107 protein-coding genes, 1 tRNA gene and 1 pseudogene (2 of these 109 cut by a window edge) are annotated in these 115,343 nt (G+C 63.9%); 57 read left to right on the top strand and 52 right to left on the bottom strand.

Annotated features, from left to right (window positions below; all coding sequences use genetic code 11):
• Positions 1-346, bottom strand: partial view of a TIGR03619 family F420-dependent LLM class oxidoreductase gene (locus HYR72_07095; GenBank protein ID MBI1814725.1) — the beginning only. 539 nt of this gene lie to the left of the window's left edge; 346 of the gene's 885 nt are visible here — the first part of the coding sequence; its start codon is at positions 344-346; its stop codon lies beyond the left edge, outside the window.
• Positions 347-644: 298 nt separating this feature from the next.
• On the opposite strand from HYR72_07095, the gene HYR72_07090 reads away from it, so the two are divergent.
• The 3 genes from HYR72_07090 to HYR72_07080 are packed head-to-tail and all read left to right on the top strand — an operon-like array spanning position 645 to position 3,794.
• Positions 645-1,889 carry a CoA transferase gene (locus HYR72_07090; GenBank protein MBI1814724.1) on the top strand — a complete coding sequence of 415 codons (1,245 nt, stop codon included), beginning with the start codon at positions 645-647 and terminating at the stop codon, positions 1,887-1,889.
• A complete protein-coding gene (locus HYR72_07085) occupies positions 1,889-3,112 on the top strand; it encodes a CoA transferase (GenBank protein ID MBI1814723.1) in 1,224 nt (407 codons plus the stop codon). Before HYR72_07090 ends, HYR72_07085 begins: the two co-directional genes overlap by 1 nt.
• Positions 3,113-3,116: 4 nt before the next feature.
• Positions 3,117-3,794 (top strand): cysteine hydrolase, encoded by a 678-nt coding sequence (locus HYR72_07080; protein MBI1814722.1) that lies wholly within the window; start codon positions 3,117-3,119, stop codon positions 3,792-3,794.
• 63 nt (positions 3,795-3,857) lie between these two features.
• On the opposite strand, the gene HYR72_07075 is transcribed toward HYR72_07080, so the two are convergent.
• The 5 genes from HYR72_07075 to HYR72_07055 all read right to left on the bottom strand — a co-directional run bounded on the left by HYR72_07075 (position 3,858) and on the right by HYR72_07055 (position 8,952).
• Complete coding sequence (locus HYR72_07075; GenBank protein MBI1814721.1) at positions 3,858-5,198, bottom strand: DUF1329 domain-containing protein; 1,341 nt, start codon at positions 5,196-5,198, stop codon at positions 3,858-3,860.
• A 117-nt stretch (positions 5,199-5,315) separates the two neighbouring features.
• Complete coding sequence (locus HYR72_07070; GenBank protein MBI1814720.1) at positions 5,316-6,230, bottom strand: hypothetical protein; 915 nt, start codon at positions 6,228-6,230, stop codon at positions 5,316-5,318.
• Between the two features lie 178 nt (positions 6,231-6,408).
• Entirely contained in the window at positions 6,409-6,714 is a 306-nt protein-coding gene (locus HYR72_07065; GenBank protein ID MBI1814719.1) for an antibiotic biosynthesis monooxygenase, read from the bottom strand.
• A gap of 8 nt (positions 6,715-6,722) precedes the next feature.
• Positions 6,723-7,526, bottom strand: a complete 804-nt coding sequence (locus tag HYR72_07060; protein ID MBI1814718.1) for an enoyl-CoA hydratase/isomerase family protein — start codon at positions 7,524-7,526, stop codon at positions 6,723-6,725.
• Positions 7,527-7,788: 262 nt separating this feature from the next.
• On the bottom strand, positions 7,789-8,952 hold the full coding sequence (locus HYR72_07055; protein MBI1814717.1) for an amidohydrolase: 1,164 nt from the start codon (positions 8,950-8,952) through the stop codon (positions 7,789-7,791).
• A gap of 83 nt (positions 8,953-9,035) precedes the next feature.
• Here HYR72_07055 and HYR72_07050 point away from each other — a divergent pair, with 83 nt between their 5' ends.
• The 4 genes from HYR72_07050 to HYR72_07035 all read left to right on the top strand — a co-directional run bounded on the left by HYR72_07050 (position 9,036) and on the right by HYR72_07035 (position 12,992).
• Positions 9,036-9,746, top strand: a complete 711-nt coding sequence (locus HYR72_07050; GenBank protein MBI1814716.1) for a Crp/Fnr family transcriptional regulator — start codon at positions 9,036-9,038, stop codon at positions 9,744-9,746.
• A 124-nt stretch (positions 9,747-9,870) separates the two neighbouring features.
• A complete protein-coding gene (locus HYR72_07045) occupies positions 9,871-10,647 on the top strand; it encodes an SDR family oxidoreductase (GenBank protein MBI1814715.1) in 777 nt (258 codons plus the stop codon).
• 330 nt (positions 10,648-10,977) lie between these two features.
• Positions 10,978-12,102 (top strand): amidohydrolase, encoded by a 1,125-nt coding sequence (locus tag HYR72_07040; GenBank protein MBI1814714.1) that lies wholly within the window; start codon positions 10,978-10,980, stop codon positions 12,100-12,102.
• Positions 12,099-12,992: an EamA family transporter gene (locus HYR72_07035; protein MBI1814713.1), complete on the top strand. Its 894-nt coding sequence runs from the start codon at positions 12,099-12,101 to the stop codon at positions 12,990-12,992. Before HYR72_07040 ends, HYR72_07035 begins: the two co-directional genes overlap by 4 nt.
• Here the strand turns inward: HYR72_07035 and HYR72_07030 are convergent.
• From HYR72_07030 to HYR72_06995, 8 genes are all read right to left on the bottom strand, one after another.
• Positions 12,983-13,459, bottom strand: coding sequence for a nuclear transport factor 2 family protein (locus HYR72_07030; protein ID MBI1814712.1), 477 nt, complete (start codon positions 13,457-13,459; stop codon positions 12,983-12,985). The genes HYR72_07035 and HYR72_07030 overlap by 10 nt on opposite strands.
• 116 nt (positions 13,460-13,575) lie before the next feature.
• Positions 13,576-14,169 carry a Uma2 family endonuclease gene (locus HYR72_07025; GenBank protein ID MBI1814711.1) on the bottom strand — a complete coding sequence of 198 codons (594 nt, stop codon included), beginning with the start codon at positions 14,167-14,169 and terminating at the stop codon, positions 13,576-13,578.
• 144 nt (positions 14,170-14,313) lie between these two features.
• Entirely contained in the window at positions 14,314-14,697 is a 384-nt protein-coding gene (locus HYR72_07020; protein ID MBI1814710.1) for a hypothetical protein, read from the bottom strand.
• Entirely contained in the window at positions 14,690-15,526 is an 837-nt protein-coding gene (locus HYR72_07015) for an endonuclease/exonuclease/phosphatase family protein (GenBank protein MBI1814709.1), read from the bottom strand. The genes HYR72_07020 and HYR72_07015 overlap by 8 nt, the downstream gene beginning before the upstream one ends.
• Before the next feature lie 134 nt (positions 15,527-15,660).
• Positions 15,661-16,485: a phytanoyl-CoA dioxygenase family protein gene (locus HYR72_07010; protein ID MBI1814708.1), complete on the bottom strand. Its 825-nt coding sequence runs from the start codon at positions 16,483-16,485 to the stop codon at positions 15,661-15,663.
• Positions 16,486-16,561: 76 nt separating this feature from the next.
• Entirely contained in the window at positions 16,562-17,386 is an 825-nt protein-coding gene (locus HYR72_07005) for a polysaccharide deacetylase family protein (protein MBI1814707.1), read from the bottom strand.
• Between the two features lie 142 nt (positions 17,387-17,528).
• Positions 17,529-17,966, bottom strand: coding sequence for an OB-fold domain-containing protein (locus HYR72_07000; protein MBI1814706.1), 438 nt, complete (start codon positions 17,964-17,966; stop codon positions 17,529-17,531).
• A 3-nt stretch (positions 17,967-17,969) separates the two neighbouring features.
• Complete coding sequence (locus HYR72_06995) at positions 17,970-19,151, bottom strand: lipid-transfer protein (GenBank protein ID MBI1814705.1); 1,182 nt, start codon at positions 19,149-19,151, stop codon at positions 17,970-17,972.
• A gap of 158 nt (positions 19,152-19,309) precedes the next feature.
• Here HYR72_06995 and HYR72_06990 point away from each other — a divergent pair, with 158 nt between their 5' ends.
• From HYR72_06990 to HYR72_06965, 6 genes are all read left to right on the top strand, one after another.
• A complete protein-coding gene (locus HYR72_06990) occupies positions 19,310-20,872 on the top strand; it encodes an acyl--CoA ligase (GenBank protein MBI1814704.1) in 1,563 nt (520 codons plus the stop codon).
• A gap of 11 nt (positions 20,873-20,883) precedes the next feature.
• A complete protein-coding gene (locus HYR72_06985) occupies positions 20,884-21,816 on the top strand; it encodes an NAD(P)-dependent oxidoreductase (GenBank protein MBI1814703.1) in 933 nt (310 codons plus the stop codon).
• 116 nt (positions 21,817-21,932) lie between these two features.
• On the top strand, positions 21,933-23,084 hold the full coding sequence (locus HYR72_06980) for an MFS transporter (protein MBI1814702.1): 1,152 nt from the start codon (positions 21,933-21,935) through the stop codon (positions 23,082-23,084).
• Between the two features lie 76 nt (positions 23,085-23,160).
• Positions 23,161-24,201, top strand: coding sequence for a c-type cytochrome (locus HYR72_06975; GenBank protein ID MBI1814701.1), 1,041 nt, complete (start codon positions 23,161-23,163; stop codon positions 24,199-24,201).
• A 13-nt stretch (positions 24,202-24,214) separates the two neighbouring features.
• Positions 24,215-24,508 carry an HNH endonuclease gene (locus tag HYR72_06970; protein MBI1814700.1) on the top strand — a complete coding sequence of 98 codons (294 nt, stop codon included), beginning with the start codon at positions 24,215-24,217 and terminating at the stop codon, positions 24,506-24,508.
• Positions 24,509-24,559: 51 nt separating this feature from the next.
• Positions 24,560-25,156: a lysoplasmalogenase gene (locus HYR72_06965; GenBank protein MBI1814699.1), complete on the top strand. Its 597-nt coding sequence runs from the start codon at positions 24,560-24,562 to the stop codon at positions 25,154-25,156.
• 37 nt (positions 25,157-25,193) lie between these two features.
• Here HYR72_06965 and HYR72_06960 read toward each other — a convergent pair whose 3' ends face one another.
• Both HYR72_06960 and ligD read right to left on the bottom strand, forming a co-directional pair.
• Positions 25,194-27,341 carry a hypothetical protein gene (locus tag HYR72_06960; GenBank protein MBI1814698.1) on the bottom strand — a complete coding sequence of 716 codons (2,148 nt, stop codon included), beginning with the start codon at positions 27,339-27,341 and terminating at the stop codon, positions 25,194-25,196.
• Positions 27,342-27,523: 182 nt separating this feature from the next.
• On the bottom strand, positions 27,524-30,058 hold the full coding sequence (gene ligD, locus HYR72_06955; GenBank protein ID MBI1814697.1) for a DNA ligase D: 2,535 nt from the start codon (positions 30,056-30,058) through the stop codon (positions 27,524-27,526).
• Between the two features lie 116 nt (positions 30,059-30,174).
• On the opposite strand from ligD, the gene HYR72_06950 reads away from it, so the two are divergent.
• Together HYR72_06950 and HYR72_06945 are read left to right on the top strand one after the other, a co-directional pair.
• Entirely contained in the window at positions 30,175-31,050 is an 876-nt protein-coding gene (locus HYR72_06950; GenBank protein MBI1814696.1) for a Ku protein, read from the top strand.
• A 163-nt stretch (positions 31,051-31,213) separates the two neighbouring features.
• On the top strand, positions 31,214-32,014 hold the full coding sequence (locus HYR72_06945; GenBank protein ID MBI1814695.1) for a tetratricopeptide repeat protein: 801 nt from the start codon (positions 31,214-31,216) through the stop codon (positions 32,012-32,014).
• A gap of 11 nt (positions 32,015-32,025) precedes the next feature.
• Here HYR72_06945 and HYR72_06940 read toward each other — a convergent pair whose 3' ends face one another.
• Positions 32,026-33,801, bottom strand: coding sequence for a S8 family serine peptidase (locus tag HYR72_06940; protein MBI1814694.1), 1,776 nt, complete (start codon positions 33,799-33,801; stop codon positions 32,026-32,028).
• Between the two features lie 146 nt (positions 33,802-33,947).
• On the opposite strand from HYR72_06940, the gene ggt reads away from it, so the two are divergent.
• Complete coding sequence (ggt, locus tag HYR72_06935; protein MBI1814693.1) at positions 33,948-35,528, top strand: gamma-glutamyltransferase; 1,581 nt, start codon at positions 33,948-33,950, stop codon at positions 35,526-35,528.
• A gap of 586 nt (positions 35,529-36,114) precedes the next feature.
• A complete protein-coding gene (gene dusB, locus HYR72_06930; protein MBI1814692.1) occupies positions 36,115-37,125 on the top strand; it encodes a tRNA dihydrouridine synthase DusB in 1,011 nt (336 codons plus the stop codon).
• 16 nt (positions 37,126-37,141) lie between these two features.
• Here dusB and HYR72_06925 read toward each other — a convergent pair whose 3' ends face one another.
• From HYR72_06925 to HYR72_06910, 4 genes are all read right to left on the bottom strand, one after another.
• Positions 37,142-37,954: a putative DNA-binding domain-containing protein gene (locus HYR72_06925; protein ID MBI1814691.1), complete on the bottom strand. Its 813-nt coding sequence runs from the start codon at positions 37,952-37,954 to the stop codon at positions 37,142-37,144.
• Positions 37,893-38,786, bottom strand: coding sequence for a DUF692 domain-containing protein (locus HYR72_06920; GenBank protein ID MBI1814690.1), 894 nt, complete (start codon positions 38,784-38,786; stop codon positions 37,893-37,895). Before HYR72_06920 ends, HYR72_06925 begins: the two co-directional genes overlap by 62 nt.
• Before the next feature lie 44 nt (positions 38,787-38,830).
• On the bottom strand, positions 38,831-39,091 hold the full coding sequence (locus tag HYR72_06915) for a hypothetical protein (protein MBI1814689.1): 261 nt from the start codon (positions 39,089-39,091) through the stop codon (positions 38,831-38,833).
• A gap of 221 nt (positions 39,092-39,312) precedes the next feature.
• Positions 39,313-42,276: a hypothetical protein gene (locus HYR72_06910; GenBank protein MBI1814688.1), complete on the bottom strand. Its 2,964-nt coding sequence runs from the start codon at positions 42,274-42,276 to the stop codon at positions 39,313-39,315.
• Between the two features lie 189 nt (positions 42,277-42,465).
• Between HYR72_06910 and HYR72_06905 the strand changes: the two genes are divergently transcribed.
• The gene (locus tag HYR72_06905) at positions 42,466-43,296 is read left to right on the top strand and encodes an enoyl-CoA hydratase/isomerase family protein (protein ID MBI1814687.1); all 831 of its coding nucleotides are present in this window, start codon (positions 42,466-42,468) and stop codon (positions 43,294-43,296) included.
• Between the two features lie 263 nt (positions 43,297-43,559).
• On the opposite strand, the gene HYR72_06900 is transcribed toward HYR72_06905, so the two are convergent.
• Positions 43,560-44,279: a hypothetical protein gene (locus tag HYR72_06900; protein ID MBI1814686.1), complete on the bottom strand. Its 720-nt coding sequence runs from the start codon at positions 44,277-44,279 to the stop codon at positions 43,560-43,562.
• A 484-nt stretch (positions 44,280-44,763) separates the two neighbouring features.
• Between HYR72_06900 and HYR72_06895 the strand changes: the two genes are divergently transcribed.
• Together HYR72_06895 and HYR72_06890 are read left to right on the top strand one after the other, a co-directional pair.
• On the top strand, positions 44,764-45,192 hold the full coding sequence (locus HYR72_06895; protein MBI1814685.1) for a hypothetical protein: 429 nt from the start codon (positions 44,764-44,766) through the stop codon (positions 45,190-45,192).
• Positions 45,193-45,510: 318 nt separating this feature from the next.
• Complete coding sequence (locus tag HYR72_06890; protein ID MBI1814684.1) at positions 45,511-48,759, top strand: hypothetical protein; 3,249 nt, start codon at positions 45,511-45,513, stop codon at positions 48,757-48,759.
• 208 nt (positions 48,760-48,967) lie between these two features.
• On the opposite strand, the gene HYR72_06885 is transcribed toward HYR72_06890, so the two are convergent.
• From HYR72_06885 to HYR72_06865, 5 genes are all read right to left on the bottom strand, one after another.
• Positions 48,968-49,062 (bottom strand) — tRNA-Sec (locus tag HYR72_06885).
• Positions 49,063-49,123: 61 nt separating this feature from the next.
• Entirely contained in the window at positions 49,124-49,597 is a 474-nt protein-coding gene (locus HYR72_06880) for a PTS sugar transporter subunit IIA (GenBank protein ID MBI1814683.1), read from the bottom strand.
• 190 nt (positions 49,598-49,787) lie between these two features.
• Positions 49,788-49,964, bottom strand: a complete 177-nt coding sequence (locus tag HYR72_06875) for a hypothetical protein (protein ID MBI1814682.1) — start codon at positions 49,962-49,964, stop codon at positions 49,788-49,790.
• 168 nt (positions 49,965-50,132) lie between these two features.
• Positions 50,133-51,587: a sigma-54-dependent Fis family transcriptional regulator gene (locus HYR72_06870; protein ID MBI1814681.1), complete on the bottom strand. Its 1,455-nt coding sequence runs from the start codon at positions 51,585-51,587 to the stop codon at positions 50,133-50,135.
• Between the two features lie 15 nt (positions 51,588-51,602).
• Positions 51,603-54,170, bottom strand: coding sequence for a GAF domain-containing protein (locus HYR72_06865; protein MBI1814680.1), 2,568 nt, complete (start codon positions 54,168-54,170; stop codon positions 51,603-51,605).
• Between the two features lie 163 nt (positions 54,171-54,333).
• On the opposite strand from HYR72_06865, the gene HYR72_06860 reads away from it, so the two are divergent.
• From HYR72_06860 to HYR72_06850, 3 genes are all read left to right on the top strand, one after another.
• Positions 54,334-54,615: a hypothetical protein gene (locus tag HYR72_06860; protein MBI1814679.1), complete on the top strand. Its 282-nt coding sequence runs from the start codon at positions 54,334-54,336 to the stop codon at positions 54,613-54,615.
• 82 nt (positions 54,616-54,697) lie between these two features.
• Positions 54,698-55,606 carry a hypothetical protein gene (locus HYR72_06855; protein ID MBI1814678.1) on the top strand — a complete coding sequence of 303 codons (909 nt, stop codon included), beginning with the start codon at positions 54,698-54,700 and terminating at the stop codon, positions 55,604-55,606.
• Positions 55,603-56,652 carry a hypothetical protein gene (locus HYR72_06850; protein MBI1814677.1) on the top strand — a complete coding sequence of 350 codons (1,050 nt, stop codon included), beginning with the start codon at positions 55,603-55,605 and terminating at the stop codon, positions 56,650-56,652. Before HYR72_06855 ends, HYR72_06850 begins: the two co-directional genes overlap by 4 nt.
• On the opposite strand, the gene HYR72_06845 is transcribed toward HYR72_06850, so the two are convergent.
• From HYR72_06845 to HYR72_06835, 3 genes are read right to left on the bottom strand one after another with little or no spacing between them, the layout of a single operon-like run.
• Positions 56,601-57,281 (bottom strand): MBL fold metallo-hydrolase, encoded by a 681-nt coding sequence (locus tag HYR72_06845; protein ID MBI1814676.1) that lies wholly within the window; start codon positions 57,279-57,281, stop codon positions 56,601-56,603. The two genes, HYR72_06850 and HYR72_06845, sit on opposite strands and share 52 nt — an antisense overlap.
• A 3-nt stretch (positions 57,282-57,284) precedes the next feature.
• The gene (locus HYR72_06840; GenBank protein ID MBI1814675.1) at positions 57,285-57,899 is read right to left on the bottom strand and encodes a cob(I)yrinic acid a,c-diamide adenosyltransferase; all 615 of its coding nucleotides are present in this window, start codon (positions 57,897-57,899) and stop codon (positions 57,285-57,287) included.
• 9 nt (positions 57,900-57,908) lie between these two features.
• Positions 57,909-58,373: a rhodanese-like domain-containing protein gene (locus tag HYR72_06835; protein ID MBI1814674.1), complete on the bottom strand. Its 465-nt coding sequence runs from the start codon at positions 58,371-58,373 to the stop codon at positions 57,909-57,911.
• 128 nt (positions 58,374-58,501) lie between these two features.
• On the opposite strand from HYR72_06835, the gene HYR72_06830 reads away from it, so the two are divergent.
• The 10 genes from HYR72_06830 to HYR72_06785 all read left to right on the top strand — a co-directional run bounded on the left by HYR72_06830 (position 58,502) and on the right by HYR72_06785 (position 69,745).
• Positions 58,502-61,201 (top strand): DEAD/DEAH box helicase family protein, encoded by a 2,700-nt coding sequence (locus HYR72_06830; GenBank protein MBI1814673.1) that lies wholly within the window; start codon positions 58,502-58,504, stop codon positions 61,199-61,201.
• Positions 61,202-61,387: 186 nt separating this feature from the next.
• Positions 61,388-61,780: a DUF559 domain-containing protein gene (locus tag HYR72_06825; protein ID MBI1814672.1), complete on the top strand. Its 393-nt coding sequence runs from the start codon at positions 61,388-61,390 to the stop codon at positions 61,778-61,780.
• Positions 61,777-61,983 carry a YgiT-type zinc finger protein gene (locus HYR72_06820; GenBank protein ID MBI1814671.1) on the top strand — a complete coding sequence of 69 codons (207 nt, stop codon included), beginning with the start codon at positions 61,777-61,779 and terminating at the stop codon, positions 61,981-61,983. The genes HYR72_06825 and HYR72_06820 overlap by 4 nt, the downstream gene beginning before the upstream one ends.
• Positions 61,984-62,079: 96 nt before the next feature.
• Positions 62,080-63,549, top strand: coding sequence for an SAM-dependent DNA methyltransferase (locus tag HYR72_06815; GenBank protein MBI1814670.1), 1,470 nt, complete (start codon positions 62,080-62,082; stop codon positions 63,547-63,549).
• A gap of 40 nt (positions 63,550-63,589) precedes the next feature.
• Positions 63,590-65,194 carry a restriction endonuclease subunit S gene (locus tag HYR72_06810; GenBank protein MBI1814669.1) on the top strand — a complete coding sequence of 535 codons (1,605 nt, stop codon included), beginning with the start codon at positions 63,590-63,592 and terminating at the stop codon, positions 65,192-65,194.
• 7 nt (positions 65,195-65,201) lie between these two features.
• Complete coding sequence (locus HYR72_06805) at positions 65,202-65,906, top strand: hypothetical protein (GenBank protein MBI1814668.1); 705 nt, start codon at positions 65,202-65,204, stop codon at positions 65,904-65,906.
• A gap of 63 nt (positions 65,907-65,969) precedes the next feature.
• Entirely contained in the window at positions 65,970-66,725 is a 756-nt protein-coding gene (locus HYR72_06800) for a phage Gp37/Gp68 family protein (protein ID MBI1814667.1), read from the top strand.
• Between the two features lie 15 nt (positions 66,726-66,740).
• On the top strand, positions 66,741-67,838 hold the full coding sequence (gene tcmP / locus HYR72_06795; GenBank protein MBI1814666.1) for a three-Cys-motif partner protein TcmP: 1,098 nt from the start codon (positions 66,741-66,743) through the stop codon (positions 67,836-67,838).
• A gap of 393 nt (positions 67,839-68,231) precedes the next feature.
• Positions 68,232-68,744: an exonuclease gene (locus HYR72_06790; GenBank protein ID MBI1814665.1), complete on the top strand. Its 513-nt coding sequence runs from the start codon at positions 68,232-68,234 to the stop codon at positions 68,742-68,744.
• A complete protein-coding gene (locus HYR72_06785) occupies positions 68,729-69,745 on the top strand; it encodes a hypothetical protein (protein MBI1814664.1) in 1,017 nt (338 codons plus the stop codon). The genes HYR72_06790 and HYR72_06785 overlap by 16 nt, the downstream gene beginning before the upstream one ends.
• A 66-nt stretch (positions 69,746-69,811) precedes the next feature.
• On the opposite strand, the gene HYR72_06780 is transcribed toward HYR72_06785, so the two are convergent.
• Positions 69,812-70,273: a cupin domain-containing protein gene (locus tag HYR72_06780; GenBank protein ID MBI1814663.1), complete on the bottom strand. Its 462-nt coding sequence runs from the start codon at positions 70,271-70,273 to the stop codon at positions 69,812-69,814.
• Positions 70,274-70,374: 101 nt separating this feature from the next.
• Between HYR72_06780 and hflK the strand changes: the two genes are divergently transcribed.
• From hflK to HYR72_06760, 4 genes are read left to right on the top strand one after another with little or no spacing between them, the layout of a single operon-like run.
• Positions 70,375-71,424, top strand: coding sequence for an FtsH protease activity modulator HflK (gene hflK / locus HYR72_06775; GenBank protein ID MBI1814662.1), 1,050 nt, complete (start codon positions 70,375-70,377; stop codon positions 71,422-71,424).
• Positions 71,424-72,296 carry a protease modulator HflC gene (gene hflC / locus HYR72_06770; GenBank protein ID MBI1814661.1) on the top strand — a complete coding sequence of 291 codons (873 nt, stop codon included), beginning with the start codon at positions 71,424-71,426 and terminating at the stop codon, positions 72,294-72,296. The genes hflK and hflC overlap by 1 nt, the downstream gene beginning before the upstream one ends.
• The gene (locus HYR72_06765) at positions 72,293-72,685 is read left to right on the top strand and encodes a J domain-containing protein (GenBank protein MBI1814660.1); all 393 of its coding nucleotides are present in this window, start codon (positions 72,293-72,295) and stop codon (positions 72,683-72,685) included. Before hflC ends, HYR72_06765 begins: the two co-directional genes overlap by 4 nt.
• Complete coding sequence (locus tag HYR72_06760) at positions 72,682-73,374, top strand: dual specificity protein phosphatase family protein (GenBank protein MBI1814659.1); 693 nt, start codon at positions 72,682-72,684, stop codon at positions 73,372-73,374. The genes HYR72_06765 and HYR72_06760 overlap by 4 nt, the downstream gene beginning before the upstream one ends.
• A 19-nt stretch (positions 73,375-73,393) precedes the next feature.
• Here the strand turns inward: HYR72_06760 and HYR72_06755 are convergent, their stop codons facing one another.
• Complete coding sequence (locus tag HYR72_06755) at positions 73,394-75,430, bottom strand: nucleotidyltransferase family protein (GenBank protein MBI1814658.1); 2,037 nt, start codon at positions 75,428-75,430, stop codon at positions 73,394-73,396.
• Positions 75,431-75,442: 12 nt separating this feature from the next.
• Complete coding sequence (locus tag HYR72_06750; protein ID MBI1814657.1) at positions 75,443-76,015, bottom strand: hypothetical protein; 573 nt, start codon at positions 76,013-76,015, stop codon at positions 75,443-75,445.
• Positions 76,016-76,263: 248 nt separating this feature from the next.
• On the opposite strand from HYR72_06750, the gene HYR72_06745 reads away from it, so the two are divergent.
• The 9 genes from HYR72_06745 (at position 76,264) to HYR72_06705 (ending at position 84,880) form a co-directional block, all read left to right on the top strand.
• Positions 76,264-76,641 (top strand): hypothetical protein, encoded by a 378-nt coding sequence (locus tag HYR72_06745; protein MBI1814656.1) that lies wholly within the window; start codon positions 76,264-76,266, stop codon positions 76,639-76,641.
• A gap of 21 nt (positions 76,642-76,662) precedes the next feature.
• Positions 76,663-78,426: a glycosyltransferase family 2 protein gene (locus tag HYR72_06740; GenBank protein ID MBI1814655.1), complete on the top strand. Its 1,764-nt coding sequence runs from the start codon at positions 76,663-76,665 to the stop codon at positions 78,424-78,426.
• The gene (locus HYR72_06735; GenBank protein MBI1814654.1) at positions 78,423-79,298 is read left to right on the top strand and encodes a hypothetical protein; all 876 of its coding nucleotides are present in this window, start codon (positions 78,423-78,425) and stop codon (positions 79,296-79,298) included. Before HYR72_06740 ends, HYR72_06735 begins: the two co-directional genes overlap by 4 nt.
• 48 nt (positions 79,299-79,346) lie before the next feature.
• The gene (locus HYR72_06730) at positions 79,347-79,781 is read left to right on the top strand and encodes a PqqD family protein (protein ID MBI1814653.1); all 435 of its coding nucleotides are present in this window, start codon (positions 79,347-79,349) and stop codon (positions 79,779-79,781) included.
• A gap of 7 nt (positions 79,782-79,788) precedes the next feature.
• The gene (locus HYR72_06725) at positions 79,789-80,985 is read left to right on the top strand and encodes a hypothetical protein (GenBank protein MBI1814652.1); all 1,197 of its coding nucleotides are present in this window, start codon (positions 79,789-79,791) and stop codon (positions 80,983-80,985) included.
• Between the two features lie 78 nt (positions 80,986-81,063).
• On the top strand, positions 81,064-82,188 hold the full coding sequence (gene ispG, locus HYR72_06720; GenBank protein MBI1814651.1) for a (E)-4-hydroxy-3-methylbut-2-enyl-diphosphate synthase: 1,125 nt from the start codon (positions 81,064-81,066) through the stop codon (positions 82,186-82,188).
• Positions 82,189-82,248: 60 nt separating this feature from the next.
• A complete protein-coding gene (locus tag HYR72_06715; GenBank protein MBI1814650.1) occupies positions 82,249-83,289 on the top strand; it encodes an MBL fold metallo-hydrolase in 1,041 nt (346 codons plus the stop codon).
• A gap of 1 nt (position 83,290) precedes the next feature.
• Entirely contained in the window at positions 83,291-84,505 is a 1,215-nt protein-coding gene (locus HYR72_06710; protein MBI1814649.1) for an SGNH/GDSL hydrolase family protein, read from the top strand.
• A gap of 75 nt (positions 84,506-84,580) precedes the next feature.
• The gene (locus tag HYR72_06705) at positions 84,581-84,880 is read left to right on the top strand and encodes a hypothetical protein (GenBank protein MBI1814648.1); all 300 of its coding nucleotides are present in this window, start codon (positions 84,581-84,583) and stop codon (positions 84,878-84,880) included.
• A 10-nt stretch (positions 84,881-84,890) separates the two neighbouring features.
• Here the strand turns inward: HYR72_06705 and HYR72_06700 are convergent, their stop codons facing one another.
• The 3 genes from HYR72_06700 to HYR72_06690 all read right to left on the bottom strand — a co-directional run bounded on the left by HYR72_06700 (position 84,891) and on the right by HYR72_06690 (position 87,133).
• Entirely contained in the window at positions 84,891-85,556 is a 666-nt protein-coding gene (locus tag HYR72_06700) for a TlpA family protein disulfide reductase (GenBank protein MBI1814647.1), read from the bottom strand.
• Positions 85,557-85,565: 9 nt separating this feature from the next.
• Positions 85,566-85,991, bottom strand: coding sequence for a hypothetical protein (locus HYR72_06695; protein MBI1814646.1), 426 nt, complete (start codon positions 85,989-85,991; stop codon positions 85,566-85,568).
• An 86-nt stretch (positions 85,992-86,077) separates the two neighbouring features.
• Entirely contained in the window at positions 86,078-87,133 is a 1,056-nt protein-coding gene (locus tag HYR72_06690; protein ID MBI1814645.1) for a dihydrodipicolinate reductase, read from the bottom strand.
• A 117-nt stretch (positions 87,134-87,250) separates the two neighbouring features.
• Here HYR72_06690 and HYR72_06685 point away from each other — a divergent pair, with 117 nt between their 5' ends.
• On the top strand, positions 87,251-88,375 hold the full coding sequence (locus tag HYR72_06685; GenBank protein MBI1814644.1) for an LLM class flavin-dependent oxidoreductase: 1,125 nt from the start codon (positions 87,251-87,253) through the stop codon (positions 88,373-88,375).
• Between the two features lie 24 nt (positions 88,376-88,399).
• Here the strand turns inward: HYR72_06685 and HYR72_06680 are convergent, their stop codons facing one another.
• The 9 genes and pseudogenes from HYR72_06680 to HYR72_06640 all read right to left on the bottom strand — a co-directional run bounded on the left by HYR72_06680 (position 88,400) and on the right by HYR72_06640 (position 96,939).
• A complete protein-coding gene (locus HYR72_06680; protein MBI1814643.1) occupies positions 88,400-89,800 on the bottom strand; it encodes an amidase in 1,401 nt (466 codons plus the stop codon).
• A 27-nt stretch (positions 89,801-89,827) separates the two neighbouring features.
• Complete coding sequence (locus HYR72_06675) at positions 89,828-90,181, bottom strand: DoxX family protein (GenBank protein ID MBI1814642.1); 354 nt, start codon at positions 90,179-90,181, stop codon at positions 89,828-89,830.
• Positions 90,182-90,222: 41 nt separating this feature from the next.
• Positions 90,223-91,842, bottom strand: a complete 1,620-nt coding sequence (locus tag HYR72_06670) for an FAD-dependent monooxygenase (GenBank protein ID MBI1814641.1) — start codon at positions 91,840-91,842, stop codon at positions 90,223-90,225.
• Positions 91,843-91,852: 10 nt separating this feature from the next.
• Positions 91,853-93,049 carry an acyl-CoA dehydrogenase family protein gene (locus HYR72_06665; GenBank protein ID MBI1814640.1) on the bottom strand — a complete coding sequence of 399 codons (1,197 nt, stop codon included), beginning with the start codon at positions 93,047-93,049 and terminating at the stop codon, positions 91,853-91,855.
• A 27-nt stretch (positions 93,050-93,076) separates the two neighbouring features.
• On the bottom strand, positions 93,077-93,886 hold the full coding sequence (locus tag HYR72_06660) for an SDR family oxidoreductase (protein ID MBI1814639.1): 810 nt from the start codon (positions 93,884-93,886) through the stop codon (positions 93,077-93,079).
• Positions 93,887-93,891: 5 nt separating this feature from the next.
• A pseudogene (locus HYR72_06655) lies at positions 93,892-94,784 on the bottom strand (LLM class flavin-dependent oxidoreductase).
• Positions 94,785-94,880: 96 nt separating this feature from the next.
• Entirely contained in the window at positions 94,881-95,360 is a 480-nt protein-coding gene (locus tag HYR72_06650; protein MBI1814638.1) for a low molecular weight protein arginine phosphatase, read from the bottom strand.
• 100 nt (positions 95,361-95,460) lie between these two features.
• Positions 95,461-96,405, bottom strand: a complete 945-nt coding sequence (locus tag HYR72_06645; GenBank protein ID MBI1814637.1) for an SDR family NAD(P)-dependent oxidoreductase — start codon at positions 96,403-96,405, stop codon at positions 95,461-95,463.
• Between the two features lie 180 nt (positions 96,406-96,585).
• A complete protein-coding gene (locus tag HYR72_06640) occupies positions 96,586-96,939 on the bottom strand; it encodes an NUDIX hydrolase (protein ID MBI1814636.1) in 354 nt (117 codons plus the stop codon).
• Between the two features lie 291 nt (positions 96,940-97,230).
• Here HYR72_06640 and HYR72_06635 point away from each other — a divergent pair, with 291 nt between their 5' ends.
• From HYR72_06635 to HYR72_06625, 3 genes are all read left to right on the top strand, one after another.
• Positions 97,231-98,142, top strand: a complete 912-nt coding sequence (locus tag HYR72_06635) for a hypothetical protein (protein ID MBI1814635.1) — start codon at positions 97,231-97,233, stop codon at positions 98,140-98,142.
• 6 nt (positions 98,143-98,148) lie between these two features.
• Complete coding sequence (locus HYR72_06630; GenBank protein ID MBI1814634.1) at positions 98,149-99,525, top strand: hypothetical protein; 1,377 nt, start codon at positions 98,149-98,151, stop codon at positions 99,523-99,525.
• Between the two features lie 64 nt (positions 99,526-99,589).
• The gene (locus HYR72_06625) at positions 99,590-99,748 is read left to right on the top strand and encodes a hypothetical protein (protein ID MBI1814633.1); all 159 of its coding nucleotides are present in this window, start codon (positions 99,590-99,592) and stop codon (positions 99,746-99,748) included.
• Between the two features lie 11 nt (positions 99,749-99,759).
• Here the strand turns inward: HYR72_06625 and HYR72_06620 are convergent, their stop codons facing one another.
• From HYR72_06620 to rpoD, 4 genes are all read right to left on the bottom strand, one after another.
• Positions 99,760-100,575 (bottom strand): thrombospondin type 3 repeat-containing protein, encoded by an 816-nt coding sequence (locus HYR72_06620; GenBank protein ID MBI1814632.1) that lies wholly within the window; start codon positions 100,573-100,575, stop codon positions 99,760-99,762.
• Positions 100,576-100,640: 65 nt separating this feature from the next.
• Positions 100,641-100,985: a hypothetical protein gene (locus HYR72_06615; GenBank protein ID MBI1814631.1), complete on the bottom strand. Its 345-nt coding sequence runs from the start codon at positions 100,983-100,985 to the stop codon at positions 100,641-100,643.
• Positions 100,986-101,141: 156 nt separating this feature from the next.
• Positions 101,142-101,300: a hypothetical protein gene (locus HYR72_06610; GenBank protein MBI1814630.1), complete on the bottom strand. Its 159-nt coding sequence runs from the start codon at positions 101,298-101,300 to the stop codon at positions 101,142-101,144.
• 31 nt (positions 101,301-101,331) lie between these two features.
• Positions 101,332-103,095 carry an RNA polymerase sigma factor RpoD gene (gene rpoD / locus HYR72_06605; GenBank protein ID MBI1814629.1) on the bottom strand — a complete coding sequence of 588 codons (1,764 nt, stop codon included), beginning with the start codon at positions 103,093-103,095 and terminating at the stop codon, positions 101,332-101,334.
• A gap of 567 nt (positions 103,096-103,662) precedes the next feature.
• Between rpoD and HYR72_06600 the strand changes: the two genes are divergently transcribed.
• The 4 genes from HYR72_06600 to HYR72_06585 all read left to right on the top strand — a co-directional run bounded on the left by HYR72_06600 (position 103,663) and on the right by HYR72_06585 (position 110,567).
• On the top strand, positions 103,663-105,018 hold the full coding sequence (locus tag HYR72_06600; GenBank protein MBI1814628.1) for a hypothetical protein: 1,356 nt from the start codon (positions 103,663-103,665) through the stop codon (positions 105,016-105,018).
• Positions 105,019-105,210: 192 nt separating this feature from the next.
• Positions 105,211-106,266: a hypothetical protein gene (locus HYR72_06595; GenBank protein ID MBI1814627.1), complete on the top strand. Its 1,056-nt coding sequence runs from the start codon at positions 105,211-105,213 to the stop codon at positions 106,264-106,266.
• A 219-nt stretch (positions 106,267-106,485) separates the two neighbouring features.
• On the top strand, positions 106,486-108,672 hold the full coding sequence (locus HYR72_06590; GenBank protein MBI1814626.1) for a molybdopterin-dependent oxidoreductase: 2,187 nt from the start codon (positions 106,486-106,488) through the stop codon (positions 108,670-108,672).
• A gap of 95 nt (positions 108,673-108,767) precedes the next feature.
• Complete coding sequence (locus HYR72_06585; protein ID MBI1814625.1) at positions 108,768-110,567, top strand: ABC-F family ATP-binding cassette domain-containing protein; 1,800 nt, start codon at positions 108,768-108,770, stop codon at positions 110,565-110,567.
• Between the two features lie 31 nt (positions 110,568-110,598).
• Here the strand turns inward: HYR72_06585 and HYR72_06580 are convergent, their stop codons facing one another.
• Together HYR72_06580 and tauD are read right to left on the bottom strand one after the other, a co-directional pair.
• Complete coding sequence (locus tag HYR72_06580; GenBank protein ID MBI1814624.1) at positions 110,599-111,117, bottom strand: hypothetical protein; 519 nt, start codon at positions 111,115-111,117, stop codon at positions 110,599-110,601.
• Positions 111,118-111,169: 52 nt separating this feature from the next.
• Positions 111,170-111,994, bottom strand: coding sequence for a taurine dioxygenase (gene tauD, locus HYR72_06575; protein MBI1814623.1), 825 nt, complete (start codon positions 111,992-111,994; stop codon positions 111,170-111,172).
• A 252-nt stretch (positions 111,995-112,246) separates the two neighbouring features.
• On the opposite strand from tauD, the gene HYR72_06570 reads away from it, so the two are divergent.
• From HYR72_06570 to msrB, 3 genes are all read left to right on the top strand, one after another.
• Positions 112,247-113,527, top strand: coding sequence for a patatin-like phospholipase family protein (locus tag HYR72_06570; protein ID MBI1814622.1), 1,281 nt, complete (start codon positions 112,247-112,249; stop codon positions 113,525-113,527).
• A gap of 193 nt (positions 113,528-113,720) precedes the next feature.
• Entirely contained in the window at positions 113,721-114,386 is a 666-nt protein-coding gene (gene msrA, locus HYR72_06565) for a peptide-methionine (S)-S-oxide reductase MsrA (protein MBI1814621.1), read from the top strand.
• Positions 114,386-114,958: a peptide-methionine (R)-S-oxide reductase MsrB gene (msrB, locus tag HYR72_06560; GenBank protein MBI1814620.1), complete on the top strand. Its 573-nt coding sequence runs from the start codon at positions 114,386-114,388 to the stop codon at positions 114,956-114,958. Before msrA ends, msrB begins: the two co-directional genes overlap by 1 nt.
• A gap of 2 nt (positions 114,959-114,960) precedes the next feature.
• Here the strand turns inward: msrB and HYR72_06555 are convergent, their stop codons facing one another.
• Positions 114,961-115,343, bottom strand: partial view of an AMP-binding protein gene (locus HYR72_06555; GenBank protein MBI1814619.1) — the final stretch only. Its footprint extends 1,225 nt past the window's final position; only the last 383 of its 1,608 coding nucleotides appear in the window; its start codon lies off the right edge, out of view; its stop codon occupies positions 114,961-114,963.

Genomic DNA, 115,343 nt, shown 5'->3' with positions numbered 1-115,343 from the left:
TCACGCGGCCGTTCGATAGATGATCGAGCGTGCCGAATGCTTTCGCGACGATCAGTGGATGCCGATACGGCAGCACGACGACGTGTGACAACAGGCGCACGCGCGTGGTGACGCCAGCAAGGAAGGCGAGCGTGACGGCCGCGTCGTACCACGGTGCGCCCATCGCATCGACGCGCGAGCGCGGAACCAGGACGTGATCCGAGCACGAGATGTGCGCGAAGCCGAGGCGGTCGGCCCCTTCCGCGATGCGCACCAGATCAGCGCTGCTCGCCGATGCTTCCCACGGCTGCGCCCGCATCGGCACTTGCTGCACGATCGGTAGCCCGAGACCAAACGGGATTGTCACGACAACCTCCTTAGTTCGATTGACTCGCCGGCGTAGGTGCTGGTTCGCTACCCTGATGTGACATCGAGGGATTCACCGCAGAGCACGCGGAGAGCGCCGAGCCATAGAGCGGGAAACCACGAATGAGCCCAACGAAAGTCCCTTGCCAATGAGGTGAACAAAAGTGCTCGAATACTCTCGGGGCGACCCTCTCTCTGCGATCTCCGCGCTCTCGGCGGTGAGTCTTTTGTCTCATCAGGGTTGACTCACAAAGCGAACGCTTGTTAACGTCCGCGCCTCGATCGAGTCAAGCGCACCAATGCACATCACCGGCGGCAATCTCGACGGCTTTCGGATTCTCGACCTCACCAGCGAAGCGGGATTCCTCGCCGGTAAGCTGCTCGGCGAGCTGGGCGCAGACGTGATCAAGATCGAAGCGCCGGGCGGTGACGCCGCGCGGCGACGCGGGCCGTTCGTCGGGGGTCGCGACGATGGCGAGCGTTCGGTGCTGTGGCTCGCGCTCAACACCAGCAAGCGCGGGATCACGCTCGACCTCGATTGTGCGCGCGGCCGCGAGATTTTTCTCGTACTCTGCGAGCAGGCCGACGCGGTGATCGAGTCGGCCGGTCCTGCCGATCCAACCTCGCTCGCCGCGCGTGGCCTCAGCCATGAGACGCTGCGCGCGCGGAATCCACGGCTGGTCGTGTGCAGTATCAGTCCATTCGGGCAGAGTGGTCCCTACAGCGCGTATCGCGGCTCTGATTTGATCGCGGTGGCCACCGGCGGCAACATGTATCCCACCGGCAATCCCGAGCGTGCGCCGGTGCGCTGCTCGCTGCCGGTGTCGCACTACCACGGCGGTATCGAAGCCGCGGTCGGCGTTGCGTTCGCGCTCTACGAACGCGAGTTGAGCGGCGAGGGGCAATTCGTCGACGTGTCGCTGCAAGAGGTGATGTTGATCCCGAACATGACCAGCCCGACGCAGTTCCCGCTCACCGGCTTCAAGGGCGGCCGCGTCGGCGGCGGCTTTCGCGGCAACAAAGCGTTCTTCCACGAACTGTGGCCGTGTCAGGACGGCTACGTGTCGTTCGCACTGCGCGGCGGCCCGGCTCGCATTCCGGGCATCATCGCGCTGGTGAAGTACATGGATGAATGCGGCATGGCGACGGCGGCGCTCACGGATCGCGATTGGGCGAAGTACAACCACAACCTCATCACGCAACCAGAAGTCGACGCAATTGAAGCGGCGTTGGGCGCGTTCTTCCGCTCCAAGACGATGCGGGCGCTCTTCGAGGCCGCGTGCGAACGCAACCTCATGCTCGCGCCCGCGTACACTGCACGCGAGATCGCAGCGTCGCGCCAGCTGGCGGCGCGCGAATTCTTCGTCGACCTCGACCACCCGGAACTTGGCGCGACGATCAAGTTTCCGGGGGCATTTGCGAAATCGAATCTGACGCCGGTCGGCATTCGCCGCCGCGCGCCGCGTTTGGGCGAGCACAACGCCGAGGTCTACCGCGCACTCGGCCTGGATGCCGACGCGTTGGCCGCCGAGCGAGTGATTTGATGCGGCAATTGTTCGAAGGCCTGAAGGTCTTGGAGTTCGGCGGCGGCGCGGCCGGGCCATTCGGCACGCGCTACTTCGCCGATCACGGGGCGACGGTCGTGCGCGTCGAGTCGCGCCAGCGCCCGGATTTCGTCCGCCTGCTGCGCTACGTGCCGGGTGATCCCGCTGGGTTCGACGGCAGTCACATGTTCGCGATGGTGAACGTCAACAAGTACGGCATCGCGCTCAACATGAGTCACGCCAAGGGTCCGGAGATCGCGCGCCGGCTGGTGCAGTGGGCGGATGTTGTGGCGGAGAATTTTGCGCCGAAGGCGATGGCGAAGTGGGGACTCGACTACGAGTCGCTGCGCCAGCTCAAGCCCGACCTTGTCATGATCAGCACGTGTCTGAACGGGCAGACCGGCCCCGACCGCAATTATCCTGGCTTCGGCGGTCAAGGCTCGGCGATCTCGGGTTTCAACCATCTCACCGGTTGGCCTGACCTCGAGCCGCTCGGTCCGTACGGAACCATCACCGACTCGCTGTCGCCGCGCTTCGTGGCGTTGCTGGTGGCGTCGGCGCTGGTGCACCGCAAGCGCACGGGGCAAGGGCAGTACATCGACCTCGCGCAAGTCGAAGGTGGCGTGGTGTGCTTGAGCGAGAACATCGTCACCTACACCGCGACCGGTGAAACGTTGGAGCGGATCGGCAATCGCTCGCGGCATGCTGCGCCGCACGGTGCGTTTCGCTGCGCGCCGAAAGGCGATGACGACGATCGCTGGGTGGCGATTGCGGTCCACAGCGACGACGATTGGCAGAAGTTCCGCCACGCGCTCGGTGATCCGTCGTGGGCGGCCGATGCGCGGTTTGAGACGGGATCTGGCCGGATCGCGCATGTCGACGAGCTGGAGGAAAAGCTGACGACGTGGACCCGCACGCGTTCCGCCGAGGACGTGATGACGACGCTGCAAGCGGCAGGCGTGGAAGCTGGTGTGGTGGCGAACTTCGAGGATCTCGTCAACGATCCGCAGTTGGCGCATCGGCGCCATTTCCGCGAGGTCGAGCACCGCGTGATCGGCAAACACCTCGCCGAGACCAACGGCCTGCGCTTCTCGCGCACCCCCGAAGAGATCCGCATGCCGGCACCCTGCCTCGGCGAGCATAGCGAGTACGTCTATCGTGAGTTGCTCGGCATGTCGGCAACAGAGTACGACGCGCTCAGAGCCGACGGCGTGTTCGAGTAAAGAGATGGACGACACACCAGTCACCACTCGCGACTCACGACTCACCACTCACGACTCACCACTGACCATCGACCCCGATCGCGCCGCGCTGTGCATCGTCGAGATGCAGAACGACATCGTGCACGAGTCGAACCTCGAGAAGCGCGGTGTCGGTGGCGTGTTGGCTGCGCAGGTGCAAAGGCGCGGTGTGATTCCCAAACTGCAGGCGCTGATGGCGGCCGCGCGCACACGCGGTGTGCCCATCATCTACATCAACTTTTGCGGCAAGCCGGGATTCCCGCGGCCCAACACCGCGCTGCACCGCCGCACGGGACGCCAGCCGACGCTGATCGAAGGCACGTGGGGCGTGCGAATACATGAAGCCCTGTCCGCGCAGCCGGAAGACTTCGTGCTCGAACGGACCGTCGGCGTCGATGGCTCGTACGGCACGCAGCTCTATCCCGTCCTGCGGATGCTGAAACGCACAACGATGATGATGACGGGCGTGTCGACCAATCTCGCGGTCGAAGGCATCGTGCGTGCCTCGGTGAATCGCGGCTTCGATATGGTGGTGGTCGAAGATTGCTGTGCCAGTTATCCCGACGAGTGGCACCGCTTCTCGATCGAGAACATCATGCCGCTGCTGGCGACGGTGACGACATCAGAAGCGGTGATTGCGGCACTCGCTAGTCAGATGCGGTAGGAGCGCCATCGGCGCCCCTACCGCACAACAACTGCAGGGAAAAGACGGCGAGAACGAGCGCCTCTACTTCCCGAAGCGCGACAGCGTCGACATATCGAAGAACGTCGGGTCGATCGGGACGCGCGTGTCGCTGGCCGGCTCCTTGAGCGGCGCGAGGGTTCCCGCGGTGGTGGCGCGGTTCATCTTCACATTTTCGGCAACGCGGTAGCCCATGTTGGACCCAATCAAGTATTCCACGCCGCCGTCGGGGCGCGTGTACTTGTGGCGGAGGAACGTCATCACCTGCAGCGTGTTGAGCAGATCACCGCTCCAACTGAACTTGCGATTCCACGCGCCTTCGTAGGTCTCCTTGTCGATGAAGAGTTCGATGCGGCCGTAGAGGTAATACTTGTCCTTCGGCGTCGCCTCGATCACCCAGAACGCTCGCTTGGCGAGCACGGGGGCCACCGGCGCCCAGCCGATGCCCTTGAAGTTCGGATCTTCGTAGCCGAAGGTCAGCACATCCTTCGGCCACTTGGCGCGCCAGCCGCCGTTGGGTAGCCAGATGATGTTCGACTTGCCGGCGAGGCTGAGCGGATCGACGAAGCGATACTGATCCTTCTCGCCGACCAACTTGAAGTTGAAATCTTCCGGCTTGCCATCGAAGAACGGTCCGTCGTCCTGACTCATGTCGGAGCCCAAGAAGCCATCAGAGCGATTCGCGGGGCTGACGGCGCGCACTCGCCGCAGCGCGGGGACGTAGACCCAGTTCGAGTCGCGCTTGGCCGGATCGCGGTAACGCCAGGTGAGCGCGGTGGTGCCGTTCAAGTCGGTCGGCGTCATCGCCGTGGCGAGGAACTGCATGCTGAAGTTCTGCGGATTGGGTTTGCGATAGCGGTCCCCCTGGCCGTCGTAGAAGAGGAAGCTGATGTCCTGCGTGGTCTTGCGATCGAGACCGTTGGGCTTCACCCAATTCAACTCGACGGTCGAATGGATGCTGCCGAGGATATACCAGCCGCCATACACGTAGTTCCACAAGACCTGCGTCCCCGCGGTAGGATCGGCGGGATCGATCTTGGGAAACGGAAAGCCGAGGATCATTGGCGGCTGCTGGCCGGTCGCGGCATCGACGACGGTGCCGTTGGTGTCGATCTTGTATTTGCCCGCGTTGGTTTCGGTGGCGGCGAGGAACTCGGGATCGAACTTGAACAGACCGTTCGGCCAGTCCGCTATCGTGGTGTTGAGGTACTCGCCGGTTTGATAGTGCCTGAGGATCTCCGGCGGCAGCAAGCCGTCGGCAAGATTCGCGTTGGCTTGGGTGAGAACATCGCCCGCCTTGAGCCCGGCGGACGAGCTATCCGCCCAGGTGATGCCGGCGACACTGAGAACGACGACGAGCACGCACGCTTGCACGACACGATTCATAGCGTACCTCCTTCAGGGCGGCGCCCCGCCCGTGCGGTGTTTCAGACACTCAGGCTGTACGCCGAGCGGGATTCGCCTGTCAATGAAAATCGTATCGAAGACCGTTGCTGCGCCGCGTTAGGCGGCGCGCACGCGGATGCTGCCGCCGCTGGTGCGCAGGCGCAGGGCAGCGCCGCCGCCGTTGATGGCGGTGACGACGTGGCGCGAGCCAACGTCGCCGACTGGTTGCAGCGGCGGGGCGACTTCGACGTGCCCGCCGCGGGTCTGAGCGTCGAGGTTGGCACCAGCGCCGGCCGGAAATTGCACCTCGATGCTGCCGCCAGAGGTTTCGAGGCTGCCCGCCGGCGGACCGACGAAACTGGCGAACACGCTTCCACCGCTGGTGGTGGCGTCGACGCTTTCGCCCGCTTCGCGCACTTGAATACCGCCACCGCTGGTGCGGGCGCTGATTTGCCCGGTGACTCGGCTGATAGCGATCGAACCGCCGCTGGTGTTGGCTTGTACGTCACCGATGACATCGGCGACGTCGATCTTGCCGCCCGAGGTGTCGACGCGTAGGTCGCCCTCGACTTGTGCGACGCGGATCGACCCGCCGGAGGTGTGCAGCGCGACCGTGCCTTCCGCTCCTTCGAGTTGAATGGCGCCGCCGCTGGTTTCGCCAATGATGCGACCGGAGAGATTGCCGAGATCGATGCGCCCGCCGCGGGTGCGAATGTCGACCGAGTAGGCGCGCGGCACCCAGGCGCGCACCAGCACGCGCGGACCGAAAGGCCACATCGTCCAAGTCGCCCCTTCACCGGTCAGCCGGACGTCGTTGCCACTACGCAACAGATCGAATTCGAAGTTCCATGCCGCCCAGCCGAAGGCGCGAGCCTCGATGCGCACCTCGCGGGCATCGTGCGACGTGACTTCAACCGCGCCACGATCGAGTTCGATGTAGAGCGTCCCCCCGGCATCGACTTCGAGCGTCTCGTTGAGTTCGTTGGGGGCATCCGAACTGTCAGCTACTAAACCGGACTTGGGCGTTCGCATGGCGGATCTCTCGCTCTTTACGAACTCAGCAACCGGCGTACCGACGGCGGGGCTGATGCCCGCGCCTACATTGGTGTGATCGAAGAGTGCCCGCCGCAGTCTTCAGGCTGCGCGTCGGCGCACCGCTGTCGTTGCGTCCATGCGTTGGCATCCAGGTCAGCGCCGGCACGCGCCTCGACTACTTCGGCCGGTCGAATCGGTAGGAGCGAGCGATGTCGGCGACCTCGACTTGGAAGTACTCGTACCACTTGTCGCGTCCGAGCCGTTGGGCGACTACATGACGCAGGTCATCGCTCCACGCGCGCAGCGTGTCTTGCGATTCCCAATGAATGATCGCGACGTGCTCGCCATCGGCGGCGGTGAAGGATTTGAAGTCGATGAATCCCGCCATTGTACTGGCGCGCGCGAGCATCTCGTCGGCCATCGCGCCGTAGTCGGCACCGGCTTCGGCGGTGAGCAGTGAACGAAAGAGTACGACGACCATGGCAGCCCTCAGCGCGCTTGCCAACGCGGCTTGCGCTTCTCGACGAACGAGCGCGGACCCTCGCCGTGATCTTCGGACTGCTCGACGATCTCGAGGTAGCCCGCCGCGATCTCCTCGGCTTGCGGGATCGGCAACCCGAGCCCCTGCAGAATCGCCATCTTCGTGCCCCACACCGCCAGCGGCGAGTTAGTGAGGATCATGCCGGCTAGTTCGCGCGCCCGCGCCATCAGCTTGTCGTGCGGCACCACCTCGGTCACCAAGCCGACTTCGTAGGCGCGCTGCGCGCTCATACGCTCGCGGCTGCCGAGCAGCGCCATCCGCAGCGCCACAGCCACCGGAACTCGCCGCGCCATGTTCACCATCTCGTGCGACGACACGTAGCCGATCGACACGTGTGGATCGACGAACGAGGCCTTCTCGGACGCGATCGGAATATCGGATTCGCTGACCAGATCGAGTGAGAAGCCGGCGACCACGCCGTTGACCGCGGCGATCACCGGTTTGTGGACGCGCTGGCGGCGCGGCGTCGGCAACTCGACGATACCTTCGATCATCGCCAACTCGCGCCAGCGATCGGTTTTCGTAAAGCCGCCGCTGGCGAGCGACTCGACATCGGCGCCGCTGGAGAACGCATCGCCCGCGCCGGTGATGATCGCGACCCAAATGTCCGGATCGGTCTTCACCCGCCGCCAGCACTCGCGCAGCTCGTCTTTGAGTTGCTGGTTCATCGCGTTCTTCCGCTCCGGCCGGTTGAGCGTGATGGTGGCGATGCGGTCGCTGACGTCGAAGAGGATGGTTTCAAACTCCGCCATGATGACTCCTCAGTGCGGTTCACCCTAGCCTGAGCCCGCGTGGAAAAAAAGAAGAAGGGCGCGCCGCCGTACACCCCCTCGATACGCGGTCCCTCGATACGAAGCCTTCGGCTTCTACTCGGGGTTGCTACTCGGGAAAACGGTTGTTCCTTTCAACGGGCTCTTAAAACCCGTTTGCCCGAGTAGATCGCGAAGCGATCGTATCGAGGGCCTTCGTGTACAAAGCCACCCGCGGTTGCAGACTATGGCGTGCTCGATTGGGTTACGCCAGCTTGTACAGCTTCGCCGCGTTGCCGGCGCAGATTTGGTAGCGCTCGTCAGCGGGCACGCCGTCGAACATCTCGTTGGCGACGCGCTTCGAGTACGGCCAGTCGCAGATGTGATGCGGGTAGTCGGTCGACCACATCATGCTGTTGATGCCGACCGCGTGGCGATTGCGCACGCCGTAGAAGTCGCGCACGAAGGTCAGCGACCAGTTGCGATGGAAGTACTCGCTCGGCAGCATCGCCAGATCGACCTGCGCCCAGCCGCGGTTGCGCCAGTAGCGGTCGTCCATCTGTTCGAGGAAGTAGGGTACCCAGCCGGCGCCAGCCTCGACCGAGATGAACTTCAGCTTGGGGAACTTGTCGAACAGCCCGGAGAGAATCGTTTCGGCGATGATGATCGGCATGTTGTCCAACCCAGCGCAGGAGTAGCCGACGACGGTCTTCTGCCCGCTAGTGAGCAGGCCGGTCGCTTCCGAGATGCCGGTGGTGATCTTCTGCTGCGCGGCATTGGCAGCCTGCTTCGACGCCACGCCGAGATGGATGCTCACCGGCATATCGAGCTGCTGGCATTCTTCCCAGAAGGCGTTGTCCTCGACCGACAGCGAGGTCGCGCCGCTCGGCCAACTCGACAAGATGACGCCGCGCATGCCCATTTGCTTGGCGCGCCGCATCTCGGCGATCATCGCTTCGACGCCGACGTTGGGCATCTGCGCCAAGCCGATCAGCCGCTTCGGATCTGGCGCCATGTAGTCCTTCGCCATCCAATTGTTGTAGGCCTGGATGCCGGCCTTGTGGAATTCATTGTCGTCATCGAGCATGAAGTGGCGCATGGTGCGCTGCGACGGGTAGAGCACTTCCGCGTTCACGCCGTCGGTGTCCTGCTCCTTGAGGCGCACGGCGCCGTTGAAGGCACCTTGGTTGATCTTGTCGTACTTCGCGCCGGTCCACTTGAAGGCGTCGTAAGTGCGGCCGGGATAAGTGGTGACGAGACCGAGCGGCACTGGCGGCGTGCCGGGGCGGTACTGCCACGCGTCGCCGCCTTCGGCGTCCTTCACCAGCTTGGGCGCGCGCGGCATGAATTCTTTGCTGAGCCACTTCTCCCACAGATTGGGGGCTTCAACGATATGGGAATCGGCGGAGATCAATTGATACGAGCTCATGGGCGGAACCTCCTTGGTTGCGAATCGGGTTGCGATGTTTATGCGCTTCGAGTACGGGAACGGCAAGCTGTCGTCGGTGACGGATGTCACACCCACTGGGAACCGCGGGGGATCCGAAGGTCCGCGCCCGCATCGCCATCGAATCCGGCCTCGATCGCGCCACGGTCGACGCGCTGCTGAGCGCCGCCACCATCCGCTACTTCGCGCGCGGCACCTCGGTCTACCCACAAGGCACGCATCGCGGCAGCATCTTCGTCGTGCTGAGCGGCGCGGTGAGCGTGTCGATCGGCCTGCCGCGCGGCACGCGAATTCTGTGCGCCTTCTATCAACCCGGTGCGATGTTCGGTTTCCCGATCGTCGAGACCGAGCGGCCACGCCTGAGCGCCGCCAACGCCTTTACCACAGCGACGCTCGCCGTCGTGCCGCGGCGCGAGTTCGAGCGACTGATCGGCGGCCTGGCGCCGCCGCTGGTGCTGCGCTTCTTCAACCGCGTGCTCGAACGGCAAGCGCGTTTCGCGATGCGCTTGGTGCACTGCGTGGCGCTCGACCTGCGTGGCCGCTTGGCGCTGACGATCCTCGATCTCGCCGCCAGTTTCGGCGTGCCTGAACCCAACGGCGTCCGCGTGCAGCTCCCGATCACGCACGTCAACCTCGCCGAGATGGTAGGCGCGTCGCGCGAGCGCGTGAGCAAAGGCATGGCGGCGCTGATGGCGGACGGGCTCATCTCCTACGCGCGGCAGGCGATCACCGTGCTCGACGTGAAGCGGTTGGAGCGGCTGATGGCGGATGGCTGAGTGGCAGGTGGCTGATGGCGAATGGCAGATGGCGAATGGCCAGATCCGGATTCCTTGCCATCAGCCACCGGCCATCAGCGGTTGGCACATAGTGGTGTAACAACACGACACACGGAGGCACAAAATGACAGCGCGATTGGCCGGTAAGACAGTCCTCATCACCGGCGGCGGCTCGGGCATCGGCGAGGCGACGGCGAAGCGGTGCGCGGCTGAAGGCGCGCGCGTGGTGATCGCTGACATCAACGACGAGGGCGCGCAACGGGTCTCGCGCGAGATTGACGGCGAAGTCTTGGTCGCGCATACGGACATCGCCCAACCGAAAGAAGTCGAGGAGCTGATTCAGCACACCATCAAAACCTTCGGACGGCTCGACGTCGTGCACAACAACGCCACCAGCGGCGACATGGGCTTCATTGCCGATCTCAGCGTCGAGGCGTGGAACCGCACCATCGCCATCAACTTGACTGGCTACTTCCTCACCAGCAAGTTTGCGCTGCCGCTGATGATCGAGCAGGGCGGAGGCGTGTTCGTGAACATGTCGTCGGGAGTGGCGGTGTCGGTCGAGCACGGCCTCGGCGCGTACGCGGCCGCCAAGGCCGGTATCATCAGCTTGACGCGGTCCGTTGCCGTCGAGTACGCGAAGCACAACATCCGCGCGAATTGCATTCTGCCGGGCGCCATCGCTACGCCGCCCACCCTCATGTTTGCGAACGCCGTCGAGGGTGCGCGCGACCGGATGATCAACGCCAACCCATTGCGTCGACTCGGCCAGCCTGAGGAAGTCGCGAACATGGTGGTGTTCCTCGCCTCGGACGAGGCATCGTTCATCACCGGCCAAACGTTCATCGTCGACGGCGGTGCGATGGCGACACACAACATCGGCTTGATGAGTGGCGAATGACCTTTCCAAATTCCGCCCCCTCCCCCTCTGGGAGACTGTCGCTTTTCTCAAGGCACGTCCTTCGAGACGCCGCCACAAGAACGGCGGCTCCTCAGGACGAACGGTTCTGTTGTTGTCTTCAAAGAACGTTTCCGCTCGCCCTGAGGAGGCCCCATCTTTTCGGGGCCGTCTCGAAGGGCCGTCCCCCTGTTTGTCGACACTCTCTCTGGGAGAGGGATGGGGTGAGGGCAATGAAGACATCGCTGATGCTTCTACACCCTCATCCTGATCCCGACCTTCTCCCCGAGACAGAGAGAGCTTCTTGCGAAGCGTAAAATCCGGGAGGCGCCAATGAGTAATACGCCCCGCCCCTTCGTTATTGACGCCGACGGTCACATCGTCGAACCCACCTCGATGTGGGCCGAGTACGTCGAGCCGGCCTATCGAGCGCGCGCGCCGCGTCCCGCCCTCGATGAGCGCGGCCATCCCTGCCAGGTGATCGACGACCGCATCATCATGCGGCACGCGATGCTCCTGACCTTCGGACCCGAGTACAAGCTGGAAGGCAAGACGTTTCAAGCCGGCGGCTGGGATCCGCAGGCACGCCTGCGCGACATGGACAGCGAGGGCATCGACATCGCCGTGCTGTATCCGTCGATTGGATTCTACATACCCGAGCTGAACGACGTGCCGCTGATGGCCGCGCTCTGCCGCGCGTACAACAATTGGCTGGCCGACTACTGTCGCGCTGCTCCGGATCGACTGGTTGGCGTGGCGCTGCTGCCCTTGCACGATATCGACGAGTCGATTCGCGAGCTGACACGCGCCACCGAGCAACTCGGATTCCGCGGCGCCTTCTTTCGCCCCAATCCGCACGCGGGGCGTCCGATCCACCACCCGGCGTACGACCGTTTCTGGGAATGCGCCGCGTCGCTGGGCGTGCCGATTGCGGTGCACGAAGGCCTCTCCGATTCGTTGCCGACGCTCGGGCGCGATCGCTTCGAGAATCCCGCCTTGCTGCACGTGCTGTCGCATCCGTTCGAACAGATGGCCGCCTGCGCGGGCTTGATCATGACCGGCGTGATGGATCGCCATCCGAGTTTGCGCTTCGCGTTCCTCGAATCGGGCTCGGGCTGGTTACCCTACTGGCTCGAACGGCTCGACTCGCACTTCGACACCTGGGAAAAATTCTTCCCGCTGCTGCGCCTGAAACCGTCGGAGTACTTCAAGCGCCAGTGCGTGATTTCCACCGAGCCGTCGGACGAGATCGTCGATGCGGTGGTGCACCACGTCAGTGACGAGTGCGTGGTGTGGGCGTCGGACTATCCGCACCCCGATGCGCACTTCCCAGGCGCGGTGACCAAGACGCTCGCATCGATGGCGAACATCGCGCCGGCGTCGCGCGACAAGATCCTCGCCACCAACGCGGCGCGAGTGTACGGAATCACGCTGCCGGCGCGTGAACGGGCGCGGTGAACCGCGCCGTCACAGCACCGGCCCCGCACGCGTGGTCACGCGTGCAGTTGCTCGCCGCGGCCGCGTTGTTCTCCACCGGCGGCGCGGCGATCAAAGCTTGTACGCTGACGAGCTGGCAGGTCACCGCGTTTCGCTCGGTAGTGGCGGCGGTGGCCGTGTTGATCTTTCTGCCCGGCGCGCGCCAGCGCTGGACGCCGCGCATTCTCGCCGTCGGCGCCGCCTACGCAGCGACGATGATTCTGTTCGTGACCGCGAACAAACTCACCACGGCGGCGAACTCGATCTTCCTGCAGTCGGCCGCGCCGCTCTACATCGTCCTGCTCGGTCCGCGATTGCTGGGCGAGCACATGCGCGCGCGCGACGTGTTCTACATGATCGCGGTGGCGCTCGGGCTGGCCATGTTTTTCATCGGCATCGAGCCGTCGTCCGCCACGGCGCCGCATCCGCTCGCGGGCAACGTCGTCGCGACATTGAGTGGAGTGAGCTGGGCGTTCACGGTGCTCGGTTTCCGCTGGCTCGCGCGCGCCGAGCATGCGGGGTCGGAGATGCCCACCATCGTCGCCGGCAACGCGATCGCGTGCGTCGCCTGCCTGCCGTGGGCGCTGCCGATCGTGCACAGCACGGCGGCCGATTGGATGGTCGTCGGTTACCTGGGCGTGTTCCAGATCGGTCTCGCGTACCTCTTCATGGCCAGCGCGATCCGTCACGTGCCGGCACTCGAAGCGTCGCTGCTGTTGTTGCTCGAACCGTTGCTCAATCCGCTGTGGGCATGGTTGATCCAAGGCGAGCGGCCGGGCGCGTGGTCGCTCGGCGGCGGCGCGCTGATTCTGTTGGCAACGATGGTGAAGGGATGGGTCGATGCTCGCGTTGCCAGCACCGATCAAGCGTGATCGAGCGCGTCGCGGAACACCTGTTTGGCGTCATCGGTGCCAAGCAGCCGCGTGACGCGGCGAGTGATCAGCCACGCCCCGTTCTGTTTGCTCAACTCCCAACGATTGAAGCTCACGCGATAGATGTGGGTGCCGGCGCGGGTGTTGAGATACACACGCGAGTAACCTGTCGCCGTCGCGCGCTCACCGCTGACCTCGACAATGGCCGGACCGATTTGATGCGCGCAGTGCCCGACCATCGATTGATGCCGCTCACCGCGGATCATCGCTTTGACCGCGTCGCGCCCCTCCATCAGTCCGACATCGACGTCGTAGATACCATCGGGTGAGAACACGGCGGCGCTGCGCTCCGCGTCGCCGATGTCGACCGCGAGCCCGTAACCGACGATCAAGCGATGAATCGCCAGCTCGTCTTCGAGTGCTTGGACACGCTGCGTGAGCGCATCGATGCGCGATTCGAGCGTCATCACGAATACCTCCTCCCGCAACACTGCCCCTCTTCGGTAGCGGTGGGCGTCCCGTCCGCCGTGCAGGCGTGGACGCCGGCACCACCATCATCGCACGAGACCCGCACTACAAGAGGTTAGAGTGAGAATACGTCCTCGGCGCTGAGATCGACCTGTGGGAGCACGCGCGAGCGAATTCGGCCGGTCTTGAACGAACGTCCCGCGCCGTATCGACGTCGTGTCAGGTGAAAGACCGTCACGATCTTCTTGGCCGGATCGACGATCCAGTACTCGTCGACGCCGTTGCGTGCGTAGATATCCTTCTTTTCGGTCTGGTCGCGCCGGGCGGTCGACGGAGAGAGAATCTCGATGACCAACGTCGGAGCCATGCGCAAGAACTGATTCGGCGTCCGCGGCGGTTGCGTCGCAAAGCGCTTGGTCGACACGAACGACACGTCCGGCTCCAGCGTATCGCCCGACGGCAGTTCGTATCCGGCGCTCGAATCGAAGACGATGCCCAACCTCTGCTCTTGGACATGCTGACCGATGCGAACGCCGATGCGATTGCCTATGCTTCCATGGGTCCATCCGGCCGGAGGCGTCATCACGATCCTCCCGTCGAGCAGCTCGTAGTGGTTGATGTTGGACGGCGGCAGATCGCCGAGCCAGCGGCGAAACTCGCGTTGCGTGAAAACGTCCTCGGAGCGGAATGCGGTCTGCGCGAGCTTCATGACGGGCGCAGTATACTGTCGGGCGCCGTTCGAGGGCAACACGAGGTTGTTCGTATCATGTGTGGCCAACGGCCTTGCGCCAAGCGGCTGCGCTTCAGGGGAGTCCGCTCGCGCCAGTTAGGTAATTCCCGCGCCGATGTGCTCTCAAGATGCCTCGCTTTGTGCCAAGAGTGCAGAAATGATCTGCCGGGTTCGCGGCGCCCCGAGAACGCTTTTGAGTGCCGCTACAAACCGTGCTTCGTCTTCACATTCGATCAACTGGTAGGGATCAGGAATACGCACTTCACATGGATAGAGATCGATCTTGTGACGAACACTCACAAGCGTGTAGCGATAGTCGTTCAGGGCAGGAGCAACAATTACGAGCGTTGATTCGAGCTGGTAGCTAGTGCTTGAGTCTACCACCTCAGCGAGGATGACGCCCCCGGTCGCAGCGTTAAGAAGCTCAGCCTGCTGACGAAGGATCGACTTTGGAGTACGGGGTCGCTCGATGGTGCTCAAATCTCCCCACAAACTGTCATCAGCCATCGGTAAACTCCTCAGCTAACGGGATATCGACTACAAGAGGCAAGTGATCTGAAACTGCTTGATTGGGCCGACGGCGTGCGCCTGCCAGCAGATCGGTGCCATCGACTCGGGTGACTACTTGGACGGAGCGCGGATCGAACTCCTCGCATAATGCTGGTCGCAGGAGTACCTGATCGAATACGTGCCAATACAAATTGATAGGCGTGCTGCTATCGTAATAGTAGGTGCCGGGGGGGTGTGGGCCAGCGTCACCAAGCTTGGACCACATCGGATTGTAGAAAAAAGGTACGACTTCGCCGCTTACAATTCTTTCGCCTCTCTGTGTAACCCGCCGGTCACTAACGGCGTGCAGACCTCCCGATCCGACCATCCCATGATCGAAAGGGTCCATGTTGAAATCGCCGATCACGACGGTGCGCCGATGGCCGACACGTTGCTCGCGATCGGCGATTAGACGAGCGATCCGCGGGCACTCGTGCGCCAAGTCGTCTGGCGTCCTGTAGAGTTGGCTTGGCAGGTGAAGCGCCACGAGCAGAAAGCTCTGCCGGAGGGGAGGCCGTACGTGTCGAACCGCGATAGCGAAGTCGTCGGCAATGGTTTCCATCGAGTGTCTCGAAAGTCTAAACACGATAGTCAGGCGATCTGACAACCCTGGAGATGCGTCAGCGTAGTACAGTCGCCGATGTCCGCGATTCAAAGCCAAAATCAAGCGAGCGAGCGGAATTGTCGATTCGGCGAGAATGAGAATGTCGAGGTCGTATTCTTCGCAGAGCCCGGCCAGCAGATCGCTTACGGGCTTGCGGGCAACGTTCCAAAAACAAATGCGCATAGGCGATCTGCTCAACCACAATTGGGCTGCGGAACCGAATTGCCAAACATTGCGAGTCTCCGCTGCATATCGTCCTTAAGTGCTCAGACTTCCCTTTACAACAAGATTGCTGCAAGGCAAACGAACTCCCCGGCTCACAACCTGATACCCTTGCCGTCGCGCAGAATCAGGAACTGACGCTCGGGGTGATTCTGCGCTTCGAGATCGGGGGCGTCGTCGGGATTGCCGCGGGAGGCGCGCGCGCCGTCGGGGGCGAATTGCACGATGTAGGTTTTGCGCACCTCGTTGGTCAGATTCGGACCGGTGAGGTGTGGCGTCAGTGACGAGAACACCACGATGCTGCCGGCACGCGCCGGCACCGCCACCGCGCCTGGGGGATCGTCGAGACATTGGAAGCCGAGATCCGTCCACCAATGCTTCAGCGTGCCCATGCGATGCACTCCCGGCACGACCCACGGGCAACCGTGCCGCTCGGTCGTGTCGGTGAGCGCCACCCAACAGGTGAGGTACTGCTGCGGCTCGATGTAGGTGTAGCCGTTGTCTTGATGCCAGGGGAACGGCTTGGGCTGCTCCGGCCGCTTGTACACCGCCTGATCCCAATAGAGGCGCACGTCGTCGCCGATGAGATCGTGCACGAGGTCCTGGAACACCGGGCCCGCACAGAACGCTCGCAACAGCGGCGAGCGCAGCACCAAATGTGGCGTGAACGTGATCGTCTTGGCGTCGGAGATCAGAAAGCGCTCGCCCTCCTGCGTGCGCAAGAACTCGAGCGTCTGCTGATCGAGCGGATCGATCGCGTTGAGGACGTCGCGCACCGTGGCGGGATCGAAGGCGTCTTCGAGCACGAAGAAACCGTGCTCGTCGTAGTCGCGCGCCTGCTGGTCGGTGACCCGCCGCAAAGTCGAGCGCCGCGATTGCCAGGTGAACGAGCGGTTCCACGGATGACGCTCAAGCTGCATACTTACTTCTTTCCCCTCTCCCTCTGGGAGAGGGCTAGGGTGAGGGCAATTGAGCATGGGCGTTGCATGTCTCCCCTCACCCTGACCCTCTCCCAGAGGGAGAGGGAACCTGATTGGGCGCGCTCCGATGATTCGCTTTGGCCGCCTCTCGCAGGCGCTGTGCGATCTCGCCCGCGGTTAGAATCGTGATGCGTTCATCGGCCCGTGCCGCACTCATCACCGCACCGAGCGCCGCCAGTCGTGCTTCGGCTACACCCGTGATGAAGGCGTGGCAGATGGTGAGAAACAATCCGCCGTGTGCTGCTGTGTCATTCAACGCGTGCAGCCAACGATCACGAACGAGAACCGGATCAACCGGCTCCGGGCGCAGGTAGTAGAAACCATCGACACCAGTCCACGCGAACGGCACCTGCGCCAACCCTGACGGCAACATCGTTGCGCGCATGCCGTCGCCGAGACTCGCGTCGTAGCCGTAGCCGAGATCGCGCAGGATCGATTCAGTGTGTTCGCTGCGCGCGCCGCCGGGCGCGCGAAAACCAATCGGACGAACCCCGGCCGCGTGTTCCAGCGCCGCGGTCGCGCGTAGTGCGAGTTGTTGCTCTTGCGCCGGCTCGAGTTGCGCCCATGACTCGTGCGTCCAGCCGTGCATGCCGAGTTCGTGCCCGCGACGGACAATCTCGGCGACCGCGTCGGGATGATGCTCGCCGTTCCAGCCTTCGATGAAGAACGAGGCCCTGATGCCGTGGCGTTCGAGCAGCGCGAACAGTTTTGGATAGCCAATCGCGAGCGATGGATCGCCGCCGGTCGGACGCGCGCCGTCCAACACTCCCGCGCCGACATCGGCGGCCTCCGCCATGTTGTCGAAGGTGAAGCAGGCGATCGCGCGGGAGGTTGCGGTCATTCCGTGATCTGACCTCGTCTTTCTGTAGGGGCGACGCATGCGTCGCCCTCCGACAGGCAACGGCGGTAGATCCGACCGGAGGGCGACGCATGCGTCGTCCCTACGAAGAAGACGGAAAGCGATCCCGTTCGCGGCAAGGTGCTCATCGGTCCGGTTCCCACACCGGCAAGGTGACGCCATCGGTAAGCCGCTTGAACACCACTCGCACGCGCATTCCGAAGCGCATTTCTTCAGGGGTGCAGTTCACCATGTAGCCGACGATGCGCGGGCCTTCGTCGAGCAGCACCACGACCATGACGAGCGGGAGGAGATGCTTGAAGGCGGGCAGAAACGGTTCGTAGCCGACGACGTAGGTGTAGACCTCGCCGCGGCCACTGGCTTCAAAGTATTCGAGTCGCTCGCCGCCCTTCCAATACGCCGGCTTGAGCGGCCAGTGCACCTGTCCAGTGACGCGATCACGTTGCATGATCAGCTTGCCGTCACGCGCGCCGTCCCAAAACGGGCGCATGATCGGGTCGTCGACGTCGGGCAACGGATAGTCGGGATGCTGCGGGCGCTCGGTGATGAACTTGGCGCGCATGATTCACTCTCCGCGCAAGACGACCGCACTGGTCGCCACGCCCGACGCGCCGGTGACCAGCGTCGCGTTGCAGTTCGGCACTTGGTTGGTCGACGTGCCGCGAATCTGGCGCACGCCTTCGAGAATGAGATTGAACCCGTGCACGTACGCTTCCGACAAGCCACCGCCGGAGGTGAGCACCGGCAGCTCGCCGCCGATTTCGATGCGACCGTTTTCGGTGAACGGTCCGCCTTCGCCGCGCTTGCAGAAGCCGTAGTCCTCCAACCCGCCGACCACTAGCGGCGTGAAGGCGTCGTAGATCTGCGCGCATTGTAGATCCTTCGGCTTGAGCTGGGACCGCTGCCACAGCAGATCGGCGCAGAATTTCCCCGTCGTCTCCATCGTCGGCGTGTTGTTGTAGTTCGCGAGGTGCACCGGGTTCGGCCCAGACGCTTGCGCCACCGAGTGGACCAGCACGGGTTTCTGCTTGAGGCCGCGGGCGCGGTCGATCGACGTGACGATGCAGGCGAGCGCGCCGTCGGTTTCGAGGCAGCAATCGTAGAGATGCAGCGGATAGCCGATCACGCGCGCGTTGAGGTACGTCTCCATGTCGAGCGGCCGGCCCTTCATCATCGCGTACGGATTGTTGTGCGCATGCTTGCGCGCGGCGATGGCGACGTTGCCGAAGTGTTCGCGCTTGGTGCCGAACTCATACATGTGGCGATGCGCCCACATGCCGATGACGTCGACCGGGCGGATCAAGCCCCACGGTACGTGGAGGGCCTTGTCGTCCTTGACCAACTCGCGCTCCTGCGACCACGGCCGCGACGTGCGGGCACCGCGATTGCGGGCGCGATGGCAGACGACGGTGGTAGCCAATCCCGACGCGACCGCTGCCGCCGCGTGCATCACCGTCGCGCTCGATGCGCCACCGCCGTAGGAGATCTTCGACCACCATTTCAGTCCGTCGACCCCCAGACGCCGCGCGATCGACACTTCGTGCGTCGCCTCCATCTCCAACATGCACATGCCGTCGACGTCTTCGTTCTGCAGCCCCGCATCGGCGAGCGCGAGCTGAATCGCTTCGACCGCAGTGTCGGCGATCGGCCGCCCGATGTCTTTGGCAAACGGCAGATGCCCGATGCCGACAATGGCTACCTTGTCTTGGATGCGCTTGAAGAGGTCGTGGTCGATGGCGTCGCTCATAGCGGGTTTCTATTACGACACCCGCGGGCGTAGCTCCAGCGCGCCATGATGGTTCTTGAGCGATTCTCATTCCGGGTTGGGGGCAACGGTCCCTGGCTGCCCAACTTGCGCGGCTTCCTTACTGGCGGGCCGGCCGTTGCTCATGCTACTCCCTCGCCATGCTGACAGCGCCGACGATCTCGGGGTTGCTGCGCGCGGCGGCGCATGAGGCGCCGGCTGCGGAAGCGTTTCGCTATCGCAGCGAACGCCTGACGTATCGCGACTGGGAGACGCTTGCGGATCGTACCGCTGCCGCGTTCGCGGCGCGTGGGATCAGATATGGAGATGTCGTCGCCCTGCTGTTGCCGTCGACGCCGCTGTATCTGGTCGCCTATCTCGCCGCGGCGCGACTCGGCGCGGTGACGACCGGCATCAACGCGCGCTATCGACGCAGCGAGATCGGCCACATTCTGCGGCGCTCCGGCGCGAAGCTGCTGCTCGCTGTCGACGCGTGGCATGACGCGGACTTTCGCGTGGCGGTCGAATCCCAACGAGGCGAGTTGCCCGAACTGAAGGAAATAGTCTGGGTCGGCGCGAACGAGTTACGCGCTAGTACTCAGAATGTGGTCACCGATCTTTGCCCTCAGCCTGACCCCCTCCCAGAGGGAGAGGGAAGGGAAGCTCAGCCTGATGATCCGGTCGCGATTGTGTTTACGAGCGGCACGACCGGTGTTCCCAAGGGCGCGTGGTACACGCATCGCAATTTGATTGCGTTGGCTGAAATCGACACGCGCCGCTACGCCAGCGGCACGCCGCCGTTTCAGAAACATCTCGCGGCCGGGCTCTCGTTCGCGCACATCGGGACGATGGCGCGCATCGCGTTGCAGATCGGCCACCTCGGCACTGCGATCGTTCATGACGCCTTCGATCCCGCCGCCGTGCTGGAAATCATCGAGCGCGAGCGCCTGACCCACCTCGGCGGCATTCCGACGCAAATCATCATGCTGCTCGATCATCCCGATCGGCCAAAGCGCGATCTCTCGTCGCTCAACTCGATCCTGATTGGCGGCGCGCCGTCGTCGCCCGAATTGATCCGGCGCGTGCAGGACACGCTGCACGCCGCCGTGAGCGTTCGCTATTCGTCCACTGAGGTTGGCATCGCGACCGCATCGGTGCCGGGTGATCCGCCGGAAATTTTGTCAACCACAGTCGGCAAAGCGACGGCCGGCGTCGAATTGCGCATCGTTGATGGCGAGAACCAGCCGCTGCCGCCCAGCCAACCCGGCGAAGTCGTGATGCGCTCGCCGGCTACGATGCGCGGCTACTGGCGCGACCCCGAGCAAACAGCGAAGGTGATCGATGCCGAAGGATGGATACATACGGGCGACATCGGTGTCCTCGATGAGCTGGGCTATCTCCGCCTGCGCGGCCGGCAGAGCGAGATGTTCATTCGCGGTGGCTACAACGTGTATCCCGCCGAGATCGAAAACCTGCTCGCGAAGCATCCGAAGATCGCGCGCGCTGCGGTGATCGGCGTGCCCGACGATGTCTTTGGTGAAATCGGCTGCGCGTTTGTGGTGGCGCGCAACCTGAACGCGGCGCCAACGCTCGCTGAGCTGCGCGAGTTCGTTGGCAAGGAACTGGCGAGCTTCAAACGTCCTGACCGCCTGACGGTGTTGCCCGAGTTGCCGCTGACGCCTATGTTCAAAGTCGACAAGCGTGCATTGCGGGAACTGAAGTGAGCGGGGCTTAGATGGATCTCAAAGGCAAGAACGTCGCTGTCACCGGCGCGACCGGTTTTCTCGGGCGCTACATTGTCGATGTGTTGCTGAAACGCGGTGCGCACGTGATCGGAGTGGTGCGCAATCCGGACCGGGTACCGGAACTCAAGCGGCGTGGTGTCGAATTGCGCAAGGCCGATTTGGCCGAGCGCGACCACCTCGCGACGGGCTTTGCCGGTGCTGATGCGGTGGTCTCGAATGCCGCGCTGTTCTCAGTGCGGCGCTTGGCGAGCTTGAGCCGCCGCAATTGGGAAGACCATCAACGCATCAACATTCAGGGCACGCGCAATGTGTTCGAAGCGGTTGCCGACTCGCACGTGAAGCGCGTGGTCCACGTGTCGTCGGTCGCGGTGTACGCGTCGCGCTCGGGCGCGCGCATGGACGAAGATCACCCGCAGCTCTCGGAAGCGAATCGCCCGAATCCGATCACCGCCTATGCGATCTCCAAGGCGCTCTCCGAGCAACTCGCGTGGCGTCTCGCGGGCGAACTTGGACTGCAACTCACGACGGTCCGCCCGTGCGCGATCTACGGTGCGTTCGATCCCAATTTCATGGCCGCGATCAAATGGTTGCTGTCCCTGCCGGTCTCGGTCTTCCCGGTGATGCTGCACATGCCGTTGGTGTATGCGGGCGACGTGGCCGAGGCGATTGCGCTCGCCCTCGAACACCCGGACTCAAACGGTAAGGCGTACAACACGACCGGCGATGATCACCCCATCTCGGACTTCCTGCAGGCGTGGAAGGAAGCGGGTGGCAAGGCGCCGTGGTGCACTCTTCCGTTGCCGGTGCCTGTCAAGCAGGGGTTCGATCACAGCCGCGCCACGAGCGAGCTCGGCTGGCGTAATCGATCGTACCTCGAAGCATTGCGCGAGACGGTGGAGTTGGAGCGGCGCGCTGAGTCGTGAGACGCTGATCCTCTTGCCTGCGGTTCTCGCGGAGCTTCGCCTCTGCGCCGCTGCGAGATGCTCGTGCAGCTTGTTCGAGCCCCGCCCCTCGGTATAACCGAGGGCGGTTTCCCCTGATGCCTGCACTTCTCGCTGGTCCCTTCCTGCTCGTCACGCTCGCGAACTTTTGTTTCTTTCTGAACTTCGCGTCGTTCTTTCTGTTGCCGCTGCACATCAAGGCGCTGGGCGGCAGCGAGGCGATGGTGGGCGCTGTTATGGGCACCAACGGACTCGCGTCGCTGCTGGTGCTGCCGTTGATCGGCAGCGCGGTCGATCGCGTTGGTCGCCGGCCGTTTCTCGTTGCGGGTGCCATCGGCATGAGCGCGGCCTCGTTCAGCTTCGTGTGGGTCGATTCGGTCGGTCCGTGGATGTTCATCCTGCGTCTGTGTCAGGGCGTAAGTTTCGCCGCGGCATTCACGGCATCGACCACGATGGCGGCCGAGCTGGCACCGCGCACCCAACGGGCGCAAGCGTTGGGACTGTTCGGGTTGTCGACGATCGTCACCCACGCGATCGCGCCGGCGATCGGCGAAGAAATCGTACAACGCGGCGGGTTCCATACCCTGTTCATCATCGCGGCATCGTGCTCCGCGGTATCGGCGGCGTTGGCGACGCGCTTGCCGGCGATTCGCACGACGCACGCGACGTCCACACCAGCCCCATGGCGCGTTGACACGTTGCAGTGGGTGTTGGTGGGCACCGTTGCGTTGTCGGGGATGGGATTTGGAACGGTGATGACCTTCATTCCGACCTTCGTTCGCGGCGAAGGTTTTGGGCGGGTCGGATTCTTCTATGGTGCGTATACGACCACAGCGATTCTCACGCGGTTGATCGGTGCCGGTCTGTCCGACTCGCTCGGCCGGCGCGCGGTGATCCTGCCGACGTTGCTTGTGCTCGCGACTTCCATCTTGGCACTCGCCTTCGTTCACAGCATCCCGGCGCTGGTCGCTACCGGATTGCTCTTCGGCGCGGCGCAAGGTGTGAACTATCCCACGCTGCACGCCTTCATCGTCGACCTCACCGCCGACGAGCACCTCGGACGTGTGCAGGCGCTGTTCAACGGCGCCTTCAATCTGGGCGTGACCGGCAGTGCTTTCCTGTTCGGCAGCGTCGCCGAGCATGCCGGCCACCGCCCAACGTTCATGTTGGCGGCAGCGATGCCGGCCGTCGCGTGGATGCTCTTGTATCTTTTTGGAGCGAGCACGCGAGAACCAGCTATCAACCACTAGCCCTCAACCCGTTCTTCCAGTAACACCTGGCTTCCAGAGGAGACCGATGCGTTCGATGCGATTGTTGTTGTTCGTGATGCTACTCACGCCAACCATGGCCTTCGCCGCCGACATGGCGGCTCCAGTGTCCGCCGCCAAGCCGGCGCGCGAAACGCTCACCAGCGGCAGCTTCACGCTCGCACTGCCGCTGGGTTTGCAAGCGAGCGCGGCCTACATTCCCGACGCCAACCCGATCAGCGTCGACAAGGTTGCCCTCGGCCAGCTGCTGTACTTTGATCCGCGGCTGTCGAAGGACAACACGATTGCGTGCGCGTCGTGCCACAATCCGTACCACGGCTTCACCGATCCGGCGCCGACATCGAAGGGCCTCGGGGGCAAACTCGGCGGACGTAACAGCCCGACGGTGCTGAATCGCGTGTTCTCGAAGGAACAGTTTTGGGACGGGCGCGCGGCCGATCTCGAAGAGCAGGCGCACGGTCCGCTCGTCAATCCCGTCGAAATGGCGATGCCGAATCACCAGGAAGTGGTCAAGCGCGTGCAAGCGGTAAAGGGTTACGCGCCGTTGTTCGAGAAAGCGTTCGGCTCGAAGGAAGTCACCATGCCACGTATCGCGCAGGCGATCGCGTCGTACGAACGGACGGTGGTGACGGGTAACAGCCCGTTCGATCGCTACGGCGCTGGCGACAAGGACGCACTGAGTGCGGCGGCGGTGCGGGGGATGTCACTGTTCAACGGGAAAGCGAACTGCAAGGTCTGCCACGCCGGTTTCAATTTTAGCGACGAGAGCTACCACAACCTCGGAGTCGGGATGGAGACACCGAAACCGGATCTTGGGCGCTTCGAGATCTCGAAGGCTGAGAGCGAGAAGGGTGCGTTCAAGACGCCGACGCTGCGCAACATCGCGCAGACCGCGCCGTACATGCACGACGGATCGGAAGCCACGCTCACGCAAGTGGTCGAGTTCTACAACCGCGGCGGCGTGAAGAACCCGTGGCTGTCTAAGGAGATCAAGCCGCTCGGCCTCACGGCCAGCGAAGTGACCGACCTCGTCGCGTTTCTCGACGCGCTCACCGGCGACGTGAGTAACGCCGAGCCGCCAGCGAGCTTACCAAAGTAAGGATTGAGCGTACGTGAGCGAACCGTTTATCAGCGACGTCAGCGAAGAACAGATCCGGCGCGAGCGCGCCAAGGCACGCGAGGTGCGCCAGTCGCCATGGTGGAAACGGCGCATCGCAATCGGGCGCTGCCACTACTGCGAGAAGCAGTTCCTGCCGCGCGAGCTGACGATGGATCATCTGGTGCCGCTGGTCCGCGGCGGTCGATCCAACAAGGGCAACCTTGTACCGGCATGCAAGGCATGCAACAGCTCGAAGAAACACAGCTTGGCGTTCGAGTGGCAGCCGCCGGATCCGGAAGAGAAGTGAAACCGTCATGAGCGCCGACTTATGCCGATGAGAAAGGATTGAGGAGAACCTATGGCAATACTGTCGCTGCTCGCCTTCCTTGGACTCGCCATCGCAGACTGGATTGCCGTCAGCCAAGAGTCGCGTATGCTCGAGTACGTCACCAAACCGGCTGCTTTGGGGGCATTGCTGATTTATGCGGCGACCGGCGCGCACTGTTCGGTGGCGTTGCTGACGGCGCTCGTGCTGTCGCTGCTGGGCGACGTGTTTCTGATGCTACCGGTGGATCTATTTGCCGCGGGCCTAGGCTCGTTTCTGCTCGCGCACGTGGCGTACATCGCCGACTTCAACGTAGCAAGCACCCCGCGTGTGCTCTGGTGGCTGGTCGTCGTGGCGGCCGCGTCGCCGCTCATCCGCCGGATCATGCGCGCAGTGAGTCCGGAGGCGTTGCGTCCCGCCGTGGGCGTGTACACCGCGGTCATCAGCCTTATGGTGGCGTCGGCGATCGCCTCGGGCTCGCTACTGGCTGGCATCGGCGCGCTGCTGTTCTTCGCCTCCGACGGCATCATCGCGTGGGATCGATTCGTCCAGAAGCTGTCGTGGGCACGCGTCGCGATCATCGCGACCTATCATCTCGGACAGCTCGGGCTAGTGCTGGCGCTGCGCTAGTTGGACGTCCGCGCTCGGCTCGCGCTGTCGTTCCACTCTACGGGATGATGGCGAGCGTGTATTCCAATGTAAAGGCGCCTCCGGTAACGTTGCAGCTATCCACCCCGGTGCACGTCTCTGCGCCGCTGACGCAGGTCTGCGGTGACGCGCAGTCACTATCGGCGGCACAGAACTTCGACGCCGCGAGCGAACAGTGGCGACAGGCGGTGTCGGTGCGGCACGGGCCGCCGGTCACTGAGCAACTTCCCGGACAGTCGGCGTCAGTCATGCAGAGTTTTGTCGCAGTGAGTGCACACGTACCTGCGTCGCCCCCAGTCGAGGTGACGCTGAACGTCTGAGGCTTTCCCGCCGGCGTCGTGACGCCGAAGCCAGGTCCGTTGTGGGTGACATCAATCTCTCCTGGGCTCTTGCTCCCAGCCAGCAGACACGTCCCACCAACGGTCAGGCCGAACTGATTGAGGCCTTCTTTGATGTTCTTTCCGAACTGGCTGTCCAAGCAGTTGAGACTGTGCCCGTGTAGCTTGATGTGGATTGAGCCGTCGGGCGGAACGAATTCATCAAACTTGTACGCTTGGACAATCTTCGCCGGCAGAGGACTCGGTTTTCGATATGGCGGCGCTAGGAACGGCGCCTTAGCACCGATCGTATCGAGTCGCTTGAATTGGACCCAGTCGCCGTTGACTTCTCCCCACATCTCCCAGCCGGGCACGAAGCTGCCGACGCAGCGAGACGCCGATTGGCAGAAGTCGGTCTTGGGGCAACTCTTGTCCGTGTAGCAGGTGTTGCCGGTTGTGCCGCAGAAGCCTCCAGGGCACTCCGTGTCCTTGGCGCAGCTCTGATCGAAGAATCCACCGGCAGGGTTGGTGCACTTCTTGGGGATCGCTGGCGTGCTGTCCTTGAGTGGATTGTTGATGATGAGGTTGGCTAACTTGACCTGCACGTGAGTCAGGGAGGTTGTGTCTTCCTTCCATCCGGCACTGATCGACTGAGCGAACACGTTCGGTAGCTTGCCGTTCGCCAGCGGTGCCGCCATCGGCACGATCACGTGGAGATTTGGCGTCGGTCCCGGAGTCGGTTGGAAGGTGGCTTTGGGCATCAGACCACCCAGCGGTTTGAAGTCCTTGGTCTTGATCTGCAGCGTCGCCGACCCGGCGGGCGGTGGCGGGAGCGGCAGGTCGAACTCGAAGTTTGCGGCATTGATGTTCGCGAGACGGGCGGCGGGGTCGAGGACGATGCAGGTTTCATGGACGGCACAGTCTCGATCGACTTTGCATGACCGACCGGTGGTTACCGAGCAGTGGTTCTTGAAGCAATCCTTGCTGAAGAGGATGTCGATCGGGTTTTCCAAATGGGTCACGGTGCATCGATCACCCGCGCCGCCGCCGTTGGCGCTGATGTAGACGTCTGCACGGGTGGCGGGAATCGCCGGTGCCGTTCGGCCGGCATGCGGCGCCGGCAGGCTCTTGTTGCGAAGCATCACCACTGTCTGAGGCGGATGGATCTCGGCTTCGTAGGTGAAATTCGGCGTCGGGTTGGTGCAGGTGCCGGGGCTGACGCAATCGCTGTCGACGATGCATAATCGAGCGCCGTCATTGCTGCAGGTTCCGAGCGGCTGTGGGTCCGCGTGACCGCAGTCGAAGATCCACCGCCCGACCGTGATGATGCGATCGCCTTCGCCCGCCCACGCAAACTGCGGAAGCGCGCCACGCTCCCACTCCATTCCGATGACCGATGGATTGCCGGTGGCAAGCCGACCACTGTCGGCAGCGTCGGGTACGATGTCAGCAACGAAATCGCCGGCCACGTGAGTCGCCGGGAAATCTTGGCCGGAGGGATGGCCGTCGATCACTGTGCCGGTGACTCGAACCGGCACAGCGTCTGGAGGTAGAGAGGCATCGACGCCGGGAATCATGGGACCAAGTGGCGCCCACTCCGGGTTGATCAGCGGTAGCTGAGCCAGTGCCGCCCCGATCGGATCAACGCTCGAGTCGGGAGGAATTGGTCCCGGGTAGCACCCGCCGCAGCCGGTGGTGCCGCGGCCGCCCGTGCAGGGATTCCCGGTACTCTGCGCAAAACTCGTCACCGCTTGGTTGCTGTTGACCGGAGTCGGGGTCGGGACTTGCGCTCCGGCAATGCTACTGAGCAACAATGTGACGACGCTCAGCGCCCAGATTCGTGGTTGCATATAGCCTCCAAAGAATCGTGCCGCTCCCTGCCGCGGGTGTCGATTCGTGCGCCCCTTCAGCACGTGGCCGAGAACTGAGCTGCGACTGTCTCAGATCCGCTCGACCGCTGTCAAGCCGCGAATCCTTCCGTTGTCGAATCCTTCCGTTGTCGCAGTGCATGTTTCCAATCCGTGAAATCCGTTCAATCCGTTGTACGCTTCTTCCGGGCCGGCTGTTCAATCACTTCTGCGAGTGTGGCCAGCACGGCAGCGACATCGACGCGCGTATCCAGCACAGCGGACATCGGGTCGGCACGCTTCGCGAAGCGCGCCGGCACGGTCTTGATCGTGAACCGCAACGGGTCGAGACGAGTCGTCACCTCCCGCCATTCGATCGGTGTTGACACCGGCGCCCCTGGACGCGGACGCACCGAGAACGGACCGGCGATGGTCTTTCCGAGACCGTTTTGGAGAAAATCGACGTAGACTTTGCCGCCACGTTCGCCGAGGGGACGGGCGACGGTGGCGATGTCGGGCAGCTTGTGCGCGATGATCCGCGCGATCAACTCGGCGAAGGTGGTCGCGTCTTTGTGCGTGAGCGCGGCGCCGAGTGGGATCAGCACGTGCAGCCCGTCTTGTCCGGAAGTCTTGACGAAGTGCGGCACCTCGAGCGGCGCGAGCAACGCATGGATCTGCTTGGCGACGGTGACAACGTGCGCGAACGGCGCACCCTTGGGATCGAGATCGAGAATGGTCCAGTCGGGGCGATCGATCGAGGTTGTGCGCGCACTCCACATGTGCAGCGGGATGCAGCCGGAGTTGATCACGTACAGCAGCGTGTCGCGGTCGTTGCAGATGAAGTAGTCGGTGTCTTCGATGCGCGACGTCGTCACCCAATCGGGGGTGAACTCGGGCGCGTTCTTTTGGAAGAAACTCTTGCCGTCGATGCCGTCGGGATAGCGCGTGAGCACGACCGGACGATCTCGTAGATACGGCGCGAGCTGCGGCCAGATGGCTTCGTAGTACGCGAGTAGGTCGCCTTTGGTGTAACCGTCGGCGGGCCAGAAAATCTTGTTGAGATTGCTGAGTCGCAGTTCAGGTGCAGCGGGTGCCGGCGCTGCCGGCGTGCGCTCCACAGTCGGCCGGCGCCGCGGCGGAGCGTCACAGTCGGCGATGCGCTTGTCGTCGCGCATCCGCAGGAACACCGGCTGACGCAAGTAGCCGCGGTCGGTCACTTCGCTGAATCGCACTTCAGCAACCAGCGCCGGCTCGACGAACACCGCGAGCTTGGCGAACTCACGCGGGACGTCGGCACAGGGCGCGGTCGGCCGCACTGCCGCGTCGAGCTGTTCGCGCAACGCATCGAGCGTGCGCGCAGCGAACCCGCTGCCGACGTTGCCGGCGTACTGCAACTGCCCATCGACGTACCACGCCAGCATCAGCGCGCCGAGATCCTTTCGCGAACCCTTGCCGCGCAGATAGCCGACGATGGCCAGGTCGGCGGTCTTGAGCGCTTTGATCTTGAGCCAATCGCGCGAGCGACGGCCACTGGCGTAGGGCGAGTCGGCGCGTTTGCCAACGATGCCCTCGGCCGCGTGGGAGCTGGCGACACCGAACAGCTCAACGCCGTCGCGTTCGATGTGATCGGAGAAGCGCACCACGCCGGCTTGCGGCACGAGCCGGCGCAGCAGCGCTTTGCGCGTTAACAGCGGCAGGCTGCGTACGTCGAAGCCGGCGACGCTGAGCAGATCGAAGCTGTAGAGGACGACGGGCACCTCGATCGACGCGCGGGCAACCGCGCGTACGTTGGTCTGCCCGAGGCGCTGTTGCAGGCGCTCGAACGAACTGACGCCGCGTTCGTCAAGGGTGACGATCTCGCCGTCGAGCACGAACGCGTCGCACGGTAGCCGGGCGATCGCGTGCGCGATCTCGGGGAAGCTGCCGCTGGTATCGCGCCGCGTACGCGACAGCAGCCGTACGCTGGCACCGTCGCGCACCGCGAGCACACGCACGCCGTCGTGCTTCAGTTCGAAGATCCAACCCGCGCGCGCAAATGGCGTCGCGGCGGTTTCGCCGAGCATCGGCGAGAGTGCGGTTGTCGACAGCGAACGCCGCACACCACCAGCCGACTGCGCCTGCTCGGCCAACTCCGCGGTGCGCGATACGCCGCGCTGCAGCTCATCGACCGTGAGCCCTGAGAATACCGACGCTGGCTGGGCGGCGACCGGTTCCACCGCGTGCGCCGCCGCGTCGGCCTTCTTGAACAACAGCCATTGCTTGCCATCGCTGCCCTTGGTCCGCACCAGCGCCCAGCGGCCGCGCAATTTGTGTCCGAACAATTCCAGATCGAGCTTGCCGCGTGCTAGCGCGTCAGCGGGCGCGACCCCGTCGAACGATTGGTACGGGCCGCAGTCCCACACGATCACCGCGCCGGCGCCGTAGTTGCCGGCTGGAATCAGGCCCTCGAAGTCGCCGTACTCGAGCGGATGGTCTTCGGTTTGGACGGCGAGCCGCTTCTGTTGCGGATCGACCGAGGGTCCGCGTGGTACAGCCCAGCTCACCAGCACGCCGGCGATCTCGAGGCGGAAGTCCCAGTGCAAGCGGCGGGCCGCGTGTTGTTGGATCACGAAGCGGTGCGCACCGTTTGACGATGGGGTGGGTCGTACAGCGCCGAACGGCTCCGGTGTGCGGGCGGGGTCACGCTTATGGCGATACTGGTCAAGTGAACGACTAGCCATGCGGCATCATCCCAGCTGAGGCAATCGTCGCGGTCGAAAGAACTCGCACTGGCACAGGATCAATGTTATGGTTCGCCGGCTTCGGGTTTGTAAAGTGTTGCAAGGAGGAGACTAGCATGGCTGCCCGCGCAATCGCCTCTGGAACGATCACCTTCGGGTTGGTTTCGGTGCCGGTGAAGCTCTTCACGGCGACCCGGTCGAAGAGCCTGTCGTTCAATCTGTTGCACGCCACCGACAAGTCGCGCCTGCGGCAACAGTACGTATGCGCCACCTGTAGCGAGGTGGTCGAGCGCAGCGCCATGGTCAAGGGTTACGAGTACGCCAAGGACCAGTACGCGATTCTGACCGACGAGGAACTCAAAGCCCTCGACGAGCAGAGTGATCAGTCTATCGAGATCGAAGAGTTCGTGCCGATCAGCGAAGTTGACCCGATCTACTTCGAGAAGGCGTATCTGCTTGGACCCGACAAAGGTGGCCACAAGGCGTACCGCCTCCTGTGCGAGGCGATGGCGAAGGCCGGGCAGGGGGCGATCGGCAAGTTCTCGACCCGCGGCAAGCAGCAACTGGTATTGCTGCGTCAGGCCCAAGGCGGATTGCTGTTGCACGCGCTGTCGTACGCTGACGAGGTCTCGAGCTTTGTCGAGATCGATCGCGGCGAGGCGGTCACGCTCAAGCCCGGCGAGATCGATCTGGCGATCCAATTGATCGAACGGTTGGCCGCGCCGTCCTTCCAGCCGGAGAAGTACGAGGACAGCTATCGCAAGAAGGCGCTCGATGTGATCGAGCGCAAGGTCGCCGGCCAGGAAGTCGTGATGGCGCCGGCGCATGCACCACGCGCACAGATCATCGATCTGATGGAAGCGTTGAAGGCCAGTCTCGATCTCAAGCAGCGCGCGCGGGCGCCCGTGGCCGCGAGCGCAGAGACCCGCAAGCCGTCGCGCGCCAAGGGTCTGGTATCGGTCGCGCGCAAGACTGCGGCGAAGGCCAAGTAGGTTACACTGGCGGGGTGCCTGTCAGTCCACGGCAGTCCACGGCAGTCCAAGGCAGTCCAAGGCAGGGATGGTAGGGAGCAGGAGCCAACCGCCGTCACTTGTGCCGGGGCGTCCGGCATCATCGCAAAGTCTTCGTACCGCCGATGTCGCGCGCATTCTGCGCGTGCCCGCCGTGCGTGTGCGCGCGTTGGTGCGGGCCGGGTTGTGTCAGCCCGGACGCCGCGGCCGCGCGTTCGATTTCTCGTTTCAAGACTTGGTGCTGCTGCGGGCGGCGCAGGGCTTGTTGCGGGCGGAGGTGCCGCTGCGGCGCGTGAAGCGCGCGTTGCGCGAGCTGTCGCGGCAGTTGCCGCCCGATCGGCCGCTCTCCGGCGTGCGGATTTACGCCGATGGTCGTAGCGTGGTGGTGCGCGAGGGTCGCAGCGCGTGGCAGCCGGATAGCGGGCAAGCGGTGTTCACCTTCGATGTCGGCGAGCTGGCGCGCAAGACCGGTGTGATCGTGAAGGTGCCGGCCCGCCGGCGCGCCACCGACGCGGCGGTGCCGGATCACACCAAAGCCGCGAGCGGATGGTTTGACCGCGCGCTGGCGCTCGAGCAAGTCGACGTTGCGGCCGCCGCAACATCGTATCGCCGCGCACTGGAGATCGATCCGGACCTCGGCGACGCTTACATCAACCTTGGCCGCCTGGTGCACGAAGGCGGTGATCCGGCGGAAGCGATGCGCTTGTATCAAGAGGCCCTCAAGCGCGTTCCCGACGATCCGGTCGCTCACTACGATCTCGCCCTCGCGTTGGAAGACCAACAAGACAGCGCCGCGGCGACGGCGCACTACCATCGCGCCCTCGAGTTGGATCCCGACTTCGCCGACGCCCATTTCAATCTTGGCCGACTGCTCGATCAACTTGGTCAACGCGGACAAGCGATGCGCCACCTGCTCGCGTACAAGCGCTTGACCGAAAGCTCGTAGCTGCTTCAGCCCTATTTTTCTGTACTGGCCGGTCGGCAGACCAAATGCGCGCGATCGACATCGCGGCGCTCGCCGCTCTCGGCGGTCAAGTGAACCGTACGCAGGCCGTGGCCGTTGACGATGGGTACCTTGAGATGAATCGGCTCGGTGCACACCCGCTGGCCTTCGATCGGAGTCGCCGGCAGCACCTCGGCCGTTGCCGCGGCATTGCCGGCTTCCACCGGATCGGCGGCGCCGATCTGCGGCGCCCGCAGGGTCAGGCGCGTGATCGGATCGTTGGTGCGGCAGAACGGAATGCGGCCGTCCGGCACGTTGAAACAGAGCGAGAGCTCGAAGGTACACTGACCGGGGATATCGTCGCGATCACATGCGGGGTCGCCGTCGTGGCAGACCGCGGTTGGACGTACGCGTGAGTGCATCGTCGAAGTCGGTACGAAACCCCATTCGACCAAGCAGTCGGTGAGTCGACTGCCGCCGCCGCGGGCATAGGCGGTATCGCGGAGGAGCGCTTCATAGGCGGCCAGCGCATCGATGCGGGGAAAGGTGAGGCCATTGCGGTCATCATGCACCGGGACGCCGGTTGTGCGCAGATAGGTTTCGATCTGATCAGGGTGTGCGCCTGGATCGGCGCTCCACAAGAGCGCGGCAACGCCGACCGCATGCGGCGTCGCCATCGAGGTCCCGCTCAGCACGGCTGTCGTGGCGTTGGGTGCGGTCGAGCGGATGTCGACGCCCGGTGCCAAGACGGCCAGCCCGCTGTCGCTGTTGCTGAAGTCTGCGACCATGTCCTGGCGATCGACCGCGCCCACCGCGACCACGTTCGATACGCACGCGGGTGCGCCCATCATCGTCGAGCTGAAATGGTTTCCCGCCGCCGCAAACACCAGCGTGCCGTGGGCGCGCAAGGTGTCGACGACTTCGTGGAACATCATGTTGAACACGCTGCCATCATCGCAGCCCGGGGGATACAACTCGTCGCTGACCAAACTCATGTTCACGGCGCGGATGTCCGGACGATTCGCCGCGATCCAATCGAGTGCGGCCACCCAATCGCCGAGGGCGCCCCGCCAGTCCGCGTTCAGAACACGGAGGGCCGTGATCTGCGCGCCCGGCGCGACGCCGATGCTCGCAATGTGATGCGTGCCTTGCGAAATGATGATCCCGGTGACGTGCGTGCCGTGCCCCGCGGCGATGCCGGTGCCGGTGGCTGTGCCAGGTCCGGAGGCACGATTCGCGTGGTGTGGGCAGCAGCCGAAGCAAAAGCACCCCTCCTCGCCGATGTGTCCGGTGAAATCCGGATGCGCGGTATCGATGGCGGTGTCGAGCACGGCGACCGTCACACCGCGGCCATCGATGCCGAGCACGCGCACGAGGTCACCGTTGATCTGCGGCACGCTGTTGGCCAGCGCGGCGCCGCCGTACTGCGCCGCATCGATGCGCACCACGTCTGGGTGTGCGGCCAAGGCCGCCAATCCTGCGACCGAGACCGACGCAGTGAATCCGTTCGCGGTGGTGAATTGGTGCTGAAGCTCGATGTCGTCGGGCGCAAGTTGGGCGCCGGCTTCGGCGAGAACAGCGGACCGTCGTCGGGCGATGCGCGCGCGTTGCTGCGGTTCGTCTGTTGCCGCGCGTTCCGTCGGTGGTCGCAGCGCGACGGCAATGTCGACGCGGTCGCTCGCGGCGAGCCGCTGACGGATCTCCGGGGCCAGCAGGGCGGCAGAAGCGGTCGCCGTCCTGAAACCGCTCCACCCCCAGAGGGCAGCGAGAACCAATACCCAACGAATCATTCGCCAGCATTAGAAGCGGGCGCGCCCTGTTGGTCAAGCGCGTTCTTGACAGCAGCGAAAAGGCGGTGACTAACTGCGCGTACGGGAGGGCCGCGATGTTTGCGACGCGACGCAACGAAGTGGAGGGATTTCGCAGTCAGCGTTCCATGGTGTTGGGGCGCGACGGCATGGTGTGTACCAGTCAGGCGCTCGCCTCAGCGGCGGGTGCCGACGTGTTGCGTCGCGGCGGCAACGCCGTCGATGCGGCGGTGTGCGCCGCCGCCGTGCTCGGCGTCGTCGAGCCGTTCTCGACCGGCATCGGCGGCGATTGCTTCATGCTGATCTGGAGCGCCAAGGAGCAGCGGCTGTTTGGGCTCAATGGCAGTGGGCGCGCGCCGGCTGCAGCGACGGTCGACGCGCTGCGCGACCGCGTCGGTGACCACATGCCGGCGCACGGGATGCTGCCGGTGACCGTGCCCGGCGCCGTCGATGCCTGGTGCAGCGCGCTGGATCGCTTCGGCTCGCGTTCGTTGACCGAGGTGCTGGCGCCGGCGATTCACTACGCGACCGCCGGCTTCCCGGTGTCCGAGATCATCGCGCACCAGTGGGACCTGATCGTGCAGGCTGGCCTCTTACGCCAGCACGACGCGCTGCGCACGTTCACGATCAACGGACGCGCGCCGCGACTGGGTGAAGTGTTTCGTCTCCCGTCGCTGGCCCGCAGCCTGCAAGTGCTTGCGGCCGCGGGCCGCGAGGCGTTTTATCGCGGCGAATTGGCGGAACAGATCGTTGCCTTCGCGCGCGCCAACGGTGGCCTGCATACGGCGGCGGACTTTGCCGAGCACACCTCGACCTGGGTCGAGCCGATTCAGACCGACTATCGCGGTCACGCGCTGTGCGAGCTTCCGCCCAACGGCCAAGGCCTCACCGCGTTGATCGCGTTGAACATCTTAGAAACCTGCGACATGTCGGCGCTGCCGTTGGGGAGCGCCGATTGCCTGCACTGGCGCATCGAAGCGATCAAGCTGGCATTCGCCGATCGCAACCGCTACATCGCCGATCCCGAACACGCCGAGGTGCCAACGACCACGTTGGTGTCGAAACCCTACGCCCGTACGCGTGCCGCGTTGATCGATCCAACCCACGCCTTGTCGGATGTGCCACCGGGCGTGATCCAATCGGGGCACGACACGGTGTACCTCACCGCGGCCGATCGTGACGGCAACGTCGTGTCGCTGATCAACAGTCTGTATTTGGCGTTTGGTTCGGGCATGGTCGCGGGCGATACCGGCATCATCTTGCAGAATCGCGGCTACGGATTTTCGCTCGATCCGCAGCACCCGAATTGCATCGCGCCGCGCAAGCGCCCGTTCCACACCATCATCCCGGCAATGCTGTTGCGCGCCGGCCGACCCGTGCTCTCCTTCGGGGTGATGGGTGGTGACGTCCAAGCGCAAGCGCACGTACAGGTGGTTTCGAACGTCGTCGACTACGGCCTGAACATCCAGGAAGCACTCGACTACCCACGCCTGCACTACCTCGACGGCGCACGGGTGGCGCTCGAACCGGAGTATCACGAGCCTGTGCGGCATGAGCTACGCCAACGTGGACACGAAGTCGAAGACGAGCATGCGACGTTGCTGCGCGGCGGCTTCGGCGGCGGACAAGGCATCATGATCGATCCGGTGACGGGCGCGTACTGGGGCGGCTCGGATCGTCGCAAGGACGGGTGCGCCGTCGGGTTCTAGGGCGAGCGCCGTACGTGACGCATCGTGTTGTGACGGTGGTACTGGTGTGTCATCCGTCACGTGATCGCCTCCGCGTGCGGGGTCGAGTGTCGAGTCGATAGCAGCGCCATGACGGTGGCGCACTGATCCACCGTAAAGACTGCTCTGCGAGACGGCCAGACTCCGCACGAGCCCTGGCACCGGGGTTGCACTATCTAACGGTGTGCGCGCCACGGGGCGCGCGACGGAGGCGTCGAACGATGGAACCCTCGCTGCCGACTTTCTCGGTTACTGTTTTACGCGACATCTCGGGGGTGTCGACGGTCCTCTTCGCATACTCAGGTGATCCGCAGAATGACGACGAGCTACGTACACTGCTAGCGCACGCGGCCCAGTTGGCCGCCATCGATCGCGATCGCACGCACGTTGACGTCGTGCTCGGGCGAGCCGAGATCGATCGACTCGCTCGCGAGCTGCAGGCGCTGCATGACAGTACGCCGCATCTATGCGTCTCGATCCAGTGAGGCAGAAGACCGCTGCCGTTCACTCTTGACTGGTCACTCTTGGCTTGCGTGTGTTCCGGCGATCGGCTACTGCCCGAACTCCTATGACGACGGAGTTCCACATCGGCGCGGTGCGCGTGACGCCGAATCTGATTCTCGCGCCGATGTCGGGGATCACCGACTCGGTGTTCCGCCGGGCCATCAAGGAAGCCAATCCCGGCGCGGTCGGCTTGGTGGTGACCGAGTTGATCAGTATTGAAGGACTCAGTCGCCACGACGAGAAGTCGCTGCGTATGCTGCGCGCGGCGGCCAGCGAGCAACCGCTCTCGATTCAACTGTTTGGTGCCGACTCTGAACGCATGGCCGAGGCGGCGCGCTTGGCGCAAGATCACGGCGCGGCGGTCGTCGACATCAATTGCGGATGCCCGGTCCCCAAGGTCGTCAAGCGTGGCGGCGGAGCCGAACTCATGCGCCAAGGCGATACGTTGGCGCAAATGGTCCGCGCGATTCGCCGTGCGGTGTCGATTCCGGTGACGGTGAAACTACGGGCCGGATGGGACCAGCACTCGCGCAACGCGGTCGAGATTGCACGCATCGTCGAGAGCGAAGGCGCGGCGATGGTGGCGGTGCATGGCCGCACGCGCCTACAACTCTACACCGGCTTGAGCGACTGGGAGTTTATCGCCCAAGTCAAAGCCGCCGTGCGGATTCCGGTCGTCGGTAGCGGTGACATCGACGGACCGGCGACCGCCATGCAGCGGCTGCGCGAAACCGGTGTCGATGGCGTGATGATCGGCCGCGGCGCGCTGACCAATCCGTGGATGTTTGGACAGATCGCGGCGCTGCAGGCCGGTCGTCCGCTGACCCCGCCGAGCGAACGCGAGGTCTGGCAAATGATCACCAACTTGATCGAGCGGCTCGCGAGCGAAATCCACCCGGCCGCCGCCCTTGGTCGCGGTCGTGGGCTCATCTGCCGGATGACGCGCGGGTTGCCCTACAGTGCGCCGCTACGGGAGATGGTGACGCGCGCCCCGACACTCGAAGCGATGCTCGATCTGTTGCGAGCGCGCTGCGCCGAAGCACCGGGCGCGCCCATACTCTCGTACGCCGCGTGATCGTCCTCGCTGGTTGCTACCTGTCGCATCCCGTGAGCAACCCGTCGGCGAGCCACTGCTGCACCAAGGCGGCGATTCGTTCCTCGCCGCGGGCGACCCGTTCGCAGAGTGTCGCGAACGATTCGCCGCCGGCGGCCGCTTGCAGCCCGGCGAATTCGTCGGCGGCAATCTCCCGCTGCAGCACGCGCAATTCGTGACGCCAGATGCGCACCCAATTGGTGCGCCGCGTCGGCTTGCCGCCGGGCTGGCCCGCTTGCACGCGGTGCCACGATTCGCCGACGGCGAAGTCGAGTTCGAGAAGCTGCAGCGAGGGCGCGAGCTGCAGCCGCAAATCGGGCCACGCATCAGGGGCAATGGTGGCCAGCATGTCGCGCGTGATGCAATCGGCATCGGGCGCATCGAAGGCGTCGACCAATGCCCATTCAAATGCAGCGAGGTTGGGCAAAAACGGCTGCGCCTGCGTCAGCGCGTGACTGCGCAAGAACGGCGGCAGATGTTTGCCCGCGTCGCGCAGCGATGGATGCGACGGCGGATGGTGGAGCAGGTAGTCGGTGATCAAGTTGTGAAACGACGCATCGCCGACCATGGCGAGTACGGCACGGTAATCTTCCTTGAGCGCATCGAGCAGGCGGAAGAAGTACATGTTGGCGTAGATGTCGAGCCGCCGCACCGCGGGCAGCACGACGTCGCCGTTGACGATCGCCTCCAACCCGCCGCGTGACAGCCGGTCGGTGCCGTCCAACGTGCGCAGGCCATCGGCGACGCCGCTAGGCGCTGTGATCAATCGCCACAGCAGGCGTTGGGTTTGTTCGAGCGTTGGCGTGCGCATGGACGCGCTCCTGCAAGCTGCGCGCACGATCGGCGTGCGCTTGCACTTCGGGGAATTCCGGAATCTTGTCGTCCCATTCGATCAGCGTGGAGACCGCACCGAAACGGTGGAGCGCCTCGACGTAGAGATCCCACACCGCCTCCTTCACTGGGTGGTCATGGGTGTCGAGCAGGTAATCACCGTGGTCACTGTGGCCGGCCAGATGAAACTGCCACACGCGGTCGATGGGGATCGCTCGCATGTACTCGATCGGATCGAAGCGATGATTAACAGCGCTGACATAGATGTTGTTCACGTCGAGCAGGATGCCGCAGTCGGCGCGTTCCGCAACGGCAGCGAGAAACTCCCATTCCGGCATCATCGAATGGCAGAAGGTGAGATAGCTCGATACGTTCTCCAGCGCGATGCGGCGACCCAGTGCATCTTGCACGCGCTGCACGCGTTCGACGACGTGCGCGAGGGCTTCCGCGGTGAACGGCAGCGGGAGCAAATCGTGCAGGTTGTGGCCGCCAACACCGGTCCAACACAGATGATCGGAAACCCAGGCCGGCTCGAAGCGCTGCATCAACCGGCGCAGTTCGCCAAGATACTCGAGGTTGAGCGGATCGGCCGATCCGATGGAGAGCGACACGCCGTGGAGCACGATCGGGTAGCGCTCGCGGATGCGCGTGAGCGTATGCAGCGGACGGCCGCCGCACACCATGAAGTTCTCGGAGATGACTTCGAACCAATCAACCGCGGGCCAATGCTCGAAGATGTACGGATAGTGCGTGGGACGCAACCCGACGCCGCAGCCGAGTGCGGCGGGTCGGCTATACGGTGGGGTGGACACGGGAAGCGTTCCGGGGCGCGGCGCGGCCGCGCCCCGGCAGCGAGTTACTTCGCGATCGTGCCGCCCTTGGCCTTGCAGTCGGCTTCGCTGGCTGACACCCAGCCCTTCCCCTTGCACTCGTTCTTGCCGGCACAGTCGTGGCCGGCGCCGCCGCACTCGCCGTGGCCCTTACACGCGTTGATGCCCTGACAATGCACTTTGGCTTCGGCCGCGCCCTTGCCAGCCTCATCGGCCAGCGCCAAGCGGGCGGCAAAAATCCCCGCCACCGCGGCGGCAATCACGGCACCTTTGACGGACGTCTTCATAACTGCTCCTCCCTTACATCCGGGTCTCGCACCCGGTGGGTTAGTGGCGGCGCGCCACGTTGCTGCGGCGGCCGCGGGTCAGCTCACTGATGCCGAACCCACTCTCGTAGTCCCAAGTTCCCCGCGACTCTAATCGACCTTGGGCACGGCTGCAACGAATCTGACTACGGTTACGTGCCCTCTTTGGATTGCGGGGGCCGGCGAAGACGATGGGCGCGAGGTTACGGCAGCGCGTCGAAGGTGAGGTGATACGGTCCCGAGTCACTGGGGTTGGCGGGAGAAATCTGGACGAGGAGTCCAAGACACGGCGGGCTGCCCGCACCCGACTGACACGGGGGCGCGCTGTTGTATGGGACGAGGTCGGTGGCGAGTTCTTCCAGCGTCGGAGCCGGGCCGGTGGCTTCGAAGGGTTGGCTGAGATCGAGGATGTCGAGGCGAGTGCTGAACCCCGCGCTGACGCCGCCGGCGACCGACCCCGTGCCGCCGAACAGGGACGACCCGAGCACGCGGTCGGTCGCACCGCGGTACAAGTAGAAGTCGCTCTTGCTGTCGGCCGCATCGACACAGTCGCTGCCGCTGAGGTCGCCGCTGACGCCGAGCTCGCCGATCGAAGTCATCGGGCACGTGCGATACGTGATCTGGTAATTGTCGCGCTGTTCCGGCGTAAAAGCGTCGACGATGACCGCAGTGGTGCCGGCCTTGGCGATTGGGATCGGTAGGTATCCGCTGGTGCAGAATTCCCGAGGGACGCTAAAGCCCTCGGTGAGTGAAACCACGCTGCAGGCGTTGTCGGGGAGCAGCAGGCTGGCGGCGCTATTGAGCGGCCCGCTGATGGTGTACACGTCGAACGCCGAGCCGTCCGCGAGTTTGCAGTCGCCATCGCTGAAGCTCCCCATCGTCACGCCGGTTGCCAGCTCGTGCGTCGCGCACGATTGTGCAGTGAAGCTGAATGCCGCCGGCAGCGATTGCGCCCCATCGTCATGCACGCCGGAGATCTCGATGAAATGCGTGCCGGCGGGTAGCACGCGGCTGACACGGGTGGCGAACGGGTCGAACGGGTCAACCGCGCTCTCCACTCGTCGACCGTCGTTGCCGATCATCGTCATCCGTACGGTGAAGTCGAGCGTTGGGGTGGTGACGGTGAGGAACTGTGGCGTGGCGGTCGTAACCTTGTAGGTGCGCGACTTGATGCCCGCGAAAGCTTCACAGTCCGCATCCGTCATCGTCCCGTCGACGGCGGTGTTCAACGCGGCGGTCACCGCCGGGCAGCGTTGCACGAAGAGGTCGTACTTGGCGGTCGGGTCCGCCGTCATCGGATCGAAGCTGTAGGTCACATCGAGTGTGTTGGCACCGACCACCACTGTGTACAGACCGGTGGTGGGGATGGTGATGCCGATCTCGTCGTCGTCGTCGTTCTCGGCCAGCAGCGTGTTGTCGGGTGCGAGCAACCACAGGTGCGGGTCTAAAGGAGCATCGCTGTTCGCGTCTGGCACTGCGTACGTCGTGAAGAAGTCGCCCGCGGTGAGATTGACCGTGAACAGCTGAGCGTTGGTGTCGACCATTTCAGGTGTGACGATGTCGATCCCGGGTGACAGCAGCGGGGCCTGGCAGTCGCCGTTGTCCAGCGGGCTCGGCGGTGGGGCAAGCTTCGTAACGGTGCCAGCGGCGAGTGCCGGAACCGCACGCTTGCCGCAGACCGGGCGGTCGAAAACGATCTTGTATGCCCCCGATCCGCCAACTGCATCGGTTGCGAAAAAGGTATAGGTGCCGCTCTGGACGCTGTAGAACTCGATGCGGGCGTTCACCGAATCAAAATTGTCCGGATCGAGACTATTGTCGTCCTCGGCCAACTCCCGTCCGCTCGGCCCGAACAACTTGAGGTATGGGTCGAGTGCATCAGGCGGGACGGAATTCTTAAGCATTCTGATCTGGATGCGTTCACCGGCCGTGCTGGTAAATTGGAACGCATCGGCTTTTGTAACGGGGTCCGACGGATCGGGGCAGCTACCCGTGCCGACACCATCACTCAACGTTTGCGCCTTCACGCCGCTTGCCCCGAGCGCCACGACGGGACAATTCCGCTGCGTCACTTTGATGGTGTAAGAGCCGAACGCTTCCGGTGCGGCGGGATTCGAAGTGACCATTATGACGTAGGCGCGCGTCGTCGAGACGTAGAACTCGAGCGGCGCGGCGGCCTCATAGGGGCCACCGCCCGCGCCGGCGAACGTGCCGCTGGGGTCGACGATCGAGACGTACGGGGTGAAGCCGCTGGCGGTTACCGTGATGAGCATCGCGGTGCCCGGGGTGCCGACGACCGTATACACGTCGGTGCGACGCAGCCCGGGAGGGGTACCGAAGTTTCGCGGGCAATCGCTGACGTCCAGCGTTGCCATTGACATCAACCCCGCGGGGGACGGCGGCGGCCCGCCGAGATTGGTGATGATGCAGGTGGGCGTTGGCGTCCGTGTGATGGTGGGGGTACGCGTTACCGTTACCGTAGGCGTGACGGTCGGCGTCGACGACGGAGTGAAGGTAGGCGTAGCGGTGGGCGTGTCGGTCGCAGTGGTGGTTGGGGTGGCGGTAGGGGTTGCGGTCAAAGTAGCGGTCGTGGTGCTGGTCGCGGTGAGAGTTGCCGATGACGTAGCGGTGCGTGTCTGCGTCGGCGATGCCGTTTGGGTGATGGTCGATGTGATTGTCCGGGTAGGGCTTGCCGTCGCCGACGGCGTCACGCTCGCTGTCGGTGTCGCCGACCCCGTGAAGAGAGGCGTCGAGGTGATTGACGGTGTTGGGCTCGATGTGGTCGACGCGGTCGCGGTTGCTATCTGCGTGGGCGACGGCGTCGACGAGGCAGTACTCGTCACGGTTACAGTGGCCGTTGGAGTGACACTCGGTGTCGTGGTGGGCGTCGTACTCGGTACGATGGTCGGCGTCGCGCTGGGTGTTGGCGTTGCGGTTGGCGGAAACGCTTCTTCGACGTAGCGGATGACCGTGTCGGACACGTCAGCGACCGAGACCCGGCTGTCCTGGTTGCTGTCGGCCGCCGGCACCGGGTCGTCGATGAACAGTTGCTCGATCACCAGCCCGATGTCGCTGGTGGTGATGTGCCCGTCACCGTTGACGTCGCCCGGAAGCACCGGTTGCGCGAGAGCCGGCGTGCCGGCGGTCACGAGTAGGACGAACGCCACGACCGCTCGACGGCCCGCGCCCTCGGCTACCCCAGTTCCAGACCGTGCGATCGCGTGAATCATCTCGACCGGCAACTGATACAAGAGCAGGTGACTCTTAAGCAATACCAAAGTTGATTGTGGGCGTTGGCCCGCGCGGCCAGCCGTGTGCTAGAGGCGGCTGACCCAACTGATCCGGAGGTAGAACGCATGGACTACGACTCGATCACGTACGAGCAGCTCGGAGACCACGTCGTGCGGCTGACGCTCAATCGGCCGGACAAGCTGAACGCGATGAACGGTCAGTTGCTGCACGAGTTCGATCGCGCCCTCGACGATTTCGAAGGTGATCGCGACGCCAGCGTTCTGATCATCCGCGGCGCCGGCCGGGCGTTCTGTGCCGGGTACGATCTGCAGCCGCAGCCGGGCGGCGGTGGTGGCTTGGGAACTCTGACGGTCACCGCCGATCGCCTGAACGTGCAGAAGTTCATCGAGCGCTGGCAGCGGCTGTGGACGCTTCCCAAGCCAACCATCGCGCAGGTCCATGGCTACTGCCTGGCCGGTGGTACCGAGCTGGCGGGTCACTGCGATCTCGCCATCGCCGCCGATGATGCACAATTCGGGCATCCTGCCGGACGAGCGCTCGGCGTCTTGCCGTCACTGTCGCTATGGCCGTATCTGATCGGGATGCGCAAGAGCAAGGAGCTGTTTTTCACCGGCGATCTGCTCGGGGCGGCCGAGGCGCTGGAGTGGGGTCTCATCAATCGAGTGGTGCCGCGTGAGCGGCTGGACGAGGAGACGCTGGCCTTGGCGCGGCGGATCGCCATGGTTCCGCTCGATTTGCTGACGCTGCACAAAGCCGCGGTGAATCGTTTCTACGAAGTGATGGGGCTGCGCGCGGCCGAGCAATCGGCCGCCGATCTCGATGTGATCGCGCATCAGACTCCAGCGGTGAAGCAGTGGGCCAAGACCAGCCGCGAGCAGGGGCTCAAAGCGGCCTTGGCGGCCCGCGATCAGCCCTTCGTGAATCGTCAGACGTAGGGTGAGATCTCGTGTGAGCTGCGAGTAGTCATGGTCGCGGCAGCGATTGGCGGAGAAGGAAGGGAGTCGAACCCTCCGTCCCGGCAAGCCGGGACCACGCGGTTTTGAAGTGTCTTCCACCTGAGGCTGTGTTTGGAAATAGTTGCTCTTCGCGCCAGACCGTTCCACCGAATGCGGGCGCTTTGAGCTTGGTGGTGCCTGGTTCGTTTGCAGCACGTTAGCAACCGCTGCGTTGATTGATGCTGCCGCGCACGGCTTCCGGCTTAGGCGTTGCGATCAATCTCTCGCTCGCACAAGGCGACTAGCTCCGCCAAGTAGGATGCCATGTTCGTATACGTGCCCATGAAGAATCCGAGACCGCCCGCGAGTATCGGCACAATTCCGTCGACTGGCGGTTGGTGCTTCTTCGGGTCGAGATTAAAGATTATGGTTTCCTTGTCGTACCGGCCATACGAGTGAAGCACTCCATCGGCATTGGGATGTGCAAATTCTGAGCAGAGGTCATAGGCGGATCGAAACGATGGAATCATCTTGTCGATTTCATCGATTGCGTCGAGAACGTTGTAAGCCTTGCATTCCGCACCTTGAGTTCGGCTCCCGAAGAGCAGGCGATTGAGAAACTCATCTAGCGTTCCGACGGCGTCGTTCTCCAGGCACTTGCGAGTTTTGCGATCGACGGAAAAGAGCCACGCGACAACCTCAAGGGCGGAGCGCGTAAGGACTGTGGCAGCAACCACGCTGCCGTCCCGGAAAAGATCGCACGCGGATGTGGCCAGCTCCGCAAGACGATAGGCATACAATTCGCGTAGAAGAAGAACCTTGGCCGGAATCTTCGATCGGCTCAACGCAGCGGCGGGATCAGCAACGAGCGCCAGCGAGTGTGACAATGCCTGCGAGAGTATCGTGGCACTCTTCAGCGCGGGCAGCCCGTCGAGCCGGCTCAACGAAGCCAACACATCATCGCCGGACGGGTTCGGAGTCATGTCATGCGCTCCTGATCGAGCAAACGATACGGCGTAAACCCCAGGCGCACAAGGACTCACCCACGCCCGTGGGAGCAACATGGGTGCGAGATGGGGGGAAGCTGGTGCTCTGTGGTAGGCTCAGGCGCTTTGAGGAAGATGGATGAACGCTGCACCGTCGCCGATCGCGCTTCACTCGGCTGCGACTGACCTCGCTGTCGAACTCAACAAGTCATCGAAGGCGAAGTACGAGAACACCAGCAACGACATTGTCCGCGATGCCCTCTTCGTTCTCTCGCACGACGGGGTCTGCGTGCACCGGGCCATCGGCAAACTCGTCGAGGCGGGTTGGTCGAGCCCTGGGGCGGCACTCGCGCGGACCCTCTTCGACATATGGATTTCGGTGGGAGCGGTCGTTCGCAGTGCCAAGCCGGCTCTCGCAGCCTTCAAGTACTTGTACTCGGGTCACAACAGGTTGAGCCGAGACGCGGCGTATCCATCCTCAATGCGCGCCTCGCTCCGCAAAGAAATCCATGACCGGATCAGCTCTCTGCCAGCCGCAGACCGCGATGATGCACTGCAGGCGGTCGGGGACAAGGATCGGTCGTACTGGTTCAACCCCGAATGGGCTTCCCCCAGCGCCGTTGCCGCCGTGTTGGGGTCTGAAGAATTGGAACTCGCATGGACATATGTTCAGCTGTCGGCTGCCGCCCACGGCGCGTTCTTCGGCATGCGTCTCTTCAGAGATCGGCCCGATGAGTTCAGCGTCAATCCGCGCATTCCGCCGGGGAAGACAGCCTACTCTGTGGCCTTGCTTTCCGCCCGCTTCATAGTGGAGATATCTGCCCGGCGCGACGAGTATGAGGGCCTCGGAATGGCGAGCGATTGTGACACTATCCGTCGTCTACTCAACGTGATGGCAACTTCACGGTGATCGCCGTTGTCGTCACCCCCGAGACGCGCCTTGTTCTGGGTTGCGTAGACTCACAGCAACAAGCGCACAACAGCTCCGAAAATCTCCCAATCTGGCTCGATCTCTTGCTGACACGGTAGGTCCAAAAAAAAGACGGCGCTGCGATGAACGACACCTCACACGTTGTAGGGGATAGAACTAACTAAGCTGTACATGATAGGAATTGCTTCCAGCTGGTGGCAACGCTGCAACGGCGATTCAGGTCCCGCTGCCACGTCAAGTCGAGATTCGCCACCACGATATCGCCGGCTGAGTTTGTTGTTCTCAAGGGGGTTCCGCTTGAACTCACGCAAGGATCTGGAAACGCGGATTGCCCGAAGGCTTGAAACCCTAACACCTGAGGACATGCAGCGAGTGGCTGAGGACTATGCTCGCCTTCGCTTTCCCGATCGCTTTCCGCGCTTCGATTTCCGGGCGCTAAGTCCTGGAGGCAAATCGCGTTGTGGTTGGCCCGACGCCTACGTCGTTCTTCCCAATGGCCGCGTCGACGGAGTTGAGGCAACGACCCGCAAGAGCAAATCAAAGATCTGGAAGCATCTTGGCGAAGACGTGGCGAAGGCTCGCGATCGAACTCCAAAGCTGTCTGGATTCGTCTTTGTCTCCGGCCAACCCGCGATTCAACCGGACGCCGACGAGCTGAGGACGTGGCGACAACGGTTTGCGGACGAAGCCGGGCTGGTACTGGAACGCGTCGATTTGGTTTTCGGCGGCCAGCTTGTCCAGGAACTCGCGCGCCCTGAATTCGCCCGGACCCGAGTAGAGATATTGGGGCTCCCCGACCTGCCTGGTTGGTTCGAGCTGGTACGGCCGGCCGTGCCACCCGACAGCCCGCAGGCCGAATTCATTCCCTCGCCAGATGAGTATGAGAGCGGGTGGGTTCAGCGTCCACAGGATGCCGACCGCATTCTCGATCTTCTAGAGAAGGAGGGTAGGGCTCTCCTGCGCGGGGTCGGTGCTTCGGGCAAGACGGTGCTGGCCTGGTTGCTCGCCTTGGAGACCACCCGCGCGGGTTGGCCGGCCTATTATCTGGACCTGGCTCGGCTCGGCGAACGGGTCTTCGAAGCCGGGAACGGCCTTGAGGACGACTTGGTCCGCTTCGGCCACCCTCGCGTGCTGTTCATTCTTGACAACATCCATCTCGACGAGCGGTTGGCGAAAAGGCTGGCGGTGGCCTGGGGGCTGCTGACCCCGAGCCAGCGCCCGCGACTGCTGCTTGTAGGCAGGGAATTGCACACCAGGCGCGGCAGCCCTATCACCGGACTCGACATCCCGACAGTGCCACTGAAGGCACGCCAAATTGAGGTAAGGGGTGTCTATCGGCGCCTGGTCTGGCGTAAGACTGGCTCCTCTACCATCGTGGAACCGCCACTCGAGGTCTTGGACCGCTGGGTCAGTACCTTCGGCGGTGACCCCACATCCCCGGACACGACGACTGACCTGATCGCCTTCAGCGCCGCGGTGCTGAAACGACTTCCGGATCTGGCAAAACAGAACTGGGTCCTGACCGAGAAGGACGCAGTCGATGAAATTCGCGAGGTCTACCTGAAGAGATTGGGCGTGGGTGAAATTGGTAATCTTATGCGTCTGGCCGTACTCGCCGACTTTGAGTTGTCCCTGAACGAGGCCGCGCTGGTCGACCAACAGGCGGGCTTCGACGTTGCCAGTCGCCGCCTTGGCCTAGTATTCCGAGAACAGGCCGGTGCCCAGGGGCAATATGTCCGTTATCGCCTGGCTCACCCTGCGCTTGGCCGACTTCTCCTCGCTGCCACCTTTGTCGCCGTCGACCCGGCAACGGAGCTTCGACTGATTGCCCGCGCGGACCCGTACTGTGGCATTACACTCGTCAGTCGGTTGACCGGATTCGAACAGTCTGCCCCAGCAAAGGAAATGTTGACCGTGTTGATGGAGGATTCGAAGCGGTTACTTCTGCTGCCGAATCTTGGTACGATGAAGTCGCTGATTGCTCTGGTACAAAAGCACGATCCAGCTCTTCTGACCAACTTCTTTCGTGCTCTGTCGGACGGTGCGAACCGCACCCGCCTCGTCGATTGTGCTCTGCTCACGCCGCTGGAACAGCTCCAGTCCTTCTTGGCCTATGCGAAGACAACACCGGAGCTGGAAACGGTCTTCGGTCAGCTAGCGGGCGAACTCGGAAGAGAAGAAAACCGCACCCGCCTCGTCGATCGTGCCCTGCTCACGTCGCTGCAGAACGTAGGAGTGTTCCTAGCCTATGCTGAGAAAACAAAGGAGCTGGAAGCGGCCTTCGAAAATCTAACGGACGAACTCGGAAAAGAAGAAAACCGCACCCGCCTCGTCGATCGTGCCCTGCTTACGCCGCTGGGAGATCTCCAATCCTTCCTGGCCTATGCCGAGAAGACAGCCCTCATGCCCCACCCCACACGCCGTCAGAGAGGAAGGGAGCTGAGAGCGGCCTTCGATAAACTAACGGACGAACTTGGAAGAGAAGAAAACCGCACCCGCCTCGTCGATCGTGCCCTGCTTACGCCACTAGAGAAGGTCCAAGTGTTCCTAGCCTATGCGGAGAAGACAAAGGAGCTGAGAGGGGCCTTCGATAAGTTGACGGACGAACTCGGAAGAGAAGAAAACCGTCCCCGCCTCGTGGAGCGGTTTACCATTGCCCCCCTCAATGTACTTGTTAACATTCTGTCGGCCGCAACCGCCCGCGATCTCTGGAGCGCTGTCTTCATGGATGTGGATGAGGAGGGGTGGCAGCGAAGTCGGTTGCAGGACAATGCGACCACGCTCAATGCCTTAGCTCGATTCCAACGAATTGCGAGCGAGAAGGGACGATCGGAATTGGTATTGGCACCCGCCCTAGCGCTGCTACGCACAGCTGATCCAAAAGAATGGCAACCACCCAACGGCAATATTCAGCACCTGTCCCATGTCCTACGGTGCGCCACTAAGGCTACCGACGAAGAGATCCACCGTTTCTTGAAGCGGATCGCAATAGACGAATGGATTGACTACCAGGTGCTGACCGGGGCAAGTACGGGCGGTTTAGCCGGCAGTTTGCTCGCGCTGAGCGTGACGCTACGACCCGATTTGAGAGAGCCTTTTCTGCGATCGAGCCTTCGAGAGCGTGTGATCAAGGAGCTGACCACCACGCGCCAAGGGGAACTTGATGCATGGGTCCGGACTTTGTCCCTGCTTGGCGCGGCGGCAGCACTTGGGTTACGGCTTGACGCCGTTGAAACACACTGGCCTCGTGACGAAGATCTAAGCGCCATCCTTGAACTGAGAACACCAGATTCAGAGCGGACCACAATCGGCCCCCTCCAGATTCAATTCTGGTACGGACTGAGGGAGATGGTGCGACTGCGGAACGATGCGGTTTCGGTGGCTGCCAGAGAAGGCGATGTAATCCTGCGGTTGTGGTGCGCCACTCATGATGGCGAGACAGGCCAATCCCTGTCCCCGTATGCCCGCGCATCTAACGCGAGAATGGTTGCTTGGCTGGAGCGCTGCAAGGCGAATGGGTGGAGGTTGATTGAGGATGGCGGCTGACGATTTTCGCGTTGTGCGATAGTCCCCGACAGCGTGGGAGCGTCATCTCAGGCTCCTGTAGCTGACCACAAAGAAGCACTCCGTGACCGTTGCGACGCGCGCCTTCAAGGGGCGCGTTAGTAGTCGGTAGCAACATTGCGCAAGATCCACAGACTGCAGCCCTCGGCTCGCGAAGTGAAGTCCATCTATGCCACTGATCTCAAAGCATTGGCGGAGAAGGAAGGGAGTCGAACCCTCCGTCCCGGCAAGCCGGGACCACGCGGTTTTGAAGACCGGGGAGGCCACCGGGCCCCATCCTCCTCCATGTTGGGAAGTGCTGGCGAATCGTCGCATGGCTTGCCGCTCACTGGTGCCGCTGGCCATCTTAGCGAAAGCGTTCGTGCGCGCTCACGTACTCAAAGAGCTGCGCCGCGGTCGCGGTGTTGCGGAGCGCGATACGGGTAGCCTCCGACTGCAACAGGAGCGACAGCGCTGAGAGGAAGTTCAAGTGCTCGCCACTCAACGACGGCGACGAGAGCACGAGCGTCATGATCGTGATCGGGACTTGGGCGTGGGCGTAGTACACGGCAGCCGGCGATACCGCCAACGCGGCCACGATGCCGTTTACGCCCGGCAGGCGCGCGTGCGGGATGCTGACGCCGATCTCGACCAACGCGGTACTCGCCATCGCTTCGCGTTCGATGACCGCGTGCGCCGCGCGATCCGCAAGAGCGGCGGCGAGATGGTCGGCCGTCACCAACTCACGTACCAAGCCGCGCACCGCATCATCGAACCCAGTCCACGGGTCGCGCACGATTACCGGCGCCAACGCCAGCCCGTCGTTCACCCGTGCCGCCATCAACGTGGTGTCCTACGCGCCCAAAAGTCGGCCGTTGGGCGGGAACAAGCACGATGCACGCAACTCAGCACGATGCTCTTCTCATATGAAGAGCACCGCCGTTGCGCAAGAGTGGGGACTCGCAAGCGGGACTACGAGCACGCGCGTACGTCTGCCTCCGATGGCGGCGCCGACGTACGCAGAACGTTTTTCAGCCGAGCTTGAGGAGGCGCAGGACCACGACCCCACAGCCGATCACGACCCACAACGCCGCGCTCAGCAGCACTCCGGCGACGCAGCCGATCAAGGGACTGGGCGCGGTCGACACGTCGTCTTCGCTCACGGGAAACTCGCGCGGTGTGACGTAGCCTTCAGCGTGATATGCCATCGGTACTCCCTTCGTTCCGGTGATCCCGTGCCGGAATCAACCATCCAGGAGTGAACCCAAGAACGGTGCCATGCGGAGCGCCCACTCCGGGCGCATCACCACGCCAGCGACCAACGGCTGTCCCTGCCACGCCGAGGTAGCAGGGTGCTTCGCGAAATTGGCAGGTCGTTATCGCTCGACCGCAATGCTCAGTTCCTTGAGTTTGCGCTGGAGGCCCGCACGGGTCATCCCCAGATCGCGAGCCGTCTGCGAAATATTCGACTGGTTGCGGTTGAGGAGCGTGGTGAGGAACTGGCGCTCGAATTCACGGACGGCGGCGCGCAGATCGGTGCTGACATCGTCGGCCGCCGATTGCTGCAGCCGCGCCGACAACAGACTCCTGACGATCGGCTCGCCGTCGTCGGCGAGAGTGGCCGCACGTTTGATCTCGTTCTGTAATTCGCGGACGTTGCCGGGGAAGGCGTATTCCGTCAACGCCTCCATCGCCTCGTCGCTGATCCCGTTGAGCCGGTGCCCACTCTCGCGCTCCCATTCCGCGAGGATGTGCGTGGCCAACAGCGGAATGTCCTCACGCCGATCGCGCAGAGGTGGCACCGCGATCTCAAACGTATTGATGCGGTAGTAGAGATCCTCGCGAAAGTGGCCGGCGCGGATCTCTTGCGCGAGATTACGATTGGTGGCCGAAATCACGCGCACGTCGACGCGGCGCGCGGCGGTGTCGCCGACGCGCAGGTACTCACCTTCCTGCAGCACGCGCAGCAGCTTGGCTTGCATTGCCGGACTCATCTCGCCGATCTCGTCGAGGAAAATGGTGCCACCATCCGCCACTTCGAACAGACCCTTTTGATCGCTGGCGGCACCCGTGAAGGCACCCTTGCGGTGCCCGAACAGAATGCTCTCCAGCAACTCATGCGGCACCGCGGCGCAGTTCTGCGGCACGAACAGCGCATCGTGGCGCGGCCCCGCGTAGTGGATGGCTTGCGCGATCAGTTCCTTGCCGGTGCCGGTTTCGCCCGCGATCAACACCGGAATCTCGCTCGCGGCGGCGCGCTGCACCAGGCGGTGAACCGCTTGCATCGCCGCACTGGTCCCGATCAGGTTCTCAGCTTGATAGCGTGCCACCGCGTCCCGACGCAGGACGTTGACCTCACCGCGCAGCCGCTCGTTCGCCTCGCGCAGCTCGCGGGTGAGGCGCTTGTTCTCCAGCACGAGCGTGTAGGCCTCGATGGCGTTGCGCACGGTCATGCGCAGCTCCGGCGTCTCCCACGGCTTGGTGAGGTACCGATAGACGCGCCCGGCGTTGATCGCCTCGACCAGCGACTCGATGTCGGTGTAGCCGGTCAGGATGACGCGGATCGTGTCGGGATAGCGATCGATCGTGCGGTGCAGGAAATCGGTACCGCTCATGCCGGGCATGCGCTGGTCAGCGATGATGACGGCCACCTCGCCGTGGGTCTCGAGCAGGCGCAAAGCCTCTTCACCGCTCAACGCCGCGAGAATCTCGTAGTGATCGAGCCGCAGCGTGCGCACCACCGTATCGAGCACGCTGCGATCGTCTTCCACCACTAGGATGCGCGGTCGCTGCTCGCTGGCGGCGACGCCGCTGGCCCCCTCATGCGCCACGCGGGGTTCTCTATCCTAGAGTGTGGTCGGCTGGCTAGCGGCGGCCTTGGCCGGTTCCGCTCGCGGGCGGGTCGGCAGCACGACATGAAACGTGCAGCCGGATGACGAGTCTGGATCGAGCCACAGTTGGCCGCCATGCTTGGCGACGATTGAGTACGAAATGCTCAGCCCTAACCCGGTGCCCTTGCCCACCGGCTTGGTAGTAAAGAACGGATCGAAGATGCGGGCGCGCAGCTCGGGCGGAATGCCGGGGCCCGTATCATGGACTTCGATCTCGACCGCGTCGGCCCCGTTGCGATACGGGCGCGTGGCGATGTGTACCAGCCCACCCTCGCCAGCTTCGACGGCGTCGAACGCATTGGTGAGCAGATTCAGAAACACTTGGTTGACTTGGCTGGCGTAGCACTCCACGGGCGGTACCGGAGCTAGGGTGGTCTCGACGCGGACGGTGCCGCAGACGCGGTGACGGAGCAGGTTGAGCGTGATGTCAATCGCCTCGTTGAGGTCGACGCGTTTGAGTTCGGCTTCATCGAGACGGGAGAAGGTGCGCAGGTCGCGGACGATGCGCCGGGCTCGGTTGCTGCCTTCTGTGCAGGTGGCGAGCAAGTGATCGATGTCGCCCAACACCACGTCTAGTTCGAGTTGGCGACGGACCGCGGCGAACGCCTCGGTGGCCGCAGGCGCCGTCTGTTCATACGCGCGCAGCGCCTCGCGCAGGCGACTGACATAGTCGTGGAGCACGGCCAGATTGCCGTCGACGGCAGCGAGCGGGTTGTTCAGCTCGTGCGCGACGCCCGCGACCAACTGCCCGAGCGACGCCATTTTCTCCGCCTGCACGAGTTGCGACTGCGCGTCCTTCAATTCGCGCGTGCGCGCTTCCACTTCGGCTTCCAAGTTCTGCCGCAAGCGATCGAGTTGCTCGAAGGACGCGGCATTCTCCAGCGCGCTCGCCGCCTGGTTGGCGATCGTTGCCAGCAGGTCGAGGTCCTCCGACGTATACAACTCGCCGCTGCGTTTGCGCCCGAGCAGCATGACCGCGCGCAATTGTCCTTCGAAGGCAATGGGCACCGCGACCTCGGCGCCGCACGCCTCGAGGATGCGAGTTGCCGCCGCGTCCGTGCCGCGTGCGATGGGCCGCGCGCCCTCACGTAGCGCGCTGAACAGCGGTTGCACGGGCAGCGTGGTGGTGGGTGCTGTCGCGTCGAGACTGATGACCTCAAGATGCGTCGCACCCAGTTTGTCTTGCACGATGGCTTGCGTTCGCTGCATCACATCCTCGGCGCGCAGCAGCCGAGTAAAGCTCGCGCTGAGTTCGTGGATGACGGGTTTGAAGACGGCGCGTGTTCGGAAGAAGAACCGATCGATGAGCCGTTCCAATCCGACACGGGTGGCGGCGAATCCCAACCCGGCGGTCACCACCAGCGCCGCTTGTACCGCGCGACCCAGTGGGCTGCCCGCAGTCATGAACTCATCCACCACAATCGCGGCGGTGAAGAACACCACCGCCCAGAACACACCCAGCGCGCCGGTGAGCGAGCCGCGGCGCAGCACATGGCGCAGCTCGAAAACGTTCCCGCGCACGATCGCGTAGGCGAGGCATGCGTTCATCACCAGGGTCAGCGGGAAAAACAAGTTGGCCGGTAACACCGCACCGGTGAGATAGCCGGGCAGCATCATGACCCCCAGCATCGGCGGCACGGCGGCGTATCCGATCAACGCGACCCGCGCGCGCTCGCGTGCCTCACGATCGTCCCATACCCAATAGCTGTAAGCGGTAGCGGCCCCGAGGAAAATCATGCTGCTCGCCATCAGCAAGCCGTCCATATCGGCCCATGCGGCGCGCACGTCGGCGTTGTGGAACGAGTGGGTATTGACCCACAGGCCGAGTGCCGTCCAGAGCGCGAGATTCGCGCCCGGGAGCCAGGGCCAGCGCGCTACGATCGCGCGTCGTCGCGGGAAATCGAGAGCGAGGTTTATGAACGCGGCCGCGAGTACGTAGAACGACAGCGAGAACAACCGACCGAAGCGACCATCGATCGCGCTCTCACACAACGCGAGGCCGCCAGCATAGGAGACCACGGTCAGCACCAGGAAACGCGCCGCGGCCGGGTGTTGCGATTGCCGCCGCACCGCCCACAAGGCCAGCGCCAACGCTATCAACGTCGGCGCGACCGCGCAGCCGTATACCGCAAGAAAACTCAGCACTGAGAAACGCGCGGTCGGAACCGTCACCGCCACTCGTTCGGATCCCCGCTCGACTTCGTACGTAACCGCGGTTCCCACGGGTAGGCCAGCGACCAGGTCGACCAGTTCGCTGGGGTGATGGAGTCGTCGAACGTGATCATCCACCATCAGCCCGACGACTCGGTCACGCGCTTTGAACAGCCCGTGTTGCAGAGCAGGCCAAACGGGATCACCAACCCGCATGAACCGGAGGTCTTCCGACAGGCAGAACCCGGGGACGGCGCTGCCGATGCGGCCAGCGGCCCGCGCGGCCACGATCACCGCCGCCGCGAGCACGATCCCGATGGCGAGCCGCTGCAGGATCGCGCGCCAATCGTTCAGTTGAGTAGTGTCGGGCATCAGGCGCGGCGAATCATAGTGCCAGCCGACGCCCAGAACAAGCTGTTGCCCGTCATGACATTATGTCCAACATCAATTGCCTAGGTAGGACGTGTCGCGCTTGACGACGCGCGAGTGTTTATGAAAAGAGTCCTATCACGTCATTGCAAAGCAGGAGGGGATCATGGCGACACGAACGAGCATGCCGCACTCGGCGATGTACGAAATCCTCACCGCGATGGTAAAGGGCACCAAGAAAATGAAGGGTGAGGATTTTTTCTGGGAAGCCGTGAATCGGTTCCATCACTACAAGCCGGCCAAGCACGCCGAGCTCACTGACTGGTTGAAGAAGGCCGGCATCCGCAAACTGCCGACACCGGAGCAGTGTGTGGCCGCGCGCAAGCTGGCCAGCAAAGCTGAGAACGCCACGCTTTCGATCTACGGACCGGAGACCCGCAATTACTGAGGCCGGGCGCGGCCTGGCCGCGTACGACCGCCAGATCGATCGCGAGTTTCGGCGCTGGGCGACCAATGCGCTAACGCGCGATTTGCGCGCCCACGCGTTTGCGCTGCCCCACCAACTTCGACTCTCGCCGCAGCCACGCTGGCGCACCTGGCGCGCGGTGTTCCACAACCCCATCACACGCACGCTGCCCGGCGCCGTGGCCGAGGCGTTCCCGACGGTCACGCCCGTACACCTGCGCCGTCTCGGGCTGGCGCACGTCTTGTGTCTGGCGCTGGCGTTTCTTGACGACCGACTCAACGACGACGATGTCGCGTTCAGCCGCGACCTGAATCTACTCAAGCGCAGTATGGAAGCGGAGATGCAAGCACGCCTGAGCGAGGTCGTCGGGACGCACGCCGGCTACTGGCGCGCAGCGCGGCAGGCACTGCGCGACTATGCCGTGGCGCACGTGCGGGAGGCCGCGGACTGGAGAGGTGGCAGGGCGGAGGACGATTCGCACGCGCGCTACGCGCGCGCGGCGGCGGGCAAGCTGGCACCGGCCCGGTTGTCGGCGCTCGCGGTCGCGATCCTCGGCGGCGCCTCGACGTCGGTTCAGACGCGCATCACACGTGCCGTCGATGAGTGTGTCATCGGGTTGCAATACGTGGACGACGTCGACGATTGGGAAGAGGACTATCGCCGCGGCCGGCCGACGTACTTCGTGCGCCGGCACCTGACGGCTCACGAATGGCGACGGCGAGAGCGCGTGCCGGTCGCCGAATTACGAAGCCGGGTGCACCTGAGCGATACCGGCGTCGAATTTCTTCAGCGTGCTAGCCACCATTTCGGGCGTTGCGCAACGCTGCTCGATGGATTGCCGATGCCGACGTTGCGGACGTGGGCGGCGCGCCAGCGTGACGAATGGGCGCGACGCGCGCTGGTGATCCATCGCGATCATCAGCGCTTTCACCAAACGCTGCTGGCGACGTGGCAGCGACGCTGGACGCTATGAGCGACGCGGCCGCAACACCGGCACTCAGAGCGTTCGACGACCGCATCGATCACCTCTACCGGCGCTGGCTGCGCAGCGCGTTGCCCCCAACACTGCGCGAGGTTGCCCGCGCGCTGCCGCACGCAATGAGCTTCTCGCCGCAGCCACGCTGGCGCACGTGGCGCGACGTGTACGGAACACCGGTGTTCCGCGCGTTGCCCTTCCTGATCGCCGAGGCGTTCCCCTCGGTCCCGCGCGCGACGCTGGAACAGCTCGGAGTCGCCCACGTTCTCATCATCCTCCTCGCGCTGATCGACGACCGCCTCAACGATCGCCAGCTCGCCTTCGCGCGCGACACGAATCTGCTGCGCTACGCGGTGGAGGGTGAGATACACGCCTTGCTAGGCACAACGGTGGGGCCGCGTGCCGACTTCTGGCGCCGCTTCCGACGCGACGTGAGCGAGTACGTCGATGGCCACAGCACCGAGCCGGTGTTGTGGATCGGCCGCCGGCCGGCCTACACGCATTCGCACTACGCGCGCGACTCCGCCGCCAAGACGGCGGTTTGTCGGATCACCGCCGTCGCGGTCGCATTGCTCGGTGGCGCGCCGCCGCCGGCGGTTCGCCGCGTGGTGGCCTTGCTCGACCATTACCTCGTCGGCATGCAGTACCTCGACGACGCGGTCGATTGGGAAGAGGACTTCCGCGGCGGGCGGTGGACCTACTTCCTTCAACTCCACTTGCGGCCCCAGGAAGCACGCCGCGCCGTTCCCGTGACACTCGCCGCACTGCGCAGCCGAGTCGCCACTTCACAGGTGACCGCGGACTTCTTCGCGCGCGGCAGCCGCCACTACGCGGCCTGCCTGCGCCTCCTCGGCGCGTTCGACATGCCGACCTTTCGCGACTGGGTGATCCACAAGCGCGACCGGCTACACGGTATGGCCACCGCACGCCGGCAACAGCAAGACACGTATCGACAGCACTTCGTGCAAACGCTCACGCGAGCGTTCGACGATCAGTATCCCATCATGTTGAGAAAATCTTCGAGCCGCTCGAAGCGCATGTAAAGATTGCGGCGCTTCTCGTCGCCGATCGTCGAGGTGGGCCGGTCGGAGTAGTCGTGGCCGGGATAGAGCACCGTGTTGTCAGGCAACCGTTTCAACTTGTTGACCAGACTGTCGTAGAGCTGCGCCGGATCGCTGCCGGGTAGATCCACGCGCCCACACGACCCGATGAACAGGGTGTCTCCCGACACCAAGTGGCCGTCGACTAAGAAGCACTGCGAGCCAGGCGTGTGGCCTGGCGTGTGAATGAACTTGATCGTCACGTTGCCCACGGCCAGGTCGTCGCCGCTCTCGACCGAAACCATATCGGATGCCGACAGCCCGGCGATCTGGTTGGCGAAGTCCGCTTCGCTCTTGTGTAGATACACTTTCAGATCGAGGTTGCGGGCCAGCAAATCAGTGGCGCCTTGGATGCTGTGCCCCATCATCTTGCCGCCGAGGTGATCGGGGTGGAAGTGCGTGACCAGCGCCGCCGTGATCTGCATGTCGTCCTCTGCGGCGACTGCGAGAATGCGATCGATGTCCCATGCCGCGTCCACCACCGCGGCCTTGTGCGTGAGCGGGTCGCCGATGAGATAGGCGAAGTTCTGCATCGGGCCGAGTGGGAGTTGCTTGAAGTAGAGTGACGACATGGATCAGGCTCCTTTACGTTTGCGTTCATGGCCACGCAGGCCGCGCTCCCAGAGAAACTCCGGCTCGCCGAGTTGCTTGCTGACCCAGCGCGATAGCACGAACAGCAGATCGCTGAGGCGATTGACCCACGGCAGGACGAAGTCGCCGACGGTCTCGTCGCGGCTGAGACGGAGGATGTCGCGCTCGGCGCGCCGGCATACGGTGCGCGCCTGGTGCAAGAAGGCGCTGACCTTGCCGCCGCCGGGAAGAATGAACGAGTTCAGTGGAGTCAGTTCAGTCTGCAGACCATCGATTTCGCCTTCCAAGGCCTTCACGTCGTCCGCACTGATGCGGTACATGCCCTCGTACGCTGCGTCCGGCGGTGTGGCCAACTCACTGCCAAGGTCGAAGAGCTGATTCTGCATGCGTTTGAGCAAGTCCTCCAGGCGGCGTTGATGCGCGCGGGCGGCGCCGTCGGCGTTGAACGTGCGCGCCAGGCCGACGATGGCGTTGAGTTCGTCGACGCTCCCGTAGGCGGCGATGCGCGGGGAATCCTTAGGGACGCGTTTGCCGCCGACCAATGCGGTCTTGCCCTTGTCACCGCCGCGCGTGTAGACGCGCGTGATTCGAATCGCCATTGGCAGCCTTCACTCCCGCCCTCTCCCAGAGGGAGAGGGAGAAGATGCCCGCAACCCGGCGTAGGTGTTCTGCGCTCCGCAATCTTTGCACACCGGCAAGCCGGCCTCTGCCCAACCGGGCGTGATCAGGCGCCCCGACTGATCACGCGCACCGCCGAAGCCGCCTTGCATGTTGCAGAGATCGACAAACCCGGCGCTCGCCATCATCTCCGCCGCGCGTTGCGAGCGCATCCCCGACATGCACCCGATCACCACCGCGGCATCCTTCGGGAAGTGTTGTTCGACCACGGCGAGAAACTCCGGATTCGGGGCCATCTGTCCGCTGGCGGCGTCCCGCACGAACACCGGCACGTTGACCGCGGTGGCTGGATGGCCGGCGGCGAACTCCGCCTCCGTGCGGACATCGAGGTAACGGTAGCCCTTACCGATCAACTCATGCGCTTCCGCGGGCGCGATCTGTTTGATGGCCATCAGTCCTCCTTTCGTTGCGAGTCTAACAATCCCGTCGGCACAGGGAAAGGCGACGGACGCGCTGGCGCGGTTCGCGGTTTCATTGACAACCCGGCGACTGCCACCCTAAGAACCGACGAGCGTGATATCGCATGAGTAGCAAGCCGCACGACGAGTCTGAAGCGCGCACCCGCCGGACCCGCATCGACAAGCGGATCACCGGTGCCGGTTGGGAAATCGTCCGCAAGGGTGCGGTGCGCCCGGCGCGCTTTTACCAGCGCCACGCCCTCGAAGAATATCCAACGGACACAGGCCCGGCCGACTACGCCCTGTGCGCCGACGGACAGGCGCTCGGTATCGTCGAGGCGAAGAAGCTGAGCCTCGGACCGCAGAACGTGCTCGTTCAGGCCGAGCGCTACTCGCGCGGAGCGACTGACAGCCCGTTCAACTTTCGCGGATACCGTGTACCGTTTCTCTACTCCACCAACGGCGAGGTCATCTGGTACCACGATGTTCGCTACCAACTGAACGCCTCGCGCCGGATTGCCGGCTTCCACACACCGGGCGCGTTGCGGGAATTGCTCCAGCGCGATTTTGAAGCGGCCTGCGCCTGGTTCACCGCCAATGCGAATAGTCACCAATGGCTGCGTCCCTACCAGATCGACGCGAACGCCGCGGTCGAACAAGCCATCGCCAGTCGCAAGCGACAGATGCTGCTTGCCATGGCCACCGGCACGGGCAAGACCGTGACCATGGTGAATCAGGCCTATCGGCTGATGAAGTCCGGCGTCGGCCGGCGGATTCTGTTTCTCGTCGATCGCCGCGCGCTCGCGGCGCAAGCGGTGCGCACCTTCGCGTCCTTCGAGCCCGAGCCCGGCTTGAAGTTCACCAACATCTACGAAGTCTACAGCCAACGCTTTCGCCGTGAAGACCTTGGCGAGGATGAGAAGTTCGATCCGAAGGTCCTGCCCGCTAGCTATCTCCTCGATCCGCAGCCGGGTCACGCGTTCGTGTACGTCTGCACGATTCAGCGCATGGCCATCAATCTCTTCGGTCGCGGCGCGGCGTTCGCTCTCGGTGACGAAGAATCGGACGACGACGCGGACAAGCTCGACATCCCGATTCACGCCTTCGACGTGATCATCGCCGACGAGTGCCACCGCGGCTACACCACCGCCGAGCTGTCGATGTGGCGCAACACGCTGGACCATTTCGATGCGATCAAGATCGGCCTGACGGCCACGCCCGCCGCTCACACCAAGGCGTACTTCAACGAGATCGTGTACCGCTACGAATATGAACGTGCCGTCCGCGAGGGCTACCTCGTCGACTATGATGTCGTGACGATCAAGTCGGACGTGCGCCTCAACGGCGTGTTCCTCCGCGAAGGCGAGCAAGTCGAGCTGATCGATCAGACCTCTGGTACCGGGCAGCTCGACTTACTCGAAGACGAGCGTCAATTCGACACGACCGAGATCGAGCAGCGTGTCACCTCGCCCGACTCGAATCGCAAGATCATCGAGGAAGTGAAGCGCCACGCGCTCGCCCACGAGCAGCAGTACGGGCGCCTTCCGAAAACACTGATCTTCGCGGTGAACGACCTGCCGCACATCTCGCACGCCGACCAACTCGTCGGCATTTGCCGGGACACATTCGGCCGCGGCGATGCGTTCGTGCAGAAGATCACCGGCAGCGCGACGGTCGATCGCCCGCTGCAGCGGATTCGAGAGTTCCGCAATCGTCCCGAACCCGGCATCGTTGTGTCCGTCGACATGCTCTCCACCGGTGTCGATATTCCCGACCTCGAGTTCATCGTCTTCCTGCGCCCGGTGAAGTCGCGCATTCTTTTCGAGCAGATGCTCGGCCGCGGCACGCGCAAGGGCGAGAAGTTTCCCGACAAGTCGCACTTCACCGTCTTCGATTGCTTCGACGGCTCGCTGCTGGCCTACTTCAAGAGCGCGTCGGCCTTCACTGCGGATCCGCCCGAGAAGCCGTCGCGCACGATTCAAGAGATCATCGACGACATTTGGAACAACCGGAATCGCCCGTACAACGACCGCTGCCTGATCAAACGGTTGCATCGCGTCAACAAGGAGATGTCCGCCGAAGCGCGCGAGCTGTTCGCCGCTTACGTTGAGGATGGTGACCTCGGGCGCTTTGCCAAGCAACTCCCAACGGCGCTGGCGGACGACTTCACCGGCACGATGAAGTTGCTGCGTGATCCGGCCTTCCAAGACTTGCTGGTGAACTATCCGCGACCGCCGCGCGTCTTCGTTGTCGCGGTAGAGACCGAGGACATCGTCAGCTCCGACATCCTCATCCGCGACGCGGCCGGCAAGGAGTACAAACCCGACGACTACCTCACCGCCTTCGCGCGCTTCGTGGCAGAGAAACAAGACGAGATCGACGCGATCGGCATTCTGCTCGATCGTCCGCAAGGCTGGAGCACCGAGGCGCTGTTCGAACTGCGGCGCAAACTCAGCGCCGTGCAGTGGCGGTTCACCGAGGACAATCTCCAGAAGGCGCACGCCGCGCGCTACGGCAAGGCCTTGGTCGACATCATCTCGATGGTGAAGCACGCCGCGGACGTGCAGGAGCCCTTGCTCACCGCGGCGGAGCGGGTTGATCGCGCTCTCGCGCAGATCAACGCCGGTCAGCAGTTCACCGACGAGCAGCGCCAATGGCTCGATCGCATTCGCGCACACTTGATCGAGAACCTGACGATCGCGCCCGATGACTTTCAGATCGTACCGGTGTTCACGCGCGAAGGCGGTTGGCGTCCCGCGAATCGTGCCTTCGGCGGCAAGCTGGAAGAGTTGCTGCACAAGGTCAACGAGGCAATCGCAGCGTGAGCCCTCACGCCGGAGCCCTCACCCCAACCCTCTCCCAAAGGGCGAGGGGGCGGAACAGAATATCGGGGCAGAGCAATGGACACCGGTGTCTGTTTGATGTTTGCCTTTGGAGTGCCGCTCCGGTTCCCTCGCCCCCTGGGAGAGGGCTAGGGTGAGGGCTCCGTGACAAAGACCGCGCATCCCTCGATCACCATCCAGCAACGCAACCGAGCGCGGACACTCCGCCGCAGCCAAACCGACGCCGAGCAGAAACTGTGGCAGAAGCTCCGCCGAGGCCAAGTCAACGGCGCGAAGTTCCGCCGACAGCATCCCATCGGCCGATACTTCGCCGATTTCGGTTGCGACGAGCAACACCTCGTCATCGAGCTTGACGGCAGTCAACATGCGGTGAATGTTGCACGCGACGACGCGAGGACGGCGTATCTGGAAACTCAAGGCTATCGAGTGTTGCGATTCTGGGACGATCAGGTGTTGAAGAACGTGGAGGCGGTGTTGGAACGAATCGTCGATGCTTTGAGGAGCCCTCACCCCAACCCTCTCCCAGGGGGCGAGGGGGTCGGAAGGCGGAGTCGGACATGAAGATCTGCTTCTACTGCAAGGGAGCACTCCGCCGGCGGCGAATCGAACATGCGCATCAATGGGGTGGGCGACACCTTTTAATCAACGTGGCCGCGGAAGTGTGCGAGCGCTGCAGAGAGGTGTTTCTCTCGCCCGCAACCCTCAGGGGCATTGATCGGCGGACGGGACAGCCGTCTCCAGGCGGCAGGGGAAGAACGAGGTGAGCTGCACCGAGTCCAGTCCCCTCGCCCTCTGGGAGAGGGTTAGGGTGAGGGCTCCGTCATGGTGCGCACACAGCAACAGGTGAGGGCTCCGATCCGATGACCGACGTCGTCCAGAAGCTCTGGGGCTTCTGCCATACCCTGCGCCACGACGGCGTCGACTACGGCGACTACATCGAGCAGATCACCTACCTGCTGTTCCTCAAAATGGCCGACGAGCGCGGCGTCACGCTTCCCAAAACTTGCGACTGGCCGACGCTGCGCGATCGCAGCGGCACCGATCTCATCGATCACTACGTCGACGTGCTCCGCACCCTCGGTAAGTCGCCCGGCATTCTCGGCGACATCTATTCGGGTGCGCAGTCGCGCTTCAACAATCCGGTGAACCTGAAGCGGCTGGTCAGCCTGATCGACGAGACCGAATGGACCACGCTCGGTGTCGATGTGAAGGCCGCCGCGTACGAGGGCCTGCTGGAGAAGGCCGCCAGCGAAGGCAAGAAGGGCGCCGGGCAGTACTTCACTCCGCGCATCTTGATCCAGTCGATCGTGCGCTGCATGAAGCCCGATCCGCGCGCGCATCGCGAGTTTACCATCAGCGATCCGGCGTGCGGCACCGGTGGGTTTCTCGTAGCTGCGTACGAGTGGTTGATCGAAGCATCCAAGGGCGGGGCGCTCGATCGCGAGACCGCGAAGCGGGTGAAGAAGGACACATACTTCGGTCAAGACCTCGTCCCGCGCCCGCGACGTTTGGCGCTGATGAATCTGTACCTGCACGGCATCGAGCCGCACATCGCGTTGGGCGACGCGATCTACGAGCCGCCGTCGGGCCAGCGCTTCGACGTTGTGCTCACCAATCCGCCGTTCGGTACCAAGGGCGCGAATCAAGCGCCGGCGCGCGACGACTTCACCATCGAGACCTCGAACAAGCAGCTCAATTTCCTCCAGCACGTCCTGACCATCCTCAAGCCGGGCGGCCGCGCCGCGGTCGTGCTGCCCGACAACTGCTTGTTCGCCGATCAGGCGGGCGAGGTGTTCGAGATCATCACCAAGGACTGCGTTCTGCACACCGTCCTGCGCTTGCCGCGCGGAACGTTTACGCCGTACAGCCCCGGTGTGAAAGCCAACGTCGTTTTCTTCACCAAGGGCGCGCCGACCGAGACGGTGTGGATCTATGACGCTCGCACCAACGTCCCCGGCATCACCAAGAAGGACCGCCCGCTGGCGCCGGCGCACTTCGCCGCGTTCGACAAATGCTACGGCGCCGATCCGAATGGCCGATCCAAGCGCAAGCCGTCCGACTCGAAAGACGATCGCTGGCGCAGCTTCCACATCAGCGAGGTGAAGCAGCGCGACTTCAAACTCGACAGCTTCAAATGGCTCAAGGACGAGTCGCTCGAAGACGTGGACGATCTGCCTGAGCCGGAAGAGCTCGCCACCGACGCGATCGCAGAGTTGGCGGGCGCCGTCGATGAGCTAAACGCGGTGCTCGCACTACTCGAAAACGGCGCCGCCGATTCCAAGTCCGCTCCGGCTCCGGTCCCCTCGCCCCCTGGGAGAGGGCTAGGGTGAGGGCTCCGTCGCAGCCGTCGAGACTTCGGAGACCATTCGCGTGAAGTCCGGTGCTCGCAAGCAAGCCCTCACCCCCGCCCTCTCCCAGGGGGCGAGGGAGCGGAGCGAGCTGCCGGATGCTTGGGCCGCAGCCAATTTAGCTGAACTTGCCACGCGGATAACCAAGGGTTCAACGCCAACGTCCTATGGCTTCAAGTTCGAGGATCGCGGCGTTCGATTCGTCAAAGTCGAGAACATCCGGGACGGCAGTGTCGACCAGAAGTCCATCAAGCATCACATCTCTCAAGCGGCGCACGAAAACCAGAGGCGCTCGATGCTTGAAGCAGGTGACATCTTGATCTCGATTGCTGGCACGATCGGCGCGACTTGCCTAGTGACGTGCAACGACGTACCTGCCAATACGAATCAAGCGTTGGCTATCATCCGAGGTACGCAGTCTCATCTCACACCGCAGTTCCTCCGATACCAGCTCTCATCGGCTCTCGCTGAGAAGCAAATCGACGCACAGGCCCGCGGCGGCGGGATGAACAATATCTCTCTCAAGGATGTTGGTGCGATCCGTGTTCTGTTCCCACCCCTCGCCGAGCAGCAGCGCATCGTCGCGCAGGTCGAGGTGTTGCTGGCGCACGTGAACGCCGCGCGCGAGCGACTCGCAAAGGTGCCAGCGATCCTGAAGCGCTTCCGCCAATCCGTCCTCGCCGCCGCGTGCTCGGGGCGGCTGACGGAGGAGTGGCGGGAATCACACCCGGATGTCAGGACAGATCCACGTGCATGCAGAAAGCCCGCTTCAACTCGTCAGAGGGGACGCCGCGGCGCCAATCTGTCTCTCGAAGGTGAGCTGCCCTTGGATGAAATGCCGGAATTGCCATCGTCTTGGGAGTACTACCGTGCGGACGAAGTCGCGGAACCGGGCACTGTGATTACTTACGGCATCGTTCTACCCGGGCCAGAGTTCCCCGATGGAGTCCCGTATGTTCGGCAGCAGGACGTGCTTGAAGACGGAACGCTCAACGTCAACGAGCTTCGGCATACGAAGCTAGACATAGCGCAGAAACACAGTCGGTCATCGCTGAAGGCAGGTGATGTCCTTCTCTGCATCATCCGGAATCTACGCGTTGCGACCGTACCCACGGGAATCGAGGGTGCCAACATCACACAAGGGATGGTTCGCATCCGCCCGGCTACTTCAATCACGACCGAGTACCTCGCCGCTTACCTCGCGTGCGTCCACGCGCAGAGCTGGCTGAAAGATCGTTACTTTGGGATGGATATGCCGCGAGTCAACGTTGAGGATGCGCGCGCGGTCCCAATTGCCCTCCCACCCCTCGCCGAGCAACACGAAATCGTCCGCCGCATCGACGCGCTCTTCAAGCTTGCCGACGCGATCGAGCAGCGCATCGCTGCGTCGACGATGCGCGCGGAGAAACTGACACAAGCGATCCTCGCCAAAGCCTTCCGCGGTGAACTGGTCCCGACCGAAGCCGAACTCGCCCGCCGCGAAGGCCGCGACTACGAACCGGCGTCGGTGTTGCTGGACCGGATTCGGGTGGAGCGGACGCGGGAGCCCTCACCCCGACCCTCTCCCAGAGGGCGAGGGAGCGGAGCTGGCGCTGCGCGGGCAACACCGCACAGTCGCCAAACATGAACACCCGGTGCCGGCGTCCGCCGTTATGATCCCTGAGCGAAGCATTGTTCTCGACGCTTCGGGCATTACTCTCGCAAACGACGAACGGCGGCAGGAGTGCAAACGCGATCTGGCGCTCGAAGTATCGAAGCTCCAAATATTCTCGGGCGACCGAATCTTTGTTCTCGCAGACAACGGGAATGGGAAGTCGGCGTTAACCGACGCCGTCGTGGCGATGTTTTCGTTCGGCCCCACTCCGGGCGAGGATCTCGAACTTCCGAACTTCGAAGGTCGCGAGCAACGATTTCGAATCGCTACACTATTTCGCAGCCCGCGCTGGACCGCCCTTCGACAAGGCGGGGAAGCTCACGACATCGTCGCCCTTCGCAACCGAGAAGATGCGGAGGCGACACTCTTCCTCGCTGATGATCCGAAATTGGCAGGCGACCTTATCGACGTCGCCGTCGAGAAGCACCTCACTCTGATGACCGGCAGCGATCCTGAACGACTGGAGACTGCCCTCGAACACTTTCTCGGGGCGCAAAGCGGGCGCATCCTCTGGTTGGAGAAGGGACGGCGGTTTTATGATGGGACAGCCGCCGAATTTCCGCTGCGACTTGAGGCGCTCTGGGAACAGTATACTGCGTGCCAAACACAGACGGGATACTGTGGCGTTGGCAAGGATTTCATCGGACCTGTGCGTCGAGCAGTCCAGTCGATCCGATGTCTGTGAGATATCGAGGATGGCATCAGTTGAGAACGGTCGCGCTTCGCTGTATCTTCGCCAGCAGGCCAAATGAGTGACCGCAGCGCTATCGAGTGGACTGACGCGACGTGGAACCCAGTGCGGGGCTGCACCAAGATCAGCCCGGGCTGCAAGCACTGCTACGCGGAGACTTTCGCCGAACGGTTCCGCGGCGTTCCTGGGCATCCGTTCGAGCAAGGCTTCGATCTCCGACTGGTCTCCGAGAAACTGAACCAGCCGCTCTATTGGCGCTCGCCGCGCCGCATCTTCGTCAACTCGATGAGCGATCTCTTCCACGAACGCGTGTCCGCCGCGTACATCGCGGAAGTTGGCCGCGTCATGGCCGCGGCGCATTGGCACACGTATCAAGTACTCACAAAGCGGCACGAACGAATGCGTGACTTACTCCGCGACGAACTGGCTTGGATGGCTCAGCTTCCCCACGTGTGGTTTGGCGTGAGCGTCGAGAATCAACGGCACGGCTTGCCGCGCATCGATGCGCTGCGGACAACGCCCGCTGCAGTGCGGTTCTTGTCCATTGAACCATTGCTCGAAGATCTCGGACTGATCGACCTTTCGGGAATCGACTGGGTGATCGTGGGCGGAGAGTCCGGTCGTCGTGCGCGGCCGATGCGTGAGGCTTGGGCACGCCACGTTCGCGATCAATGCACTACCCAGGGTGTCGCCTTCTTTTTGAAGCAACTGGGTGGCCGGCGTGACAAGCGGAGCGGTGATGCTGCCACACTCGACGGGCGACTGTGGCGAGAACTGCCGCCCATACCGGCCGCCGAGCACCTGAGCCTGTAGGAACCGGTAGCACAGGTGGCGAGCCCAAAGACGAAACTCTGGCCGCTCGAACCTCACAGCCGGGGCAAACATCTCGTCCTCAAAAACTACCTCGACGCCTGGTTCCCGATTTTGGGTTCGCAGCATGGCCGCATTCTGTTCATCGACGGATTCGCTGGCCCAGGAGAATACAAGGATCATGAAGAGGGCTCTCCATTGATCGCGCTGCGCGCACTCAAGGACCACAAGGCGCGGCAGATCATCAAGGGCGAGGTGGTGTTCAATTTCATCGAGAGCGAACCTGACCGGGTGCAACATCTCCGCACGCTCGTCGAAGCATGGAAACCAGGTTTGCCGGCATCATGCATCGTCGAGGTGATCGAAGGCCGCTTCGACGAGACGATGGCCAAGGTGCTGGACCGACTCGATGCCGACGCGAAGCATCTGGCGCCGGCGTTCGTGATGATCGATCCCTTCGGCGTGTCCGGGACGCCGATGGATGTCGTGCGGCGTATTCTCCGAAACCCCAAGGCGGAGATCTACGCTTCATTCATGTACGAGGCGATCAACCGCTTCAAGACTGCTCCCGAGTTCGAGCATCATCTCACCGATCTGTTTGGCGGCGACGCCTGGCGTGCCGGCATCGGCATTTCTGACCCGATCGCAAGAAGGGACTTCTTCTACGGTCTCTACATTCAGCAGCTGCGGCAAGCCGGCGCAACGCATGTGGTCCACTTCGATCTTTACGAACAGAACCGCCTTGTCTACGCCATCTTTTTCGCGACCAAGAGCTGGGTAGGCGCGGACCGCATGAAGCAGGCGATCTGGAAGGTCGCGCCGTTTGGCGAGTTCGCCTTCCACGGAACGCACTCCAGGCAGCTTACGCTCGGCCTGCAGACGGTCGACTATGAGCCGTTGAAGAAGGTGCTGCGCGACGAGTTTGAGGGGAAGGGATGGGTTCGGATCGAACGGGTCTTGGAATTCGTTGGCTCCGACAAGACCGACTATCACACGGGTCATGTGAAGAAGGGTGCGCTTGTGCCCATGGAGACGGCAGGGCAGATCGAGATTGACGGCACGACGCGGAAGAAGAAGCGGAGCTATCCAAAAGGCACGAAGCTGCGCTTCAAATGACATGGCCGTGTTTAGAAGGCCGCGACCACGAACCGGCGTCGGTGTTGCTGGAGCGGATTCGCGCGGAGCGGGCGAAGTCGGAGCCGTCACCCCGACCCTCTCCCAGGGGGCGAGGGAGCGGAGGGGGCTTTGCGCGCCGGGGAAGCAAAAGCAGTGCGACCGAGGGCAAGACATTCTGAAATTGAAGAGGGTGGCGATCGTGTTCGACTTCGCGTGAATCGTGCGGTATCGAAGGAACTGATGGCTTCGCTGTGGGCAAAAGGGACAAGCCAATCGGCTGGCCCGGATGCAGCACCCAAGACTCGGCAGAAGGCGCGCACCGATCAGACACTAGTGGACGTGTATTTCTCGGCGGACGTTGAGACCGACGGTCCGATCCCTGGGCCTTACTCGATGCTCTCGTTCGCGATCGTTCCGGCCGGCCGCTTCGATGGTCGAACGTTCGAACCGCCGCGGAACTATGAAAATCCCTTCTGTGCGGAAGTCCGTCCCATATCGGAGCAGTTTCAAGCGGAGGCGCTGCGCGTCAACGGCATCGACCGCGAGCGCTTGAAGCGTGAAGGCCAGGATCCGCGCGTGGCGATGACCAACGCCGCCAAATGGCTCCACGATCAAGCGGGGGACGGTGTCCCGATTCTTGTCGCGTACCCGCTGAGTTTCGATTGGGCTTGGCTGTATTGGTACTTCACGAATTTTTCGGAGACCGGTTCACCCTTCAACCACTCGCGCTGCTTCGATCTCAAGACCGCCTACGCCGTGAAAGCGGGAATGCCGATTGCCGTTTCTGGGAGGAGCCAGTTGCCGCCAGAACTACGGGCCAAGCATGCGCACACCCATAACGCGCTCGACGACGCGATCGAGCAGGCAGAGATCTTCGCCAAGATTTTCACGTGGCAGCCCAAGTGACCGGCGGTCGGAGAATCTTCCAGCTTCGCCAAGCGCAAACAAACCGGCGGCTGAATGGATTCCGGCGGGAACTTCGGAAGCACCTCGGTAGTGATCGTAAGAAGGTCCTGGGCACGCACACCTGCATCTACGCGACCGGATCGGGTGGCCGCGGCGAACTTTCAAAGTTCAGCGATCTCGACGCATTCGTTCTGCGTGTCGGTGCCGCCCCGTCAAACCTCGATACCGTCATCATCCAGAGCGCGATCATCCGCGCGACCGACGCTTGCGGGCTCCCCGAGCCATCCGGCGAAGGCAAGTTCCTCAAGATGCATACAGTGGCAGACCTCACCAACAATTTCGGCAAGCCGCAGGACGATACCGAGAACACGTTCACCGCACGCATGCTCCTGCTGCTCGAAAGCACGCCCATTCTTGGCGATGCGGCGTATCGCAAGGCGGTAGAGCAGGTCATCGACATCTACTGGCGGAACTACCAGGGCCACCAACACGACTACCTACCGATCATCCTGCTGAACGACATCGTGCGGTACTGGCGCATCGTGCTCCTCAACTACGAGGCGAAGAATCTTCCCGATGAGGAAGGCACCGATGACCCCGATCGCCGGCTGCGAAGTTACAAGCTGCGGTTCAGCCGATGCATGATGTGCTTCTCGGCCGTGGCCTACCTGCTCGCAGCAACGAAGCTGGGTGGTAACAACGTCAGTAGGGAGACCGTCCTCAAGATGGTGCGCGCAAGGCCGCTGGACCGCATGGCCTGGATCGCGACACGTTTCGCGCGCAACTCGGAAGTGAGGCGACAGATCGACGAACTACTCGATTGCTACGCGGCATTCCTGCGCGAGACGGAGGCACCGAAGAAAGATTTGCTCCGCCAATTCGGGCGTAGTCGGTACCGCCGCGCGCGTTCCAGAGAAGGGACGCAGTTCGGCCAGAAGATGTTCGACTTGATCGCCGAGCTTGGGCGCGACAACCCGCTCTATCGGTATCTCGTTGTGTAGTAGCGCAAGGAACCCTCACCCCGACCCTCTCCCAGGGGGCGAGGGAGCGGTGCTTGACCTGCATCGTCACTTCACATCCAGAAACACCTGATCGCTGCCATCGTACGGCGGGCTGAAGATCACCAGCGCGGCGGATGGACAGTCGCCGGTGTTGACGAAACTGTGCGGGGTGCCGGCGGGGATGGTCGCGCTGTCGCCGGCTCGCATTTCGATCGACTGCTCGCCGATCCACTGCGTGCCGCGGCCGTGTAGTATGGTCGCGATCAGATCGTGTTGCGCGTGTAGATGGGGGCGCTCGCCCGCACCCGGCGCGAGTTGCACGAAGTGGTAGCTGACGTGCGCCGTTGCGCCGAGACGCTCGGCGCGCACCGGTTGCCCTGGCGCCAGCGGGTAGCGAGTTGCGAGTTCGCTGAGGTTCGTCGGCAGGCCGGGCAGCACGACCTGCGGTGGCCGGTGTTGCGCGCAACCGACGACCCCAACAGCCAGCAGCCCGAGCCACGACGATCGTCGCAGGATGAACGTGCTCATACGGTCAGCATACCCGGGTGACCGGGGTCGAGCGCAAGAGGAGAAGAGTCTGGCTCCAGCTAGCGTCGGGTGACCGATACCGCTATAGGTGTCGCGTCTCCATGCCCAATCCCAACGAGTTTCCCCCGGATCCGCTGGTCGAGATCCAGAAGATCTTCGATCGTGTGCGCGAGCGCTTCAGCCAGGGCGGGCCGACGCGCTTCAACCCGTGGCTCATCGTCGTCATCGGACTGCTGCTGTATGCGCTGAGCGGCATCTACATCATCGCCCCCGACGAGCGTGGCATCGTGCTGCGCTTCGGCCGCGTGGTGCGCGAGGCCGAGCCGGGGCCGGGGTATCATCTGCCGTGGCCGTTCGAAGAAGTGATGAAGCCGGCGGTGACGCAAATTCGCAAAGAAGAGTTCGGCTTCCGTACCGTGTCGGTCGGGCCGCCGGCGCGCTATCGCGACGTCGATCCCGAAGCGTTGATGCTTACCGGCGACGAGAACATCGTCAAGCTGCAGTTCATCGTGCAATTCAAAGTGAAGACCGGTGCCACCGGCGCCACCGAGTTTCTGTTCAACGTGCGCGATCCCGAAGGCACCGTGCGCGACGCCGCCGAAGCCGCGATGCGTGAGGTGCTCGGCCGCAACGCCATCGACAACGCGCTGACCGAAGGCAAGGAGCAGATCCAGCAAGACGCGCAAGCGTTGCTGCAGCACATCCTCGACGAGTACCAGGTCGGCCTCGAAGTGGTGACGCTCAAGCTGCAAGACGTCGATCCGCCCGATCAGGTGTCGGACGCGTTCAAGGACGTCATCAGCGCGCAGCAAGACAAAGAGCGGCTGATCAACGAAGCGCGCGGCTACGCCAACGATGTCGTGCCGAAGGCACGCGGTCAGGCGGCGCAGTTGATCAACGAAGCCGAGGGCTACAGCGCCGCGAAGATCCAGGACGCCAGCGGTGCGGCGCAGCGCTTCATCGCGCTGCAGCAGGAATACGAGAAGGCGAAGGACGTGACGCGGCTGCGCCTCTACATCGAAACCATGGAGCAAGTGTTGCCACGCATGAACAAGATCTTGCTCGATGACGTAGCCGGCAAGCAGGTCGTGCCGTATCTGCCGCTCGATCAAGTGATCAAATTGAAGCCCGCCGAAGCGGGGAAGCAGTAATGGACCGACGCTGGATCCCCATCCTTCTCCTGTTGGCTGCCGTCGTCGGCGGCTGGAACCTGGTCGCTTACACCGTGCCGCAGTGGGAGCAAGCGATCGTCGTCCAACTCGGTGAACCCGTGCGCACGGTGCAAGAGCCCGGCCTCTACTTCAAGCTGCCGCTGATTCAGAACGTCCTGTACTTCGATCGGCGCTTGCTCGCGTACGACTCGGCGCCGAAGGAAGTGCTGACCAAGGACAAGCAGCAGTTGCTGGTCGACAACTTCTCGCGCTGGCGCATCCGCGACCCACTCCAGTTTTATCGCACGGTGCGCAACGAAGCCGGCGGGCAATCGCGGCTCGACGATGTGATCTATTCGATCGTGCGCGAAAACCTCGGCCGCCACACGTTGCGCGAGATCATGAACGAGAAGCGCACCGAGGTGATGGCTGAAATCACCAAGGAGAGCGACACCAAGGCGCGTGACTACGGCATCGAGGTCACCGACGTGCGCATCAAGCGCGCCGACTTGCCGGAGAAGAACGAGCAGAATGTGTTCAACCGCATGCGCACCGAGCGCGAGCGGCTGGCGAAGAAGTTCCGTGCCGAAGGCGACGAGGAAGCACGCAAGATTCGCTCCGAGTCGGACAAGGAAGTGCAAATCCTGACCGCCGAGGCGCGCAAGCAAGCCGAGATCACCCGCGGCAAGGGTGACGCGCAAGCGGTGAAGATCTTCGCCGACGCCTACGGACGCGACATCGATTTCTACCAGTTGGTGCGGACGCTGGAGGCGTACCGCAACTCGGTCACCGACGGCACCACGCTGATCCTCTCGCCCAACAGCGAGTTCTTCCGCTACCTCAAGCAGCTCGATCGACCGAAAGAGCGATGACCTGGCTGCGCATCGGCGCGGTCGGCCTGGCGGTGCTGCTCTACATCCGGTCGCCGATCGATTTGATCCCCGATCGCCTCGGCCTGATCGGCTTGCTCGACGATCTCGCGGTCCTGCTGGGGTTTATCTTCTGGGCGCGTAGGCAACTGCGGCTGACGAATCCGCCACGCCGGCCGTCCGCCGGGTCGAGCGACGGCGAATGGGATCCGCACCGCGTGCTGGGCATCGAACGCGGTGCGACCCGCGACGAGATCACCCACGCCTATCGCGAACAGATGAAGCGCTACCATCCCGATCGCGTCGCGGATCTCGGTGAGGAGTTGCAACAGTTGGCGCACCGCAAAGCCGTCGACATTCAACGCGCGTACGAGGAACTGGGGAAGCGATGACTCCATCAACAACCTATGATCCCGCCCGAACCTATGTGGTTCAACAGAATCCGCGAACCGGCAACGGAAACGTTCTGGTCAGAGGCAACCTACTATTGAACACCGATGGGTCCTTTGCTTACGCCGCGCTCGACTCGCGATTGCGGGAACTCGTGATCCGCGATGCCGACGCCGCCCCATTCCGCCTGGCCGACTATACGCTCGTTGTCGTCTCCCTGCTCGACAACCAACGCGAGATGCCCGAGCTCCAAGCGGAGTTCACGGCCTTTGGCGCAGGAAACGCTCCGACGGTCTGGCCACCGCATGCCCGCAAACTGAATATCTTCGCTCTATACGGCTTACGCGTATCGGGCGAGGCGGGAGCGCTGATGTGGATGCCGGTGCAGGGATGCGTCGATGCGGCGGACTGCCGGCAGGTTCAACGCGATCTGTTCAACTTCAGCGCGATTGTTGACGAGATCAATTCCCTGATGGCCACCGGTCACCATCGGGTCGTCTACTATCACTGCATCAATGGATTCAATCGAGCGGGAAGCTTGACGGCCTGTTACCTGATGAAACACATGGGGCGCACCCGCATCGAGGCGATGGAGGAGCCGCCGCCGGCCGGCGCGCTCGTCGTCGAGCACTACTGGAAATTGCCGTACAAGACGTTGGCCGAATGGTATGCGGAGACGATCGGAAAATAAGATCGGCGGCTCTGCCTCGTCATCGCGGATCGTGCCCTCGAACCGCAACCACTGACCGCAAGCGGTCGCGCGTTTCCGCCCACAGCCCGGGCGTGACGTCCCGGAGGTGTCGGACCCGCAGCGCGAGGGCGGTGTGCGTCGTGGAGTACCTGGCGCGCAAGTACGCGCGGGGCGGAAAGACCGAGACCCACGTGTGAGCGACGCGGAGCACCTGACCGGACAATCGCGCGAGCCAGCGCAAACGCCGCCCACGCGCGGAGTCCTTCCTCCGCGACTCATTGGCGCGATGTGATGCCAGCACCACACCGTGGGCAATCCGTTCGACGACGCGCGGGCGGCCGCGATGGAGCGCGCGCAGAACCTCGGGGGGCGGCCCCGCGTCCAGCGCGCGCCGAGCAAGCTCCAACGTCGCATGCAGGTGTTCGTCGATCGCCCACCGACGCGCGGTATCGACGAACCGGTCCCAGTCGACGACCGCGGTTCGCTGCCGCAGATAGAGGGCGATGTCATACAGCCACAGCAACCGCGCGAGGCCTTGGGGGCGGAGCAGCGACTCGAACCAATCCTTGCGACTGATCAACGAACGATACGTCACCGCGTGCCGATCCAGATGCAGACACAGGTGCGCCAATTCGTGTTCTGGCGCCATCACCCAGACGTTGGGCGGCATCCCGGGAAGCGGGCGCGCCTGCGCGCGCACCGCCTCGAGATCAAAGATGTACGGCTGATACGGCTCGAACAGCCGCCAGTGCAGCTCCACCGGGATCGCTCGGGGCTGTCGCCGCTGGTAGATGTGATGGATGTGACACAGTGGGCCGCGGCGGTCCGCGTCCATCGACAAGAGCGGCGCCAAGCCCAGGTGTTGCAACCGCGCGCCGGCACGCTCGACGTCGCGTTCATCGACGAGCAGGTCGATGTCGCCCACAACGCGGAGCCCGGGATCGTCGTAGAGGGTGCGTTGGAGCGCGGCGCCCTTCATCGCGATGACCGGAATCCGTTCGCTGTCGAAGGCCGCGCCGATCTCCTCGACGCCTGCTTGCGCGAGCTGATTGTGAAACACGTTGGCGACATATTGCGCCTTGAAGTTTTTCAGCCGATCCGCCGGCACGCTCGCGGCCCGGTCACGCAGCGCACGGTACAGAATCGGAACCAGTCCATGATGCGTCGCGAGAAGCGCCAAGCGTGCCCAGTCGCATTGCGTAAGACGCGTCGCGTCAGGTTGCGCACCGGTACCCAGCGAGGCGCGCAAGAGCGCCACCAAGACCTCCGACGTGGCTCGCTCGCTCACGCGTATTCGATGGACATCCGGAACCTTCGTCGCCGGTGGCCGAGCCTCGCGATCGACACGTCGGACAGCAACGGCGACGGGCTTGGCGGGTGTCGTTTCGCTGTTCTGCTTGAGCGGGGCGTCCTCGCTTCGCTTCGCGGGCGGGCTGGGTTGGTTAAAGGTGGAGACTTGTCCCAGGTGTCCGACCAAGGCCGGCGTCGTGTTGTACAATGCGGCGTGTTCTTTGCCGTACCTGCCAATCAAGTGGTCGTTCATCCCGCAGTGGGTGTTCTGCCGCACGAATTCCGCAACCGCTCTTCTGACTGACTTGCTGGGATAAAAGATCGCCTGCGCTCCGCACAGGTAGGGTTGGGTATGGATCGCGTAGCGCTTACCCGGCGATGGATCGGAGCCTTGGCCGAGATTCAGCACGTAGTGCTTACCCTCGATTTCGGCCACCGTCAGCATCAACTGACGAAGCCAGTGTTCGTCGAACAAGATGTCGTCCTCGCAGCACAGGCAGTGGTCGTCGTCGCCGTAACTCAAGGCGCGGATCGCGTTGACGTTGCAGTTGTGCCGCAGATGACCTTCTCTCGCTTGCGATTCGGCTTCCTGGTCCCAGCTCACGATATTCAATGTCTTCCGGTATTTCTCGACGTGCGATGTATCGCTCGACCCGAGGATGAGATTCACGGGAATGTCTCGCCCATCCGAACGGAACAGACTCTCCAGAGTCTGGTCGATGTAGTGCTTCCTGCGCAGCGCGATCGTCGTCATGTTGATGATCATCAGGCACGATCCTCAGCCGCCATTCTCGTCCGCGGTCGGAAAGCAGGAGACCGCGCCGATGTGCTCGACGAGAACCTCCCGCGTCACGTAGAGGGCGGCATGGTCGCGAGCATAACGGCCTATCAGGTGATCCCCACAGGCGTTGTTGATGTTTCTCGTCAGGTAATCCGCCACTTGGTTCCGGATCGTCTTGGCGGGATAAAAGAGTGCCTGCGCCCCCTGGAGTATGGGGATCGGATATCGCTTGAGCCACCGCTTCCCCTCCATGAGGGGCGCCGCTTCAAGCTCCGGCTTGGCGGCGAACAGACTCAGGATGTAGGTTTCCGTTCTCATCTCCGCTGCCGCCAACTGCAGCGAGGCGAACCACGTGGGGTGAAACAGGATGTCGTCCTCGCAGATCAACGTAGCGGCGTCCTCTCCCCACCGCAACGCGCGGATCTTGTTGAGGGTGCAGTTCCGTCGCAGATCGTCGAGGGTCTTCATGTCCCAGGGAACGATCCGAACGGAGGGATGCGCGGCGTATTCCGCGAGATGCGACTGGTCCTCCGATCCGACGATCAAATTGATCGGCAGGTTGGTCCGCATCCAATCTGACGCCAACAAGCTCCCCATCGTCTCGTGAATGTACTGGCACTTCCGTCGAGCGAAGGTAGTCATGTTGATCTGCATGGCGGTCGTCTCGTCTGGCGCGGCATCGTAGCAGGAACCACCTGGCTTGGGTCAACACCGTATCCAAAATCACCGACTCACTCGGCCGGACTCGGTGCCAATTGATTCAAAACATCCGCTCTGGTATCCGATGCCGGCTATCAACTGTGGCGGTCGCAACTCAGATGGACACAGAACCCGCGCCGGAGGCGGCGAATCAAGCGATCGAGTTCACCAGCGTTCCCGCCTACGGAAGTTTTCTCAACCTCAAGGGGATCGTGCGGCACGTCGATCCCGAAAAGCTGCGGGTCGCCGTGTATATCCGAGTGAACGGGGGTTGGTGGACCAAGCCGTACTGGGATTCACCGGCCACGTCGATCTCGCCCGACGGCTCGTTCTCGGTCGACATCACCACCGGCGGACACGACGAGCAGGCGACCGACATCGCCGCCTTCCTCATCCCCGTCGATTACTACCCGCCCGGCCTCCGAGGGGATGTGCAACTCCCCGCGGAGCTTCTGCAGAAGGCCTTGGCCCGCGCCACCATCGCTCGCTCGACGTAACCACACCAGGACGCGGCGGGAATGCTCAAGTCCTTTGTGGTCGTCATACCGTCGTACAACAACGCGGTGTGGTGTCCGCGGAACCTCGATTCGGTTCTGAACCAGGACTATCCGCTGTTCCGTGTGATCTACGTGGACGATGCGTCGACGGACGACACGTCGCGTCTGGTCGGCGAGCACCTGGCCGCGCGCGCGCGGGCGGATCGCGTCACCTTCCTCCAAAATGAATTTCGGGCTGGGGCGGCCGCGAACATCGACCGCGCCGTGCGCTCCTGCGATCCGAGCGAGATCGTGGTCCTCGTCGACGGCGACGACTTTCTGGCTCACCGTCAGGTGCTGGCACGACTCAACGCGATATATCAAGACCCCGACGTGTGGGTGACGTGGGGACAGTTCACCCGGTTCCCGCAGGGCAGTGAGGGATTCTGCGCGCCGATTCCTTCGGAGATCGTCAGCGCCAATGCTTTCCGCGACTATCCGTTCGTCGCCTCCCATCTGCGCACGTTCTACGCGGGGCTGTACCACCGGATCCGCCCGGTCGACGTCCAGGACAGTGACGGGCGATTCTTTGCGACAGCCGGGGATGTGGCGCACATGTTCACATTGATGGAGATGGCCGGCCCGCGCGCGCGGTTCGTCGCCGAAGTGCTCTACCTGTACAACCGCGAGAATCCCCTGAACGACGACAAGGTGGATCGGGCGGCGCAGCATCGCACCGAGATGGAGATCCGCGGCAAGGCCCGGTACGGGCGAGTCGCCAGTCTGGCCGACCCACGCACACCGCGCGAGTTCTACCTCGGCACCGGCGTCGGCCACAGTCTCTTCGAGCTCACCGGCCAGCTACCCGATGTGGACCAGCGGCGTCGACCGTTTCGGCAGATGCGGGCGGTCCTCAATCGGCTCGGCTACACGGTGCGCGAGACCCAGACCTTGGCGGACATCGAGGACCCGCACACCATCGTCGTCTTCGATGTGCGCCCGGGGGAAATCGAACGGCTCGCGGCGTACTCGCGCGACATGCTCAGTCTCGTCCTTTGGAAGGGCCCGATTTCGGCACCGCTCAACTTCGACGCCCAGTATCACCAGCCATTCGGGCGGATCTACACGTGGTGCAACGATCTCGTTGACAACGTCCGCTATTTCAAACTCCACTTTCCGTTTCTCCGGCCAATGATCGACGCGGTGGTTCCCTTCGAGAACCGCAAACTCTGCACCCTCATCGCCTCGCACCGCCACGCCGATCACCCGGACGAGCTCTACAGCGAAGAACGCGAGGCCGCGCGGTTTTTCGCCGAGGCCGAACCGGATTCGTTCGACCTCTTCGGCTTGGGGTGGCATCCGATCGTCGACGCCAACTATCGCGGCGCCGTCCTCAGGAGGGTGGATCGCCTGCGGCGCTACCGGTTCAACTTCTGCTACGAGACGGTCAAGGGTTGGAGCGGATTTGTGACCGGGAAGATTTTCGACAGCTTCGAAGCGGGGTGCGTGCCGGTCTATTGGGGAGCGCCCGATATCGCCGATTCGATTCCGTCGGACTGCTTCATCGCGCGCAACGAGTTCCGCTCGAACGCCGCGCTGCACGCCTTCATGAGGGACATGCCCGCGGAGGTTCACCAAGGATACGTCGACCGGATCCGCGTGTTCTTGTCGTCTGAGCGCGCGGTTCGTTATTCGGCGGAACACCTGGCCCTGACGTTCGTCGACCTCGTCGCGGGCCGCGCGCGGCCGCGCGCCGGCGGTTTGTCCGACCGCATTGGTGTCGACGCGGTGGGAGCCGCGACGTGAGCGCCGTTGCGCGCCCACCCTCCAAGCCTTCACCCGCTGGGGGTCCACCGGCTGCGTTCCTTGAACGGATCGAGTGGCCGGTAACCTTGTCGGTCGTGGCCTACGGCGTCCACATCGGTGTGCGGATCAACGATCCCAATCTCGCCGGCGACCTGGCGTGTCATCTTCCACCCGGGGCGACGCGCGTGGAGTACTGCGACACGGGACGCATCTACTCACTGATTGTCGAGGCGGACGATCCGGCGAGCAAACCTCGGAGTTCCGTATACGTCAACGATCGCCTGCTCGCGTGGCGCGCGACAGTGCCAGCGGTTCTGCGTGCCTTCGAATCGGATGTGCAGCTCCACGTGGCGGAGATGGCGCCCGAACATGTGTTTGTGCATGCGGGCGCCGTCAGTTGGCGCGGGCGGGGAATCCTGTTGCCGGGGCGCAGCTTCACGGGAAAGACCACTCTCGTCGCCGAGCTGGTTCGCGCGGGCGCCGAGTACTACTCGGACGAGTATGCCGTGCTTGACTCGGCGGGAAGCGTCTATCCCTACGCTCGGCCGCTCTCGATCCGAGAGAAGAGCGGCGCGGGCTTCACGAAGCACGCAGTCGACACCTTGGGCGGGCGCGCGGGCAGCGGGCCGCTCCCCGTCGCGCTCGTGGTCATCAGCACGTTCCGACCGGATGGCGAATGGCGACCACAGCACTTGTCACCAGGCAACGGCCTGCTGGCGTTGCTCGCCAATACGGTGCCCGCCCGCCGGATCCCGGAAGTCGTGATGGCCACGTTGCATCGAATCGTATCGGTGGTGCCGGTCGTCGCCAGTGAACGCGGCGAAGCAGCCAGCGTTGTCGAGCCCATCCTCGAGCTGGCCGCTCTGCCTTGACTCGGTCTCGGGTGCGTGAGACAAACCCGGCCGGTTGCGGAGGGTCTCATGGAGATGTACCGACCAACGGCTCGAAAGACACAACTGCTCGTTCAGGACCTTCCGGATGAAGTGCTGATATATGACGTCGAGCGGAACGAGGTGCATTGCCTAAACGGCACTGCCGCGCGCGTCTGGGTGTTGTGCGACGGTCAGCGGACGGTTTCCGAGATCGCGCAACAGCTCGGCTCTGATTTCGAACCCGAAACCGCCGAGACGCTGGTGTGGTGCGCAATAGACCAGTTCGCCGAGAAGCATCTGCTCGAAGAAGCGCTGGACGCTCCAGTGTTGGAGCATAAACCCGCGGACATGACGCGGCGGCAGATGGTGCTGCGGCTCGGTCTGGCGGTCGCGCTGCTCCCCGTCGTCGACTCGATCATCTCGCCGCCGGCCGCGCTGGCCGCGTCGCCGGGAACCACGCCCACCACGCCGACGACCCCATAGTCCGCCCGTGGACCCCGGGGTTCGATCGGCACCCAATTTTTCCATCGTAGTGCTCGCGCGTGACGAGGCGTGCGCACTGCCGCGATTACTTCACAGCCTCAAGGATTTCTTCACACGCGGCGGCGAGCTGCTGGTGGTGGACACTGGCAGCACCGACGACACCATCGCACTGGCGCGCCGGCGCGGATGTCGTGTCGAGGCGGTGAACGACCGGTTCGACTCGGTGCTCAGCCCCACCGCGGCGGCTGAGATCGAACGGCGCTTTGCCAACGAGCAAGACGGCCCGCTGGTCACGCCCGGGCAGCGGCTGTTTCACTTCGGTGACGCGCGCCAGCACGCGGGCGCGTTGGCCGCGAACGACTTCGTGCTCCAACTCGACGCCAGCGATCAGGTGCTGGCGATGGATCTCGATGCCCTCGATCGGTGGGTCGGATCCGGCGCCGTCGGCGCGTTCGAGTATGACCAGTACTACGGCAACGTCGCGCTACGGATCTCACGCTTTTCCGATCGGCGGCGGTACCAGTGGGACGGCCGCGTTCACGAAACGCTGCATGCGATCACGGGCGCGGACACACAACCGGCGTCGAAGGTTCGTTGCGACACGGCGCAACTCTCGGTCCGCCACCACATGGATGAGGACAAGCCACGAAATTATTTGGCCGGGTTGGCGCTCCAGGTATTGGAGTGCCCCGAGAAGCCGCGATGGTGGCACTACCTCGGGCGCGAACTGTTTTACAATTGCTGGTACCGCTCGGCGATCCCGGTGCTCGAAGCGCACGCCGCGATGGCTGACGCCTGGTCGGCCGAGCGTTCGCAAGGGCTGTGCTTCGTGGGGCAGTGTCTCGAAGCGCTGGAGCAAGTCGCAGAGGCGCAGGAGGCGTATCGTCGAGCGATCACACTCGACTCGACGCGCCGCGAGCCGTTGCTGCGGTTGGCCGCCACCGCTTGCCGGCGCGGCGAATTCGAGGCCGTGGTGAAGTATGCGACCGAGTCGTTGGCGATTCCCCGTACCAGTGCTTACCCGGAGCTCGAGGCGAACTACACGTGGATCCCGCACTCGCTTCTATACTGGAGCTTGTTTTGGTTGGGCCGCAAAGCCGAGGCGCGGGCGCATTGGGAAACCTACCGATCACTGGCGCCGGAAGACACTCACTCCCGAGAACATGCGCGGCTGTTCCCACCCGCGGACACGGCGGCCGCCTGATCGCGTCCTCAGCTCCGCGGCTGCCTGGTTTCCCGTCAACTTGAGTGCCCGCATCCCTTCGGCTACGGTTCGCGGCGCATGAGTACGCAGACACGCGCGGTTTGTATCGGCCGTGTCGCCGTTGGCGGTGGCGCGCCGATCGCGGTGCAGAGCATGTGCGCAACCAAAACGCGCGACATCGATGCGACCGTGGCGCAGACCGCGCAGCTCACCCGGGCGGGCGCGGCGATTGTGCGCATCGCTATCGACAACGCCAAGGACGCGCAGGCGTTGAAGGAGATTCGGCGTCAGACCGACGCGACGCTGTCGGTTGATTTGCAGGAGAACTATCGACTGGCGAAAGACGTCGGGCCGTTCGTCGACAAGATTCGTTACAACCCGGGCCACCTGCATCACGTCGAGCGCAACAAGACGGTGCGCGAGAAGGTGCGCTGGCTGGCCGACGTCGCGCGCGACAGCGATTGCGCGATTCGCGTCGGAGTCAACTGCGGCTCGGTGGCGCCGGAGTTCCTCGAACGCTATCCGCACGACCAACTCGAAGCGATCGTGCAGTCGGCGCTCTATCACTGCGCGCTGCTCGATGAAGCCGGCTTCGATCGCTACGTCGTGTCGCTCAAGGACTCCGATCCCGCGAAGGTGGTCGCCGCCAACACGCGCTTCGCCGCAGCGCGTCCCGATGTCCCGTTGCATCTCGGCGTCACTGAAGCCGGGCTGCCGCCCGACGGCATCATCAAGAGTCGGCTGGCGTTCGAAAAACTGCTCGCCAATCACGTCGGCGACACCATCCGCGTGTCGCTCACGTTGCCGAACGAGCGCAAGCACGAGGAAGTCGAAGTCGGCCACCAGATCATCGCCGACGTTGCCGCCGGGCGCTTCATCAGCGTGCCCGACTTCGGCGCCGGGCTGAACATCATTTCTTGTCCGAGCTGTTCGCGCGTCGAAAACGATGCCTTCGTCGAACTGGCGCAGCAGGTGAAGGCGCTGACCACTTACGCGCAACAGCATCGCATCACCATTGCGGTGATGGGCTGCCGTGTGAATGGCCCCGGCGAAACCGACGACGCCGATCTCGGTTTGTGGTGTGGTCCGTCGACGGTGAATCTCAAGAAGAAGGACGTCAAGGTCGGCAGCTTCAGTTACACCGACGTGTTGCCGCGCTTGCGCGATGAACTCGACAAGCTGATCGCTGAGAGCCGGCAGTAGCTGGAACGTCCGAATCCAACGTTGGGGGCGCTGATGATTGCACGTCGACGAAGCTCACTCGTGGTGGTTCTGTTCGCGATCGCCTTCAGCGGATGTGACCAGATCGAGTCGCGCATCATCGAGCGGATGGCTGGACGGGCGCTCACAGGCGACCGCAGCGATCTGCTCGACGACGGCAATCTCCACGTTGTCCTCTGCGGGACGGGAACTCCGTTGGCCGATCCCGAGCGCGCGGGCCCGTGCACCGCGGTGCTCGCCGGCGGCCACTTTCTGCTCGTCGATGTCGGACCCGGTTCGTGGAGCAAGGTGGCATCCGAGCGTTTGCCGCGCGCGCGGCTCGATGCGGTGTTGCTCACCCACTTCCACTCCGATCACATCGGCGCGTTGGGCGAAGTCGTGGTGCAGAGCTGGATTGCCGGACGGAGCAAGCCACTGACAGTCTTCGGTCCGCCCGGCGTGGAGCAGGTCGTCTTCGGTTTTCGCCAGGCCTACGGGTTCGACACGGAGTACCGCGTTGCGCACCACGGCGCGGAGGCAATGCCGCCGGATGGCGCTGCCGCGATCGCGAAGACGATCACGTTGCCTAGGCCTGGCGAGGCGGGACTGGTGTTCGAAGCCGACGGCCTGCGTGTCACGGCGTTCGCGGTGGATCACGCGCCGGTGGCTCCCGCCTATGGCTATCGGTTCGACTACCGCGGACGTTCCGTGATCATCAGCGGCGACACGAAGAAGAGCGACAACCTCATTCATCACGCCCACGATGCGGATCTGTTGGTGCACGAGGCGCTCGCGGCGCGGATGATCGAACCCGTCCAACGCTACGCGCGCGACCACGGCCTGACGCGCTGGGCGAAACTCACCAGCGACGTGGTCACCTACCACACGACGCCGATTGAAGCGGCGCAAGTGGCGAAGGCCGCGAACGTGCGCATGTTGGCGTTCACGCACATCGTCCCGCCGCTGCAAAACTTCGTCGCGCGGTGGATGTTTCTCCGCGGCGTGTCCGATGCGTGGAACGGCGAGGTCGTGCTGGGCAAGGACGGCATGCACTTCACGCTGTCACCCGGAACCGCCGCCGTAGTCGTCGACACGATGGGCTGACGTGCGAGCGGCGGCGTCCACCGCACCCGCAGGCGCGCAGCGGCCACAGCGGCGGCTCTTGTGGAAGCTCGGAGCCGCGCTTGGCGGTGTGGTGCTCGGCTTGGTGATTTGCGAGGGGCTCCTTCGTCGTTTTTATTTCTCCGATCACGACTATTTCGTCTGGCCGCCGCAGTTGCGGCGCGTGCTCGACATGGCTCCGGGCAGGCTGCCCGGGGTCGCGGGAACCGGCGAGTTTCGCACCAATTCACTCGGGATGCGTGGCGACGAACTCCAGCCGTCGCACACGCACGCGCTGTTGGCCGTCGGCGGCAGCACGACCGAGTGTTATGTGCTCGATCAGCCGAAAACGTGGCCCGCTCGCTTGCAAGCGAAACTCAACGCGCAGCGGGGCGATCAGTCCGTGTGGGTGGGGAATATCGGCATGAGCGGTCGCAAGGCGCCGCACCATGTGCTGCAGCTGCGCTACCTCCTGCCGCATCTGCCGCAGATCCAGACCGTGCTGGTGTTGACCGGCATCAACGATTTATCGCTGCGTCTTTCCCACGACGACTATCGGCCGCAGTCTCTTACGAGTGCCGACTTTGAGGATGAGTACATCGACGCGGCCTTCATGATCCATCCGCGGCGCGTGTTCGCTGGCCCCGCTTGGTATCGACGCCTCGCGCTGTGGCAATGGGCATACTTACTCTACAGCCGCCAGGACGTTGCGCGCGAGCGTCATCGAGTACCCGGAGGGTATGAAACCTACCGGCAACACCGGCGGCAGGCGACGGCAATCCGACGAACGCTGCCTGACCTCACCGACGCGATCAACGAGTACCGCCTCGAGGTTGAGGACATGATTGCGACCGCGCGCGCACACGGTCGCCGCCTCATCTTTCTGACTCAGCCCACGCTGTGGAAAGCGGGACTCTCACCGGACTTGGAAGCGCTGCTGTGGTTGGGCGGCGTCGGCGACTTCCAGGTCGAATCTGAGCACGAGTACTACAGCGTCGAGGCGCTCGCGCAGGGAATGGACTTGTACAACGCGGCGCTGGTCGAGACCTGTCGCAAGTATCAGATCGAGGTCATCGATCTCGCCGCGCAACTGCCGAAGGACACGACCGTCTTCTACGATGACTGTCATTTCAACGAGACCGGCGCCGAGCAGGTCGCGCAGATCATCGCCAACTATCTCATCGAGCATCGGCAGTCCGGGCGCGACGGCGCGCAGTAAAGCCTTCGCGAAACCGTGGGCCCCATGGCGTGCGTGGGTTTACGCCGTCTCCGCACTGACCTATCCTGAGCGCCGATGTCACCGAGCAATGCAACCAGCGCATCGCCACCGCGTCGCCGTCCCGCCGTCGCCGTCGTGCTCTCGAGTATCTTCCCGGGCTTGGGACAACTGTACAACCGCGAGAAACTAAAGGCCTTGCTGTTCGGTGTCGCCGGCGTGGTGACCGCGTTTGGGCCGTTCAGCCCGGTGGACGTCGAGATTGATCTGAGCGATCCGACGCCAGGGCTGCACAACGTGCTGGTCGCCTCGCTGCCGTTCCTGGTGATCGCGCTGTGGTCGGTGATCGATGCCTATCGCGCATCGAAGAGACCATGAGGGAGACGATTCACAGTTCCGAGCGCGGATAGTACGGACGGTCGCCGAGCGCTTTCACTTCGGCCCAGAACTCGGGGCCGCCGGATTTACCGATCTCTTCGAGGTGCCAAGCTTGGCGTTTGTAGTTCCAACTTTCGGGGCGCAGCGCCTTGGCTTGTGCGAACGCAGCCTGCGCGGCGTCGCCGCGTTCGTGCTGTTGCAGGAAAGTCCCGAGGCGGAAGTACGCGGCGGCGCGCGCGTGGTCGGGATTCGGTCCGGCCAAGCGCTCACGCACTTGCTCTGGTGTGAGCGCGTAGGGACACGCGGGACCGCGCTCGACCCAGTCGCGCACGGCCGCGAGGTAGCGTTGTTGGTGGCGTTGATGCTCGGCGAGCATCGCTGGGAAGTCGAAGTCGGGTTCCATCATGCCGCGGAAAAATTCGCCGGCGAATCCGGGGTCGTTGGGTCGTACGATATGACCCGCTTCATCGATCCACGCAATCGATGGAACGTTGACCCAGTCGTACAACTCGGCGACGCGGTGGTGCACGTCAATCAGACTCGGATGCGTCGGCGCGGCTGGCTCGATCCATTGAGCGGCATCGGCCGCACCGCCGGTGTCCATGGCGACCGTAATCACGACGAAGTTGCGCGGCGCGAGTTCAGTGTAGAGTGCCTGCCAGACCGGCAGGTCCATGCGGCAACCTCACCAGGAGGCCCAAGAGGCGAGCAGAACTTTCTTGCCGCGATGCTCGTGCAGCGAGTGCATGCGACCGCCGAGGTCGGGCAACGTGAAGTCCGGCGCCTCCAACGACGTACGCGCCGCACTGCGAGCGGCCGTGCTGGCATCGAGCACCCAAACGGTCGCGCTGTCGTCGTGAACCAACACTTGGCCCATGTGCCGCGCAAGTGCGGCGAGGTTCACGCTGCCGTCGGAGCGCGCGAACTCGGCCTCCCGTCCCGGTGGAATCGGCACGCAGAGTGAGCCGCGGCAAAAGCCGTCACGCGTGAGCGTCCAGCCCGTCGCGCGCATCAGCTCGGGTCCCGCCAGCCAGAGATCATCGCCACTCACCTGCGCGGCAAGCGCAACGTCGGTATCCTCGGTGAGCAGCGTGATCGTTGCGTTGGTCATGCCGCGTCGTACATCGCCGAGAGCACGGGAGCAAGGCGCACGCATGCCGCGGCATAGAACACACCTCCTCCACCCGGGTTGGCGAATCACCGCCGCAAAGTGGTGTCGGCGCGGCCGCTGATCAGCGGCATGTCGAGGTAGGTGCGAATTCCCGGCGGTGCTTCGCAGACGTAGGGGATCGAGTTCACACAGTGCATCGCCGTCGCGACGATTCCCGGGTTGCGGTCGAGGTCCGCAGTCTCGAACGGCGGCTGCAAGCCGCGGAAGGTCACGTGGATGGAGGGATCGCCTTCGACCTCAACCTCGAAGCGCTCGCCACCGATTGTCCATGGCGGATCGAGATGCTGCTCGCCCATCAGCCAATTGACCCGTACGGTGATGACCGGTGTGCCGCCCACGAGTCCTTGCCAGGTGAACCGTTGCGCGGCGATGGTGCCGCGATCGAGGACGCCGATCGGGGTGTCGATCGGCGCGGTGGCCACCGCCATTTCGTGCGTGCCACCCTTGCGTTCGTCGAGCTGCAGGCCGAGTCCCGCGGCGAGCATATCGATCGATTGGCCGAAGCCGAATCCGAGTAGATCGAGCATCGGACTCGCCTGCGCCTCGTCCGGGTGTTTGCCGAACAGCATGATCTCGCGCACCACCAGTTCCGCGCGGTACACACGGATGTCAGAAAACTCTTCCGCTCGCACGTGGCGCACGTTGCGGCACAGCGACGACACGGTGAGTGGAAGCAGCTCGGTGATGCCGCCGGGGTGAATGCCGGTACCGTGGAGCGAGACGCCGCCCTTGCGGCACGCGGCTTCCAATTCTGCGACACCGGGTGTCTTGAATGGATAGAACCATCCAACCGGTGTGACCACGTTCTTCCCCGACTCGAGCAAGCGCACGACCTCGTCGAGCTGCGGCAACAGCGGGCTGTACACCACGCAGTCGGCCGGCATCGCGAGGATCTCGTCTACGCTCGCCGTCGCCGCGATGCCTAACCGATCGAGTCCGCACAGCTCGCCGACATCGTGTCCGGCTTTCTCCGCGCTATGCACCCAGGCGCCGACCAATTCGAGTTGCGGATGCGACAACACGCCCTGCACCGCGATCCGTCCTACGTTGCCCGTCGCCCATTGAATCACTCGATACGCCATCGTCTCCTCCTGCGCCCGCTGTTCTCCAACTCACAGAGCCCGGTTGCAAGCGAAGAGTGATTTCGGGTCGCGACGCGTGCTAGGTCGGAGCGAAGGAACCGGCGTGGAGGGTAGAGCATGGGACGAGTAACGGTTGGCTATCAAGACGCCTGCGTGCATCCGCTGTGGCTGTCGCGCGTCAACCTGCGGCTGGCGCGATGGATGGGCGCGTCGGCGGTGTGGCTCCCGGATCACTTCATGAGTTTTACACCGGCGCAGGTGTGGCGCCCGGAGATCACACCGGCCGCGCGCGTGGTGCCGTCGCTCGACGCGCTCTTCGATCCGCTGCAGTTGCTCGCCGTCACCGCGACGCGCATACGCGGTGTCGACGTCGGGACGTCGGTCACCGAAAGCATTCGACGACACCCGATGTCGCTGGCGCAGTCGTTCGTCACGCTCGACCACATCTCGAAGGGTCGCGCGATTCTCGGCATCGGCAACGGCATCCGTGAGAACACCGAGCCGTATGGTCTGCCATATGCCGACAACGTTGCCCGTCTCGAAGAAGCGCTCACCATCATTCGGTTGTTATGGAACAGCGGCGGCGAGCCGATCAGTTACGATGGACGATTTTGGCGGCTGCGCGATGCCGTGTTCCGTTTGCCGCTCTACAACGGCAAGCCGCCGCGGCTATTCGTCGCCGCACACTTTCCGCGCATGCTGCGGCTCGCCGGACGTTTCGGCGACGGCTGGCTACCGGGTCAGAAGGTGTCCGCGGTGGAATACCGCAACCGCCTGGCTGTCATTCGGAGCGCGGCCGACAAGGCCGGCCGGCGCATGGATGGTTTCAGCGCGACACATACGATGCTGGTCGCGCTCGGTGAGAGTCGCGAGCAGGTGCTCGAGCGAGCCATGAAGAGTCGCTTCTGTGCAACCTTGACCCTCGGCGTTCCGGCTGACGTGTGGCGTGCGCACGGGCTCACGCATCCGCTTGGTGACGCGCATCGCGGTTTTCTCGACATCGTGCCGACGCGTATCAGCGATGTCGAGATCGACCGCGCGGTGGCGATGATGATTCCCGAGTTGCTGCTGACGCTGATGTATGCCGGCAGCGCGCAACAGATCTGCGACGAGGTGGCGCCATTGGTCGACGCCGGCTGCGGTCACTTCATCATCGCCAACGCCGGCGCCAGCTTCACCGGCGACAACGTCCGCGGCCTCTGGCGTCTCGCTGAACTGATGCGACGACTGCGACGCTTATGAGTGCGGTGGCCTTCCCGACGCTGCTCACCCGATCGGCGGTCGGCGATGGTGCCACTGGGTGGCTTGCTCGTAGGCGTGACCAACCTGGCAGAGGGCCGCCTCGCCGAGCAATGGGCCGACGAGTTGGATGCCGTGGGGCAAGCCGTCATCACTGAAACCCGCGGGTACCGACAGCGTCGGATTGCCGCTGAAATTGAACGGGGCGGTGTAGCGAAGGAATGGCGCGAGCGCCGGAGTGATGGGACCGTAAGGATCGACCGCGTCCGCCGGTGGCGCTTGCATGAACATGCCGGGACAGGCGAACACATCGGCCGCCTCGAAGATGGCCTGAAAGCGGCGCGCGAACTCGACCCGCCGCACGTGCGCGCGGGCGTAGTCCTGGGCCCGCAAGCCCGCGCCGTAGTCGAGGAACGAACGAAAGCTCGGACCGTACGCATCCGCCCGCGACGGATAGGTGGCTGCGTGTCCGACCACCGCTTCAGCGGCACAGATGACGAACCATTCTTCGAGCAGCTCGCCGACATCGGGCAGGGATACTGCGATCAGTTCGGCACCCTGCTGTTTCAGGACTTCGAGCGCCGCGAAGAGCGCTGCACTGACATCGGGGTGTGAGAAGTCGCGCGCGAAGTGTTCGTCGACGCCGATGCGCACGCCACGCACGCCGCGCGTCAGCGCGGCGCTGCATTGCGGGGCGGGGGCATCGAGCGAAGTTGGGTCGTGGGGGTCGCGCCCGGCCATCACGTCGAGCATCGCGGCCGCGTCGGCGACGCTGCGGGTCATCGGCCCTACGTGATCGAGCGTCATGCCGAGCGGAAAGACGCCGTAGCGGCTGACCCGCCCGTAGGTGGGCTTGAGTCCGACCACGCCGCACCACGCCGATGGACCGCGGATTGATCCACCGGTGTCGGTTCCGAGCGACGCGAAGCACAAGCCGACCGCCGTTGCGACGCCCGAACCGCTCGACGAGCCCCCCGGGCTGCGGGTCTTGTCCCATGGGTTGAGCGGGATCGGCAGCGACCGCGCGTAGCCGCTCATCGCGAACTCAGTCAGGTTGAGTTTGCCGAGGATGACCGCGCCGGCGGCTTCGAGGCGTTCGACGACGGTCGCGTCGTAGTAGGGGACGAAGTCGTCGAGCACGCGCGACGCGCAGGTTGTCCGTACGCCACGGATGAACATCAGATCCTTCACGGCGATCGGTACGCCGTGGAGCGGGCCGCGATCGGTTCCCGCGGACAACTCGCGCTCTGCCTTTTGTGCGTGGTCGAGCGCGCGGTCCGCGGTGATCGTAATGTAGCTGTGCAGGGGCGGGTCCAGACGCTCGATGCGCGCCAGCACCGCGCGCGTCAACTCGACGGGTGAGATCTCCCGTCGTCGCAGCATGCGCGCGGTGTCGGTGAGCGTTCGGCAGCAAAGGTCAGCGTCCATTCGTTGTCCCCGCGAGAAACCGCCGCGTCAGCCGCTGTCGCCGACTCGCGTGGGCGCGGAGCCCCGCTCGCGCAGGATCGCCAGCACGACCAGCAGCGCGCCGACGATGAGCGGTGGCGCCACCGCCTCGCCAACGCTCAGGACGCTCCACGTCGCCCCGAGCATGATGGCGACGAGCAAGGCGTTCCCGTAGCGCGCAACCGGCGGCACCAGCAGCGCCACACCGCCCGCGATCTCGAGGACGCCGATCAGTAGCCGGAAATTCGCCGAGTAACCCATGTGCTCGAACCCAGCGGCCACCTGCGCGACGCCGATGATCTTGGGTGCGCCGGACGCGACAAACAGCAACGCCAGAAGCCAACTCAGAATTCGCTGCGCCATGATCTCCCCTCCTTCGAATATCGTATTGCCTGGCCTTCTCACTACGCCGCGCCGCGCGCTCGATCAATGATTAAAGCGGCGTCACCCGGCGCCGCATCGCCGCGCCACGCAATGTGTAGATCTGGGCGCACCAACACCAGGGCGCGTTGATAGATCGCTTGCACGCGTGGCTCGCGCACGTCGAGTACGTGCAGCGGCACACCGCGCTCGCGCGCGGCCCGCTCGAATGCCTCGGTCGGACAGTCCGCGAACCGCACAAGCGTAAATCCGGGTCCGAAGCGATCGAACAGCGCGCTGCCATCGGCGAGGAACACGCTCGGCGCGCGCACGCCCGGCCATGTCGACGGCGTGTAGCGCAGCGGATCGGCCGGCGGCGCTTCGCCGTCCTCACCACAGATGATTGGCGAGTGCTCGTAGCGATAGCCGATTTCGATGCCGAGGCTCTCGTTCTCGGCGTTGCCGAGCGCGAGGATGCCTTCTCCCAGCGCGCGGCGCGCGGCCGCACCCGCTGGCGACTCTTCGTGTGCGGACGGATCGTAGTGGTCGAACAGGATCTTCAGACGCACGCCCATGTGGCGCTGTGACGCTTCGCGATTGCGCAGCCCGATCGGCCGCCGTTCGGCTTCGTAGCTCTCCAGCAACCGCGGGCCACCCCAGCCTTGCAATTGTGCGGCGAGCTTCCAGCCGAGATCGACGGCGTCGCCGACGCCGGTATTCATGCCGTAACCGCCGGTCGGGATGTACTGATGCACTGCATCGCCGGCCAGCCACACGCGGCCGGCGCCGTACTGCTCGGCGACCAGTAGATGCGGCGTCCACATGTTCGCCACCAGGATCTCGCAATCGATTGCCGCGCCGAGGCATTGAAAGAGCAACGCCCGCGGGTCGACCGCGGCGGCGTCAACTCCCGGCGGCAACGGCGTGTGCAGGGTCCAGATCTCGCGATCGTCTTGCGCGATCAGCGTGCCGCCGATGGGCGACTGGACGTGCCACGACACGCCAAACTTCTGCAGCACGTCGAGCGCGCGCGAACGGAAATGAATCATGAAGAGTTCGGCGACGCGCGATTGGCCTTCGAGTTGGATGCCGAGCTGTTTGCGGGCGGTGCTGCCGCCGCCGTCGCACCCGGCCAGGTACGCGCAGCGCACGGTTTCGGTGCGGCCCGTCGCGGTCTCGCGAATCACCGCCGTAACGCCGCCAGCGTCTTGCGTGAATGATTCCAACCCCCAACCGAAGCGCAGTTCGATCTCGGATGCATCGCGTTCGAGCAGCTCCTTCAGCACCGGTTCGAGCACAACTTGCGAGATACGCATGTACGGTTCGAGCGGCAGCGAGCCGTCGTTGGTGCGACGGATGATCTCGCGCGTTTCGATCACCGATGGATACGCGAAGCGCGCCACTTCGTACTCGGCGGCACGCGTGACCCAAATGACATCCATCGGATGGTCTTCAGGCACGGCGGCGGCACGGACGGCAGGTGCGATCCCCAAGCGGCGGAAATGCTCGAGGCTGCGCCCGTTGGTGACGTCCATCTTCGGATGCCGCGTCGTGGTCGGATTGCGTTCGACGAGCAGAGCGCGGATGCCGCGATAGCGCAGCTCGTGCGCGAGCACGAGACCAACCGGACCACCACCGGCGATGAGAACCGGGACGTCGATCATCTTCGTCACCTTATAGAAACGGATTGGGCGCGGCTTGCTCCGCATCGAGCAGCATGCCGCCGACGGCTTCCCAGCCCTTCGTCTGTCCGACGATGTGCTGGCAGATGGTTTCGATATCGCGCAGGTGACGATCGAGCGGACTCTTGCGGCTGTAGATCGCGCTGCCCCCAATGGTGTCGTACATCGCTTGGACGATGCGGCGCGCCGATTGGAACGCGTTGGTGCGCGACAACCAGACATTGGCGCGCTCGGCCTTGGTCAGCTCCGCATCGGCTTCGAGTTTCGCCCATTGCGTGGCGAGCGAGTCGTAGACGTAGGCGCGGGCCGCGCCGTAGAGACTCTCCGCCTCGGCGACAGCGGACTGCACTCTCGGAAGGTCGCGGTAGCGCTTGAAGGACGGCAACTCCACTTTCTCAGCGACGATGTCGACGACCGTGTCGATGGCGGCGCGGGCGATGCCGAGCGGGATTGCCGACATCTTGCGCAGTAACGTGTCGGCCCGCTTCCACAGAATGCCCGCGCGCTTCGGTTCGAAAAAGCTGAAGGAGTGTTCTTCGGGAACGAAGAGATCGCTGCAACGGTAGTCGTTGCTGCCGCTGCCGCTGAGTCCTGTGGTGAACCAGGTGTCGAGGATCTCGTACTGTGAGGGCTGGGCGATGACGATGCGCCACTCCGGCAGGCCGTCGGGACGCATCAGGGGCGCGCCATCCTCGAACACCACACAGCCGCCCGCGAGCCAGTCGCAGTGGGTGCAGCCGCTGCCGAACATCCAGTTGCCCGTCACCTTGAATCCGCCGCGCACACGATGCGCTTGCCCGACCGGGTAGACCCAGCCGGCCTGCACCATGTCGAGGCGCGGGTACATCGCGCGCGCGACCGTGTCGTCGAGGTAGCCTGAGTAGATCCCCGAGTCGCAGCCGATCATCGTGCACCAGCCGACCGATGCGTCAGCGCGCGACAGGGTCTCGATCACTTCGTTCTGCTGCATCGGAGTCATTTCCGGTCCACCCCAGATGCGCGGCATGGTGAGTCGGAACATGCCGGCATCACGCATCCGCGCGACCACGTCATCCGGTAACCGACGCGCCGATTCGATGGCGTCGGCGCGCTCGTGTAGCCACGGCGCGAGCGCGGCGGCGTTGCGCAGGATGTCGTCGCTGGTGAGCGGACGGCCTTGCTGGGGATGAACGTCGCTAGCTGTGGGCATCGGGTGCGCTCCTGTATCGAGAACGGCTCATCGCTTGAGCAGCGCGCTGCGCTGCGCCAGCGTTTGCCCGACGCGCAGCATCAGCCGCGGCGCCAGGCGATAGAGCAACCAGGCGATCTTCGCGTGGACGGTGACGACGATGATCGCCCGATTGCGTGCCACGCCATTCACGATGTCGCGGGCGCAGGCGTCGGGCGCATACAATCGTATCGGGATGTCGTTGAGCACCGCGTCGCGGGTGGTGTTGAGCCACTGCATGTGATCTTTGATCGGTGTGTCGATGACGCCTGGACAGACGGCGCTGACGCGCACGCCGTATGCGGCGGCCTCACCGCGCAACGCCAACGACAGGCCGACCACGGCGTGCTTGGTCATTGCGTAGCCGGTGGCGCCTGGCGGCGGCACCAGACCCGCGAGCGACGCCGTATTCACGATGTGTCCGAACCCTTGTCGGATCATCAGCGGATAGGCGGCGACGACACCGTGGATGACGCCGCGAAGGTTCACATCGACGAGTCGATTCCAGTCCGCGAGCGTCATGTGACGCGCGTCGCCCATAGTGGCGATGCCGGCGTTGTTGAAGAGATAGTCGAGACGGCCCAGCGTCGAGGCCGTCTCGTTGATCACACGCTCGACGCTGGCCGCGTCGGTGACGTCCAGCGTTGCGCTGGTGGCGGCGCCCGCTGCGAGCGCGGCCGCCGCCACTCGCGCGCCGTCGCCGTTCACATCCGCCAGCACGACCCGGGCGCCGCGTAGCACCAACGCGGCGCCGAGCGCCTGGCCGATGCCGGAGGCACCGCCGGTGATGATCGCAACCTTGCTTGTGAATGTGTCCATTGATCTCACTCTCTCGGTGGGCCGCCGCGAATGTGATCGCGCATCGCTTCGAACGGCCATGGGCCCTGCCATGTGCCACCAAAGTAACCGGGTTCGATGCGCTCAAGCCACCAGGTCGCGCCCGCATCGGCGAATGAAGCGAGGGCCGCCGCCGCGCCGGCCCGATCATGGCGAGCGAGCGGCGCCGTTGGGTAGACGACATCGAAGGGCGCTTCGCTGTGGCGATGCGCGCATGTGTAGTCGATGACCGCTTTGAGCTGCGCGATGCTTTCGCCCTCACGTCCAAACCAAGGGAATACGCCGTCCCAGCGTGCCGCGCGGCGCATCGGTGGCCGGTTCGGCCAATTGCCCGCGATCCAGATCGGGATGCGCGGCGACTGCAGTGGGGGCGGAAGAAACTGCGCCTCGGTCACGCGATAGTAGGCGCCATCGAAGCTGAACGGCTGGCCGCTCCACAATCCGGTGAGGACCGCCAACGCTTCATCGACCATCGCGCCGCGCGCATTGTCGTTCATCTCCTCGCCAAAGCTTCTCCATTCCACTCCTCGCCAAAGCTTCTCCATTCCACCGCGCGCCCGCCCGAGCTGCCGCTGCCGACACCGACGACGAGTCGTCCGCCGGAGAGGTGATCGAGCGAACTGGTTTCGCGCGCCAGCTTCCAGGGGCGGCGGCGCGGCAGCGGCGTCACCAGCGCACCGATGCGGATGGTGGTGGTGCGCATGGCGATTGCGGCGAGGGCGACCCACGGATCGACCATGTCGATCGCGATAGGGCGCGCGATGTGATCCCAGATGAAGAAGCCGTCCCAGCCCGCCGCTTCCGCCTCCGCGGCCAGTTGCGCGAGGGTTCGGGCTGAGCCGAGCGCGCCGAAGTTGGGCAGGTACACGGCACACTTCAGCACCGAGGACATGCACGACGATAGCGCATCGCGGGACTTCCCGTCCACGGCGGGAGGCTATCGACGAGATATCGAGATGACGCGAGGTGGCTGATCTCAACGCGGCGCGAGCCGCTCGATGGCTTGCTCGAGGCAGCGCTTGATCTCGTCGCGGCAGGCGGCGAAGAAATCTTCATCGCGGCCGGCGGGATCTTCGATGTCGCCCTGACCGCCGGCAAACTCCTTGAGCGTGAACACCGCTTTGCCGTCGGCTTCGGGAAAGGCGTCGCGAATCATGCGAACCTGTTCCTGCGTCATCGCCAGGATGAGGTCGGCATCGGCGACCATGTGACGATTGCGCTTGAGATCGGTGGAGACCGACTCGGGGGCGATGTGAATGCCTTCGTCACGCAGAACGAGGCGCGCGTCCATCGACACCAGTGCACCGTCGCGCGCGTAGGCTGCGATGCCGCCCGACTCCACCGACAGGTGGTCGTGCAGCGCGCGCTCGGCGATCATCTTCTTGAGCAACGCCTCCGCGATGATGCTGCGGCTGGTGTTGGCGTGACAGATGAAGAGAATGTTGCGGTAGGACATGAGTAGTACGCAGAGGGCAGTAGACAGTAGGCAGTGGCTGGCAAAGCCGCTCTTCGACTCTTGCTGCCTACCGCCCTCTGCCTACCGTCTACCTTGTCTTTCACCCCTGCATCGCGGTCATCAGCATGGCGGTCATGTCTTCCTTCGCGGTCGCGCCCTTCCCTAACTCTGTCTTCAGGGCGCTTCCCAGCTCCGCAGCGTCCCAAACAGCGCGCTTCGATACTTTTCCGACGGCGTGCCAGCCTTGCATGAGCCAGACGGTGCCGGCGCCGACGCGGAACACTTCGCCGTGCACATCCTTCGCATCGTCACTGGCCAACCAGGCTACCAGCGGAGAGATGTGCTGCGGTCCGAAGGCGTCGAACTCGCCTTCCTTGACTTCGCGGCCCATGATCGCCGCCGTCGAGGGAGTCGCATCAACCGTCAGCCGGGTGCGAGCGATCGGCGCGATAGCATTCGCGGTCACGCCATACTTGGCCATTTCTTTGTCGATGATGATCGCCATCGCTGCCAGTGCGGCCTTGGCTGAACCGTAGTTCCCCTGGCCAAGGTTGCCGAGCAGTCCCGCGTCGGACGCGGTATTGATGACGCGACCGTTGAGGATGTTGCCTTTCTTGTGCTCCTCTCGCCAGTACTCGCACGCATGCCGCGCCATGTTGAACGAACCCTTGAGGTGCACAGCGATGACCGCGTCCCAATCCTCCTCGGCCATGTTGAAGATCATGCGGTCGCGCAGGATGCCGGCGTTGTTGACGACGATGTTCAGCTTGCCGAAGGTGTCGATCGCGCATTGGACGATGCGCTTCGCGCCTTTGAAATCGGTGACGCTTTCGCCATTGGCCACCGCGTCGCCGCCCATCTTCTTGATCTCGTTTACGACATCTTGCGCCGGACCGGTGCTGGCCCCGCTGCCGTCGAACCCGCCGCCGAGATCGTTGACGACGACCTTGGTGCCGTGTCGCGCCATCGTCAGTGCCTCCTCACGACCGATCCCGCGGCCCGCACCGGTGATGATCGCAACCTTCCCTTCGAGCAAACGCGCCATCTTTGTTCCTCCTTAAAGTAAACCGTGATTGGTGTCGGATGTATTGCCCTAGGGACGTCGCGGTGGTGCCAGGACGTGCCGGGACAATCGCCGATTATCTGCCCCGAAAGGCGCCGCAAAGTCAAGGTGAACTCGCGGTGGAGCGCGCGTTTCAGCCGCAGCCAGCGCGACCGCTGGTCTTCACTTCTTTCGCAGCGTGTCGATCACCACCCCATCGGTGGGAAACGCCAATCGCGGCGCCGCGTCAAGCGCGAAGAACGCCGCCTCGTCGAGATCGTCAGCCGCCGCCAGGCGTCCGCCGCGAATCGTGCCCCAGAACCAGACGCCGACAGTCTGGCGGGCGCGATCGTGAAAGTTCGAGTGCACGGCGCAGATCTCGCCGAGATCGACTTCGAGACCGGTCTCTTCGAGAAACTCGCGGCGCGCGGCGTCGCGAATGTCTTCGTCCCACTCGACGTAACCGCAGGGGATGCACCACAGTCCAGCGTAGGGTCCGCGCCGGCGTCGCCCGAGCAGCAACCGTCCCGATTCCATCACAACGACCGCGACGCCGACCGCGGGATTGCGATAGCTGACTCGGCCGCATGCCGGGCATGCTTGGCGGGTATCGAGGGCTCGCCGATGTAACGCGCCGCCGCAGTGCTGACAGAATCGCGCTTCGTCCGCCACCCCGGTACGATAGCGAGCATGCAGCAAAACGCCAAGCGGAACGCGGAATTTCGTGCGGCGTCCGGTTTTTAGGTTGATTTACATCCCGGCGCCGTTTACGATGCGCGCTCGCCTGGGTTGGTGCCGGGTTTGGTAACGCGGGATTGGCAGAAGACGATGCGACTTGCGCGATTGTTGCTGGGGCTAGGGATGGTGCTCGGGGCCACACAGGCGGTGGCCGGCCCGCCGGCGCAGAAGCTGCCGTCGGCGCTTGTGGTCCTCCCCTTCATCAAGGTCATCCCGACTACTCAAGATACACGCATCGAGCTGCTGAATTTGACCGACCAGGCGATTGATCTGCAATGCTTCTACGTTTCCGGCGACGCGTCGGACCACAGTTGCAACGAGATCGGCTTCTTTCTCAGCATGAGCCCGTTCCAGCCGGTTTCGTGGCTGGCGAGCAAAGGGTTCAGCGATGTCACGACCTTCAGCCGCGTGCCGCCATTCTTTGGCGAAGGCGAGTTGAAGTGTGCGGTAATCGCACCGCGCCCGGAAGTTGAGTTTCACAACGCGCTGCAAGGACGCGCCATCGTTTTCGCTAACAACGGCCGCACCATCGGGTACAGCGGTATCGCATTCCGCCGCTTGGTCGACGGCGACTACACCGGCAGTATTCCCCTCGACGGAGTCACCTACGAGCAGTGCCCCGACAAGTTGCACTTCACTCTGCTAGCCGAGCAGTCCGGGGTATCGGAGAGCCAGGTCGTGCTGGTGCCGTGTACCGAGGATCTGCTCAACCAAGTCCCGACGCAGCCCAACGTGCAGTTCACCATCATCAATGAGTTCGAGCAGGCCTTCTCGTCGGCGACCAAATTCAAGTGTTTCAAGCGTCTGAGTCTCGCCGATATCAGTGGCACCCTTGATCGCAGCATCCTCGGGAGCGATACGGCGCATCTCATCGTGCGGGGTAGCAGTTTTTCCCTGGTGGGCTTGGCGATCGATGATTTCACTTTTGGCAGCGCTCGCCTGACGGCGGGCAACGATCCGTCGTTCGAAGGCGGGCGCTCGGCCACGGTGACGTTCCCGTAAGCGTGTATGGGCTCCTTCGGCGAATTTCTCGCGGCTGCGCTGCTGGCGTTCTTGCAGCAACTCAGCGCCATGCTCGGATCCAGTTCACCGGTGCCACTTACCGGCGTCGCGCCTGCCACCGCTACATTGACGCGCCGTCCAACCGCGGTCTTCACGACGACGGCCACTCGCCCGCCGACTCGCACGCCCAGCCTGACGCCAACGCCGAGCAACACCAGGATTCCGACGCTCACCGCCACCGCGACATTGACACGGCGCCCGAGCCTGACACCCACTGCGACGTTGACCCGGCGGCCCACGCTGACGGCGACGAGCACCTTCACTCCGCGGCCAACCCGAACACTGTCAACAACGCCAACCGTAACCTCCACCCGGACGCAGACCGGAACACGCACGCAGAGCGGAACACCGACGAGCACGCGAACACGGCGTCCCACGTCGACTCCGACTCCCACCATCGACCCGGCGACCATCCCAACCCCGACGACCGTTCCTGGGTTAACGTCGATCGGATTGGCGGTGGCCACCGGCACCGGACCGGCGCAGAAGCTGCCATCGGCGTTGCTCGTCTATCCGTTGATCGAAGCCGACGCTGGCGGATTGCCGCGCGACACCCGCATCGAAATCGTCAATCTCACTGGCAGCGCGGTACTCGTCCACTGCGTATTCATCGACAGCGTCAGCTGCAACGAGACCGACTTTGGCTTCTCACTTACTGCGAACCAACCCGTGTCGTGGATGGCGAGCCAGGGCTATCGGCCGTTCTTGATCTCCGCCGCGGCGCCGCCGTTCGTCGGCAGTGGCGAGCTGAAGTGCAATGTCGAGCCCCGCAACGCAGACCTCAGGTCGCACAATGCGTTGCAAGGCCGCGCGCTGGTGTCGCGGTCGTCCTCACCGGCCGAAGCCGTCGGCTACACCGCCATTGGTTTCCGCCGCCTGACGCCAGGGGATTTCGGCGGCACGTTCCACCTCGACGGCGAGGAGTACGAACAGTGCCCCGACCGGCTGCACTTCAGTGTGCTGGCGACGAGCGCGGCCAGCCTGGCTGACGCCGATAGCGAACTGATTCTCGTGCCGTGTACCGAGAATGTGCTGTTCGGCGGCACGACAACCAGCGTCACCTTGAAGATGATCAACGAGTTTGAGGAGACCCTGTCGGCGAATGCCACACTCGATTGCACGTTGCGCAAGCGCTTCAGCAAGATCAGCACGCTGCGCCGGAGCAGCCTTGGCACCGACACGGCGCACTTGGTTGTCCGTGGGGTTGATGTGCCGGTGATCGGGCTGGTGATCGATCGCTTTGATGCGCTAGGCAGCCGCTCGGTGTCCGCCAACGAGCCGTATCTCGAAGGTGGCCGCTCCGCGGTCGTGCAGCTCCCGTAACCCGCCGAAACGTTTTGACCAGCCGTCCGCGGCTGAGTAGGATGCGGGCAGAAGGACGACCCCAATGAGGGAGTTTATCTACGGTCTGATTCTCGGTGCCGCGAGCATTTGGTGCTATCGCTACTTCGACGCGGCGGGCATCCTGTCATATCTGAACAGTTCCACGCAGTGGGCGGTGGAATCGACGCGCGGCTACGGCGGCAAGGTCAGCACCAAGAAGTAAACGTAGCCCCGCTATCGACAGGCCAGCGCCGTGCGGCCGCAGCCGGAGCGCAACGCCTGCTGAATCAAATCCACCATTTCGCGTGCCGAGATTTTTCCGCTGCGTCGCAATTCGCGCAGCGCGCGCGCGACACACCGCACGTATGTGCCCTGTCCTGACCATTCCCCGCCGCTGCGTGGGCCTTGGCACGGGCAGCGGCGGGTGAGATTGCAGCCATCGTCGCCGACCGGTTGATCGGCGGTCGTCGCCCCGCACTGATCGCAGGCGTCGCCGACCCCATCACCGTCCGCGTCGTGTTGATCGAAATTTGGTGTGTGGCGGCAGTTGTCGACCGTGTCGCCAATGCCGTCACCGTCGCTGTCGTGCTGATCGGCACCGGCGGGCTGCGCCACCAGCACCACGAGGTAGCCGATAGACTGAGAGTTCGACGAGCTGAGTATCACGGTGAAACGGGGGAGATGGATGTCTTGCCGTCGCCCGCTGATCAGGACCACGGTCGTATCGTTGATCCGTGCGTCGACCACCAGGCGAGTCTCCGCGCTCTTCCGCTGCAGAAATCCTGAACCGGCGAGGGTGAAGGATTCGGCATGCGCGTCAAAGCCGGTGACGGCCGCGACGTCGGAGTTGCCGGGGAGCGGCAGGGGCTCCAGGTCGAAGGAACCGGTCAACGGTTGCGCCGGGGGCGGTGGGTCGACACAGCCCCGACAGGTCGCGGTAATCGAACTACCGGGGCCGAGTACGTAACGTGTTCCCCCGGCGCGCGCCGCCTCGGGCGCGGTGAGGATCAGTGCGAGAGCCACGCACACAGCAATGCCTCGCCCTATCATTCGAATTCACGTTACCGACGCGTGCTAGCCGAGGCAAGCCGCGGGGAGTGGCGTGGCGTTGCGACTCAGCCGCGCGCGCCACGTCGCGGCGATTCGGGGGTTGGCACCAGCGGCGTGGCCTGATCACGTTCCGGAATTGGCGTGTGAGTTGGGCGCACCAGGGACCGACCATGAGGCCCATGGGCGCTCCCGGGCGTACGGTGGTGATGTTGATCCTTGCCGGTCTTGCACTCGAAGACCCGGCGTGTCGAGGTGTGGAACTGCATGGCCACGTCGGCCGGAGCCTTGCCGGCGTTCAGCGCCGCGCGCACGGCCGCGCAGTTGAGCTGTCGCGCCGACAGCGGTGCGGCAGGCAGTGTGAGCGTGCCGAGGAGCGCCGCGGTGAACAAGCGAAAGGGTCGGGAACTCATGCCAGCTTGCCATCGTCTAGTGGGTGAAGCCAAACCAGTCAACCAAGGACACGGTGCAGGCAAACCTCACCGGCTGCGGGGCGGTAGCCACCGCGAGTTGTTTGGAGCGAAGCGTGTATCAGGAAGTGTCCGGCCGGTAGACGGCCGTGAAGCGTGTTAGGCGAGAGCCCGCTTAGGCTTCGTAACCACCACCACCTCCTGCCCATTCACCCGCAACGTACGCCGATCGGTCGGCGTTTGCCGCCCGCTCTGTTTGCGGGCTCGAGCTTCGCGCCAGTTGCGCAGCTCCTTCTCGAGATTTTGTTTGATCATCATACTACCTCCACACGAGGCTCGATTTGACGGCTCAATTGCCGACAAACGCCTCGATACTCTTCGCCCGGCTGGGGTGGCGCAGCTTGCGCAGCGCCTTGGCCTCGATCTGCCGGATGCGTTCGCGCGTCACCGCAAATCGTTGGCCCACCTCCTCCAGGGTGTAATCCGACTTCTCTCCGATGCCGAAGCGCATGCGGAGAATCTGCTCTTCACGCGGGGTCAGCGTCGCCAACACCTTGCGCGTCTGCTCTTCCAGGCTGGTGTACACCGCCGCGTCGGACGGCGACACGGTTTGGCGATCCTCAACAAAGTCGCCCAGCGAACTCTCCTCTTCGTCGCCGATGGGCGTCTCCAAGGAGACCGGCTCCTTGACGATGCGGAGCACCTTGCGGACCTTGTCGAGCGGCATCTCCATCTTGGCCGCGATTTCCTCGGGGGTCGGTTCGCGACCGAGCTGTTGCACCAGGTAGCGCGATGAGCGGACCACCTTGTTGATGGTCTCGATCATGTGCACGGGAATCCGAATCGTGCGGGCCTGATCGGCGATGGCGCGACTGACCGACTGCCGAATCCACCACGTGGCGTAGGTCGAGAACTTGTAACCGCGCTGGTACTCGAACTTCTCTACCGCGCGCATCAGACCGATGTTGCCCTCTTGCACCAGGTCGAGGAAGCCGAGGCCGCGATTGGTATACCGCTTCGCGATGCTGACCACGAGGCGGAGATTGGCTTCGATCAGTTTCTTCTTGCCATCCTGCGCCTTGTTCTCGCCGGCGCGGACGACGGAGAGGACGCGGTTGAGTTCGTCTTCGTCCATGCTCACTTCGCGTTCCGCTTCGCCGATGTGGCGGCGTGCGGTGCGGATCTCGTCGACCACCCGCCGAGCGTCGTCGGGCTGCAGCCGTAGCTGGCGGCTGGCGCTGGCCACCGACCGTCCATCTTCCGCTCTGAGACGGGTGCCGATCTTGAGCACTTCGGTGGCGGGCCGGCGCAGACGATGCTCGTAGCGCCGAATCACCTCATGCTGTTGGCGAATGAAGATGGCCCCTTTGCGCAACCGCTCGACGATGGTGTTGATGTGATGGCGGCCGATCTGGAGCTGATCGAGCGTCTGGCGCACACGCTGAGTCGCTTGCTTGAGCTTTCGTTCGACCTGCTTGTGGCGTGGCATGTGGCGTGCCTTGCGTTCGGCAGCCTCGGCATCGCCCTGATCGGCAACGTACCGGCGTAGCTTCTCGAGCAGCTTGAGGATCGCACCCTCGTTTTTCGCTTGTTGCTCGATGTGCTCTTCGGGAGTTTCGCCTTCTTCCTCTTCTTCGGTCGACTCTTCGTCCTGCAGGTCGCGCTCGGCCATCTCGCCGGCCTTGATGAGATCGGCGAACTGCAGCAGATAGTTGATCGTGAACTGCAGGGCGAGCACCTGGTCGGTCACTTCGCGTTCGCCGGTCTCGATTTGTTTGGCGATCTCGACTTCCTGCTCGCGGGTGAGCAGCGAAACCGCCCCCATCTCCTGGAGGTACATGCGAACGGGATCGGAGGTGTCCTCGGCGTAGCTCTTCTCCTCGCGCTCTTCTTCACCCCACTCTTCTTTTTCCTCGGTTTCCTTGGGGACGGCGGCATCGGCGAGGGTCTCGACCGCATCAACGTCCATCTCGCCCAGCATGGAGATGACGCCCTCGATCTCTTCGCCGCGGGCGATATCCTGCGGTAACGCCTCGCCGAGATCGCCGAAGGTCGACGCCGTGGTCGTCAGCTCCGATCCACGCGCCGCGCGCCCTGAAGCGGGCGATGGCATCGAAACCGATCGCTTGCGGGGGGCCACTGGCTCCCGCTTGGACCGTGGGCCGGGATTATGCTTCTGCCGTGTCACACGCACGTGGGCGGCCCAAGCCTAAAACTGCTGGGTCTGCATCAGGTTCGGGATGGAAAAGTTGGGATCAACGCCGCGCTCAGGCCCGTCTTCAAGACCAAATTCGTCGCACTGCTGACGGGAATGCCGATGGGCGTATTTAAACGGCCGCATCGGGAGAGTCAAGCCCTTTGGCGCCGAAGAGGAAGAAAAAATGTGAGGTCAGGCCTTGGCAGAGGGCTACTCGACGGCCCTCATTCGGAGCAACGACCTCGAAGAGTACGGTTGGTTGCCGTCGCGCGCTGCGCCGTTAAGGCCCAGACGGGGCGGATCGATCCCGCTCCCCGACTGCCAGAGGAGGTGATCGGAGCCAACGCGTGCCTAGCCACAAGTGGACAAGCCAGCAGGGCGCGGGGTAGGGTTCGCCACAGAGAACCCGATGCGCAGCGAGTTCACGGTGATCATTGAGCGCGACGGCGATTGGGTCAATGGCGCCGTGCGCGGCGGCTCGTGATGTTCGACTGGTTTCTGACGCCGCTGCCTGAGGTCAATCCGATGCCGCCGATGCCGCCGATGCCGCGCCGCGTGGCCGGCGCGCTGCCCGCTCTACCCGCGCTGCCATGGGTCGGCGCGGGTATCGGCTTGCTGCGCAACCCGACCGCGTTCTTTCAACGAACGCGTGCGCGCCTGGGCGACACCTTCGTTGTCGACGTCTTCGGCTATCGCCTGTTCTGCGTGTTCTCGCCCCGTGGCGTGCAGCAGCTCTACGCGTTCGCCGAAGACCAGGCGAGCTTCGGGCTGGCTACCTTCGAGTTGGTGCTCAAGCGCAAGCTGCCGCTCGAACTGCTAGTCGGTCGCCGCACCTTTCCGCATACGCTGTTCGGCAAACAAGAGACCGAGGATTATCTCGGGTGTCTGGAGGAGGCGGTGGGCGCGCAGATCGAGGAACTGGGCGCGCACGGCCGCTGCGAGATCTTTGCGACCATGCGCCGGCTCGGCAATCGGCTCGGGCTGTCGTGCTGGGCGGGCCGCGAGGCGGCGACGCCACCGACGCTCGATCGGCTGATCCCGCTCTTCGACCGCCTCGATTCCGGCGACTCCTTCGTGCGCCCGGCGCAAGCGTTCGTCACCTTCGCGACGCGCAAGGCGCGCGAACGCCGCGCCATGCACGGCATCGAGGAGATTTTCACGGAGATCTTGCAGGCGCGGCAGCGCACCGGCATCCGCCTTGGCGACTATCTCGAACGCATCGCCGACGGATTCGCCGATCTGCCGGCGGGTCAGCGCGAGATCAACGCGGCCCGCGATATCATGGTGTTGCACATGGGCGCGCAGTCGAATCTCTACGCAGCGCTGGCATGGACGCTGGTCAATCTGCTCTTGCACCCGCAGTACCTGGAACGCGTGCGTGACGGTGACGACACGTTGCTGGAGCAGTGCGCCAACGAGTCGATCCGGATGGCGCAGCGTTCGATCACGCTGCGGCGGGTACTGTCCCCGCTCACGATCGAGATCGAGAGTGGGCGATATGCGCTGGCGCCCGGCGTGATGCTGACCACCATGCTGCCAGTCAACAACAACAGTGCGGCGCGCGGGCTGGATCGCTTCGACCCGCGGCACTATGAAGGGCGGCGCTTGGCCAAGGACGTGCCGCTGCCGGCGCGCGAGTTGGTGAGCACGTTCGGCCACGGCATCCATTCGTGTCCGGCGCAGCGCTTTTCGATTTCCGCTATTCGCATCGCCTTGCGGCGATTGATTGATCGCTACGACCTACAGCCGCATTTCAGCGCCGCCGTGCCGCGCCCGCGCCAGGTGGGCGGCGTCGCCCGCGCCGCTCACCCCTGCCTGATGACCTACGCGCGCCGCTGATGCGGCGAATCCCCCACACGCGCTGGGGGGCTTGCCCCACAGCGCGTGCGGCTTAGCCCGCGGGAACCTTCGATCCGCGGCATTTCTTCCTTTCGAGTGTCAGCCCACAAGTTGGCAAGCCGATTGCCTTAGCTCTTGTCAGTGCTCGCGTCGGAACCAATGAGTCCTAAGAGCTGCAAGGAGGATCAGCCCATGAAGACCACGATGCAACTATCCGTACTGGCCGCCACCGTGCTCGCGCTCGCGCTTTCCCCCGCGCGCCGCGCGGCAGCTGATGACGAAACCTTTGATACCGAGATCAAGATGCAGGCCTCGCTCGATGCTACCAACTGCGACGCCACGCCGCCGACCGTCACGGTGCTCGGCCTCACGATCGATGTCAGCACGGCCACGATTGAGGTCGAGAGTGGCGCGGCAGATCCGGGTGAGGCCGACGACTCCACCAGTCATCGGCATGGTAGCGGTGGCGGTAACGATCCCGCGCCGGGCGGTTGCTACTACTGCGCGCCGCCTCCCACGCCTACGCCGACAGCGGCACCGATCGCGGCGCCGATCACCAACGGCTGTGCTGGGCTCGTGGTCGGCAAGTTGGTCGAGGTGCGATTGGCCAGCGACAGCACACCGCTGATCGCCACTTCGGTCAAGCAGACAGGCAACGGCAACGCCGAGACGGAGATCAAGGCGCCGATCCAGGGCATCGATGCCGGCTCGATCACGTTGCTTGGGCTGTCGGTCGATGTCAGCGGCGCCGGCATCGACGGTTCGGACAACGACGACCAGAGTTCCGAAGCCATTGATCCCAGCCAACTGATGGTCGGCCAGTTCGCCGAAGTGAAGTTGGCGTCAAGCACCCTACCGCTCGTGGCCACTGAGCTTGAGGTCAAGAACTTCGCCAACCAGGTCGAGGTCGAGATCGAAGACAACCATGGCAACGCGATCAACGATGTCGACGACGACGGTAATCCGGTCGACGATATTTCCGTCGACGTGGTCGCGCTGACCACCGTGCAGAATCCGACGCCAGCCAATACTGCCGTTGGAACCGTCGGCGGGCGCACAGGAAAGCGGCTGCACTTTCACACCAACGCCAACGGCAACTGCACGCTCAACGGTTTGCCGACCGGGTTTGCCAAAGTCGTCGTCACTCGGGTGCAGGCGGGCACCACAAGCGTGAGCCGCCGGATCGCCCGCGTCCGAGGCAACGAGACGCGCCGGATTCGCATCCGCCTGCGGCCGATCCATCACTAGGCTGCGTTACACAAGCGGCACCTCGAACGGGGTGCGGGCAGCTCGCCCGCACCCCGTTTCATTTGGCCGACACGCGCTGTAGTGTGTGCACAACGCGACGTTGCTCGGCTGCAACATGGCACGGCGCGTCTGGCCGCGCCGCCCTGCGCGGCATCGTTTGCAACTGGCGGCGTGAAAGTTGCGGGAAGCTCGATGATCGTAGCGACGGGAGGACAACGCATGGCGACGACGGTGCTGAGGAGCTGCAATCTCTGCGAGGCCGGATGTGGCCTCAAGTTCGAGGTCGAGGGCAATCGCGTCGTCGCGGTGCGGCCGGATGAGCACGATCCACACTCGCACGGTTACGTCTGTCCCAAAGGCATGGCCATCGCCGACATTCATCACGATCCCGACCGGCTGCGCCGCCCCGTGCGCCGCGGCCCGGACAGGCGCTTTCACGAGGTGTCGTGGGACGAGGCGTTTGCGCTTGCGGGCTCGCGGCTGCGTGAGATCCGCGCCCGCCACGGCGCTGATGCCGTCGCCGTCTACTTCGGCAACCCGCTGGTACACAACTATAGCGGCATCACCATGCTCGGGTCGTTTCTCAACGCGCTCGGGAGCCGCAATCGCACCGGCGCGGGCTCGCAGGACACGTCACCGCGCTTCGCCGCGTCCTACTATCTCTACGGGAACACCATGGTGATGCCGGTGCCGGATCTCGACCGCACCGACTACTTCCTGTGCGTAGGGGCGAACCCGGCTATCTCGCAGGGCAGCGCGATGGTGACGCCCGACGTGCGCGCCCGCCTGCGTGCGATCCGCGAGCGCGGCGGCAAGATCGTCATCGTCGATCCCCGCTTTACGGAGACCGCGAAGCTCGCCGACGAGCATGTCTTCATTCGGCCCGGCGGCGACGCCGCTTTCCTGTTAGCCATGGTGTACGCGCTGCTCGAAGCCAAACGGATCGACCCAATCGCGTTGCGGCAGATCACGACCGGATGGGATGAGATCGCATTGCGGCTGCAGTCGTTCTCACCCGAGCGCACCGAAGCTATGACCGGGATCGCCGCGAGTGTGACCCGCCGTCTGGCCCTCGAGTTCGCCACGGCGGCGCGCGGCGTGGTCTACACCCGCGTTGGCACATGCAACAACGCGTTCGGCACGCTGGCCACCTGGGCCAACGATCTCCTCAACCTGGCGATGGGTCGGCTCGGCGCCGAAGGCGGCGCAATGTTTCCCGAGCCCGCCCTCGATGCGTCGCAGTTCGTCAAGCTCGGCGGCATGAACGGACACGACCGCTGGCGCAGCCGCGTGCGCGGCCTGCCGGAGACCGGATGCGATTTGCCGGCGTCGATTTTGGCCGAGGAAATCGAAACCCCGGGAGCGGGCCAGGTCCGTGCGATGGTGACCGTCGCCGGCAACCCGGTGTTGTCGACGCCGAACGGCCGGCGCCTCGATCGCGCGCTGGAGCAGATCGAGTTCATGGTGTCGGTCGACTTGTACATCAACGAGACGACGCGGCACGCCGATCTCATCCTGCCACCGTGCTGGTCGTTGGCCGAAGACCATTCGGAACCGCTGTCGCCGAGTGTGTCGCTGCGCAATGCCGCTCGCTGGTGTCCGCCGGTCGTGCAGAAGGAAGCCGGCGAACTGGCCGACTGGGAGATCCTGTTGCGACTGACCGAAGAGCTTGGCGGCGGTCCGACCGGGATGAAATGGATCGACGGGCCTCTGCGCCTCGCGAGCAAACTGGGGTGGCGCTACGACCCCGAGCGTACGCTCGACTTGTTGTTCCGCATCGGCCCGCACGGCGATCGCTTCTTGCCGTGGAAGCGCGGGATCAATCTGGCGCACGTGAAGGCGTCACCCTACGGCGTCGATCTTGGCGCGGCGCAGCCTGGGTTTCGCCATCGGTTGCAGACCAAAGACGGAAAGATTCACCTGGTCGCCGCGCCACTGATGGACGCGTTGGCGCGGCTCGAAGGCGAACTGGAGCAGCCGCATCCGAGTGACGAAGTGCTCCTCATTGGACGGCGCGAACTGCGCACCAACAATTCATGGATGCACAACGTGCCGTCCCTGGTCGCGGGTCGCGATCGCTGTGTGTTGTACGTCCATCCGGACGATGCCGCGCGCGCGGGACTACGCGACAGCGAGCCGGCGATGGTGGAGAGCCGGGTGTACAGCGGCATCGTTCCGGTGCGGGTCACCGACGAAGTCATGCCCGGCGTCGTCAGCCTGCCGCACGGCTGGGGTCATGCGGCGAGTGCGGCGTGGCAATCGGTTGCAGGCGCGCATGCGGGAGTGTCGGCGAACGACTTCACCGACGACCAGCGCGTCGAAAGCGTCGTCGGCCAGTCGATCCTCAACGGCGTCCCCGTCCGTCTGCGGCGTGTGGAGAGTGGGAGCGTCGACCGCGCGGCGTGAGGTGCGCCGGTACCCTTGAATAGCGGGACACTTGCGATGCCCGCTGCGCACCATGCTTCAGCTTCCGCGTCCGCTGAGGTACAAGGCGCGTCCCGATGTCTCTCTTGCTCAGTTGCCAAGCCATCAGTAAAGCCTACGGCACCGCCCCGCTGTTCGAACAGCTCTCCTTCGGGTTGTTTGAGGGCGATCGTGTCGGCCTGGTCGGCCCCAACGGCAGCGGCAAGTCGACGCTGCTGAAGATCCTCGCCGGGATCGAGACCCCGGACAGCGGCACGCGCGCGGTGCGCAAGCTCCTGCGCTTGGGATACGTGCCGCAGGACGCGACCTTCCCGCCGGATCAGGGCATTGAAGACATCGTCACCGCCGCGCTTCCCGACGACCTCGTCGATGCGGACGAGCGCCACACGCGGGTGAGCATCGCGCTCGCCAAGGTTGGCTTTCCCGACCCGCGACAACGCGCAGCGACGCTGTCGGGTGGGTGGACGAAGCGCTTGGCGGTCGCTTGCGCGCTGGTGCGCGCGCCCGACCTGTTACTGATGGACGAGCCCACCAACCATCTCGACGTCGACGGCATCTTGTGGCTGGAGAAGCTGCTGCGTGCGGAAGCTCTCGCGTATTTGGTTGTTAGCCACGATCGCTACTTTCTCGAGAACGTCGCCAATCGCATCATCGAGTTGAACCGCTGCTATGCCACCGGCGTCCTCGATACGCGCGGCACCTACAGCGACTTCCTCGAGAAGAAGGATGAAGCGCTGCGCGGGCAAGAGAGCTATCGCGCGACCCTGGCGAACCGCGTGCGCGGCGAACTCGAATGGCTGAAGCGCGGCCCCAAGGCGCGCACGCGCAAGTCGGGGGCGCGCATCCAAGACGCAGCGTTGTTGCAGGCTGAACTCGCGACGGTCACGAGTCGGACATCGACCCGCGCGGTGCGGATCGAGTTCAACGCATCCGACCGCAAGACCAAGCGGCTGCTGGTCGCCGAGCAAATCGCGAAACGCTTCGCCAGCCAAACGATCATCGAGGGGCTCAGCCTGACGCTGTCGCCCGGCATGCGCCTCGGGATTCTTGGCCCCAACGGCAGCGGCAAGACGACGCTCCTGCGCTTGCTGGCGGGTGATGAGTCCGTCGATAGTGGCACGATTGAGCGCGCCGACGGGCTGCGCATTGTGTATCTCGATCAACACCGCGAGCAGATCGACGACACGCTCACACTCCGCCGCGCCCTCGCGCCGCATGGCGATCAGGTCATCTATAACGATCGGCCGCTTCACGTTGCCACCTGGGCTAAGCGCTTCCTGTTCCCGAGCGAGCAACTCGACATGCCGGTGGGGCGGCTGTCGGGCGGCGAGCGGGCGCGCGTGTCGATCGCGCAACTCATGTTGCGCCCGGCGGACGTGCTGATGCTCGACGAGCCGACCAACGACCTCGACATCCCGACGCTCGAAGTGTTGGAAGAGAGTCTGCTCGAATTCGGCGGCGCAATTGTGTTGGTGACCCACGACCGTTTCCTGTTCGACCGCGTGTCCACCGTGGTGTTGGCGCTCGATGGCACCGGCCGGGCGGAAGTCTTCGCCGACTTCCAGCAATGGCAAGATGCGCAGCGCGGGCAAGTGACGGTCGAGAGGCCGGCTGCGGCCAGCCCGGTCGCCAAGCCCGCGCCAAGTGGCGTCAAGCGCCTCTCGTACACCGAGCGCCGCGAATGGGTTGCGATGGAAGCGACAATTCTGGCCGCCGAACAGGCGCTCGAAGCGTGCCACGCGGCGACCAGCGATCCCTCCGTCGCCGCCGACGCCGCGGTGCTGCACCAACGCTACACAATGCTGCGGGAAGCGCAGGAGCACGTCGATCGCTTGTACGCACGCTGGGCCGAACTGGAAGCGAAGCAAACGCAGTGATCACATTGCGTGGCGAGTCAGCGGCGTTCGGCTACCACCAGCGCACGCCAAACACGGTATAGAGGAGCCGGCCGAGGCTGACCGCTGCCGGGTCACCGGCGCGAGCAGTGCCGCGAGCCGGATCGACCCCGGCGAGAATGGCATCCCACGGCGGTGCGGCCGCGGGCGAAGCCGTCCGCAACGCGAACGACAGCTCGACGCGATCACCGGGCCGCAGGCGGCCGAGCGCGTAGGTGCGCACGCCGGCGTCCTCGCTCATGGCGAACGGTCGCTCGACCTTGCCGAAGGTTCGTACCGTGGGTGGAAGGACTGCCGCCTGCAGCCCAGAGTCGTGCAGGCGGACACGGACTTGCTCCTGGTCTTCAGTGCCGGTGTTGCCGACGGTGAGCGTGTAGATGGTAATACAGCCGCTGCTCAGACACGTGGGCGGCAACGTATAGGCCGCGTACAAAACCTCTTGCTCCGGCCGCGAGAAGATCGACGCCCCGCCGCGCGCCAGCGCCAACCCTCCCAGGACAGTCAGCATCCACCGGAGTTGACGGGGGGTCACGGTCTCTCCACATCGTCCGTGAGGACCGCGTCAGGGTCCGACAAGGCGACTATCAAAACGGCGCGTCGCCGCAGATCGTGACGCGTTCCATGCGGCGATGAGCGCGGACGTTGTCGGTCACCACTCGGTGCTGCGTGCAGCGGTTGTCCCACATCGCGATCGAGTTCGGGCGCCAGCGGAAGCGGCAGGTGAACTCCGGCGAGGTGACGTGCTCGCAGAGGAAGTGCAACAGCGCATCGCTCTCCTTGCGCTTCATCCCTTCGATGCGCTTGGTGAACGAGGCGTTGACGTAGATGCCCTTGCGGCCCGTCACCGGATGCGTGCGAATCACCGGGTGCACGGCGGTCTGATCTTGCTCCAGCTTCTGTTTCTGTTCGGCAGTGGCGACGGCGAGGAAGGTGCCGCCGTCGTGTTTGGCGCGCAGCTCCCCGAGCAGCCGTTGCATCGCCGACGACAGCGCGTCGTACGCTGCGTACATGCTCGCCCACATCGTATCGCCGCCAGCCTCGGGTATGACCAGGCCGCGGAGGACGGAGCCCAGTGGCGGCTGGCGCTCGAAGGTCACGTCACTGTGCCAATGCTCCGCGACGTACGGCATGTGCTCGTTGCTCTCGAGCACGACGATCTCTGGATGACCTTCCGCCTGCAGCGAGGGCAGTACCGGGTGTACGTGCAGTTCGCCGAAGCGTCGCCCGAAATCCTTGTGCTGCTGTGCGCTGATGTTCTGATCGCGAAAGAAAATGACCTGGTGCTGCATCAGCGCCGCATGGATCTCGCGCTCGGTGTCCGCGTCCATTGCCACGGCTAGGTTCACCCCCGACACTTCCGCGCCGAGCGCGGCAGCGATGGGTTCAACTCGAATGCGTTGGTCAGTCATGAAGGGCTCTCCTTCGTCGCGGATGGTCCTGACCTTAAGATGAAAGGTGACGAGGAGCAACCGACTCCCACGCCTCCTACCCGCGGCGATCACCCGCGCTGGGAGCCGAGTTGTGCGACGACCGCCTAATGCGCCGGCAGCGACTGCTGTGGCGATGAGCACCGGAGCGTCGTTGACCGATCGCGATCAAGGTCCACACAGATTCGGGAGCGTCTCTCGCGGTGGCATGACCGGTGCTTTTCCAGGGGTGGGATGCTCGGTCTCGTATTGACGGCTGGCGGCGCGCGCGGCGCCTATCAAGCGGGTGTGCTCAAGCGCATCGGTGAGATCGCCGCGCTCCGCCACAAGCCCTCTCCATTTCGAATCGTCACCGGCGCGTCGGCGGGCGCGATCAACGGGGCGATGATCGCGGCGCTGAGTCCCAATTTCCGCGAGGCGACGCAGCAACTCGCCCGATTGTGGTCGGAAGTCACGGTGCGCGACGTGTTCAAGGCCGATGCGCTGTCGCTCGGCGCCAACGGTCTGCGCATGTTGCAGGATTTGACCTTCGGTGGGTTGCTCCCGGGCGCCGGTGTGCGCTCGTTGCTCGACGCCTCGCCGCTGCGCGCCTTTCTCGCCAAGCACCTGCCGCTCGAGGGTATCGCCGAATCGATCCGGCGCGGACATCTCTACGCCGCGGCGGTGTCAGCCACCAGCTACCACTCGGGCAAGTCGTTCACCTTCATTGAAGGAACGCCTGGGCATCCGCTGTGGGTGAAGGCCCGCCGCGTCACGCTTGCGGTCCGACTCACCATCGATCACATCTGCGCCTCGGCGGCGATTCCGATTGTCTTCCAGCCGGTGCGGCTGCGCTCGGAGGTTGGCGATTTCTACTTCGGCGATGGCGGACTGCGGTTGGTGACGCCGTTCAGCCCGGCGATCCGGCTTGGCGCCACGCGGGTGTTCGCGGTCGGGATCCGTTGCCCGCGTTCGGCAGACGATCTCTCGCAGACGGAGTTGATCACCCGGCGCGACGAAGAACCGAAGATGCCACCGCCGCCGCTGTCGCAAATCTGTGGCGTCTTCTTCAACGCCATCTTTCTCGATCATCTCGATACCGATCTCGATCACCTCAAGCGGATGAACGAGTTGGTTCGCCGCTACGGCGGGGGTGCGGTTACCTCCACGCAGGAAACTGACCGGCCGGCGATGGAGCCCATGCGGGTCGTGACCCCGCTGGCGATCAATCCTTCTGAAGATCTGGCGATCGTCGCCAAGGCCTTGGCGCACAAGATGCCGCGTCTCGTGCGATACCTCATGGATGGTCTGGGAACCCCGGACGCGCAGAGCGCCGATCTGATGAGTTACCTGCTCTTCGATTCCGCCTACACGCGGGCGTTGATCGACATCGGCTATCGCGATGCCGCTGCGCGCATCGATGAGATTGAAGCGTTTCTCCTCGCCGACGCGGTCGGCGCCGTCGCCCCTCGTCCCGTCTCGGTCCTGAAGCCGCGCACCTCGCGCGTCGCCAGCGAATCATCGCGGCCGGCGTAGCATCGCCCCTTGCGCGCTGAAAGCCTGCGACGAGGTCGTTGAACCCCCGTCGAAAGCCGGCAACCATCTCCAACGCTACGAACCGCGAACCGTTCGTTTGCAGCGTGAGCTGAAACCGGATCAGTTCCTAGGCATCGTACTCGCGGGAACTCGGAAGCCCACGTGATAGTTTAGTGTGTGAAGGAAGGATCTGATGATTATCGCCACAACTACTTCGACTACACGCTGGCTGCTGCTCGCTGCGGTAGCGAGCCTTGCGTTGCTGCGGCTGCCCGCCGCTCATGCCGCCGACAGCGTCCAACCTCAGTCGACGGCTAAGGCCACCTTTGCTGGTGGCTGCTTCTGGTGCATGCAGCCGCCGTTCGAAAATCTTCCCGGCGTGGTATCGGTCACGGTTGGCTACACCGGGGGCCAGACGAAGAATCCCACCTACGAGGAGGTTTCAGCCGGTGGTACCGGGCATGCCGAGTCGGTGCAGATCGTCTACGATCCGCAGAAGATCCGCTATGAGCAGTTGCTCGACGTGTTCTGGCACAACGTCGACCCGATTACGTCCAACGCGCAGTTCTGCGATCACGGCAATCAGTATCGCACGGCGATCTTCTATAACGACGAGACGCAGCGGAAGTTGGCGGAGGCGTCGAAGCACCAACTCGATGAGTCCAAGCGCTTCGCCCGCCCGATCGTCACCGAGATCGTCGCGGCGACCGAGTTCTATCCGGCCGAGGAGTACCACCAGAAATATCACGACAAGAATCCCGTGCGGTACAAGTACTATCGCTGGAACTGTGGCCGCGACCAACGCCTGAAGGAGTTGTGGGGCGCGGCGCCGAACGGCGGGATGGAGGAGGCGCCGTAATGTTCGCCATGATGCACAAACGAGTTGCACCACGCCGAATGCTGCTGTCCTTCGTCGTGATCGCGGCAATGCTCGCCGGTGCGCGTCGCGACGCGCGCGCATGGGACGCCGCGACGTTTCACAAACCCAGCGAGGCGACGCTGCAGCAGTCGTTGACACCGATGCAGTTCAAGGTCACGCAGCAGGAAGGCACCGAGCCGCCGTTTCGCAACGAGTACTGGGACAATCACCTCCCCGGCATCTACGTCGACGTGGTCTCCGGTGAGCCGGTATTCAGCTCGCTCGACAAATTCGAATCCGGCACCGGTTGGCCGAGCTTCACCAAGCCGCTCGCCGCGGACAACGTTCGCACGAAGACCGACTTCAAGCTCTTCGGGCCACGCACGGAAGTCCGATCCGCGCACGCCGATTCGCACCTCGGGCATGTCTTCGACGACGGCCCGCCGCCGACCGGCAAGCGGTACTGCATGAACTCCGCCGCGCTGCGCTTCATTCCGGTGGCGAAACTGCAGGAAGCGGGCTACGGCGAGTACCTCCCGCTCTTCACCAGCACGCCGGCCGCCGGCAAGTGAGGTCAGAGTTTCGCGCGCAGGATCTTCCCGCTCCCGGTGCGCGGAAAGTCAGCGACGACGTCGAGTTGCTCGGGCCACTTCTGTTTGGCGAGTCCCTTGGTTGTAAGGAAGGCCGTGAGCGATGGCAGATCGATGGTGGCGCCGGGGCGCAAGCGGACCACCGCGCACGCCCGTTCGCCGGTCGCCGCATCGGGGCGCGGGATCAGTGCGACTTCGGCCACGGCTGGGTGTTCCGCGATCAGGTCTTCGACTTCCTTCACACTGATCTTCTCGCCCTTGCGGATGATGATGTCCTTCAGGCGGCCCGTGATGCGGAGATAGCCCGCAGCGTCGAGCACGCCGAGGTCGCCGGTACGAAACCAGCCGTCCGACGTGAAGCTCTCGG

Source organism: Deltaproteobacteria bacterium, from assembly GCA_016178705.1.
In the GTDB taxonomy this organism is placed as follows: Bacteria; Desulfobacterota; Binatia; order HRBIN30; family JACQVA1; genus JACOST01.
The sequence above is the reverse complement of the archived record's forward strand: the minus strand, read 5'-3'. Positions and strand labels throughout refer to the sequence as shown.

Excerpts from the sequence above, each read along its gene's own strand:
- HYR72_07090 (MBI1814724.1), top strand. The coding sequence starts at position 645 with ATGCACATCACCGGCGGCAATCTCGACGGCTTTCGGATTCTCGACCTC.
- HYR72_07085 (MBI1814723.1), top strand. The coding sequence starts at position 1,889 with ATGCGGCAATTGTTCGAAGGCCTGAAGGTCTTGGAGTTCGGCGGCGGC.
- HYR72_07080 (MBI1814722.1), top strand. The coding sequence starts at position 3,117 with ATGGACGACACACCAGTCACCACTCGCGACTCACGACTCACCACTCAC.
- HYR72_07075 (MBI1814721.1), bottom strand. The coding sequence starts at position 5,198 with ATGAATCGTGTCGTGCAAGCGTGCGTGCTCGTCGTCGTTCTCAGTGTC.
- HYR72_07070 (MBI1814720.1), bottom strand. The coding sequence starts at position 6,230 with ATGCGAACGCCCAAGTCCGGTTTAGTAGCTGACAGTTCGGATGCCCCC.
- HYR72_07065 (MBI1814719.1), bottom strand. The coding sequence starts at position 6,714 with ATGGTCGTCGTACTCTTTCGTTCACTGCTCACCGCCGAAGCCGGTGCC.
- HYR72_07060 (MBI1814718.1), bottom strand. The coding sequence starts at position 7,526 with ATGGCGGAGTTTGAAACCATCCTCTTCGACGTCAGCGACCGCATCGCC.
- HYR72_07055 (MBI1814717.1), bottom strand. The coding sequence starts at position 8,952 with ATGAGCTCGTATCAATTGATCTCCGCCGATTCCCATATCGTTGAAGCC.
- HYR72_07050 (MBI1814716.1), top strand. The coding sequence starts at position 9,036 with ATGTCACACCCACTGGGAACCGCGGGGGATCCGAAGGTCCGCGCCCGC.
- HYR72_07045 (MBI1814715.1), top strand. The coding sequence starts at position 9,871 with ATGACAGCGCGATTGGCCGGTAAGACAGTCCTCATCACCGGCGGCGGC.
- HYR72_07040 (MBI1814714.1), top strand. The coding sequence starts at position 10,978 with ATGAGTAATACGCCCCGCCCCTTCGTTATTGACGCCGACGGTCACATC.
- HYR72_07030 (MBI1814712.1), bottom strand. The coding sequence starts at position 13,459 with ATGACGCTCGAATCGCGCATCGATGCGCTCACGCAGCGTGTCCAAGCA.
- HYR72_07025 (MBI1814711.1), bottom strand. The coding sequence starts at position 14,169 with ATGAAGCTCGCGCAGACCGCATTCCGCTCCGAGGACGTTTTCACGCAA.
- HYR72_07020 (MBI1814710.1), bottom strand. The coding sequence starts at position 14,697 with ATGGCTGATGACAGTTTGTGGGGAGATTTGAGCACCATCGAGCGACCC.
- HYR72_07015 (MBI1814709.1), bottom strand. The coding sequence starts at position 15,526 with ATGCGCATTTGTTTTTGGAACGTTGCCCGCAAGCCCGTAAGCGATCTG.
- HYR72_07010 (MBI1814708.1), bottom strand. The coding sequence starts at position 16,485 with ATGCAGCTTGAGCGTCATCCGTGGAACCGCTCGTTCACCTGGCAATCG.
- HYR72_07005 (MBI1814707.1), bottom strand. The coding sequence starts at position 17,386 with ATGACCGCAACCTCCCGCGCGATCGCCTGCTTCACCTTCGACAACATG.
- HYR72_07000 (MBI1814706.1), bottom strand. The coding sequence starts at position 17,966 with ATGCGCGCCAAGTTCATCACCGAGCGCCCGCAGCATCCCGACTATCCG.
- HYR72_06995 (MBI1814705.1), bottom strand. The coding sequence starts at position 19,151 with ATGAGCGACGCCATCGACCACGACCTCTTCAAGCGCATCCAAGACAAG.
- HYR72_06990 (MBI1814704.1), top strand. The coding sequence starts at position 19,310 with ATGCTGACAGCGCCGACGATCTCGGGGTTGCTGCGCGCGGCGGCGCAT.
- HYR72_06985 (MBI1814703.1), top strand. The coding sequence starts at position 20,884 with ATGGATCTCAAAGGCAAGAACGTCGCTGTCACCGGCGCGACCGGTTTT.
- HYR72_06980 (MBI1814702.1), top strand. The coding sequence starts at position 21,933 with ATGCCTGCACTTCTCGCTGGTCCCTTCCTGCTCGTCACGCTCGCGAAC.
- HYR72_06975 (MBI1814701.1), top strand. The coding sequence starts at position 23,161 with ATGCTACTCACGCCAACCATGGCCTTCGCCGCCGACATGGCGGCTCCA.
- HYR72_06965 (MBI1814699.1), top strand. The coding sequence starts at position 24,560 with ATGGCAATACTGTCGCTGCTCGCCTTCCTTGGACTCGCCATCGCAGAC.
- HYR72_06960 (MBI1814698.1), bottom strand. The coding sequence starts at position 27,341 with ATGCAACCACGAATCTGGGCGCTGAGCGTCGTCACATTGTTGCTCAGT.
- ligD (MBI1814697.1), bottom strand. The coding sequence starts at position 30,058 with ATGGCTAGTCGTTCACTTGACCAGTATCGCCATAAGCGTGACCCCGCC.
- HYR72_06950 (MBI1814696.1), top strand. The coding sequence starts at position 30,175 with ATGGCTGCCCGCGCAATCGCCTCTGGAACGATCACCTTCGGGTTGGTT.
- HYR72_06940 (MBI1814694.1), bottom strand. The coding sequence starts at position 33,801 with ATGATTCGTTGGGTATTGGTTCTCGCTGCCCTCTGGGGGTGGAGCGGT.
- ggt (MBI1814693.1), top strand. The coding sequence starts at position 33,948 with ATGGTGTTGGGGCGCGACGGCATGGTGTGTACCAGTCAGGCGCTCGCC.
- dusB (MBI1814692.1), top strand. The coding sequence starts at position 36,115 with ATGACGACGGAGTTCCACATCGGCGCGGTGCGCGTGACGCCGAATCTG.
- HYR72_06925 (MBI1814691.1), bottom strand. The coding sequence starts at position 37,954 with ATGCGCACGCCAACGCTCGAACAAACCCAACGCCTGCTGTGGCGATTG.
- HYR72_06915 (MBI1814689.1), bottom strand. The coding sequence starts at position 39,091 with ATGAAGACGTCCGTCAAAGGTGCCGTGATTGCCGCCGCGGTGGCGGGG.
- HYR72_06905 (MBI1814687.1), top strand. The coding sequence starts at position 42,466 with ATGGACTACGACTCGATCACGTACGAGCAGCTCGGAGACCACGTCGTG.
- HYR72_06900 (MBI1814686.1), bottom strand. The coding sequence starts at position 44,279 with ATGACTCCGAACCCGTCCGGCGATGATGTGTTGGCTTCGTTGAGCCGG.
- HYR72_06895 (MBI1814685.1), top strand. The coding sequence starts at position 44,764 with ATGCGCGCCTCGCTCCGCAAAGAAATCCATGACCGGATCAGCTCTCTG.
- HYR72_06880 (MBI1814683.1), bottom strand. The coding sequence starts at position 49,597 with ATGGCGGCACGGGTGAACGACGGGCTGGCGTTGGCGCCGGTAATCGTG.
- HYR72_06875 (MBI1814682.1), bottom strand. The coding sequence starts at position 49,964 with ATGGCATATCACGCTGAAGGCTACGTCACACCGCGCGAGTTTCCCGTG.
- HYR72_06865 (MBI1814680.1), bottom strand. The coding sequence starts at position 54,170 with ATGCCCGACACTACTCAACTGAACGATTGGCGCGCGATCCTGCAGCGG.
- HYR72_06860 (MBI1814679.1), top strand. The coding sequence starts at position 54,334 with ATGGCGACACGAACGAGCATGCCGCACTCGGCGATGTACGAAATCCTC.
- HYR72_06850 (MBI1814677.1), top strand. The coding sequence starts at position 55,603 with ATGAGCGACGCGGCCGCAACACCGGCACTCAGAGCGTTCGACGACCGC.
- HYR72_06845 (MBI1814676.1), bottom strand. The coding sequence starts at position 57,281 with ATGTCGTCACTCTACTTCAAGCAACTCCCACTCGGCCCGATGCAGAAC.
- HYR72_06840 (MBI1814675.1), bottom strand. The coding sequence starts at position 57,899 with ATGGCGATTCGAATCACGCGCGTCTACACGCGCGGCGGTGACAAGGGC.
- HYR72_06830 (MBI1814673.1), top strand. The coding sequence starts at position 58,502 with ATGAGTAGCAAGCCGCACGACGAGTCTGAAGCGCGCACCCGCCGGACC.
- HYR72_06820 (MBI1814671.1), top strand. The coding sequence starts at position 61,777 with ATGAAGATCTGCTTCTACTGCAAGGGAGCACTCCGCCGGCGGCGAATC.
- HYR72_06815 (MBI1814670.1), top strand. The coding sequence starts at position 62,080 with ATGACCGACGTCGTCCAGAAGCTCTGGGGCTTCTGCCATACCCTGCGC.
- HYR72_06800 (MBI1814667.1), top strand. The coding sequence starts at position 65,970 with ATGAGTGACCGCAGCGCTATCGAGTGGACTGACGCGACGTGGAACCCA.
- HYR72_06790 (MBI1814665.1), top strand. The coding sequence starts at position 68,232 with ATGCTCTCGTTCGCGATCGTTCCGGCCGGCCGCTTCGATGGTCGAACG.
- HYR72_06780 (MBI1814663.1), bottom strand. The coding sequence starts at position 70,273 with ATGAGCACGTTCATCCTGCGACGATCGTCGTGGCTCGGGCTGCTGGCT.
- hflK (MBI1814662.1), top strand. The coding sequence starts at position 70,375 with ATGCCCAATCCCAACGAGTTTCCCCCGGATCCGCTGGTCGAGATCCAG.
- hflC (MBI1814661.1), top strand. The coding sequence starts at position 71,424 with ATGGACCGACGCTGGATCCCCATCCTTCTCCTGTTGGCTGCCGTCGTC.
- HYR72_06765 (MBI1814660.1), top strand. The coding sequence starts at position 72,293 with ATGACCTGGCTGCGCATCGGCGCGGTCGGCCTGGCGGTGCTGCTCTAC.
- HYR72_06760 (MBI1814659.1), top strand. The coding sequence starts at position 72,682 with ATGACTCCATCAACAACCTATGATCCCGCCCGAACCTATGTGGTTCAA.
- HYR72_06755 (MBI1814658.1), bottom strand. The coding sequence starts at position 75,430 with ATGATCATCAACATGACGACGATCGCGCTGCGCAGGAAGCACTACATC.
- HYR72_06750 (MBI1814657.1), bottom strand. The coding sequence starts at position 76,015 with ATGCGGACCAACCTGCCGATCAATTTGATCGTCGGATCGGAGGACCAG.
- HYR72_06745 (MBI1814656.1), top strand. The coding sequence starts at position 76,264 with ATGGACACAGAACCCGCGCCGGAGGCGGCGAATCAAGCGATCGAGTTC.
- HYR72_06740 (MBI1814655.1), top strand. The coding sequence starts at position 76,663 with ATGCTCAAGTCCTTTGTGGTCGTCATACCGTCGTACAACAACGCGGTG.
- HYR72_06730 (MBI1814653.1), top strand. The coding sequence starts at position 79,347 with ATGGAGATGTACCGACCAACGGCTCGAAAGACACAACTGCTCGTTCAG.
- ispG (MBI1814651.1), top strand. The coding sequence starts at position 81,064 with ATGAGTACGCAGACACGCGCGGTTTGTATCGGCCGTGTCGCCGTTGGC.
- HYR72_06705 (MBI1814648.1), top strand. The coding sequence starts at position 84,581 with ATGTCACCGAGCAATGCAACCAGCGCATCGCCACCGCGTCGCCGTCCC.
- HYR72_06700 (MBI1814647.1), bottom strand. The coding sequence starts at position 85,556 with ATGGACCTGCCGGTCTGGCAGGCACTCTACACTGAACTCGCGCCGCGC.
- HYR72_06695 (MBI1814646.1), bottom strand. The coding sequence starts at position 85,991 with ATGACCAACGCAACGATCACGCTGCTCACCGAGGATACCGACGTTGCG.
- HYR72_06690 (MBI1814645.1), bottom strand. The coding sequence starts at position 87,133 with ATGGCGTATCGAGTGATTCAATGGGCGACGGGCAACGTAGGACGGATC.
- HYR72_06685 (MBI1814644.1), top strand. The coding sequence starts at position 87,251 with ATGGGACGAGTAACGGTTGGCTATCAAGACGCCTGCGTGCATCCGCTG.
- HYR72_06680 (MBI1814643.1), bottom strand. The coding sequence starts at position 89,800 with ATGGACGCTGACCTTTGCTGCCGAACGCTCACCGACACCGCGCGCATG.
- HYR72_06675 (MBI1814642.1), bottom strand. The coding sequence starts at position 90,181 with ATGGCGCAGCGAATTCTGAGTTGGCTTCTGGCGTTGCTGTTTGTCGCG.
- HYR72_06670 (MBI1814641.1), bottom strand. The coding sequence starts at position 91,842 with ATGATCGACGTCCCGGTTCTCATCGCCGGTGGTGGTCCGGTTGGTCTC.
- HYR72_06665 (MBI1814640.1), bottom strand. The coding sequence starts at position 93,049 with ATGCCCACAGCTAGCGACGTTCATCCCCAGCAAGGCCGTCCGCTCACC.
- HYR72_06660 (MBI1814639.1), bottom strand. The coding sequence starts at position 93,886 with ATGGACACATTCACAAGCAAGGTTGCGATCATCACCGGCGGTGCCTCC.
- HYR72_06650 (MBI1814638.1), bottom strand. The coding sequence starts at position 95,360 with ATGTCCTACCGCAACATTCTCTTCATCTGTCACGCCAACACCAGCCGC.
- HYR72_06645 (MBI1814637.1), bottom strand. The coding sequence starts at position 96,405 with ATGGCGCGTTTGCTCGAAGGGAAGGTTGCGATCATCACCGGTGCGGGC.
- HYR72_06640 (MBI1814636.1), bottom strand. The coding sequence starts at position 96,939 with ATGGAATCGGGACGGTTGCTGCTCGGGCGACGCCGGCGCGGACCCTAC.
- HYR72_06635 (MBI1814635.1), top strand. The coding sequence starts at position 97,231 with ATGCGACTTGCGCGATTGTTGCTGGGGCTAGGGATGGTGCTCGGGGCC.
- HYR72_06630 (MBI1814634.1), top strand. The coding sequence starts at position 98,149 with ATGGGCTCCTTCGGCGAATTTCTCGCGGCTGCGCTGCTGGCGTTCTTG.
- HYR72_06625 (MBI1814633.1), top strand. The coding sequence starts at position 99,590 with ATGAGGGAGTTTATCTACGGTCTGATTCTCGGTGCCGCGAGCATTTGG.
- HYR72_06620 (MBI1814632.1), bottom strand. The coding sequence starts at position 100,575 with ATGATAGGGCGAGGCATTGCTGTGTGCGTGGCTCTCGCACTGATCCTC.
- HYR72_06615 (MBI1814631.1), bottom strand. The coding sequence starts at position 100,985 with ATGAGTTCCCGACCCTTTCGCTTGTTCACCGCGGCGCTCCTCGGCACG.
- HYR72_06610 (MBI1814630.1), bottom strand. The coding sequence starts at position 101,300 with ATGATGATCAAACAAAATCTCGAGAAGGAGCTGCGCAACTGGCGCGAA.
- rpoD (MBI1814629.1), bottom strand. The coding sequence starts at position 103,095 with ATGCCATCGCCCGCTTCAGGGCGCGCGGCGCGTGGATCGGAGCTGACG.
- HYR72_06600 (MBI1814628.1), top strand. The coding sequence starts at position 103,663 with ATGTTCGACTGGTTTCTGACGCCGCTGCCTGAGGTCAATCCGATGCCG.
- HYR72_06595 (MBI1814627.1), top strand. The coding sequence starts at position 105,211 with ATGAAGACCACGATGCAACTATCCGTACTGGCCGCCACCGTGCTCGCG.
- HYR72_06590 (MBI1814626.1), top strand. The coding sequence starts at position 106,486 with ATGGCGACGACGGTGCTGAGGAGCTGCAATCTCTGCGAGGCCGGATGT.
- HYR72_06585 (MBI1814625.1), top strand. The coding sequence starts at position 108,768 with ATGTCTCTCTTGCTCAGTTGCCAAGCCATCAGTAAAGCCTACGGCACC.
- tauD (MBI1814623.1), bottom strand. The coding sequence starts at position 111,994 with ATGACTGACCAACGCATTCGAGTTGAACCCATCGCTGCCGCGCTCGGC.
- HYR72_06570 (MBI1814622.1), top strand. The coding sequence starts at position 112,247 with ATGCTCGGTCTCGTATTGACGGCTGGCGGCGCGCGCGGCGCCTATCAA.
- msrA (MBI1814621.1), top strand. The coding sequence starts at position 113,721 with ATGATTATCGCCACAACTACTTCGACTACACGCTGGCTGCTGCTCGCT.
- msrB (MBI1814620.1), top strand. The coding sequence starts at position 114,386 with ATGTTCGCCATGATGCACAAACGAGTTGCACCACGCCGAATGCTGCTG.